The organism is Agrococcus beijingensis (assembly GCF_030758955.1).
Classification (GTDB): domain Bacteria; phylum Actinomycetota; class Actinomycetes; order Actinomycetales; family Microbacteriaceae; genus Agrococcus; species Agrococcus beijingensis.
On the sequence record NZ_CP132360.1, the window covers coordinates 805,143 to 916,317 of the forward strand.

At 72.4% G+C, this 111,175-nt stretch carries 110 protein-coding genes and 1 tRNA gene (2 of these 111 only partly in view); 69 read left to right on the forward strand and 42 right to left on the reverse strand.

Annotated features, from left to right (window positions below):
- Positions 1 to 529, forward strand: partial view of an MFS transporter gene (locus tag Q9250_RS03755; RefSeq protein WP_306233257.1) — the end only. The gene continues 653 nt to the left of window position 1, outside the view; 529 of the gene's 1,182 nt are visible here — the last part of the coding sequence; its start codon lies beyond the left edge, outside the window; it ends in the stop codon at positions 527 to 529.
- A gap of 56 nt (positions 530 to 585) precedes the next feature.
- On the opposite strand, the gene Q9250_RS03760 is transcribed toward Q9250_RS03755, so the two are convergent.
- Together Q9250_RS03760 and Q9250_RS03765 are read right to left on the reverse strand one after the other, a co-directional pair.
- Positions 586 to 1,206, reverse strand: coding sequence for an RES family NAD+ phosphorylase (locus Q9250_RS03760; protein ID WP_306233258.1), 621 nt, complete (start codon positions 1,204 to 1,206; stop codon positions 586 to 588).
- A gap of 17 nt (positions 1,207 to 1,223) precedes the next feature.
- Positions 1,224 to 1,838, reverse strand: a complete 615-nt coding sequence (locus Q9250_RS03765; RefSeq protein ID WP_306233259.1) for a hypothetical protein — start codon at positions 1,836 to 1,838, stop codon at positions 1,224 to 1,226.
- A gap of 180 nt (positions 1,839 to 2,018) precedes the next feature.
- Here Q9250_RS03765 and Q9250_RS03770 point away from each other — a divergent pair, with 180 nt between their 5' ends.
- Complete coding sequence (locus Q9250_RS03770; protein ID WP_306233260.1) at positions 2,019 to 2,483, forward strand: SRPBCC family protein; 465 nt, start codon at positions 2,019 to 2,021, stop codon at positions 2,481 to 2,483.
- Between the two features lie 24 nt (positions 2,484 to 2,507).
- Here the strand turns inward: Q9250_RS03770 and Q9250_RS03775 are convergent, their stop codons facing one another.
- The 9 genes from Q9250_RS03775 to Q9250_RS03820 all read right to left on the reverse strand — a co-directional run bounded on the left by Q9250_RS03775 (position 2,508) and on the right by Q9250_RS03820 (position 9,318).
- Complete coding sequence (locus Q9250_RS03775) at positions 2,508 to 2,888, reverse strand: hypothetical protein (RefSeq protein WP_306233261.1); 381 nt, start codon at positions 2,886 to 2,888, stop codon at positions 2,508 to 2,510.
- 295 nt (positions 2,889 to 3,183) lie between these two features.
- Entirely contained in the window at positions 3,184 to 4,047 is an 864-nt protein-coding gene (locus Q9250_RS03780) for a hypothetical protein (RefSeq protein WP_306233262.1), read from the reverse strand.
- 129 nt (positions 4,048 to 4,176) lie between these two features.
- The gene (locus Q9250_RS03785; RefSeq protein ID WP_306233263.1) at positions 4,177 to 4,962 is read right to left on the reverse strand and encodes a hypothetical protein; all 786 of its coding nucleotides are present in this window, start codon (positions 4,960 to 4,962) and stop codon (positions 4,177 to 4,179) included.
- Entirely contained in the window at positions 4,959 to 5,873 is a 915-nt protein-coding gene (locus Q9250_RS03790) for a hypothetical protein (protein WP_306233264.1), read from the reverse strand. Before Q9250_RS03790 ends, Q9250_RS03785 begins: the two co-directional genes overlap by 4 nt.
- Positions 5,870 to 6,448 (reverse strand): RNA polymerase sigma factor, encoded by a 579-nt coding sequence (locus tag Q9250_RS03795; protein ID WP_306233265.1) that lies wholly within the window; start codon positions 6,446 to 6,448, stop codon positions 5,870 to 5,872. Before Q9250_RS03795 ends, Q9250_RS03790 begins: the two co-directional genes overlap by 4 nt.
- A gap of 212 nt (positions 6,449 to 6,660) precedes the next feature.
- Entirely contained in the window at positions 6,661 to 7,269 is a 609-nt protein-coding gene (locus Q9250_RS03800; protein WP_306233266.1) for a DUF305 domain-containing protein, read from the reverse strand.
- Between the two features lie 789 nt (positions 7,270 to 8,058).
- Positions 8,059 to 8,193 carry a hypothetical protein gene (locus tag Q9250_RS03810; protein WP_306233268.1) on the reverse strand — a complete coding sequence of 45 codons (135 nt, stop codon included), beginning with the start codon at positions 8,191 to 8,193 and terminating at the stop codon, positions 8,059 to 8,061.
- Between the two features lie 334 nt (positions 8,194 to 8,527).
- On the reverse strand, positions 8,528 to 9,190 hold the full coding sequence (locus Q9250_RS03815; RefSeq protein WP_306233269.1) for a DUF6766 family protein: 663 nt from the start codon (positions 9,188 to 9,190) through the stop codon (positions 8,528 to 8,530).
- A gap of 5 nt (positions 9,191 to 9,195) precedes the next feature.
- Positions 9,196 to 9,318, reverse strand: a complete 123-nt coding sequence (locus tag Q9250_RS03820; RefSeq protein WP_306233270.1) for a hypothetical protein — start codon at positions 9,316 to 9,318, stop codon at positions 9,196 to 9,198.
- A 296-nt stretch (positions 9,319 to 9,614) separates the two neighbouring features.
- Here Q9250_RS03820 and Q9250_RS03825 point away from each other — a divergent pair, with 296 nt between their 5' ends.
- Complete coding sequence (locus Q9250_RS03825; protein WP_306233271.1) at positions 9,615 to 10,883, forward strand: sensor histidine kinase; 1,269 nt, start codon at positions 9,615 to 9,617, stop codon at positions 10,881 to 10,883.
- Positions 10,884 to 10,913: 30 nt separating this feature from the next.
- Here the strand turns inward: Q9250_RS03825 and Q9250_RS03830 are convergent, their stop codons facing one another.
- Entirely contained in the window at positions 10,914 to 12,629 is a 1,716-nt protein-coding gene (locus tag Q9250_RS03830) for a cell wall-binding repeat-containing protein (RefSeq protein WP_306233272.1), read from the reverse strand.
- A gap of 86 nt (positions 12,630 to 12,715) precedes the next feature.
- On the opposite strand from Q9250_RS03830, the gene Q9250_RS03835 reads away from it, so the two are divergent.
- The 3 genes from Q9250_RS03835 to Q9250_RS03845 all read left to right on the forward strand — a co-directional run bounded on the left by Q9250_RS03835 (position 12,716) and on the right by Q9250_RS03845 (position 14,692).
- Positions 12,716 to 13,423 carry a response regulator gene (locus Q9250_RS03835; RefSeq protein WP_306233273.1) on the forward strand — a complete coding sequence of 236 codons (708 nt, stop codon included), beginning with the start codon at positions 12,716 to 12,718 and terminating at the stop codon, positions 13,421 to 13,423.
- Positions 13,424 to 13,532: 109 nt separating this feature from the next.
- On the forward strand, positions 13,533 to 14,129 hold the full coding sequence (locus tag Q9250_RS03840; RefSeq protein ID WP_306233274.1) for a dihydrofolate reductase family protein: 597 nt from the start codon (positions 13,533 to 13,535) through the stop codon (positions 14,127 to 14,129).
- Entirely contained in the window at positions 14,126 to 14,692 is a 567-nt protein-coding gene (locus tag Q9250_RS03845) for a dihydrofolate reductase family protein (RefSeq protein WP_306233275.1), read from the forward strand. The genes Q9250_RS03840 and Q9250_RS03845 overlap by 4 nt, the downstream gene beginning before the upstream one ends.
- Before the next feature lie 14 nt (positions 14,693 to 14,706).
- On the opposite strand, the gene Q9250_RS03850 is transcribed toward Q9250_RS03845, so the two are convergent.
- Entirely contained in the window at positions 14,707 to 15,372 is a 666-nt protein-coding gene (locus Q9250_RS03850; RefSeq protein WP_306233276.1) for a hypothetical protein, read from the reverse strand.
- Positions 15,373 to 15,526: 154 nt separating this feature from the next.
- Between Q9250_RS03850 and Q9250_RS03855 the strand changes: the two genes are divergently transcribed.
- The 5 genes from Q9250_RS03855 (at position 15,527) to Q9250_RS03875 (ending at position 19,825) form a co-directional block, all read left to right on the forward strand.
- Positions 15,527 to 16,408: an ABC transporter ATP-binding protein gene (locus tag Q9250_RS03855; protein ID WP_306233277.1), complete on the forward strand. Its 882-nt coding sequence runs from the start codon at positions 15,527 to 15,529 to the stop codon at positions 16,406 to 16,408.
- Positions 16,405 to 17,517, forward strand: coding sequence for an ABC transporter permease (locus Q9250_RS03860; protein ID WP_306233278.1), 1,113 nt, complete (start codon positions 16,405 to 16,407; stop codon positions 17,515 to 17,517). Before Q9250_RS03855 ends, Q9250_RS03860 begins: the two co-directional genes overlap by 4 nt.
- Before the next feature lie 316 nt (positions 17,518 to 17,833).
- Positions 17,834 to 18,193, forward strand: coding sequence for a GntR family transcriptional regulator (locus Q9250_RS03865; RefSeq protein WP_306233279.1), 360 nt, complete (start codon positions 17,834 to 17,836; stop codon positions 18,191 to 18,193).
- Entirely contained in the window at positions 18,190 to 19,095 is a 906-nt protein-coding gene (locus Q9250_RS03870; RefSeq protein WP_306233280.1) for an ABC transporter ATP-binding protein, read from the forward strand. The genes Q9250_RS03865 and Q9250_RS03870 overlap by 4 nt, the downstream gene beginning before the upstream one ends.
- 10 nt (positions 19,096 to 19,105) lie before the next feature.
- Positions 19,106 to 19,825, forward strand: coding sequence for a hypothetical protein (locus tag Q9250_RS03875; RefSeq protein ID WP_306233281.1), 720 nt, complete (start codon positions 19,106 to 19,108; stop codon positions 19,823 to 19,825).
- A 111-nt stretch (positions 19,826 to 19,936) separates the two neighbouring features.
- Here Q9250_RS03875 and Q9250_RS03880 read toward each other — a convergent pair whose 3' ends face one another.
- Positions 19,937 to 20,581, reverse strand: a complete 645-nt coding sequence (locus Q9250_RS03880; protein WP_306233282.1) for a ribosomal eL19 family protein — start codon at positions 20,579 to 20,581, stop codon at positions 19,937 to 19,939.
- 171 nt (positions 20,582 to 20,752) lie between these two features.
- Between Q9250_RS03880 and Q9250_RS03885 the strand changes: the two genes are divergently transcribed.
- On the forward strand, positions 20,753 to 21,802 hold the full coding sequence (locus Q9250_RS03885) for a threonine aldolase family protein (RefSeq protein ID WP_306233283.1): 1,050 nt from the start codon (positions 20,753 to 20,755) through the stop codon (positions 21,800 to 21,802).
- 70 nt (positions 21,803 to 21,872) lie between these two features.
- Here Q9250_RS03885 and Q9250_RS03890 read toward each other — a convergent pair whose 3' ends face one another.
- The 4 genes from Q9250_RS03890 to Q9250_RS03905 all read right to left on the reverse strand — a co-directional run bounded on the left by Q9250_RS03890 (position 21,873) and on the right by Q9250_RS03905 (position 24,279).
- Positions 21,873 to 22,067 (reverse strand): hypothetical protein, encoded by a 195-nt coding sequence (locus Q9250_RS03890; protein ID WP_306233284.1) that lies wholly within the window; start codon positions 22,065 to 22,067, stop codon positions 21,873 to 21,875.
- A gap of 180 nt (positions 22,068 to 22,247) precedes the next feature.
- Positions 22,248 to 22,820, reverse strand: coding sequence for a DUF3618 domain-containing protein (locus Q9250_RS03895; RefSeq protein ID WP_306233285.1), 573 nt, complete (start codon positions 22,818 to 22,820; stop codon positions 22,248 to 22,250).
- Positions 22,817 to 23,275: a phage holin family protein gene (locus tag Q9250_RS03900; protein ID WP_422665088.1), complete on the reverse strand. Its 459-nt coding sequence runs from the start codon at positions 23,273 to 23,275 to the stop codon at positions 22,817 to 22,819. The genes Q9250_RS03895 and Q9250_RS03900 overlap by 4 nt, the downstream gene beginning before the upstream one ends.
- A gap of 8 nt (positions 23,276 to 23,283) precedes the next feature.
- On the reverse strand, positions 23,284 to 24,279 hold the full coding sequence (locus Q9250_RS03905; RefSeq protein WP_306233287.1) for a hypothetical protein: 996 nt from the start codon (positions 24,277 to 24,279) through the stop codon (positions 23,284 to 23,286).
- A gap of 176 nt (positions 24,280 to 24,455) precedes the next feature.
- Here Q9250_RS03905 and Q9250_RS03910 point away from each other — a divergent pair, with 176 nt between their 5' ends.
- Complete coding sequence (locus Q9250_RS03910; protein WP_306233288.1) at positions 24,456 to 25,148, forward strand: YdeI/OmpD-associated family protein; 693 nt, start codon at positions 24,456 to 24,458, stop codon at positions 25,146 to 25,148.
- 10 nt (positions 25,149 to 25,158) lie between these two features.
- On the opposite strand, the gene Q9250_RS03915 is transcribed toward Q9250_RS03910, so the two are convergent.
- Entirely contained in the window at positions 25,159 to 26,292 is a 1,134-nt protein-coding gene (locus Q9250_RS03915; RefSeq protein ID WP_306233289.1) for a pyroglutamyl-peptidase I family protein, read from the reverse strand.
- 37 nt (positions 26,293 to 26,329) lie between these two features.
- Positions 26,330 to 27,145 (reverse strand): endonuclease/exonuclease/phosphatase family protein, encoded by an 816-nt coding sequence (locus tag Q9250_RS03920; RefSeq protein WP_306233290.1) that lies wholly within the window; start codon positions 27,143 to 27,145, stop codon positions 26,330 to 26,332.
- A gap of 90 nt (positions 27,146 to 27,235) precedes the next feature.
- On the opposite strand from Q9250_RS03920, the gene Q9250_RS03925 reads away from it, so the two are divergent.
- From Q9250_RS03925 to pyk, 19 genes are all read left to right on the forward strand, one after another.
- On the forward strand, positions 27,236 to 28,177 hold the full coding sequence (locus Q9250_RS03925) for an ROK family protein (protein WP_306233291.1): 942 nt from the start codon (positions 27,236 to 27,238) through the stop codon (positions 28,175 to 28,177).
- A gap of 382 nt (positions 28,178 to 28,559) precedes the next feature.
- Positions 28,560 to 29,249 carry a hypothetical protein gene (locus Q9250_RS03930; protein WP_306233292.1) on the forward strand — a complete coding sequence of 230 codons (690 nt, stop codon included), beginning with the start codon at positions 28,560 to 28,562 and terminating at the stop codon, positions 29,247 to 29,249.
- A 73-nt stretch (positions 29,250 to 29,322) separates the two neighbouring features.
- Positions 29,323 to 30,240, forward strand: coding sequence for a methionyl-tRNA formyltransferase (gene fmt, locus Q9250_RS03935; protein WP_306233293.1), 918 nt, complete (start codon positions 29,323 to 29,325; stop codon positions 30,238 to 30,240).
- The gene (locus Q9250_RS03940; protein WP_306233294.1) at positions 30,237 to 31,586 is read left to right on the forward strand and encodes an RsmB/NOP family class I SAM-dependent RNA methyltransferase; all 1,350 of its coding nucleotides are present in this window, start codon (positions 30,237 to 30,239) and stop codon (positions 31,584 to 31,586) included. The genes fmt and Q9250_RS03940 overlap by 4 nt, the downstream gene beginning before the upstream one ends.
- Before the next feature lie 37 nt (positions 31,587 to 31,623).
- Positions 31,624 to 32,385: a ribulose-phosphate 3-epimerase gene (gene rpe, locus Q9250_RS03945; RefSeq protein WP_306233295.1), complete on the forward strand. Its 762-nt coding sequence runs from the start codon at positions 31,624 to 31,626 to the stop codon at positions 32,383 to 32,385.
- Entirely contained in the window at positions 32,382 to 32,645 is a 264-nt protein-coding gene (locus Q9250_RS03950) for a phosphoribosyl-ATP diphosphatase (protein ID WP_306233296.1), read from the forward strand. The genes rpe and Q9250_RS03950 overlap by 4 nt, the downstream gene beginning before the upstream one ends.
- A gap of 37 nt (positions 32,646 to 32,682) precedes the next feature.
- A complete protein-coding gene (hisG, locus tag Q9250_RS03955) occupies positions 32,683 to 33,522 on the forward strand; it encodes an ATP phosphoribosyltransferase (RefSeq protein ID WP_306233297.1) in 840 nt (279 codons plus the stop codon).
- Entirely contained in the window at positions 33,519 to 34,280 is a 762-nt protein-coding gene (gene hisF / locus Q9250_RS03960; RefSeq protein ID WP_306233895.1) for an imidazole glycerol phosphate synthase subunit HisF, read from the forward strand. Before hisG ends, hisF begins: the two co-directional genes overlap by 4 nt.
- Before the next feature lie 17 nt (positions 34,281 to 34,297).
- On the forward strand, positions 34,298 to 34,636 hold the full coding sequence (hisI, locus tag Q9250_RS03965) for a phosphoribosyl-AMP cyclohydrolase (protein WP_306233298.1): 339 nt from the start codon (positions 34,298 to 34,300) through the stop codon (positions 34,634 to 34,636).
- The gene (locus Q9250_RS03970; RefSeq protein WP_306233299.1) at positions 34,633 to 36,147 is read left to right on the forward strand and encodes an anthranilate synthase component I; all 1,515 of its coding nucleotides are present in this window, start codon (positions 34,633 to 34,635) and stop codon (positions 36,145 to 36,147) included. The genes hisI and Q9250_RS03970 overlap by 4 nt, the downstream gene beginning before the upstream one ends.
- On the forward strand, positions 36,144 to 36,689 hold the full coding sequence (locus Q9250_RS03975; RefSeq protein ID WP_306233300.1) for a Trp biosynthesis-associated membrane protein: 546 nt from the start codon (positions 36,144 to 36,146) through the stop codon (positions 36,687 to 36,689). Before Q9250_RS03970 ends, Q9250_RS03975 begins: the two co-directional genes overlap by 4 nt.
- A 51-nt stretch (positions 36,690 to 36,740) precedes the next feature.
- On the forward strand, positions 36,741 to 37,007 hold the full coding sequence (locus Q9250_RS03980; RefSeq protein ID WP_422665070.1) for a DUF6704 family protein: 267 nt from the start codon (positions 36,741 to 36,743) through the stop codon (positions 37,005 to 37,007).
- Positions 37,008 to 37,009: 2 nt separating this feature from the next.
- Positions 37,010 to 37,798: an indole-3-glycerol phosphate synthase TrpC gene (trpC, locus tag Q9250_RS03985; RefSeq protein WP_306233301.1), complete on the forward strand. Its 789-nt coding sequence runs from the start codon at positions 37,010 to 37,012 to the stop codon at positions 37,796 to 37,798.
- Positions 37,795 to 39,024, forward strand: a complete 1,230-nt coding sequence (gene trpB, locus Q9250_RS03990; protein WP_306233302.1) for a tryptophan synthase subunit beta — start codon at positions 37,795 to 37,797, stop codon at positions 39,022 to 39,024. Before trpC ends, trpB begins: the two co-directional genes overlap by 4 nt.
- The gene (trpA, locus tag Q9250_RS03995) at positions 39,021 to 39,869 is read left to right on the forward strand and encodes a tryptophan synthase subunit alpha (protein WP_306233303.1); all 849 of its coding nucleotides are present in this window, start codon (positions 39,021 to 39,023) and stop codon (positions 39,867 to 39,869) included. The genes trpB and trpA overlap by 4 nt, the downstream gene beginning before the upstream one ends.
- 236 nt (positions 39,870 to 40,105) lie before the next feature.
- Complete coding sequence (gene lgt, locus Q9250_RS04000) at positions 40,106 to 41,035, forward strand: prolipoprotein diacylglyceryl transferase (protein ID WP_306233898.1); 930 nt, start codon at positions 40,106 to 40,108, stop codon at positions 41,033 to 41,035.
- Positions 41,036 to 41,106: 71 nt separating this feature from the next.
- Complete coding sequence (gene gltB, locus Q9250_RS04005) at positions 41,107 to 45,669, forward strand: glutamate synthase large subunit (protein ID WP_422665071.1); 4,563 nt, start codon at positions 41,107 to 41,109, stop codon at positions 45,667 to 45,669.
- The gene (locus Q9250_RS04010) at positions 45,662 to 47,113 is read left to right on the forward strand and encodes a glutamate synthase subunit beta (protein ID WP_306233304.1); all 1,452 of its coding nucleotides are present in this window, start codon (positions 45,662 to 45,664) and stop codon (positions 47,111 to 47,113) included. The genes gltB and Q9250_RS04010 overlap by 8 nt, the downstream gene beginning before the upstream one ends.
- A gap of 89 nt (positions 47,114 to 47,202) precedes the next feature.
- Positions 47,203 to 48,696: a pyruvate kinase gene (pyk, locus tag Q9250_RS04015; RefSeq protein ID WP_306233305.1), complete on the forward strand. Its 1,494-nt coding sequence runs from the start codon at positions 47,203 to 47,205 to the stop codon at positions 48,694 to 48,696.
- A gap of 56 nt (positions 48,697 to 48,752) precedes the next feature.
- Here pyk and Q9250_RS04020 read toward each other — a convergent pair.
- Positions 48,753 to 48,834: transfer RNA gene (locus Q9250_RS04020), tRNA-Leu, on the reverse strand.
- Positions 48,835 to 48,909: 75 nt separating this feature from the next.
- Between Q9250_RS04020 and Q9250_RS04025 the strand changes: the two genes are divergently transcribed.
- Both Q9250_RS04025 and Q9250_RS04030 read left to right on the forward strand, forming a co-directional pair.
- Entirely contained in the window at positions 48,910 to 49,524 is a 615-nt protein-coding gene (locus Q9250_RS04025; protein WP_306233900.1) for an ANTAR domain-containing response regulator, read from the forward strand.
- 389 nt (positions 49,525 to 49,913) lie between these two features.
- Complete coding sequence (locus tag Q9250_RS04030) at positions 49,914 to 50,795, forward strand: endonuclease domain-containing protein (protein ID WP_306233307.1); 882 nt, start codon at positions 49,914 to 49,916, stop codon at positions 50,793 to 50,795.
- A 327-nt stretch (positions 50,796 to 51,122) separates the two neighbouring features.
- On the opposite strand, the gene Q9250_RS04035 is transcribed toward Q9250_RS04030, so the two are convergent.
- A complete protein-coding gene (locus tag Q9250_RS04035) occupies positions 51,123 to 51,572 on the reverse strand; it encodes a PaaI family thioesterase (protein WP_422665072.1) in 450 nt (149 codons plus the stop codon).
- A 94-nt stretch (positions 51,573 to 51,666) separates the two neighbouring features.
- On the opposite strand from Q9250_RS04035, the gene polA reads away from it, so the two are divergent.
- From polA to rpsA, 4 genes are all read left to right on the forward strand, one after another.
- On the forward strand, positions 51,667 to 54,288 hold the full coding sequence (gene polA, locus Q9250_RS04040) for a DNA polymerase I (protein WP_306233902.1): 2,622 nt from the start codon (positions 51,667 to 51,669) through the stop codon (positions 54,286 to 54,288).
- 169 nt (positions 54,289 to 54,457) lie between these two features.
- Complete coding sequence (locus Q9250_RS04045; RefSeq protein WP_306233308.1) at positions 54,458 to 55,468, forward strand: TIGR03560 family F420-dependent LLM class oxidoreductase; 1,011 nt, start codon at positions 54,458 to 54,460, stop codon at positions 55,466 to 55,468.
- Between the two features lie 48 nt (positions 55,469 to 55,516).
- Positions 55,517 to 57,208, forward strand: a complete 1,692-nt coding sequence (locus Q9250_RS04050; protein WP_306233309.1) for a DUF885 domain-containing protein — start codon at positions 55,517 to 55,519, stop codon at positions 57,206 to 57,208.
- A gap of 159 nt (positions 57,209 to 57,367) precedes the next feature.
- A complete protein-coding gene (gene rpsA / locus Q9250_RS04055) occupies positions 57,368 to 58,828 on the forward strand; it encodes a 30S ribosomal protein S1 (RefSeq protein WP_306233310.1) in 1,461 nt (486 codons plus the stop codon).
- 68 nt (positions 58,829 to 58,896) lie between these two features.
- Here rpsA and Q9250_RS04060 read toward each other — a convergent pair whose 3' ends face one another.
- Positions 58,897 to 59,553, reverse strand: coding sequence for a DUF4126 domain-containing protein (locus tag Q9250_RS04060; RefSeq protein ID WP_306233311.1), 657 nt, complete (start codon positions 59,551 to 59,553; stop codon positions 58,897 to 58,899).
- A gap of 67 nt (positions 59,554 to 59,620) precedes the next feature.
- Between Q9250_RS04060 and Q9250_RS04065 the strand changes: the two genes are divergently transcribed.
- Complete coding sequence (locus Q9250_RS04065) at positions 59,621 to 61,240, forward strand: sensor histidine kinase (protein WP_306233312.1); 1,620 nt, start codon at positions 59,621 to 59,623, stop codon at positions 61,238 to 61,240.
- On the forward strand, positions 61,237 to 62,445 hold the full coding sequence (locus tag Q9250_RS04070; protein ID WP_306233313.1) for a diguanylate cyclase domain-containing protein: 1,209 nt from the start codon (positions 61,237 to 61,239) through the stop codon (positions 62,443 to 62,445). Before Q9250_RS04065 ends, Q9250_RS04070 begins: the two co-directional genes overlap by 4 nt.
- Here the strand turns inward: Q9250_RS04070 and Q9250_RS04075 are convergent.
- Together Q9250_RS04075 and Q9250_RS04080 are read right to left on the reverse strand one after the other, a co-directional pair.
- Positions 62,427 to 63,248: a response regulator transcription factor gene (locus Q9250_RS04075; protein WP_306233314.1), complete on the reverse strand. Its 822-nt coding sequence runs from the start codon at positions 63,246 to 63,248 to the stop codon at positions 62,427 to 62,429. The two genes, Q9250_RS04070 and Q9250_RS04075, sit on opposite strands and share 19 nt — an antisense overlap.
- A 68-nt stretch (positions 63,249 to 63,316) precedes the next feature.
- Entirely contained in the window at positions 63,317 to 63,850 is a 534-nt protein-coding gene (locus tag Q9250_RS04080) for a S24/S26 family peptidase (RefSeq protein WP_306233315.1), read from the reverse strand.
- Positions 63,851 to 63,976: 126 nt separating this feature from the next.
- Between Q9250_RS04080 and coaE the strand changes: the two genes are divergently transcribed.
- Complete coding sequence (gene coaE, locus Q9250_RS04085) at positions 63,977 to 64,591, forward strand: dephospho-CoA kinase (RefSeq protein WP_306233316.1); 615 nt, start codon at positions 63,977 to 63,979, stop codon at positions 64,589 to 64,591.
- Positions 64,592 to 64,601: 10 nt separating this feature from the next.
- A complete protein-coding gene (uvrB, locus tag Q9250_RS04090; RefSeq protein WP_306233317.1) occupies positions 64,602 to 66,653 on the forward strand; it encodes an excinuclease ABC subunit UvrB in 2,052 nt (683 codons plus the stop codon).
- A 128-nt stretch (positions 66,654 to 66,781) separates the two neighbouring features.
- Here the strand turns inward: uvrB and Q9250_RS04095 are convergent, their stop codons facing one another.
- The gene (locus tag Q9250_RS04095; protein ID WP_306233318.1) at positions 66,782 to 67,423 is read right to left on the reverse strand and encodes a GntR family transcriptional regulator; all 642 of its coding nucleotides are present in this window, start codon (positions 67,421 to 67,423) and stop codon (positions 66,782 to 66,784) included.
- Between the two features lie 148 nt (positions 67,424 to 67,571).
- On the opposite strand from Q9250_RS04095, the gene Q9250_RS04100 reads away from it, so the two are divergent.
- From Q9250_RS04100 to Q9250_RS04170, 15 genes are all read left to right on the forward strand, one after another.
- Positions 67,572 to 68,849 carry an NRAMP family divalent metal transporter gene (locus Q9250_RS04100; RefSeq protein ID WP_306233319.1) on the forward strand — a complete coding sequence of 426 codons (1,278 nt, stop codon included), beginning with the start codon at positions 67,572 to 67,574 and terminating at the stop codon, positions 68,847 to 68,849.
- Entirely contained in the window at positions 68,846 to 69,616 is a 771-nt protein-coding gene (locus Q9250_RS04105) for a LamB/YcsF family protein (RefSeq protein ID WP_306233320.1), read from the forward strand. Before Q9250_RS04100 ends, Q9250_RS04105 begins: the two co-directional genes overlap by 4 nt.
- Positions 69,613 to 70,413: a putative hydro-lyase gene (locus Q9250_RS04110; RefSeq protein ID WP_306233321.1), complete on the forward strand. Its 801-nt coding sequence runs from the start codon at positions 69,613 to 69,615 to the stop codon at positions 70,411 to 70,413. The genes Q9250_RS04105 and Q9250_RS04110 overlap by 4 nt, the downstream gene beginning before the upstream one ends.
- Complete coding sequence (locus Q9250_RS04115; RefSeq protein ID WP_306233322.1) at positions 70,410 to 71,957, forward strand: 5-oxoprolinase subunit B/C family protein; 1,548 nt, start codon at positions 70,410 to 70,412, stop codon at positions 71,955 to 71,957. The genes Q9250_RS04110 and Q9250_RS04115 overlap by 4 nt, the downstream gene beginning before the upstream one ends.
- A gap of 18 nt (positions 71,958 to 71,975) precedes the next feature.
- A complete protein-coding gene (locus Q9250_RS04120; RefSeq protein WP_306233323.1) occupies positions 71,976 to 73,697 on the forward strand; it encodes an acetyl/propionyl/methylcrotonyl-CoA carboxylase subunit alpha in 1,722 nt (573 codons plus the stop codon).
- A gap of 40 nt (positions 73,698 to 73,737) precedes the next feature.
- Positions 73,738 to 76,614, forward strand: coding sequence for an excinuclease ABC subunit UvrA (gene uvrA, locus Q9250_RS04125; protein ID WP_306233324.1), 2,877 nt, complete (start codon positions 73,738 to 73,740; stop codon positions 76,612 to 76,614).
- Between the two features lie 98 nt (positions 76,615 to 76,712).
- Positions 76,713 to 78,584: an excinuclease ABC subunit UvrC gene (gene uvrC, locus Q9250_RS04130; RefSeq protein ID WP_306233325.1), complete on the forward strand. Its 1,872-nt coding sequence runs from the start codon at positions 76,713 to 76,715 to the stop codon at positions 78,582 to 78,584.
- Positions 78,585 to 78,597: 13 nt separating this feature from the next.
- Positions 78,598 to 79,461, forward strand: coding sequence for an RNase adapter RapZ (gene rapZ, locus Q9250_RS04135; RefSeq protein ID WP_306233326.1), 864 nt, complete (start codon positions 78,598 to 78,600; stop codon positions 79,459 to 79,461).
- A gap of 14 nt (positions 79,462 to 79,475) precedes the next feature.
- Positions 79,476 to 80,453 (forward strand): DNA-binding protein WhiA, encoded by a 978-nt coding sequence (whiA, locus tag Q9250_RS04140; RefSeq protein ID WP_306233327.1) that lies wholly within the window; start codon positions 79,476 to 79,478, stop codon positions 80,451 to 80,453.
- 96 nt (positions 80,454 to 80,549) lie between these two features.
- Entirely contained in the window at positions 80,550 to 81,173 is a 624-nt protein-coding gene (locus tag Q9250_RS04145) for a superoxide dismutase (RefSeq protein ID WP_306233328.1), read from the forward strand.
- Between the two features lie 78 nt (positions 81,174 to 81,251).
- Positions 81,252 to 82,259 (forward strand): type I glyceraldehyde-3-phosphate dehydrogenase, encoded by a 1,008-nt coding sequence (gene gap, locus Q9250_RS04150; protein ID WP_306233329.1) that lies wholly within the window; start codon positions 81,252 to 81,254, stop codon positions 82,257 to 82,259.
- A 3-nt stretch (positions 82,260 to 82,262) separates the two neighbouring features.
- The gene (locus tag Q9250_RS04155) at positions 82,263 to 83,474 is read left to right on the forward strand and encodes a phosphoglycerate kinase (RefSeq protein ID WP_306233330.1); all 1,212 of its coding nucleotides are present in this window, start codon (positions 82,263 to 82,265) and stop codon (positions 83,472 to 83,474) included.
- Positions 83,468 to 84,265, forward strand: a complete 798-nt coding sequence (gene tpiA, locus Q9250_RS04160) for a triose-phosphate isomerase (protein WP_422665073.1) — start codon at positions 83,468 to 83,470, stop codon at positions 84,263 to 84,265. Before Q9250_RS04155 ends, tpiA begins: the two co-directional genes overlap by 7 nt.
- Positions 84,266 to 84,359: 94 nt before the next feature.
- Positions 84,360 to 84,608 carry a preprotein translocase subunit SecG gene (secG, locus tag Q9250_RS04165; protein WP_306233332.1) on the forward strand — a complete coding sequence of 83 codons (249 nt, stop codon included), beginning with the start codon at positions 84,360 to 84,362 and terminating at the stop codon, positions 84,606 to 84,608.
- Positions 84,608 to 84,964, forward strand: a complete 357-nt coding sequence (locus Q9250_RS04170; protein WP_306233333.1) for an RNA polymerase-binding protein RbpA — start codon at positions 84,608 to 84,610, stop codon at positions 84,962 to 84,964. Before secG ends, Q9250_RS04170 begins: the two co-directional genes overlap by 1 nt.
- Before the next feature lie 100 nt (positions 84,965 to 85,064).
- Here Q9250_RS04170 and pgl read toward each other — a convergent pair whose 3' ends face one another.
- Genes pgl through tkt form a run of 6 tightly spaced genes read right to left on the reverse strand, consistent with a single transcriptional unit; the run spans position 85,065 to position 93,126 of the window.
- The gene (pgl, locus tag Q9250_RS04175; protein WP_306233334.1) at positions 85,065 to 85,766 is read right to left on the reverse strand and encodes a 6-phosphogluconolactonase; all 702 of its coding nucleotides are present in this window, start codon (positions 85,764 to 85,766) and stop codon (positions 85,065 to 85,067) included.
- Positions 85,763 to 86,701, reverse strand: coding sequence for a glucose-6-phosphate dehydrogenase assembly protein OpcA (locus tag Q9250_RS04180; protein ID WP_306233335.1), 939 nt, complete (start codon positions 86,699 to 86,701; stop codon positions 85,763 to 85,765). Before Q9250_RS04180 ends, pgl begins: the two co-directional genes overlap by 4 nt.
- Positions 86,698 to 88,260 (reverse strand): glucose-6-phosphate dehydrogenase, encoded by a 1,563-nt coding sequence (gene zwf / locus Q9250_RS04185; RefSeq protein ID WP_306233336.1) that lies wholly within the window; start codon positions 88,258 to 88,260, stop codon positions 86,698 to 86,700. Before zwf ends, Q9250_RS04180 begins: the two co-directional genes overlap by 4 nt.
- Positions 88,257 to 89,852, reverse strand: a complete 1,596-nt coding sequence (locus Q9250_RS04190) for a glucose-6-phosphate isomerase (RefSeq protein ID WP_306233337.1) — start codon at positions 89,850 to 89,852, stop codon at positions 88,257 to 88,259. The genes zwf and Q9250_RS04190 overlap by 4 nt, the downstream gene beginning before the upstream one ends.
- Positions 89,849 to 90,964 carry a transaldolase gene (gene tal, locus Q9250_RS04195; RefSeq protein WP_306233338.1) on the reverse strand — a complete coding sequence of 372 codons (1,116 nt, stop codon included), beginning with the start codon at positions 90,962 to 90,964 and terminating at the stop codon, positions 89,849 to 89,851. Before tal ends, Q9250_RS04190 begins: the two co-directional genes overlap by 4 nt.
- Positions 90,965 to 90,987: 23 nt before the next feature.
- Positions 90,988 to 93,126 (reverse strand): transketolase, encoded by a 2,139-nt coding sequence (tkt, locus tag Q9250_RS04200; protein ID WP_306233339.1) that lies wholly within the window; start codon positions 93,124 to 93,126, stop codon positions 90,988 to 90,990.
- Positions 93,127 to 93,282: 156 nt separating this feature from the next.
- On the opposite strand from tkt, the gene Q9250_RS04205 reads away from it, so the two are divergent.
- Positions 93,283 to 94,227 carry a heme o synthase gene (locus Q9250_RS04205; protein WP_306233340.1) on the forward strand — a complete coding sequence of 315 codons (945 nt, stop codon included), beginning with the start codon at positions 93,283 to 93,285 and terminating at the stop codon, positions 94,225 to 94,227.
- 14 nt (positions 94,228 to 94,241) lie between these two features.
- Here the strand turns inward: Q9250_RS04205 and Q9250_RS04210 are convergent, their stop codons facing one another.
- The gene (locus Q9250_RS04210; protein ID WP_306233341.1) at positions 94,242 to 95,216 is read right to left on the reverse strand and encodes a Ppx/GppA phosphatase family protein; all 975 of its coding nucleotides are present in this window, start codon (positions 95,214 to 95,216) and stop codon (positions 94,242 to 94,244) included.
- Positions 95,213 to 96,127, reverse strand: coding sequence for a COX15/CtaA family protein (locus tag Q9250_RS04215; protein ID WP_306233342.1), 915 nt, complete (start codon positions 96,125 to 96,127; stop codon positions 95,213 to 95,215). The genes Q9250_RS04210 and Q9250_RS04215 overlap by 4 nt, the downstream gene beginning before the upstream one ends.
- A gap of 188 nt (positions 96,128 to 96,315) precedes the next feature.
- Here Q9250_RS04215 and sufB point away from each other — a divergent pair, with 188 nt between their 5' ends.
- The 5 genes from sufB to Q9250_RS04240 are packed head-to-tail and all read left to right on the forward strand — an operon-like array spanning position 96,316 to position 100,414.
- Positions 96,316 to 97,734 (forward strand): Fe-S cluster assembly protein SufB, encoded by a 1,419-nt coding sequence (sufB, locus tag Q9250_RS04220; RefSeq protein ID WP_306233343.1) that lies wholly within the window; start codon positions 96,316 to 96,318, stop codon positions 97,732 to 97,734.
- Position 97,735: 1 nt separating this feature from the next.
- A complete protein-coding gene (sufD, locus tag Q9250_RS04225; RefSeq protein ID WP_306233344.1) occupies positions 97,736 to 98,968 on the forward strand; it encodes a Fe-S cluster assembly protein SufD in 1,233 nt (410 codons plus the stop codon).
- Positions 98,965 to 99,291 (forward strand): non-heme iron oxygenase ferredoxin subunit, encoded by a 327-nt coding sequence (locus Q9250_RS04230; RefSeq protein ID WP_306233345.1) that lies wholly within the window; start codon positions 98,965 to 98,967, stop codon positions 99,289 to 99,291. Before sufD ends, Q9250_RS04230 begins: the two co-directional genes overlap by 4 nt.
- 32 nt (positions 99,292 to 99,323) lie before the next feature.
- A complete protein-coding gene (sufC, locus tag Q9250_RS04235) occupies positions 99,324 to 100,082 on the forward strand; it encodes a Fe-S cluster assembly ATPase SufC (protein ID WP_306233346.1) in 759 nt (252 codons plus the stop codon).
- Positions 100,082 to 100,414: a metal-sulfur cluster assembly factor gene (locus tag Q9250_RS04240; RefSeq protein ID WP_306233347.1), complete on the forward strand. Its 333-nt coding sequence runs from the start codon at positions 100,082 to 100,084 to the stop codon at positions 100,412 to 100,414. Before sufC ends, Q9250_RS04240 begins: the two co-directional genes overlap by 1 nt.
- 258 nt (positions 100,415 to 100,672) lie before the next feature.
- Here Q9250_RS04240 and Q9250_RS04245 read toward each other — a convergent pair whose 3' ends face one another.
- Positions 100,673 to 101,038: a tryptophan synthase subunit alpha gene (locus tag Q9250_RS04245; protein ID WP_306233348.1), complete on the reverse strand. Its 366-nt coding sequence runs from the start codon at positions 101,036 to 101,038 to the stop codon at positions 100,673 to 100,675.
- A 134-nt stretch (positions 101,039 to 101,172) separates the two neighbouring features.
- On the opposite strand from Q9250_RS04245, the gene pnuC reads away from it, so the two are divergent.
- Entirely contained in the window at positions 101,173 to 101,871 is a 699-nt protein-coding gene (pnuC, locus tag Q9250_RS04250) for a nicotinamide riboside transporter PnuC (protein WP_306233349.1), read from the forward strand.
- Between the two features lie 81 nt (positions 101,872 to 101,952).
- On the opposite strand, the gene Q9250_RS04255 is transcribed toward pnuC, so the two are convergent.
- Both Q9250_RS04255 and Q9250_RS04260 read right to left on the reverse strand, forming a co-directional pair.
- A complete protein-coding gene (locus Q9250_RS04255) occupies positions 101,953 to 103,755 on the reverse strand; it encodes a DEAD/DEAH box helicase (protein WP_306233350.1) in 1,803 nt (600 codons plus the stop codon).
- A 109-nt stretch (positions 103,756 to 103,864) separates the two neighbouring features.
- Positions 103,865 to 104,482: a biotin transporter BioY gene (locus Q9250_RS04260; RefSeq protein ID WP_306233351.1), complete on the reverse strand. Its 618-nt coding sequence runs from the start codon at positions 104,480 to 104,482 to the stop codon at positions 103,865 to 103,867.
- 60 nt (positions 104,483 to 104,542) lie between these two features.
- Between Q9250_RS04260 and Q9250_RS04265 the strand changes: the two genes are divergently transcribed.
- The 3 genes from Q9250_RS04265 to Q9250_RS04275 all read left to right on the forward strand — a co-directional run bounded on the left by Q9250_RS04265 (position 104,543) and on the right by Q9250_RS04275 (position 107,781).
- On the forward strand, positions 104,543 to 105,337 hold the full coding sequence (locus Q9250_RS04265) for an isocitrate lyase/PEP mutase family protein (RefSeq protein ID WP_306233352.1): 795 nt from the start codon (positions 104,543 to 104,545) through the stop codon (positions 105,335 to 105,337).
- A gap of 118 nt (positions 105,338 to 105,455) precedes the next feature.
- Positions 105,456 to 107,066, forward strand: a complete 1,611-nt coding sequence (locus Q9250_RS04270; protein ID WP_306233353.1) for an ABC-F family ATP-binding cassette domain-containing protein — start codon at positions 105,456 to 105,458, stop codon at positions 107,064 to 107,066.
- A gap of 55 nt (positions 107,067 to 107,121) precedes the next feature.
- Positions 107,122 to 107,781 (forward strand): trimeric intracellular cation channel family protein, encoded by a 660-nt coding sequence (locus Q9250_RS04275; RefSeq protein ID WP_306233354.1) that lies wholly within the window; start codon positions 107,122 to 107,124, stop codon positions 107,779 to 107,781.
- A gap of 30 nt (positions 107,782 to 107,811) precedes the next feature.
- On the opposite strand, the gene Q9250_RS04280 is transcribed toward Q9250_RS04275, so the two are convergent.
- From Q9250_RS04280 to Q9250_RS04295, 4 genes are read right to left on the reverse strand one after another with little or no spacing between them, the layout of a single operon-like run.
- Positions 107,812 to 108,186 (reverse strand): bleomycin resistance protein, encoded by a 375-nt coding sequence (locus Q9250_RS04280; RefSeq protein ID WP_422665074.1) that lies wholly within the window; start codon positions 108,184 to 108,186, stop codon positions 107,812 to 107,814.
- A 41-nt stretch (positions 108,187 to 108,227) separates the two neighbouring features.
- Positions 108,228 to 109,025 (reverse strand): SURF1 family cytochrome oxidase biogenesis protein, encoded by a 798-nt coding sequence (locus tag Q9250_RS04285; RefSeq protein WP_306233356.1) that lies wholly within the window; start codon positions 109,023 to 109,025, stop codon positions 108,228 to 108,230.
- Positions 109,025 to 109,261 (reverse strand): hypothetical protein, encoded by a 237-nt coding sequence (locus Q9250_RS04290; protein WP_306233357.1) that lies wholly within the window; start codon positions 109,259 to 109,261, stop codon positions 109,025 to 109,027. The genes Q9250_RS04285 and Q9250_RS04290 overlap by 1 nt, the downstream gene beginning before the upstream one ends.
- Entirely contained in the window at positions 109,258 to 109,557 is a 300-nt protein-coding gene (locus Q9250_RS04295; protein ID WP_306233358.1) for a DUF3099 domain-containing protein, read from the reverse strand. Before Q9250_RS04295 ends, Q9250_RS04290 begins: the two co-directional genes overlap by 4 nt.
- Before the next feature lie 60 nt (positions 109,558 to 109,617).
- On the opposite strand from Q9250_RS04295, the gene fabG reads away from it, so the two are divergent.
- Positions 109,618 to 110,325, forward strand: coding sequence for a 3-oxoacyl-ACP reductase FabG (gene fabG, locus Q9250_RS04300; protein ID WP_306233359.1), 708 nt, complete (start codon positions 109,618 to 109,620; stop codon positions 110,323 to 110,325).
- A gap of 13 nt (positions 110,326 to 110,338) precedes the next feature.
- Positions 110,339 to 110,731, forward strand: coding sequence for an SRPBCC family protein (locus Q9250_RS04305; RefSeq protein WP_306233360.1), 393 nt, complete (start codon positions 110,339 to 110,341; stop codon positions 110,729 to 110,731).
- Between the two features lie 58 nt (positions 110,732 to 110,789).
- Here Q9250_RS04305 and serB read toward each other — a convergent pair whose 3' ends face one another.
- On the reverse strand, positions 110,790 to 111,175 hold the 3' portion of the coding sequence (serB, locus tag Q9250_RS04310) for a phosphoserine phosphatase SerB (RefSeq protein WP_306233361.1). It continues 271 nt past the right edge of the window; only the last 386 of its 657 coding nucleotides appear in the window; the start codon falls outside the window, past its right edge; its stop codon occupies positions 110,790 to 110,792.

The following is a 111,175-nucleotide window of genomic DNA, read 5'->3' on the forward strand; positions in this document are numbered from 1 at the left end:
CACGCTCGCGGAGTTCGGCCGCGGCATCATGCCCATCGCCGCGATCGGCATCGCCCTCGGCGCCACCGGCGACGCCTCGGCCAGCGCCTACGTCGTCGCCGCCTTCGCCGCCGGCGCGCTCGTCGGCGCCGCGCTCGAGCCGCTGCGGCCCGACGTGCTGACACCGCAGACGACGATGCTGGTCGGCTTCGGCCTCGTCGGGCTCGCGACGCTCGCGGCGTCGCTCGGCATCGGGCTGGGCTGGACCATCGCGCTCGTCGGCATCTCCGGCCTCTGCTCGGCAGCACCCACCGCCGCGATGCTGCTGCTGCGGCGCACGCAGAGCCCGGTGCACGTCGTCTCGCAGGTGTTCACGGTGGGCGCCGCGCTGCGCGCCGCCGCGAGCGCCGGCGGTGCGGCAGTGGCCGGGCTGCTGGCCGGGCTCGACCCGCTGCTGCTGCTCGCGGGCTCGGGCGCGGTCTGGCTGCTGAGCGCCGCGGTGATGCTGGCGTTCCCGCGCGGGTCTCGTCTCGCTGCAGCGAGCTCCTGACGGCGTCGCGACGAGTTCGCGCGCCGTGTTGCCCCTTGCTGTGGGCGGCCCTTCGATCATTCGAGCAGCACGTCGACCTTGACCAGCGAACAGTAGGCCGACAGCCATCGGAAGCCGTCTGTGCCCACGCCAAGGCGACCGGCACCCTCGGCAGTGATCATCAGGTCGTCGGCGGCAACGCGATCACCGAAGAGCATGTACGCCTCGGCGCTGTTGTCGCGAGCGCTCATCCAGACCACGCCTTCGAACCCTGCCGCGTGCGCGGCCCGCGCCCAATGCACGGTGCTCCCGTAGACGTCCCCTTCCGTGGCGGTCAGCTGCTGCGGGGAAACTCCCAGCCGCCGCAGCCCCTCGCCCTTCAGCATCGCCAAGCGCAGGTCGCGCGTCACCCTCAGCCCGCTCTCGACGTACTGCTCGTACCGGGCAGCGGGAAGCAGTCCGCCAGACAGCGGCACGTCGTGAAGGATCGACTCGCAGACGGCCGCAGTGGCAGACGCAGCGGCGTACAGCGTCGGGATCGGTGCTCCGTCGACGTTGAATGGCGCGAACCGAGTCGGCATGCCTCGGCCCGGGTTGAACGCGGTCGCCTCGCGGCTCTGATGATGCACTCGATTGAGACCACTGCCGCCGGCCAGCAGGTGGGTGAGCGCATCGAACGGCTCAGGCGGTGGCGGCACTGCGGCCGCCGTGGCTGCTACCAATCGATGCCCCAGGCCCGCTCAGCGACGTCGAGCAGCCGGTCGGGGGCCTCGACGTGATCGACTGGTCGCCCCCCGTCGAAGTACGTCGTCGGTGCCATCATCCAGCTGATGACGCCTGCGGCCGATCGCCCGTGGTGCTCCGCCAACTTGAGCAGCGGCGCGACCCAGGGATGCACGACCCCGGTCTCGTGATCGAACTGGAACGCCGGGAAGACGTAGGCATTCTTCCGCTGCACTGCCAGCAGCTCGCCCCTCTTGCGGCGCTCGGATGCGTACACCCGGTTCGCGTTCGATGCTCCGAGGAGCTCGCTGACCTCTGACGACGACAGCATGCCGAACTCGGTGGCCAGCCGACGCCAGACGTTCTCCGTCGCTTGCGCGGCACGTGTGGTCGCGGGATCGATCGGGGCAGGCAGTGCCACGAGAGCCGACTCCAGCTGCACCACGGCATTCCACTGCGCAAGTGCATTCCGGACCGCGGCCGCAGCGTCGGGAAGCGTCGTCGAGTGTGAGGCGTAGACGTGATCGAGTTCACGAGGCGTCGCCGAGGCCACCAGCTCAAGTGCTTGGCGGAGTTCCTCCTCGTGACGAGAGGCAGTGCGCGCCATCTTACGCTCCTTTCAAAGGGGTTCGACGTAAGCAATGGTAGGGCCCGTGGAACGGGAGCGTCAATGCCTGGCGCGACCGGCGTTCGCGAGCTCGACGCTCGAAGCTCGAAGCTCGAAGCTCGAAGCTCGAAGCTCGAAGAGCACCTTGAGAACTGCAAGCGCGAGGAGCACGCTGAGCCCATGGCAGCCAGCGAGCTCGCGCTCGAGCGCATCGTCGACGCCCCGATCGACGCGGTCTTCGCCCGGCTCGCCGACATCGACGGCTACAACGAGTGGATGCCGACCCGCGGCAGCATCCTGAGCAGCACGAAGCAGACCTCCCCCGGCGAACCCGGTCTCGGCAGCACCTACACCGATCGCACCTCGGCCGGCACGGTGCTCGGCGAGATCGTCGCCTTCGAGCAGCCCACCCGGCTCGTCTTCCACTGGTGGGAGCCGGGCCGCGGCGGCCGCGTGCACGCGGAGGGCTGGCCCGGCTACGAGCTCGAGGTCGTCTCCGACCATGCGACGCGCGTGCGCCATGGCGCGCGACTCGAGGTGCACGGCAGCCGCAGCCTGCTCATGCCCGTCTACCGATGGCTCGCCAGGCGTGAGCGCACCGCGACGATGGAGGCGCTGCAGGCGTCGTTCCGCAGCGAACCCTGACCCGGCGGCCGCCGCTGCCGCCCGCTACGCGGGCTGCGGCTCGCGGCGCTGCAGCGGGGCGGATGCGCTCCGCTCGCTCGTGCGCGCACGTCCCGTGCCGCGCCCCTCGCGCTCGCGTCGGCAGCGGCGCTCCGCCTCGGGCGTCCACCGCGTCAGTCCGGCGCCCTCGTGGACGCGGACGAACATATCCACCGTCACCCCGACCGCCTCGAACCGTGCGGCCTGCTCGGCCCACGCGCTGAGCTCGGGCAGCACGCCGCGCAGGTGGAAGCCGTGCCATAGCGCGACGCGCAGCATGGGCGTGACTTCGCTCTCGGGCCGGAAGTCGTCGTAGGCGAGCAGTGCGTCGGCCCAGGCTGCGGCCTTCTCGATCGGCCAGCCCTCCCAGACGCTCGATGCAGCCACGGCGCTCGTCTGAGGCGGCGGCGGGGGCGGCGACGCGGGCGCGGGCGCAGGGACGCGGGATGCGGACATCGTGATCTCCTTCAGCTGCCTCGCCTTGTCGGCGCTGGGGACGGCAACTGCTCGCAGAGTATGGCCCGGCGCTGACACGCGCAACGTGATTGTGAGGAAACATCGTGATTCGGCATTTCTGCCGGTCCTCGCCTTGTGGTTCGCCGCACAGTGGTCGATGTGGGTCACGGCGGCCGCTCGACCGCCCCGCGGTGCTCCGCGGGACGATCGGCGTCTGCGGCGGCAGCTATGGCATCGCGTTCCACGGCACGTCGTGCAGCTCGAGGGTCTGGAGCACGTCGAGCAGCTCGTCGGTCTCCGAGCTGCGCAGGCACGCCTCGGCCGCGGGGATGTCGATCACCGCGGCGCAGACATCCAGCAGCGCCAGCTCGGCCCGGAAGAAGCCGATGCGCCCCTCGACCTCGAAGAACGACGCGTAGGGCGGCTCAGCCGCCGTCGACTGCTGCGCCACCGCGGCGAACACCAGCGGCGCCCGCCCCTCGCTGATCAGCCACCAGGCGCGGGCCCTCAGCTCGGCGAGCGGCAGCTCGCCGGCGATCGGCCGCTCGTCGAGGACCGCCCACTGCGGATCGATCCATCCGGTGTCGTCGATCGCCCCATCGGTGTACTGCAGCAGCTCACGGCCCTGCTCGTCGACCAGCCCGACCTGGTTGAACCACTGCTGGGCGCCGTCGTGGTTGGGCATCGCGACGCTGTTGTCGACGATGCTCCAACCGGAGGGCAGCGCGAAGCTCGCGGTGCCGTTCTGGGTGGTGAAGACGGATGCGTCGGGCTCGCCCGCGTCGGTGGGCGCCGGTGTGGCCACGGGGCTGGGGGCCGGGGTCGGGGTCGGGGTCGGCGTCGCTCGGGGCGGCGCGCTGGGCGTCGGGGTCGCGCTGGGCGCCGGGGTCGCGCTGGGGCTCGGCGGCGCCGCGTCGGGCGCGTCGGGCGCGGCGCCCGGGGCGGCGCAGCCGGCGAGCGCTGCGGAGGCCGCGAGCATCAGGGCGATGGCAGCCCGACGGGCGCTGCGGTGGGTCGGGGCGACCGGTGCGGGCGCGGTGCGCTGCGCGGTCGTGGGCAGCGGTGCGGGCTGCCGGGTGCTGTCGTACATGGCGTGCCTCCTGCCGGCGGGGCGCCGTCGCCTCGCTCACCTAGACATGTCCGGCACGGGCCGCCGGTTACGGCTGCGTCGCGCGATCTTGTCGACCTCGGCGCGGCCGGCCGCCGGTCACCGCCGGCGTCATTCGAGTCGACGGAGCTGGACGAGCCCGGCGTAGTCCTGCGGCAGCACCAGCTCGGTCAGTGCCGCATCGACCGTCACCGGTTGCGGAAAGGTCAGCGATCCCGCGAGCGGGTCGCACGCGCCCAGCTGCGCGGCCAGGCTCGCCTCGAAGGACCGCGGGCACGACACCTGCACCGTGACGAGCGGGGCGTCGGCGGCCGATGCCAGCGCGGCCACGGCATCCGCCCCGAATCCCGAGCCCGCCTCGGCTGTGACGATCAGCGGCGCGCCGATGTCGGCCTCGACGACGCCGAAGGGGCGCGCGACCTCGCCGGGCACGCCCTGCTGAAGGAGGAGCGCATCGCCCTCGGAGCACGGCAGCGCCGGGCCGTCGCCGGCGCTGCCATAGGCGAAGTCGCCGCGGTCGTCGAGCCAGACGAGCAGCGGCGCCGTGCACGCGATCGCCAGGTCGTAGGTCGCGCCGGGAAGGGCGGCCGGCCCATCGACCGCGATCTCGGTCAGCGGCGGCGACGGGGGCGGCAACGGCACGACCGGGGGCTGCGGTGGTGATGCGCGCGGTGCGGGCGGCGCCGACTCGGTGAGCGTGGGGGTAGGCAGGGGCGATGCGGCGGGCGGCGTCGCGGGTGGGCCGTCGGCGGGGGTCGGCGACGGGCGCGATGTCGAGGTCGGGGCCGGGCTTGGCGTCGGCGTCGGCGTCGGCGCGAGCAGCCCTGCCTGACCGCAGCCGGTCGCGCCGGCGAGCGTCAGCAGCGCAGCCGCGACCGTGAGTGCGCGGCAGCTCATCGCTCGACCACGTAGGCGACCTGCACAGAAGCATCGGGGTCGGGCTCGATGCGCGGGGCGAGCGCTCCGGCTTCGATCGGCACGCCCCAGGCGGCGATCGTCGACGAGCGCACGACCATGCCGGGAGCCGCCTCAGCGGCGGCGCAGTCGAAGACGACGCCGGCTACGCGCACCGTGCCGCGCGTTCCCTGGCAGGTGACGAAGACCGTGGCGGTGCTGCCGCCGGCGTCACCGGCGGGCAGCCGGCCGGGCTCGACCACCCGCAGCTGGCCGTCGAAGTCGGTCGAGGTCGTGAACTGCGGATCGCCGTCGTCGACCGTGTCGATCGCATCGAGCTGCACGAAGGCGCTGCCCGCCGGATGCTCGCTGCAGTCGACCCACGACTGGCCGCCGTAGGCGACCGATCCGCTGCCCTCGCAGAGCAGGTAGACGTCGAAGGTGCGCTCGACAGGGCTGCCGCCACCGGTGCCGGCATCGCCGCAGCCGTCGGCGCACGACTGCACGTCGAGCACGCGGGGCTCGCCGGCTGCGACAACCTCGAAGCCCGCGGGTGGCGTCGCCGGAGCCGGCCCCGGCTCGCTCGGCGCGGGCGTGCTCGGCTCGGTCGGGGCGGGCGTGCTCGGCTCGGTCGGGGCGGGGGTGCTCGACGTGGCCGGCGCCGGCGTCTGCGTCGTGCCCGGCTGGGCGCGATCCTGCTCGAGCTGCCCGCCGCCGAGCGCCTGCGCGCCGATCACGGCGACCGTGGCGACGACGACCGCCGCGAGCGCCCCGCCGGCGATCGCCCGGTTGCGCCTGCGCTCGCGCAGACGCTCCCGCACCGCCATCGACGACAGGCCCTGACGCATCCGCGCCTTGAAGGCATCGTCCATCGGCTCTGGCCCCGGCCCTTCGGGAAGCCACTGATCGCTCATGCCGACACCTCCTCGGCCGCACCGGCGGCCTCGAGACGGCCGCGCAGGCGCTGCCGCGCGCGATGGATGCGCGTCTTCGCCGCGCCGTAGCCGATGCCGATGGCCCGGGCGGCGTCGGCGAGCGGCACGTCCTCGAGCATCACCAGCGAGACGAGCCGGGCGTCGGTGTCGGAGAGCTCGCGCATCGCCTGCGCCACCGCGCTGCCCGCGTCGAAGCGCTCGAACCGGTCGGCGGCCACGTCGGCGGCGTCGGGCGCGTCGGGGCCGAGCGGGATGTGCGCGATCAGCCGCTCGTTGCGGCGCAGGCTGCGGCGGGCGTTGCGGGCGCAGTTGGTGGTCGTCACGAGCAGCCAGGGCAGCACCGACTCGTCGACGATGCGCACGTGCGCCCGCCGCCGCCAGGCCTCCGCGAAGGCGGCTGCCACGACATCCTCGGTGTCCTGCCGGTGCTGCATGAGTCTCCAGGCGTGTCGCCACACGCGGTCGCCGTGGCGGTCGAAGATCGCGGCGAAGGCGACGCCGTCCCCGCGCACGACGGCACGCCACAGCTGCTCGTCGGTCTGCGCGAGGTCCACAGCCTGGATTGTCCGGGAAGCGGCGTCGGTTACACCAGGGTGCGGGGCGCTGCGCGCCGGGGGCACGGGGTCGCTGCGCGCCGAGTGCCGCCCGCACAACGCAAGCCCCGGCGGGCGATCCGGCCGGGGTGGCCGGTCGTCCGCCGCACAGGCCGCTGGTCGCAGCAGACGGGCTTGCGTTGTGCTGGCCGGGCTCGCGACAGACGGCCGCCTCAGAGCTCTGTGAGCAGCTGCTCCATCTCGGCGATCTCGGCCGTCTGCGCGTCGGCCATCTGCTGCGCGAGCGCGATCACGTCGGGGTGCTGGCCCGCCTCGACGGCGTCCTCCGCCATGTCGACCGCGCCCTCGTGGTGCTCGATCATCTGCTCGAGGTAGAGCCGGCTCGCCTCGTCGCCCTCGGCCGCCTCGAGGGCCTCCATGTCGGCCTCCGACATCATGCCGTCGCTGTGGCCCATGCCGTGGCCGCCCTCGGAGCCCATGCCCCAGTCGTCGAGCCACGCCTCCATCTGGTCGATCTCGGGCTGCTGGGCCTCCTTGATGCGTTGCGCCAGGTCGCTGACGCGCGGGTCGATGCCCTCCTTGCCGAGCACGGCATCCGACATCTCGATGGCCTGCTCGTGGTGCGGGATCATCATCGCGACGAACATCTGGTCTTCGGCGTTCGCCTGCGATGCGGTGTCGGATGCGTTGGGCTGGTTGCCGCCCATCGGTGCGGTGCCGGCGGCGCAGGCGGTGAGCGCGAAGACTGCGACGAGCGCGCCGATGGCGAGCGCGCGGCGTCGGGGCAGGTGCGTGCGGGGCACGCGGATTCGGTCGTTCATGGTCGTTCCTGTTCTCGGTCGAGGTCGATCGGTGCGGCGGGCGCCCGGAGGGACGCCGCGAGCCTGGCCGGGCCAGGCCGCCGATCATGTGCGACTGATCGAGAGTTGGGTGAGCGAAGGGGGCGGCAGGCCGGCCCGAGCCGCACGTGGTCGCAGCGACGTCGCGGGGCGCATTGCCACGTTGAGCCAGCTGCGCCTCACGGGAGCGGGCCGCGCGAGCACGATCAGGCCGGCGAGCAGCGCGAGCACGCAGGCCATCAGCATGGCGTGCTCGGGCTCCGCCGGCGCGGGCGGCGCGTCTCCGAGCGCGAGCGCGCGGTCGGGGTGCCCGCCGGCGGCGCGGGCGGTCGCGTGGCCCGCGGCGTGCTCCCCGGTCGCCTGGCCGGCGGCGTGCTCCCCGGTCGCCTGGTCGGCGGCGTGCTCCCCTGGCGCGAGCGCGTGATGCCCTGCCACGACCGGCGCGGCGGCGCCGTGCCCCGCGGCGGACGGACCNGTCGCCTGGCCGGCGGCGTGCTCCCCGGTCGCCTGGTCGGCGGCGTGCTCCCCTGGCGCGAGCGCGTGATGCCCTGCCACGACCGGCGCGGCGGCGCCGTGCCCCGCGGCGGACGGACCGAGCTGATGCATGCCCAGCAACCCGACGACGAGCAGCAGCACGATCCCGGCCAGCAGCAGCAGCGCGCGCAGAGAGCGGCCGTCACGTGGGAGTGCGCGGCCCGGCAGCAGCATCCGCTCGCCTGTCACGAGCACAGGGTACGGCGGTCGGCGCCCGCGGGTCTCGGCGCTCGGCCGCTACGCCTCGAGGTCGGGGTTGCGGCGGATGATGATGCTGCGCAGCACCTTGACGCCCACCACCACGGCGATGGGGAAGAGCGCGACTGCGCCGGCGACCAGGAGGATCGAGCCGTCGAACTGCTGCTCATCCATGCTCGGCCCCCCGTCGCCAGGCGCCGTCGACGAGCGTGAGCTCGACGGTCTCCCCTCGTTCTGTGGGGCACGCGAGGCGGATCGAGCTGAGGCCTGAGCCCGCGAGGATGCGCGCGATCTGGCGGTTTGCATGGGAGGGCTGCACGAGCGAGGTCGGAGAGCCTGCGGACGATGCGTTCAGCTCGGCGAGGATCTCGTCGATGTCGGCATCGGTATAGACGACGTTCTGGTCAAGATGGAGTTCGATGCTTCGACTGTACCCCAGCCGGGGGACAAGACCGGGGTACGGCGGCGGAGATGCGCGGCGCCGTCGCCTTAGCCGCAGCCACGGCTGTCACGGGCTCACATCGGTCTCGCCGTGCGGCGCGCCCACCTGCTTCGACTCGGGCGAGCCGCGCTGGCGCAGGTAGATCGAGAGGGCGATCATGCTGCCGACCGCCAGGAACTCCGACTGCCAGTTCTGCAGCGTGCGGTTCCAGAAGTCGGCCGAGACGATGTAGTCGAGCCAGCCGATCGCCGCCTCCCCGTGCTGCGCCTGCTCCTCGTTGAAGACCGTGACACCCGCCAGCGACTGGGCGAGCCAGGAGAGCACGAAGATCGTGCCCATCGTCAGCAGCAGCGAGTTCGAGAGCAGCGCGTGCCGCCAGCCGCGCACCTTCGCCCACTTCGGCGAGTCGGCGCGCGCGTGCTCGTGCACCAGCTGCTCCTCGTCGGTGCCCAGTCCCTCCTCGCCCCGCTTCTTCGACTCCGGCGAGCCGCGCTGCACCAGCCAGATGGTCGCGAAGATGAAGAGGAAGAACTGCAGGTACTCCGACTGCCAGTTCTCGGCGACGTCGACCAGGAACTGCGAGGAGGTGACGAAGTCGCCGAACGCGACCGGATCGGCGCCGTGCGACTGCTGCTCGGCGTTGAAGACGAAGAAGCCCGCGATCGACTGGCCGACCAGCGCGACCAGGAACGCGGCGCCGAACGCGATCGAGAGGCCGTGGTTGCGCATGCCGCTCACCGCCCCGCCAGCAGCAGCGCGATCATGACGATCAGCCCGATCGCGATGACCGCGATCCAGCTGGAGAAGACCGCTCGCATGCCCGGGGTGCCCGTGGATTCGTCGTCGATGTGAGCCATGAGCCGAGCATGCCCCCGCTGTCTGAGAACGGGCATACCGCGGCGGGCGACGGCGGGTCCCCTGCACAACGCAAGCCCGCCCGACCCATCGTGGGCCGAAAGGCGGCTGCTCCGGCCGCGGGCCGCAAGACGGGGCCGCCGGGCTTGCGTTGTGCGGGGCCGCCGGGCTTGCGTCGTGCCGAGCGGGCGGCCGCGAGTGGAGCGGCACGCTCCCCCGACCGGCGGAGGTGAGCCGACGCATCCGCCCGCCGCATGAGGGAAGCGCCCGCCGCACCGGCGCGCCTAGGCTCGACGGCATGCCTGTGCGCCGTGCCCCCGATGCGACCTCGCTGCGCCACGACGCGATCCTCGCCGCCGCGCTCGCGGCCGCCGGCCTCGTGATGGTCGCGCTCAGCCAGGCGAGCGGCATGCAGTTCGCCGAGCAGCCGATCTGGCAGCCGATGCTCGCCGCCCTGCTGCTGCCTCTGCCGCTCGTGTGGCGCCGGGTCGCGCCCGTGCCGGTCGCGATCGTGCAGATCGTGATCTACGTGGTCGCCGGCGAGGCGGGCGCGCTCGAGCTCTACGCGTCGCAGGTCGCGCTCTTCATGGGCTTCTACTCGATCGGCGCGTGGGAGCCGCAGCGCCGCCGCGCGCACTGGGTGCGGGTCGCGATCTCGATCGCCATGGGGCTGTGGCTGGCGTCGTCGTTCGTGCGCGGGTTCCTCGACCCCGAGACGGGCGAGCGCGGCGTCTCGGCCTTCTTCGCGCTGCTGGTGATCCAGCTGCTGATCAACATCGCCTACTTCGGCGCCGCCTGGCTCTTCGGCGACCGAGCCTGGGCGTCGGCGCTCGAGCAGCAGCGCCTCACCGCGGCGCACGACGAGATCCGCGCGCAGCAGGCGCAGCTCGCGACGCAGGCCGTCTCGCTCGAGCGCGTGCGCATCGCGCGCGAGCTGCACGACGTCGTCGCGCACCATGTGTCGGCGATGGGCATCCAGGCAGGCGCCGCGCGGCGGGTGCTCGCGGTCGATGCCGGCAGGGCGGCGGATGCGCTGCGGCACGTCGAGCAGTCGGCTCGCGACGCGATCGGGGAGCTGCGGTCGCTCGTGCTGACGCTGCGCTCCGACGACGACGGTGCCGCGTCGATCCCCGACCTGGATGCGCTGCCGGCGCTGGTCTCGGCGGCGCAGGCGAGCGGGCAGTCGGTGTCGCTGCAGGTGGTCGGGGAGGCCCGCGCGGTGTCGGCGATGGTCGGGCTGACGGCCTATCGCACCGTGCAGGAGGCGCTCACCAACGCCCGCAAGCACGCGGGGCCGGCGGCGCAGATCGACGTGCGCGTGCGCTACCTGTCGGATGCGCTCGAGGTCGAGATCGCCGACGACGGCCACGGCGCCGGCGCGGGCGAGCACGGCGCGGGCGCGGGGCTGCTGGGCATGCGCGAGCGCGTCGCGGCGCTCGGCGGCACGCTCGAGGTCGGGCCGCGCTCGCGCGGCGGCTGGCTGGTGCGCGCGGCGGTGCCGGCGCCCGCACCTGCTGCGGCTGCGGGTGCGGCTGCGGCTGCGGCTGCGGGTCAGTCCACCACCTGACTCCGCGTCATCTCGAGCGACGGGCGCCGGTCAGCCGCAGCTGACGTAGCGGGCCGTCGCCTCGCCCAGCGTCGGCAGCCCGCCCAGCACGATCACGTCGTCGGGGGCGCGCTGCAGCAGCGCGCTGCGGGTCGTCGCCGGCATGCACTCGGGCCGCGCCAGCAGCATCGGCGCGCCCTGGTGGCCGGCCGCGGCCGCACCCGCGAGCGCGTCGGGGAAGCCCAGGCCGCTCGCGACGTACACGGTGCTCACGTCGCCGAAGACGGCGGCGAGCTGCACCGCGGTCGCGAAACGATCCGCGCCGGCGAAGCGCTCCACCTCGGCGGCGGCCGCACCCAGCCCCGAAGCGATGCCCGCAGAGACCGAGCTCTCGTCGCCGACGACCCCGACCCATCCGACCCCCAGCTGCTGCAAGGTGGCGACGGTCGCCTCGTCGGGCGCCGCCATCGCGCCGTGCACCAGGATCACGGGGCCGTCGAAGACCGCCGCCGCGGGCCCGGCGGCGAGCGCGTCGGGGAACTTCAGGCCGGTGGCGACGAACGCGTTGGACGCCGATTCGAACGCGTGCTCGGCGATCAGCCGGCTCGTGTGGAACCGGTCGGTGCCGCCGAGCCGCAGCACCTCGCGCTCGGGATCCAGGCCGCGCACGGCGGTCTCGACCTCGGCCGACACCGAGGGCGTGTCGCCGACGATGACGACCCGCGTGGGCGCGAGCCGCGTGATCTCGTCGAGCACGCCCTGGATCGCGCGGCCGCCCGGCGTCAGCAGCACGGGCCCGCCCTGGTGCGCGGCGGCGGGACCGGCGGCGAGTCCGTCGGGGAAGTTCTCGCCGCTCGCGAGGTAGACGACCGGAGCGCCCGCCGGGAACGCGCGCTGCGAGATCGCCACCGACGTCGCGTAGCGATCAGGCCCCGCGACTCGCGCTGCGGTCGGCAGCTCGAGGGTGGGGTCGCCGAACCAGTCGGTCCAGATGCGCCAGGTGTTGCGATTGCCGTACGAAGAGCACGCGTCCCCCGTGCCGTAGAGGTTCGCGAGCGCCGCCGCGTTGGGCTGGTAGGGCGTGTAGTTGTAGAGGCCGGCGGTCGCCAGGTTGCGGATCAGCACGGGACCCGTGCCGCAGTCGTTGGCGGGCACCTGCGGGTAGTAGAGGATCTGGTTGACCTGACCGACCTGGTGCCGGTAGTTCTGCGGCAGGGCCGCATAGCGGTTGAACTGCCTGGCGGCGAAGTACAGCTGGTAGTAGAAGCCGCCGAACTCCGAGTTGCACGGCGAGGTGTCGGGGCAGGCGAATCCTGTTGCGCGCTCGTACCGCACCGGGCTGGGATTCGACAGCGTGACGAGCGTCTGCTCCTTCTGGATCAGCACGAGCAGGAATCGCTGCGAGATGTCGCACGCGACGCCGACGCGCGCGATGATGCTGGCCGCGGACTCGTCGGTCGTGGCGGGCAGTGCGTCGCAGTAGGCATCCGCTGCGATCGCGATCGTGTCCTGCGTGTAGGTGTCGAGACAGGTGTAGCCGGCGTCGCAGCCGCGGCTGCGCGCGTCGATGAACGCCTGCACCTGCTCGGCCGTCATCGCGCCGCCGTCGTAGAACCGCTGGTCGGAGACCAGGTTGCCGGCGTCGAAGTCGGCCGCGACCGCGGCCGAAGCCTGCCCGGCGGTGCCCGACGGCGGGATGACGGTGAGCACGGCGCCGAGCAGGGCGGCGAGCACGACGGCGACGACAGGGCGGGCAGTGGTGCGCATCCGGCAACCATTCGCTCGAGGGCAGGGTTCGGGCCAGGCTACTGGGCGGGGCCTGCGGCGTCTACGGCCGCCGATAGCGTGGAGGCGTGACCCGGATCCTGCTCGTCGACGACCAAGCGCTCGTGCGCGCCGGCTTCGAGACGATCCTCTCGAGCGAGCCCGGCTTCGAGGTCGTCGGCCAGGCGCGAGACGGCGCCGAGGGCGTGCGCCTCGCCGCCGACCTGCAGCCCGACGTCATCTGCATGGATGTGCAGATGCCCGTCATGGACGGCCTCGCCGCCACCGGCGCCATCACCGCGGGCTCCGCGCACGCCGCCGTGCTCATCCTCACCACCTTCGACCGCGACGACTTCCTCTTCGAGGCGCTGTCGGCCGGCGCCAGCGGATTCCTGCTGAAGACGGCCGAGCCCGAGCACCTCATCGACGCGGTCCACGCGCTGGCCCGCGGCGACGCCCTGCTCTCGCCCGAGGTGACCCGGCGCGTCATCGAGCGGTTCACGGTTGCGGATGCGTCGACGCGCGACGCCCACACCGGCCCCGCGACCGACGGGGCCGGGAGCGCGCCGCGACCCGAGGCATCCGCCCACCTCGACGGCCTGACCGAGCGGGAGCGCGAGACCCTGCTGCTGCTCGCCCGTGGACGCTCGAACGCCGAGATCGCGCGCGAGCTGTTCGTCGGCGAGGCGACGGTGAAGACGCACGTGTCGAACGTGCTGCTCAAGCTGGGCATCCGCGACCGCATCCACGCGGTGATCTGGGCGTACGAGCACGGGGTGGTCGAGCGGGCCGGCTGAGCGCCGAGACCGAGGCGCTCGAGCGGGCTGAGGTCGGGGGTTGGCAGCCCGGATGCGTCGGGTCACCATGGGGGCGACCGCGCGAGCGAACGCACCCGAGGAGGCCCCCATGGCGCAGCAGCTGAGCATCATCGTCGAGCAGATGGTCACGGTCGACGGCTTCGCCGCTGCGCCCGACGGCGGGCTCGAGTTCGCCGAGGCGACCATGCCCCGCGACGACCTGACCGACCACGCGCAGCTGGCGATGCTCGAGTCGGTCGACGCGATCGTGCTCGGCCGCCGCACCTACGCGATGTTCGCGCAGTACTGGCCGGGCGCCGACCCCGCCGTCGAGGGCGTCGCCGAGCCCATCAACCGGCTGCCGAAGCTGGTCGTCTCGTCGACGCTCGGGCGGGCGCCGTGGGGCGGCGCGGGCCCCGACGAGATCGAGGTGCTGCGCCCCGACCCGACGGCGGCGGATGCGGTGGCCGGCCTCGCAGACCGCTTCGGCACGGTCATCGTGTGGGGATCGCTGCAGCTGGCCAACGCGCTCATGGAGACGGGCCTGGTCACCCGGCTGCGGCTGCGCGTCTGCCCCGCCGTGCTCGGCGACGGGCTGCGCTTCACGCCGCCCGGGCTCGGGCTCACGCTGCTCCGGCTGGAGTCGTCGACGGCGCTGCCCTCGGGGCACGTCATGACCGAGTACGCGGTGGCGGCGCCGGCATGATCAGCGACCCTCAGCCGCAGGTCGCCGCCGGCAAGGTGCTCTGGCACTTCACGATGTCGCTCGACGGCTTCGTCGCCGGACCCGAGCACGACATGGGTTGGATGAGCAGCGGCATCACCGGCCGCGAAGGCCTGGTCGACGAGTACGTCGCGACCACGGGGGCCGTGCTCGGCGGCCGCGACGGCTGGGATCTCTACCCCGACGTGAGCGCTGTCTACGGCGGCGCGTGGACGGGGCCGCTGTTCGTGCTCACGCACCATCCGCACGACGCTGCGCCGGCCGACGGCGTCACCTTCCTCGACTGCGACGTGGCCGAGGCGGTGCGCATCGCGCTGGCCGCCGCAGACGGCAAGAACCTCGAGATCCTCTCGCCCTCGATCGGCGCGCAGGCGCTCGCGCTGGGGCTCATCGACGAGATCGACCTGCACGTCGCGCCGATCCTGCTCGGCGACGGCATCCGGCTCTACGACGTGCCCGGCGGCGCCGAGATCCGGCTCGCGCTCGTCAACGGCGAGCGGCCCACCGACGAGGTCGACCTGCGCTACCGGGTCGCCCGCGACTGACGCAGGGGCGGCCGCTACGGCCGCGGCCGCCGGGTGAGCTCGAGCCGCAGGAGCGGCAGCAGGTGCCTCGCGATGACGACCGTGGCGACCGCGTCGTCGAGCTCGACCCCGACGCCGACCACGTGCTCGTCGTCGATCGAGACGGCCGGCAGCTCCACGCCGTCGACGATGACGGATGCGGGGCGTGCGTCATCGGCGGAGGGCGGGTCGATGAACGACGACGGCTCGTGCACCACCGGATGGCGCTCCTGGCGGAACGTGTTCGCGATGACGTTCCGCATGTGCATGGCGAGCCGCTCGGGCAGCGACTGGAGGCTCTCGCGCGGCACGTGCGTCTGCACCGCCTCGTAGGCGATCGGGAAGCGCATCCACTGCATCCACTCGCGCGCGACGCCAGACAGCCGCGGCGACGGGTTCTCGAGCGCCTCCTCGAGCTCGGGCGCCAGCTCGACGTGGTTCATCGGATCGTCGAGGTCGTCGGGGTTCCAGAAGACCGCGTACATGATCGCGGCCTGCTCGTAGTCCCAGGTGCCGTCGTTCCCCGACTTGGCCGTGTTCACGCCGATCTCGCGAATGCCCGGCTGGGGCACGAGCGTGACCAGCAGCGCCGGGAACTCGGCGCCGACCGTCGCGAGCGTGGGTGGGTCGGGCATCGGCCCGTCGTGCTCTGCGAACTCCATGCGCCCCACCCTGCCGCGCCGATCGACGCGGCGCCAGCACCGCATCCGCTCCCCCTTCCGGCGCCGGTGACACGCCCGCTCCCCCGACCGGCGGAGCGCGAAGTCCAGCCGCCAGGGGGAAGCCCGCCGACGCCCGCGTGCGTAGCGTCGAAGCATGCTCTCCATCCGATCGATCTCCCGCTCCTTCAAGGAGCACCAGGCGCTCAAGGACGTCACCTTCGACGTGCACCCGGGCCTGATGACCGGCTTCGTCGGTGCCAACGGCGCCGGCAAGACCACCGCGATGCGCATCATCCTCGGCGTGCTCGCCCCCGACTCGGGCGAGGTGCTGCTCGACGGCCGCCCGGTGAACGCCGACGACCGCGCGCAGTTCGGCTACATGCCCGAGGAGCGCGGCCTGTACCCCAAGATGAAGGTGCACGAGCAGCTCGTCTACCTCGGCCGCCTGCACGGCATGACGGCCACCGCCGCCGCCTCGCGCGCCGACGCGCTGCTCGAGCAGCTCGGCCTCGGCGAGCGCAAGCACGACACCCTCGAGTCGCTCAGCCTCGGCAACCAGCAGCGCGCGCAGATCGCCGCCGCGCTCGTGCACGAGCCGACCGCGCTGGTGCTCGACGAGCCCTTCTCGGGCCTCGACCCGATGGCCGTCGAGACCACCGTCGACGTGCTGCGCGACGTCGCCCGCACCGGCGCCCCCGTGCTCTTCTCGAGCCACCAGCTCGACGTCGTCGAGCGCCTCTGCGACTCGCTCGTGATCCTCGCGCACGGCGAGGTGCGCGCCGCCGGCACCCGTGCCGAGATCCGCGCCGCCCACGCCCGCCCCGAGTGGATCCTCGAGACCGACGACGCCGGCTTCGTGCGCGGCATCCCGGGCGTCGAGGTGATCGAGTTCGACGGCGGCCATGTGCGCTTCACCGCCGAGAGCGACGAGGCCGCCGACCGCGTGCTCCGCGACGCGATCGAGCGCGGCAGCGTGCGCAGCTTCGCCCCCACCATCCGCCCGCTCACCGAGATCTTCCAGGAGGTCGTCCGATGACTGCCGTGCACGCATCCCCCAACACCCGCGGCCGCACCGGCTTCTGGGCGGCGACCGGCATCGTCGCGCAGCGCGAGATCCTCGTGCGGCTGCGCTCGAAGTCGTTCGTCATCTCGACCGCGATCATGCTCGCGCTCATCCTGGCGGCGGTGATCTTCTCGTCGGTCGGCCCGGCGCTCTTCGACGAGGACACCCGCGTCGCCACCGTCGGCTCGCTCGCCGCGACCCTCGAGGCGATGGACGGCCTCGCCGTCGACACCCTGTCGGGGGCGGATGCGGTGCGTCAAGCAGTGCTGGACGGCACGGCCGACGCCGGGGTCGTGCCGGGCGATGGGCCCAGCGGCCTGCTGGTGCTGGCCGACCGCGAGGCGCCCTCGTCGCTGATCCAGATGCTGAGCGTCGCGCCGGCGCTCGAGCTGCTCGACCCGAACGCGCCCGACCCGATGCTCACCTACTTCATCGGCATCGCCTTCGGCATCGTCTTCTTCTCGTCGGCGATCACCTTCGGCCAGACCATCGCGCAGTCGGTGGTGGAGGAGAAGCAGTCGCGCATCGTCGAGATCATGCTGGCGACCGTGCCGGCGCGGGCGATCCTGGCCGGCAAGGTGATCGGCAACTCGGTGCTCGCCTTCGGGCAGATCATCCTGATCGCGGCGGTGGTGCTGCTGGGCGGCGCCATCACGGGCTCGCAGCTGCTGCTCGACGGGCTCGGCATGCCGATCGTCTGGTTCGTGGTGCTCTTCACGGTGGGCTTCGTGATGCTCGCGGCGCTCTACGCCGCGGCCGCCGCGCTGGTCTCGCGCGCCGAGGATCTCGGCACCGCCACCAGCCCGCTGATGATGCTGATCATGCTCCCGTACATCCTGGTGATCTTCTTCAACAACAACCCGGTGGCGCTGCAGGTCATGTCGTACGTGCCGTTCTCGGCGCCGGTCGCCGTGCCGATGCGGGTCTACCTGCAGACGATGGAATGGTGGGAGCCGTTCCTGTCGCTGGGCATCCTCGCCGCCTTCACGGTGCTGGTGATCGTGTTCGCCGCGAAGGTCTACGAGCGCTCGCTGCTGAAGACCGGCGCGATGGTGAAGTGGCGCGACGCCCTGAAGGCGTAGCCCGCACCTCCCCCTCTCCCCCCTCCCCCCGCACAACGCAAGCCCGCCAGCCTCGTTCCGCGACGGACGCGCCCCCACCGGGGCGGCGGCCGCCGGATCGGCTCGGCGGGCTTGCGTTGTGCATCCGCCGCCACGCTCCGCGCACCCACGCGACCCACCGCATCCGACCAGACGAGGGCGTCCGAGCCCGACATGGGCAGATGGTTGACACGGCGCCGGTCCCATGGTTCATTAGTCGAGTAATGAACCAACGGAGTAAGGAACCCCGAGCTCCGGGATGTGCGCACATCCGACCCGACACCAACCAGGAGGCAGCATGCTCGACGACAGCAAGCCGCTCTTCGTCTCGGTGGCCGAGCAGATCGAGGACGGGATCCTCGACGGCAGCTACCAGGAAGACGGCCCCGTCCCCTCGACGAACGAGCTGGCCGCCTTCCTCCGCATCAATCCCGCCACCGCCGGCAAGGGCCTCGGCCTCCTCGTCGACGCGGGCGTGCTCATCAAGAGGAGAGGGATCGGCATGTTCGTCGCCCCCGGCGCCGCCTCGGCGCTCCGCGAGCGCCGCAAGAGCGCGTTCGAGGATCAGTTCATCGCACCCCTGCTCCGCGAGGCTGCACAGCTCGGCATCTCGCCGGCAGAGCTCGCAGACATGATCACGAAGGAAGTCGCACGATGACCGCCATCGTCACCACCGCCCTGTCGAAGCACTACCCCGAGGTGCGCGCGCTCGACGGCGTCACGCTGCAGCTCGAGGAGCACCGCATCCACGGCCTGCTGGGCCGCAGCGGCGCGGGCAAGACGACGCTCATGCAGCTGCTCACCGGCCAGGTGTTCGCCACCTCCGGGCAGATGCAGGTGCTGGGCGCCAGCCCGATCGAGAACGTCGCGGTGCTCTCGCAGACCTGCTTCATCCAGGAGAGCCAGCGCTACCCCGACACGTTCCGGCCGATCGACGTGCTGCGCATCGCGGCCGGCGCCTACCCGAACTGGGATCAGTCGCTCGCCGACCAGCTCGTCGCCGACTTCAAGCTGCCCGTCAAGCGCACGATCAAGAAGCTCTCGCGCGGCCAGCTCTCGGCGATCGGCATCGTGCTCGGCATCGCCTCGCGCGCACCGCTGACGTTCTTCGACGAGCCCTACCTGGGCCTCGACGCGGTCGCCCGGCGCCTGTTCTACGACCGCCTGCTCGCCGACTACAGCGAGCACCCGCGCACGATCGTGCTCTCGACGCACCACATCGACGAGGTCGCGAACCTGCTCGAGCACGTCGTGATCCTCGACCAGGGCAGGGTGCTGCTCGACGCCGACACCGACGAGCTGCACGACGCGGCGATCACCGTCTCGGGGCGCGCAGACACGGTGGATGCGTTCCTGGCGGGCCGCGAGGTGCTCGAGCGTCAGTCGCTGGGCACGCTGGCCACCGCCACCGTGCGCAACACCCCGGGCGACGAGCTCGACGCCCGCGAGGCGGGGCTCGACGTGACGCCCGTCTCGCTCCAGGCACTCTTCGTGCACCTCACCACCCAGGCCGCGGCAGCCGCGGCCACCGACCCCGCGACCGACGTCGCGACCGTCTGAGGAGGCGACCATGCGCATCCGCAACGTCATCCAGCTGCACACCGTCAACAAGCTGCAGGCCTTCGGCTGGCCGCTGATCATCATGAGCATGTCGCTCGTGCTGGTGCTCATCGTCGGCGCGATGGTCATCAGCTTCGGCGGCGCGGGCGCCCGCGAGGGCATGAACCAGGGCATGCAGTGGAGCGGCGCGATCTTCGCCCTGCTCGGCCCGCTCATCGGCTTCGGCTTCACCGCGATGGGCCAGTACTTCCCGCTCGCGCTGGGCCTCGGCCTCACACGCCGGGAGTTCGCCACCGGCACCCTGGCGGTCTTCGTCGGCAACGCGGCGTTCTACGCCATCATCATCACGATCGGCAAGGTCATCGAGGTGGCCACCGGGGGCTTCGGCCTCAGCGTGCGCTTCTTCGACGTCGCCTACACGGGCCTCGGCGAGTGGTGGCAGACGCTGCTGCAGTCGTTCACCCTGATCCTGGTCGTCATGCTGGTCGGCGCCGCGATCACCACCGCCTTCCAGCGCTGGGGCCAGTCGTTCCTCTGGATCTTCTGGATGGCGCTGGCCGTCATCGTGCTGGCGATCGTCGCGGGCACGCTGTTCTCGGACTCGTTCCGCGAATTCGGCCTCAGCGTGCTCGGCATGGGCTGGGCACCCTGGATGGCCGTGCTCGCTGGCTTCGGCCTGCTCGGCGCGGCCGTCTGGCTCACGCTGGTGCGGCGCGCTCAGGCAAGGTGACGGACCCGCGCTGAGGCATCCGCGCTGACCCACCCGCACGGGCGCACCGCGCAGCACGACGCCCGCCTCGAGCCTCTGGCTCGCAGGCGGGCGTCGTGCGTTGCTGCGGCCTCAGTCGCGGCGATCGGTGCCGTCGTCGCCGAGGCCCAGCCGGTCGCCCTCCATGGCGTCGGTGCCGAGGTTGCGGTTCTCGGAGCCCAACGGGTCGGTGCGGCGGGTCTCGTCGATGTCGACGCCGGCCGGTTCTGTGACGGCCGCGCCGGTCCCGTGCGCGGGCGAATCGGCGTCCTGCACGGGCGCACCCTCGCCGTCGGGCGACGGGCCGAGGCCCTGCACGGGCGAAGCGGCGTCCTGCACCGCACCCGCACCCGCACCCGCTCCCGGGCTCTCGGCCTGCACGGGCGTGCCGGTGCCGGGCGTCGGTCCCCCGAGCCCCTCGGCCGGCGACGCCGCCTCGCGCACCGGCGAGCCGTCGAAGGTCGCGCCCGCGCCGGTGCCCTCGGTGGGCGAGCCGGCGCCGTGGATCGCGTCGACGTCGCCGTCGACCGGGGCTCCGGCGCCGCGGGGCGAGCGGCCCTCGATCGACTCGTCGGTCGCCTCGGCCATCTCGGCAGCCATGTGCTCGCGGCCGCCGTCGTGCTCGGCGCCGGTCGTGCCGCCGTACTGGGCGCCGGTCTGGGCGTCGCTGCCGGGCTCGTCGATCTCACCGTCGGGATGCACGGGGCGGGCGCCCTCGGGCTGCGATGCGTGGTTCATCTGCTCCTCCGATCGTGATGCGTGCGGCGCCGCTCGATGGCCGGCGCCGTGGAGTGATCCCCGCGTGGAGTGATCCCCCGACGGGCATTGTGGCCCCATCGCCTGACGATGCACCCGGAACTTCGTGCGCGCGGGCCGACTGGGCCTCGCGCGGTCTGCGAGGATCGTCGCGTGCAGACGCTCCACGACACCGGCCGCCGCGGCTTCGCCTCCGACAACTACTCCGGGGTGCACCCCGACGTGCTCGCCGCGATCGCCGCGGCGAACGGCGGCCACCAGACCGCCTACGGCGCCGACGACTACACCGCGCGCCTGCAGCAGGTCGTGCGCGGCCACTTCGGCGAGCAGGCCGAGGCCTTCCCGGTCTTCAACGGCACGGGCGCCAACGTGCTCTCGCTGCAGTCGCTGCTGCCGCGCTGGGGCGCCGTGATCTCGGCCAAGAGCGCACACATCAACGTCGACGAGGGCGGTGCGCCCGAGCGGGTGGGCGGCATGAAGCTGCTCACCGTGCCGACGCCCGACGGCAAGCTCACGCCCGAGCTGATCGACCTCGAGGCGTGGGGCTGGGGCGACGAGCACCGCGCGCAGCCGCTGGCCGTGTCGATCACGCAGTCGACCGAGCTGGGCACGCTCTACACGCCCGACGAGATCCGCGCCATCGCCGACCACGCGCACGCGCACGGCATGCTGCTGCACCTCGACGGCGCCCGCATCGCGAACGCCGCGGTCGCGCTCGGCGTGCCGTTCCGGGCGTTCACGACGGATGCCGGGGTCGACATCGTCTCGCTCGGCGGCACCAAGAACGGTGCGATGGGCGCCGAGGCGGTCGTCGTGCTCAGCGGGGCCGCCGGCCACGGCCTGCTGTTCCTGCGCAAGCTCAACATGCAGCTGGCCTCGAAGATGCGCTTCATCTCGGCGCAGCTGATCGCGCTGTTCGAGGGCGACCTCTGGCACGAGAACGCGGCGCACGCCAACGCCATGGCCGCGCGCCTGCGCTCCGCCGTCGAGGGCCTGCCCGGCGTCTCGTTCGCCTACCCGACCCAGTCGAACGGTGTCTTCGCCAGGCTGCCGGAGGGCGTGGCCGACCGGGTGCGCGACGCCTTCTTCTTCTACGACTGGGACGCATCCGCTCGTGAAGCGCGCTGGATGTGCACGTGGGACACCACCGAGGACGACGTGGATGCGTTCGCCCACGCCGTGCGCGAGGCGATCGGCGCGTAGACCTCAAGGAAGCACTTCCTCTGGGCGCACTCCCTCAGGGCGCATGCGCTGAGGGCCAAGGTTCCCGCGGTCAGGGCCGCAGGTCGTCGGCGATGCGCTGTCGTTCGTTCGGGTCGGCGGGGATGCTGCGCAGCCACTCGTGGCGTGCTGCCTCGCGCGCGCGCATGACGGCCGCCGACATGGCGGGGTGGTCGTTGCCGGGCGCGGGCGTGGCGGCGACGCTGCCGCCATTGCCCGTCGCGCCCGTCAGGGTGCGATCGGTCATGGTGCTGTCCGTTTCTGGCGTGCACGGAGGCCGAGCCCTCCGTGGATCAGTTGTACCCCTGTCGGGGCGCGCATGGCTGGGAGCATGCCTCGAATCGCGGCGTCGCTGCCGGCGGCGAAGCAGGGCCCCGGCGGTGTTCCGCCGGGGCCCTGCTCCAGATACGGTCAGGTCAGGCGCGCGTCAGGAGCCCGACTGGTCCTGCACTCGCTGACGAGCCCGGTCGGCGTCGGCGCGCACGTCGTCGGCGCCGCTCTGCGCCTCGTCGCGCACGTGCTCGCCCGCCTGCTGCGCGGTCTCCTTGACCGCCTGCGCGGCGTCCTGCGCCGGCTGCTGCAGGTGCTCGCCCATCTCCTTCGCGACGTCCTTCGCGCCCTCGACGACAGGCTCCGCAGACTCCTTGACCTTGACGGCCACCTCCTTCTCCTTGTCGCTCGCGGGGATCAGCGAGGCGATGAGCGCCCCCACCCCGAAGGCGACGAGGCCGACGGCGAGGGGGTTGCCCTTCGCCTTCTGCACGGCTCGGTCGGCGGTGTGCTTGACGTCGTCCCCGACGCGCCCGACGGCGCCCGGGTCGTGGTCGTTGGCACCGAACAGGCGATCCTTCACGTCGTTGACCTTGCCCTTCACTCGCTCGGCCTCGCGCTCGACCATGCCGGTCGGCGAGACCTTCTCGGCGAGCGCGTCGACATCGCCGCTCACCTGCTCGCGCGTCATGTCGATGCGCGCACGGATCTCCTCGGGTGTCTCGTTCATCGGTTCTCCTCCTTGGTGTGCAGTGCGTCGGGGATCTGCTTGACCGAGTCGACCGTCTCCGGCATCGGCTCGACCTGCTTGAGCTCCTTGCGGCCGACGGCGTAGAGCACCGCGGCGACGATCGCCCAGATGACGCCGACGATCAGGGCGCCCCAGCCCAGGTGATCGGTGAGGTCGCCGAGCGCGAACATGAGCGCCAGCGACAGGAAGAGCAGCACCATGCTGCCCGCGTAGCCGGCGCCGCCGAGCATGCCGACGCCCTTGCCGGCGCGACTGGCCTGCTCCTTGGCCTCCGCCTTCGCCAGCGCGATCTCCTGCCGCATGAGCGTGGAGATGTCGCGCAGGAGACCGCCGACGATGTCGCCGAGCGACTCGGATGCGGCCCTGCGCTCAGCGGGCGTGTCGGCCGCCTGCACGGCCGGGTCGGCGGCCGAGTGCCGGCCGGAGTCCTGCATGCTGCTGCTCACAGCCCGGCCCCCCTCCGCAGCGCGTCGTCGCCGGTGAGGTCGTCGCCGGGGCGGCGGCGGGTCTCGGGCGCGAGGGCGTCGTCGGCGACATAGGTGTCGGCGGCCATGCCGGTCGGGTTGGCGCCGTAGGCGCCGCCCAGCGACGACGGGGAGTCCGTGTCCGTGTCGTAGGCGGTGTCGTAGCGAGTGTCGTAGCGACCGCCCGAGCCGGTGCCGTAGGCGGTCTGCGCGCGAGCGGAGCGCTCGTGCTCGTCCTTGGCCTGGCCGATCATGCCGCTCGTGAGACGGCCGACGATGAGGCCGGCGACGCCCGCGATGGCGATGAAGGTGCCGGGGCGGCGGCGCGCGAAGCGCTTGACCTCGTCGAGCAGGTCGGCCGGCTCACGATCCTCGAGCCAGCGCCCTGCTGCGTCGATGCGATCGCCCGCCTCGCCGATCAGCTGCGCGGCGAATCCGCTCTGCGGCGAACCCTCGCCCGACGCCATCTTGCGCAGGTCGTCGCCGAAGGTGTGCATGCCCTGCGCCGCCCGGTGCTGCTGCGTCTTAGCCTGCGACGAGGCCTCGTGCATCGTCTCGTCGAGCAGGCGCTTGCCCTGCGCCTTCGCCTCCGAGGCCACGTGGCGTGCCTCTTCCTTCGCCGTGCCGGTCACCCGTCGCCCCGCATCCTTCGCGGTGTCGGCGACGTGGGCAGCCTCCTCCTTGGCGGTGTCGGTGGTGCCGCCCCCGGAGGAGCCGGTCGCGGTGCCGCCGGCGCCGTAGCCTCCGGTGCCGCCGGTCGCGGCGCCTGAGCTGGTCGTCCCGGTGACGCTGGTGGTACCGGTCGTCCCGGTGGTGCCGGTCGTTCCGGTGGTTCCCGTGGTGCCGGTGCGCGTGGTCCCAGCGCCGGCGCCGGTGCCCCCGGGGGTACCGGTCTGCGGCATGTTCGTGCCGGGAACCGCGGCACTCGCGGGGATGCGGACCTCGTCGGGTCCGGGCTGCTGCACGTTGGTCATGATCCGTCCGTCCTGATCGCGCGGAGGCAGAGCCTTCCGCTGATGGATGTTCGTGAGAGGGCCACCTTGTCCCCCAAATCTGAACGTCGGCAGGACGTTCGCCGATGGTTTCCGGACACTGTGCGGGGCGGTCGGGTGTAAGAACGCGCGTGGGCGGCCCATGGCAGGCTGAGGCCATGGCGAAGCCCGATCGCACCCCCGGCACGGCCGGCGGCACCGTCGAGCGGCCGGCGACCTTCTTCCGCGATGCGACCGAGTTCCGGGCCTGGCTCGAGGCCCATCATGAGAGCGCGAGCGAGCTCTGGATGGGGCTCAACGCCAAGCACGTCGAGCCGCGCGGGCTCACCTGGGCCGAGGCCGTGCCCGAGGCGCTCTGCTTCGGCTGGATCGACTCGCTCTCGCAGCGCATCGACGACGACGCCCGCCGGCAGCGCTGGACGCCGCGCAAGCCCACCTCCAACTGGTCGGCGGTGAACATCGCCCACGTCGAGCGGCTGACCGCCGAGGGGCGCATGCGACCCGCCGGCATCGCCGCGTTCGAGGCCAGGAGACCCGAGGCGTCGGCGGTCTACTCGTACGAGAACCCCGAGGGCGCCCTGCCGAGCGAGCTCGCTGGCCCGCTCGAGGCGTCGGCCGCCGCGCAGGCCTTCCTCGCCGAGGCGCCGGCCGGCTACCGGAAGGCGGCGATCGCCTGGGTGCTCGGCGCCAAGCGCGAGGCCACCCGGCAGCAGCGGGCGCAACAGCTCGCCGACGACTCGGCGGCCGGCCGGCTCATCCCGCCCCAGCGCTACGGCGAGACGCCGAGGTGGGTCGAGCGGGGCTCAGCGGCCGCGGCCGCCGCCGTCGGGAAGTCGCAGCAGCAGCCCTGACCCGGCCCCGTCAGCCCTCGAGGTACCGAGCCAGGTTGGCGAGCGACTGCCCGAGCCCGTTCTCGTGGTCGGCGTGATCGATGCCGGCCGGCACATCCGTCGCCGACACCGTCACCCGCGTGCCCGCCGCGACCGGCTCGAGCCGCCAGGTCATGAGCATCTCGCCACCGAACCGCTCCTCCTGCGACTCGAAGGCGACCCGCTGCACCACCAACCGGCTCGGCACCAGCTCGACGAAGGTGACCTGCGACGCATCCGTCGACTCGGTCGTCTTGGGGTCGACGGGGTCGGCGAAGCGCAGCACGGCGCGGAACCCGCCGCCCTCCCGGGCGTCCATCTGCGTGATCTCGCCCGTCGCACCCTGCGGAGGCAACCAGGCGGTCAGCGCGGTCGCGTCGAGCAGCGCCTCGTACACCCGCGCGGGCGGCACGCCGATCACCGTGCCGGCGCGGTCGACCCGCCCGGCGTCGTGCTGCTCGTGCATCTGCGTCTCCCCCCGTGCGATCGCCCGAACCGCGGCGGCGAGCCCGAGCGCCAGGTCGTCGAAGGTCAGGCTGCGCCCCTCGTGGCGCAGGGCGGATGCGCCGGGTCGCGACCCCGCGTCGGTCTCGTCGCCGACGCCCGCCGTGCCGCTGGTGCGCACCGCCGGCACGTGCACGAAGCCGCCCGGCACCTCGAGCCCGCCCACCAGGTAGGCGACGTGGTTGCACAGGAACCGGCCCGCGTCAGCGCTCGCGTCGGCGGGCAGGCCCACCGCGAGGATCGCGCTGACCAGCGCGTCGACGTCGAAGCTCGAGGGTCGCCGCGCGGGGCCGTCGGGCTCGATGGGGGTCGCCCTCGGCTGCGCGCCGGCGTTGTCCGGGATCCGTGCGTCGTCCTCGTTCACGCCCCATCGCTCGGGGGTGATGGCGCTGCGGCCACCGGCCTCCCCGACCGCCAGCACCGCATCCGGCTGATGCTGGTCGACGAGCGCCCGCAGCGCCGGGCCAGCGGTCGCGAAGGCGACCGGCAGCACGCCGGTGACGAGCTCGACGTGCGGCTGCGGGTCGGCGGCCCAGGCGTCGGCGAGCCGGCGGACCGCTTCGAGGCTCGCGTTCTCGGGGTCGCCGCCGAAGGGCTCGAAGCCGGTGACGAGGATGCGCATGCGACGAGTCTGCCCCTGCCGGTGCGCCGGCGCATCCCTACAGCAGCGGGTCCGGCGGGAATTCGACGACGAGCGGCAGGTGGTCGGAGAGCGGCGGCCGAGGCACGCGGATCTGCCGCGAGCGGGGCAGCGGGTCGCCGCTGAGCACGTGGTCGATCTGCACCATCGGGTGCCCGGCCGGGAACGTGGCGCCGCGCGCGAGCAGCCGAGCCCCCGCGACGCGCGACACGGCCGCGGGCGGCAGGTTGAGGTCGCCCATCAGCACCCGCGGGCCGGGCATCTGCCGCAGCCAGCCCATGGTGCGGCGCAGCTGCCGCACGTTCGTGCCGGGCAGGAACGTCAGGTGCGCGCAGGCGACCGTCCAGTCGCCGAACGGCGTGCGGATCGTCGCGGCGATGGCGGCGCGCGGCTCCTCGCGGAGCCGCCGGACGCTGCGCTCGGGCGACGCCGGGCCGCCATGCCGGCGGCGGCGCAGCTCGGCCTCGGTGGGTGCGCGCAGCCGCATCGAGGGAGGGAACCGCAGCACCTGCCAGCGCAGCACCGGGTAGCGCGACAGCAGCGCGATGCCGTAGCCCGTCGACGTCGCCTCGACGTCGTGCTCGTGCGCGGCGCGCCTTGCACGAGCGGGTTCGCCGATGCGTGCCGGCACGAAGAGCCGCTCGGTGGCGCCCATCGCCTCGGCCGCCACGGCCGTCAGGTCGACCGACGACGAGCGCGGCTGCGCGCGGTCGACCTCCTGCAGCGCGAGCACGTCGGCGTCGAGCGTCGCGATCGCTCGCGCGAACCGGTCGATGTCGACGGTGGCGTCGCTCATGCTCCTGCCGTGCAGGATGTTCCACGTCGCCAGCCGCATGGGCCCATCCTGCACGCTGAGCCCGGTTCGTGGCTGATCGGCGGCGAGGACGCGGCGTCCGGCGCGCCCGCCAGGCGGCAGGATGGGCGCATGACAGTAGCGGGACTCGACGTCGGCGGCACCAAGATCGCGGCGGTCGCCCTCGCGGCGCCCGGCCGCACCCTCGACGACCTGCAGGTGCGCACGCACCGGACCCACCGCATCCACGGGCCCGAAGCGCTCGTCGACGACCTCGAGGCCGCTGTCCGCGAGCTCGACCGCCAGCTCGCCGCGGCGGGGCAGGCGCCCATCGAGGCGGTCGGCCTCGCGATCGCCGCGTGGATGCCGGCCGACCGCGAGTCGATCACCTGGGCCGCGCACCTGGGCGTGCGCGACTTCGCGCTGCGCTCGGCCCTCGCCGCGCGGCTCGGCCTGCCCATCACGATCGACAACGACGCCAACGGCTACCTGGTGGGCGAGGCGGCGATGGGGGCGGCGGCGGATGCGTCGTCGTCGTTGCTCCTGGCGCTCGGCACGGGCGTCGGGGGCGCGTACGTCGCGGGTGGGCGGCCGCTGATCGGCGCCCACGGCCTCGCGGGCGAGCTGGGGCACGTGACGGTCGACGAGAACGGCCCCGTCTGCTCGTGCACCGCGCGCGGCTGCATCGAGGCGTACGCGGGCGGCAACGCGCTCGCGCGCGACGCGGCGGCGGTGCCCGCGGCGGTGGCGCTCGCGCCGGATGGCCGCCCCTCGGCGCTCCACCTCGAGCAGGCGGCGCGCGCAGGCGACGATGAGGCCATGGCGGTGCTCGAGCGGGCCGGCTGGGCCGTGGCGGCGGGGCTGCGGCGGCTGCTGCCGGCGTTCGACCCCGAGGCGGTCGTGCTCGGCGGCAGGGTGCTGCTCGCCTGCGCCGACCTGCTGCTGCCGGTCATCGAGCGCGAGCTGGCCGAGCACGCCCCGCTGCAGGGCGTGCCCCAGCCGCGACGGCTCGAGCTCGCCCGGCTCGGCGACCACGCGGCGGCGATCGGCGCGGCGGTGCTCGCGGCGCGCTGAGCGGCGGCGCAAGGCGACCTCCCGACACGCACGAGGCCCCCGCAGCGCGATGCTGCGGGGGCCTCGGTCAAGCGCGAGTGGTGCGGGGCTCAGCCCTGCGCGCGACGCGGTGCGCGACGCTGGCCGTCACGACCGCCGTCGCGGGCGCCGCCGTCACGGCCGCCGCTCTGCAGCGAGCCGCCGCCGGTCGACGACCACGCCACCGACGAGCCACCGCGCGGTGCGCCCTGGCCCGAGCCGCCGCGACCCGAGCGCCCGCTGCACCACGTGCGCCGGCCCGCTCGGGCTGCGCGAGCGCGGCTCGACGCCCGCCTGCCGGCTCTGCGGCCGACTGGCCGCGGGCTGGCGGTGCCGCAGCTGCGGGGAGGCGAAGCTCGCGCCCGTGGGCCGCGGCTCGACCCGCATCGCCGAGGAGCTCGGCCGCGCCATGCCGAACGTGCCGGTGGTCGTCGCCGACGGCGAGCACGAGCGCCTCGCGATCGACGCGAAGCCGCGCATCGTCGTCGCCACGCGTGGCGCCGAGCCGATCGCCGAGGGCGGCTACGGCGCCGTGCTGCTGCTCGACGGCGACACGATGCTGTCGCGCGAGGGCCTGCGCGTCGGCGAGGAGGCGCTCCGCCACTGGGCCGGCGCGCGGGCGCTCGCCGCCGACGGGGCGACCGTCGTGCTCGCGGGCGTCGGCGGGCCGGTCGTGACCGCGCTCACCGGCGACACCACGGTGCCGTTCGCGAAGGGCGAGCTGGCCGAGCGGCGGAGCCTGCGGTTCCCGCCCGCCGTGCGCACCGCATCCGTCGTCGGCCACCCCGACGCGGTGGCCGAGGCGATCGAGGCGCTCGGTGCGCTCGAGCACGCGGATGTGCTCGGTCCCGTGCCCGCACCGGCGCGGCCGGGCAGCGGCGCGGGCGAGGTGGCCGAGCGCGCGATCGTGCGGTTCGCCTACGCCGAGGGGGCGAAGGCCGCCGCCATCGCCCGCAGCCGGGTGCTCTCCGCCGCGGGCAAGCCCAAGCGGCCGGGCGCGCCGGCGCGGCTCCGCATCCGGTTGGATGATCCTGAGCCCTTCGAGGGTCTCTGAGCCGCCGAGGCGGCCCGCAGCACCAGCACCCACCCGCCACGACCCACCCGCCACCACCACCGAGAGGAGCCGCATGCGCATCGTCTTCGCCGGCAGCCCTGCCGCCGCCGTGCCGAGCCTCGAGGCCCTGGCCCGCGCGCACGAGATCGCCGCGGTCGTCACCCGAGCCGCCTCGCCGCAGGGCCGCAAGCGCGTGCTGACCCCGACCCCCGTCGCCGAGCGCGCCGCCGAGCTGGGCCTGCCGGTGATCGAGGCGAACCGGCTCGACGCCGAGGTCACCGGGCGCATCGTCGCGCTGGAGCCCGAGCTCGCCGTCGTCGTCGCCTACGGCGGGCTGGTGCGCGAGCCGCTGCTGTCGGCACCGGAGCACGGCTGGATCAACCTGCACTTCTCGGTGCTGCCCGACTACCGCGGCGCGGCGCCCGTGCAGCGTGCCCTCATCGACGGGCACGGCGTGACCGGCGTGAGCGTCTTCCGCCTCGTGGCCGAGCTCGACGCCGGCCCGCTGCTCCGGGTGCGCGAGCTGCCGATCCCCGAGGGCGCGACCGCAGGCGAGCTGCTCGCGCACCTCGCCGAGCTCGGCGCCCACGAGCTCGTCGACGCGGTGCATGCGATCGAGGCGGGCACGGCAGAGTTCGAGGAGCAGACCGGCGCGCCCAGCTTCGCGCCGAAGCTGACGCTCGCCGACGGCGCGCTCGACCTCTCCCGCACCGCACCCGCCGTGCTCGCGCGCTGGCGTGGCGTGACGCCCGAGCCGGGCGCGCACGCCACCGTCGACGGCGAGCGGGTGAAGCTGCTCGCGCTGGCGCGCTCCGGTGCCGAGCCGCTCGCGCCGGGAGAGGCGGCGCTGGCCGGCCGCACGGCGGTCGTCGGCACCGCGAGCGCGCCGCTCGAGCTGCTCGAGGTGCAGCCTGCCGGCAAGCGCGCGATGTCGGGCGCCGACTGGCTGCGCGGGCGCGGGGGAGCGGCGACGTTCGAGGTGGCGCGATGAGCGCCACCACGGCGAGCGCGCGCCTCGTGGCCCGCGACGTGGTGCTCGCGGTCGACCGCGACGACGCGTACGCCAACCTGCTGCTGCCGCAGCGCATCCGCGAGGCCGGGCTCGACGCCGCCGACGCCGGGTTCGCGACCGAGCTCGCCTACGGCACGCTGCGCTGGCAGGGCCAGCACGACGCCCTGATCGCCGACGCGGCGGGCCGCCCGATCGACGAGATCGACGCCGAGACGCTCGCGACGCTGCGCATCGGCGCGCACCAGCTGAGCCGCATGCGCGTGCCCGCCCACGCCGCCGTGCACGCGACGGTCGAGCTGCTGGGCCGTCGCAACACGGGCAGGCTCGGGTTCGCCAACGCGGTGCTGCGCCGGCTCTCCGAGGTGCCCGCCGAGGAGCGGCTCGCGCGGCTGGTCGAGGGGCTCGGCGCCGACGAGCGGCTCGCCCTCGAGACCGGTCACCCCACGTGGGTGCTGCGCGCGATGCGGCGCACGCTCGACCGCGAGGGTGCCGTCGACGAGCTGCCCGCGCTGCTCGAGGCCGACAACGTGCCGCCTGCCGTGCAGCTGGTCGCCCTGCCGGGCCTCGCCGACCCCGACGAGCTGGGGCTCGAGCCCACCGCCAGCCCGCTCGGCCGCGTCGCGCCCTCCGGCGACCCGGCGCGCATCGCCGAGGTGGCCGGCGGCGCCTGGCGCGTGCAGGACTCCGGCTCGCAGCTCGCCGCGCTCGCGCTCACCCGTGCGCGGCCGGTCGTCGCCGGGGAGCGCTGGCTCGACCTCTGCGCCGGCCCCGGCGGCAAGGCGGCGCTGATGGCCGCCGAGGCCGCCGTCGCCGGCGCGCAGCTCGAGGCGAACGAGCTGCTGCCGCACCGCGCGAAGCTCGTGCGCCAGGCGGTGCGCAGCATCGAGCCGCAGCCGCGCGTCGTGGTGGGCGACGCGCGCCGCTACGGCCGCGGCGACGAGGCGGCGGCCTACGACCGCATCCTGCTCGATGCGCCCTGCACCGGGCTCGGGGCGCTCCGCCGACGGCCCGAGTCGCGCTGGCGCAAGCAGCCGACCGACGTGCCGCAGCTCGCCGCGCTGCAGGCCGAGCTGCTCGAGGCAGCGGCCCGCGCGGTGAGGCCCGGCGGGCTGATCGCCTACGTGACCTGCTCGCCGCACCTCGCCGAGACTCGCGCGATCGTCGACCGCGCCGCCGCGCTGGGGCTGCGCACCCTCGACACGCGCGAGGTGGTGGCCGAGCTGTCGCCCGGCATCGCCCTCGGCGACACGGGCGACGCGGTGCAGCTGTGGCCGCACCGCAACGGCACCGACGCGATGTTCATCCAGCTGCTGACGACCGCCTGAGCGGGCGTGGCGCGCGCCAGTCGGTAGGCTGGAAGCCATGGTCAGGATCCACCCCAGCATCCTGTCGGCAGACTTCGTGAACCTCGAGCGAGACCTCGAGCGCATCGCAGGCGCCGACGGCGTGCACGTCGATGTGATGGACGCGCACTTCGTGCCCAACCTGACCTTCGGGCTGCCGATGGTCGAGCGGATCGTCGAGGTCACCGAGCTGCCGGTCGACGTGCACCTCATGATCGACGACCCCGACACCTGGGCCCCGCAGTACGCGATCGACGGCGTCGACTCCGTCACCTTCCACGCCGAGGCGACCCGTGACGCGGTGTCGCTCGCCCGCGAGCTGCGCGCTCGCGGCACGCGCGCGGCCATCGCGCTGAAGCCCGGCACGCTCGTCGACGAGGTGCTCGAGCACCTGCCCGAGTTCGACATGGTGCTCGTGATGACGGTCGAGCCCGGCTTCGGCGGGCAGGCCTTCATGGAGGCCATGATGCCGAAGCTCGAGCTGCTCCGCGGCCGGGCCGAGGAGCTCGGCCTCGAGCTCGCCCTGCAGGTCGACGGCGGCATCACCGCCGACACGCTGCCGATCGCGGCGGCGTCGGGCGCCGACGTGTTCGTCGCCGGCAGCGCCGTCTACGGGCACGCCTCGCCGGCCGACCGCATCCGGGCGCTGCGCGACGCGGGCAGCGGCGCCTTCGACACCGGCCGCATCGACCTGCGCGCGATCCACCGCGGCAGCGCCGGCTCCGGCGCATCCGGCTCCGGCGCATCGGGGGCCGGCGCGGCCGGTAGCCTGGAACCGTGAAGACCTTCGACGAGCTGTACGCCGAGCTCGAGCGCACCGTCGCCGAGCGCCGCGAGGGCTCCGGCACCGTCGCCGCCGTCGACGCGGGCGTCCACACGATCGGCAAGAAGATCGTGGAGGAGGCCGCCGAGGTCTGGATGGCCGCCGAGCACGAGTCCGACGACGACGCCGCGATGGAGATCTCGCAGCTGCTGTACCACCTGCAGGTGCTCATGCTGGCGAAGGGCATCACGCTGCAGGACGTCTACCGACATCTCTGACGCGCAGCCCACCACTGTCAGACGATGCAAGGAACCCATGCTGAAGATCGCCGTGCCCAACAAGGGCTCGCTGGCCGAGACGGCCGCCTGGATGCTCGACGAGGCCGGCTACCGCGGGCGACGCGATAGCAAGGAGCTGATCGTCGTCGACGCGCGCAACGAGGTGGAGTTCTTCTACCTCCGCCCGCGCGACATCGCGACCTACGTCGGCTCCGGCGCCCTCGACGTGGGCATCACCGGCCGCGACCTGCTGCTCGACTCCGGCTCCGACGCCTTCGAGGTGCAGGGCCTCGGCTTCGCCCGCTCGACCTTCCGCTTCGCCGGCACCGCTGGCCGCTTCTCGTCGGCCGCCGACCTCGAGGGCGTGCGCGTCGCCTCCTCGTACACGGGCCTCGTCGAGCAGCACCTCGCGACGCTGGGCGTCACGGCCGAGCTCGTGCGCCTCGACGGCGCCGTCGAGTCGGCCGTGCGGCTCGGGGTGGCGGATGCGGTGGCCGACGTCGTCGAGACCGGTGGCACCCTGCGCGCCCAGGGACTCGAGGTCTTCGGCGACCCGATCCTGACGAGCGAGGCCGTGCTGATCGGCAACGGCAGCGGCAAGCCCGGCCTGTCGACGCTCAAGCGCCGGCTCGATGGCGTGATCGTCGCCCGCGACTACGTGCTGGTCGACTACGACATCGAGCGCTCCCGCCTCGACGCGGCGATCGCCGTCGCGGCCGGCTTCGAGAGCGCCACGGTCAGCCCGCTGCGCGACCCCGACTGGGCGGCCGTCCGCGTCATGGTGCGCCGCGACGAGACCAACCACGTCATGGATGCGCTCGCCGACGTCGGCGCGCGGGCGATCATCGTCACGCGCATCCACGCCGCACGCATCTGATGCTCGCCACCCGCGTCATCCCCTGCCTCGACGTCGCGCACGGCCGCGTCGTCAAGGGCGTGCAGTTCCAGGGCCTCACCGACCAGGGCGACCCGGTCGAGCTGGCCGCCCGCTATGCCGAGCAGGGCGCCGACGAGCTGACCTTCCTCGACGTGAAGGCGACGGTCGAGGATGCCGGCACGATGCTCGAGGTCGTCGAGCGCTGCGCCGAGCAGATCTTCATCCCGCTGACCGTCGGCGGCGGCGTGCGCAGCCGCGACGACGTCGCGCGCCTGCTCGCGCACGGCGCCGACAAGGTGGGCGTCAACTCCGCCGCGATCCGCGACCCTGCGCTGATCGACCGGATCGTCGCCGACTTCGGCTCGCAGGTTCTGGTGCTCTCGCTCGACGTGCGCCGCTCGACCGAGATGCCCTCCGGCTTCGAGGTGACCACGCACGGCGGCTCCCGCGGTGCGGGGCTCGACGCCATCGAGTGGGCGCGCGAGGGCGTGCGCCGCGGCGCGGGCGAGCTGCTGGTCAACTCGATCGACGCCGACGGCACGAAGGACGGCTTCGACCTCGAGCTGACGCGCGCGGTCCGGGCAGTCGCCACGACGCCGGTGATCGCCTCCGGCGGTGCCGGCGGCCCGGAGCACTTCGCGCCGGCCGTCGCCGCGGGCGCCGACGCCGTGCTGGCGGCGAGCATCTTCCACAGCGGGCAGTGCACGATCGGTCAGGTCAAGAGCGCGATGCGCGAGGCCGGGGTGACCGTACGATGAAGGCAGGTGACGGTGCGATGACGCTGCCAGAGCTGAAGAAGGATGCCGACGGGCTGGTCGCCGCGGTGATCCAGGACGACGCGACCGGCGACGTGCTGATGGTCGGGTACATGGACGACGAGGCGCTGCGCCGCACCTCGACCGAGGGCCGCGTCACGTTCTGGTCGCGCTCCCGGCAGGAGTACTGGCGCAAGGGCGACACGTCCGGCAACATCCAGGTGCCCCGCTCGATCGCGATCGACTGCGACGGCGACGCGCTGCTGATCCGCGTCGACCAGACCGGGCCCGCCTGCCACACCGGCGCGCGCTCGTGCTTCTTCACGCCGATCGCGACGACGCATCCGGAGCCCGCGTGAGCATCACCACCACCCGTGCCGCGTTCGACGCGCTGCTGCCCGACCACCGCGTCGTGCCGGTGGTGCGCGAGGTGTTCCTCGACGCCGAGACCCCGGTGGGCGTCTATCGCCGCGTCGCCGCCGGGCGACCGGGCACGTTCCTGCTCGAGTCGGCCGAGCAGGGCGTCTGGAACCGCTACTCGTTCGTCGGCGTCGAGACGTTCGGCCTGCTCACCGCCGACCGCGGCCGCATCGCCTGGCGCTCCGACCGCGTGACGGCCGAGCGGCTGCTCGGCGACGACGCCCCGCGCACCGGCCTCGGCACCGTCGAGCACGTGCTGCGCCGCTGGGCGACGCCGCGCATCGAGGGCCTGCCGCGCATGACGAGCGGCATGATCGGCCACATCGGCTGGGAGGTCGTGCGCGAGCTCGAGCGGCTGCCCGAGGCCCCGGAGCGCGACGTCGACGTCCCCGCGGTCGCCATGTCGCTCACCGCCACGCTCGTGGTGCTCGACCACCGCACGGGCGCCGCCCACCTGGTGGCGAACGTGCTCAACGACGGCACCGACGACGCGGATGCGCTGTGGCACGACGCGCAGGCCCGTCTCGACGCGCTCGAGGAGGCCCTCGCCGCCGACGGCCCGGGATCCGTCGCGGCGCTCGACCGCGACGCGGCGCCCGAGCCCTCCTCGCGCGTGAGCGCCGACGCGTTCCGCGCCATGGTCGAGTCGTCGAAGCGCCACATCGTCGACGGCGACGTCTTCCAGGTGGTGCTCTCGGCCCGCTTCGACCTGCCGACCGACGCCGACCCGCTCGACGTCTACCGCGTGCTGCGCATGCTGAACCCGTCGCCCTACCTCTACCTGCTGTCGCTCGAGGACGCCGACGGGGGAGCGTACGCGGTCGTCGGCTCCAGCCCCGAGGCCCTGGTGACCGTCCACGAGGGGCGCGCGACGATGCACCCGATCGCCGGCAGCCGCCCGCGCGGCAGCGACGCCGTGGCCGATCGCGAGCTCGCCGACGACCTGCTCGCCGACCCCAAGGAGCGCAGCGAGCACGTGATGCTCGTCGACCTCGCCCGCAACGACCTCGCCAAGGTCTGCGTGCCCGGCACGGTGGCCGTGACCGAGCTGATGGCGATCGAGCGCTTCAGCCACATCATGCACATCGTCTCGACCGTCGAGGGCGAGATGCGACCCGACGCATCCGCCATCGACGCCTTCCGGGCCACGTTCCCGGCCGGCACCCTCTCGGGCGCGCCGAAGCCGCGCGCGCTCGAGCTGATCGACGAGCTCGAGCCCGCGCAGCGCGGCGTCTACGGCGGCGTCGTGGGCTGGCTCGACCTGGCCGGCGACGCCGACCTCGCGATCGCGATCCGCACGGTGACGATGCGCGACGGCGTCGCCCACGTGCAGTCCGGTGCGGGCCTCGTCGCCGACAGCGATCCCGAGACCGAGCTGCAGGAGGTGCGGAACAAGGCGGCCGCACCGCTGCGCGCGGTCGCGGTCGCGAGCACGATGCGGCGCGCATGAGCGGTCGCGTCGTCGCCGTGCTCTGCCTGCTCGCCGCCGGCGCGCTGGGACTCGTCGCCGCGACGCAGCCGTGGGCGCAGGTCGAGCTCGCCGACGGCCGCGGGCTCGCGGTGGCGGGGCAGGACCTCGCGGGCGGGCTGGCGATCCTCTCGCTCGCCTGCGTCGCGCTCGCGCTGGTGCTGCCCATCGCCGGCGTCGTGTGGCGCTTCGTGCTGGCCGGCCTCGCGATCGTGCTGGGCGCGCTGATGGCCGTGCACGCGTCCTCGGCCGTCGGCGGCATCGACGCCGCCGTCGAGGCGGTGGTGGCCGAGGCCACCGGCATCGCCGGCGCCGCCCAGGCCGCGGAGATCACGACCCGCACCGCTGCGCCCTGGCCATGGCTGGCGGTGGCCGCGGGCGTGCTGGCCGCACTCGTCGGCGTCTGGGTGATGATCACCGCGCGCCGCTGGCCCGCGAAGGCGCAGCGCGCTGCCCGCTACGAGCGCACCGGATCCGGGCTCGCGTGGGATGTCATGGACGACGGCGAAGACCCGACTCGATAGACTGCTCCAGGCGCGTCGAGCGCGCCCCACCGACTTGACCCGAGGAGCACCGTGAGCGCAGGCAACGGCATCACCGACCACCACGCGACCGAGCACCACGTCGCCCAGTACGACTCGGCGTTCGTCGACCCGGGGCACGGCCACTCGCGCGCCGGCTGGGTCAGCGTGCTCGTCATGCTCGTCGCGATCTCGTTCGGCACCCTCTTCTTCGTGCTCGACCAGCCGATGCTGGTGTGGGCGAGCGCCGGACTGCTGCTCGTCGGCATCATCCTGTGGCCGATCCTCAAGAAGGCCGGCTTCGGGCCGAAGGACCACTGAGCGTGCTCGACGCGCTCACCGCGGGCGCGCTCGAGGATGCCGCTCGGCGGCGCGAGTCGCTGCCGACCGACCGGCTGGAGGCGATGGCGCTCCAGTCGCGCACGCCGCTCGACGCCGTCACCATCCTCGCGACGCCCAAGCCCGACTCGGCAGGCCCCCACATCATCGCCGAGGTGAAGCGGGCGAGCCCCTCGAAGGGCGCGCTCGCCGACATCCCCGAGCCCGCCGTGCTCGCCGCCGCCTACCAGGCGGGCGGCGCCAGCGCCATCAGCGTGCTCACCGAGGAGCGCCGGTTCCTCGGGTCGCTCGACGACCTGCGCGCCGTGCGCGCCGAGGTGACGATCCCGGTGCTGCGCAAGGACTTCATCGCCGACGAGTACCAGCTGCTCGAGGCGCGCGCGTTCGGCGCCGACATCGTGCTGCTGATCGTCGCCTCGCTGGCGCCCGCGCGGCTCGTCGAGCTGCACCGGTTCGCCACGAGCCTCGGCCTGTCGGTGCTGGTCGAGGTGCACGACGAGCGCGAGATCGACGCGGCGCTCGACGCCGAGGCGCGCATCCTGGGCGTCAACACCCGCGACCTGAAGACCTTCACGATGCACCCGGAGCGCTTCGCCGAGCTGCGCGCCCGCATCCCGGCCGGCACGGTCGCGGTCGCCGAGTCCGGTGTGCGCTCGGTGGCCGACGTCGCACGGTACCGGCAGGACGGGGCGGATGCGGTGCTCGTCGGGGAGGCGCTGGTCACCGACGGCGACCCACGGTCGCGCGTCGCGGAGTTCGGGAGGGCATCATGACCGAGGCACAGGCACAGGCACAGCCGCTGCGCGAGCAGCACGGCCCCTGGTTCGGCGAGTTCGGCGGGGTGTTCATGCCCGAGCCGCTGATGGCCGCGATCGACGAGCTGACCGCCTGCTACGAGGCGTGCAAGGTCGATCCGGAGTTCCAGGCCGAGTTCCAGCGACTGTCGCGCGAGTACACGGGGCGGCCCTCGCTGCTCACCGACGCCACGCGACTGAGCGCGCAGGCGGGCGCGCGCATCCTGCTCAAGCGCGAGGACCTGAACCACACCGGCAGCCACAAGATCAACAACGTGCTCGGTCAGGCGCTCGTCGCGCAGCGGCTGGGCAAGACGCGCCTGATCGCCGAGACCGGCGCCGGCCAGCACGGCGTCGCGACCGCCACCGCTGCGGCGCTGTTCGGCATGGAGTGCGTGGTCTACATGGGCGAGGTCGACACCGAGCGCCAGGCGCTCAACGTCGCCCGCATGCGCCTGCTCGGCGCGACCGTCGTGCCGGTGAAGACCGGCTCCCGCACCCTCAAGGACGCCATCAACGAGGGCCTGCGCGACTGGGTCGCGAACGTCGACTCCACGCACTACCTGATGGGCACCGTCGCCGGCCCGCACCCGTTCCCCGAGATGGTGCGCGACTTCCACCGCGCCATCGGCGAGGAGGCGCGCGAGCAGACGATCGCGCTCACCGGCGGCCTCCCCGACGCGGTGCTCGCGTGCGTGGGCGGCGGCTCCAACGCGATGGGCATCTTCCACGCATTCCTCGACGACGCCGACGTGCGCCTGATCGGCCTCGAGGCCGCCGGCGACGGCGCCGACACCGAGCGCCACGCGCTGTCGATCGAGCGCGGTGCGCCGGGCCTCCTGCACGGCATGCGCACCTACCTGCTGCAGGACGTCGACGGCCAGACGCTCGAGTCGCACTCGATCTCCGCCGGCCTCGACTACCCCGGCGTCGGGCCCGAGCACGCCTGGCTGCACGACATCGGCCGCGCCGAGTACCAGCCGGTGAGCGACGCGGAGGCGATGGATGCGTTCCTGGCGCTGACCCGCACGGAGGGCATCATCCCCGCCATCGAGTCGGCGCACGCGATCGCGGGCGCGCTGCGCCTGGCGAAGGAGCGGCCCGGATCCACCATCCTCGTCTCGCTCTCCGGGCGCGGCGACAAGGACGTGGCGACCGCGGGCCGCTGGTTCGACCTGCTCGACGAGGGAGCGCAGCAGCTGTGAGCAGGATCACCACCGCCGAGGCCATCCGCGCCAGCGGCAACCGCGCCCTGATCGGCTACCTGCCGGTCGGCTTCCCCGACCTCGACACGAGCGTCGAGGCGGCGGTCGCGATCGCCGAGGCTGGCTGCACCGCGCTCGAGATCGGCGTGCCCTACTCCGACCCGGGCCTCGACGGCCCCGTCATCCAGGCGGCGACGCAGGGCGTGCTCGACCGCGGCTTCACGCTCGACCACCTCTTCGAGGCGGTCGCCCGCATCACCGCGCGCACCGAGGTGCCGGTGCTGGTGATGACCTACTGGAACCCGGTGCTGCGGCACGGCGTCGACCGCTTCGCCGAGCGCCTCGCCGCCGCGGGCGGCGCGGGCCTCATCACGCCCGACCTCACGCCCGAGAACGCCGCCGAGTGGCTCGAGGCCGCCGAGCGGCACGGGCTCGACCGCGTCTTCCTGGCCGCGCCGTCGTCCTCCGACGCCCGCCTCGATGCCGCCATCGACGCATCCCGCGGCTTCGTGTACACGGTCTCGACCATGGGCACCACCGGCGCCCGCAGCGACGTCGACCAGGCCGCGCGCGGGCTGTCGGAGCGCATCGCCGCGCGCGCCGCCGCCACCGGCAGCGAGGCGCTGCGATGCGTCGGCCTCGGCATCTCGACTCCCGAGCAGGTGCGCGACGTCCTCACCTACGCCGACGGCGCCATCGTCGGCTCGGCGCTCGTCCGCGCGCTCGGCGCAGGCGGGGTCGACGCCGTGCGCGCGCTCGCCGCGTCGCTCGCCACAGGTACACTCGACGGCGGCCCGGCTTCTCCGGATGCCGCACCCCCCGCAGAGAAGGGCGCGCCCGCGTGACCGTGTTCCAGAGCATCCCGAGCCCCGCCCCCGAATGGCAGCAGGTGCCGCTCGGCCAGTGGCTCGACGCGCTCGGCATCCTGCCGTTCGTGCAGGGCTCGTTCCTCGGCGCCGTCGTCTTCGCACTGGTGCTGGGCATCGTGATCGCCGTCGTGGTGCTGCTGGTCACCGCCGTCTCCGGCCGGCTGAACCGCGGTGCGATCGGCTGGACGCTGATCGGCTCGGTCGGCTTCGCCCTGCTGCTCGCCTTCGTGCTCCGCTCGGTGACCCCCGCATGGGGCATCCAGACCTACGCGCTGTGCATCCTGGCCGGCATCGTGGTCGCCTCGGTGCTCACCGGCTGGCGCCTGCGCCAGCGGGGCGTCGACGCCGGCTACGTGATCGACATCGCCGTCTGGGCCGTGCTGCTCGGCATCGTCGCCGCCCGCATCTTCCACGTGGTGACGCACCCCGACGACTACTTCGGCCCGGGCCGCGATCCGATGACGGCGCTCTACGTCTGGGAGGGCGGCATCGCCATCTTCGGCGCCCTCATCGGCGGCGCCGTCGGCGTCTGGATCGGCTGCCGGCAGACGGGGCTGCGCTTCAGCACCTTCGCCGACGCGCTCGCGCCCGGCCTGCTGCTCGCGCAGGCGTTCGGCCGCTTCGGCAACTGGTTCAACCACGAGCTGTTCGGCCAGCCGACCACGCTGCCCTGGGGCCTCGAGATCGAGGCGACGAACCCGGCGTTCCCGGTGGGCCTGCCCGAGGGCACGCTGTTCCACCCCACGTTCGCGTACGAGATCATCTGGAACGTCCTCGGCGCCGCCGTGCTCCTCTGGATCGACCGCAAGCGCGACGTGCAGTGGGGCCGCCTGGTGGCGCTCTACCTGGTCTGGTACGGCCTGGGCCGCTCGGTCTTCGAGACGATCCGCCTCGACCCGTCCGAGCTGCTGCTCGGCATCCGCACGAACGTCTGGATGGCCTTCCTCGCGATCGCGCTCGGCGTGGTCGTCTGGGTGATCCAGACCCGCCGGCACCCCGGCCTCGAGCCGTCGCCCTGGCAGCCCGGGCGTCAGCCGGGTGCTGAGGAGGGCGTAGACTCTGAGGTCTACACCGAGCTCCCCGAGTCCCGCACCAAGGACGAGGACGAGTCCGCCGCAGAACCCGCGGCCGCGACCAGATGAGGATTGCGCGCTCCTGAGCGCGCTGCGGGCCGATGGCGTCCCGCTCCGACCGCAGAACACAGCACAGGAGCATGATGCGCACCATCAGCGATCTCTCGAACGGGGCCTTCACCTCGCGGGGCCTCGGCCTGCCGCAGGCGTCAGGGATGTACGACCCCAGACATGAGCGGGACTCCTGCGGGTTGGCGATGGTCGCCACCACCCGCGGAACAGCAGGCCACGACATCGTCGCGCTCGCGCTCGATGCGCTGCGCAACCTCGAGCACCGCGGTGCGGTCGGCTCCGACGCCGGCACCGGCGACGGTGCGGGCATCCTGACGCAGATGCCGGATGCGTTCCTCCGGTCGGTCGTCGACTTCGACCTCCCCGAGGCGGGCGCCTACGCCGCCGGCCTCGCGTTCCTGCCGCTCGACGCGGCCGAGCGCCACGCGGTGCAGGAGCGCGTCTGGGAGATCGCCGGCCAGGAGCGCCTGCGGGTGCTCGGATGGCGCGAGGTACCCACCGTGCCCGACGCGCTCGGCAAGCTCGCCCGCGAGGCGATGCCCTCCATCCACCAGCTCTTCGTCGCCTCCGCCAACGCGCTGGCCACCGGCATCGAGCTCGACCGCCTCACCTGGCGCCTGCGCAAGCGCATCGAGCGCGAGGTCGGCGAGTACCTGCCGTCGCTGTCGAGCCGCACCATCACCTACAAGGGCATGGTGACGACGCTCCAGCTCGAGCCGTTCTACCCCGACCTCTCGGACGACCGCTTCGAGACGAAGCTCGCGATCGTCCACTCCCGCTACTCGACGAACACGTTCCCGTCGTGGCCGCTCGCGCAGCCGCTGCGCATGATCGCCCACAACGGCGAGATCAACACCGTCGAGGGCAACCGCAACTGGATGCGCGCGCGCGAGTCGCAGCTGGCCAGCGAGCTGCTGGGCGACCTGCGCCCGCTGCGCCCGATCGTCACGCCGGGCATGAGCGACTCCGCCTCCTTCGACGAGGTGCTCGAGCTGCTGACGCTCGCGGGCCGCTCGTTGCCGCACGCGATCATGATGATGGTGCCGCAGGCGTGGGAGAACCAGCCCGACATGCCGCAGGACCTGCGCGACTTCGCCGAGTACCACTCGCTGCTGATGGAGCCGTGGGACGGCCCGGCGGCGATCAGCTTCACCGACGGCAGCCTGGTGGGGGCGACGCTCGACCGCAACGGGCTGCGCCCGGGCCGCTGGCTCGAGACCGACGATGGCCTCTTCGTGCTCGCCAGCGAGACCGGCGTGCTGCCGATCGAGCCGAGCCGGGTCGTGCGCCGCGGGCGCCTGCAGCCGGGCCGGCTGTTCCTCATCGACACCGAGGCGGGCCGCTTCGTGCCCGACGAGGAGGTCAAGCAGGAGCTGGCCGACATGGAGCCCTGGGGGGAGTGGCTCGAGTCGAGCCGCATCCACCTCGCCGACCTGCCCGACCGCGAGCACGTCGCCCACACCGCGGCCTCCGTGACGCGCCGCCAGCGCACCTTCGGCTACACCGAGGAGGAGGTGCGGGTCCTCATCGCCCCGATGGCGAAGACCGCCGCCGAGCCGCTCGGCGCGATGGGCAGCGACACCCCCATCGCGGTGCTCGCCGAGCGCCCGCGGCTGCTGTTCGACTACTTCACGCAGGCGTTCGCGCAGGTCACCAACCCGCCGCTCGACTCGCTGCGCGAGGCGATCGTGACGAGCATGTCGATGGGCGTCGGTCCGGTGCGCAACCTGCTCACCGCCACGCCCTCCCACGCGAGCCAGATCATCCTCGACTTCCCGGTCATCGACAACGACCAGCTCGCGAAGATCCGCTCGATCGACCGCACGCCCGGCTCCCGCCGCACCGTGGTCGTGAAGGGCCTGTACCGCGTCGACGCCGGTCCCGAGGCGATGGAGCGCCGGCTCGAGGCGATGTGCGCCGAGGTCGACGAGGCGATCGCCGAGGGCGCGCAGTTCATCGTGCTCTCCGACCGCGACTCGACCGACCAGCTGGCGCCCATCCCGACCCTGCTGATGACGAGCGCCGTCCACCACCACCTGATCAAGGCATCCACCCGGATGCGGGCGGGCATCGTCGTGGAGGCGGGCGACGTGCGCGAGGTGCACCACGTGGCGCTCCTGATCGGCTACGGCGCGAGCGCCGTGAACCCGTACCTGGCGATGGAGACCGCCGAGCGGCTCGCCCTCACCGGCGAGCTGGGCGCCGACGTCGACACCGCGGTGCGCAACCTCATCAAGGCGCTCGGCAAGGGGGTGACGAAGATCATGTCGAAGATGGGCATCTCGACCGTCGGCTCCTACGGCGGCGCGCAGGCGTTCGAGGCGATCGGCCTCTCGCAGGATCTCGTCGACCGCTACTTCACCGGCACGCACTCGCCGCTCGGCGGCGTCGGGCTCGACGTGATCGCCGAGGAGAACCGGCTGCGCCACCGCGCCGCGTACCCCGACGAGCGGGCACCGCTCGCCCACGAACGGCTCGCCACGGGCGGCGAGTACCAGTGGCGCCGCGACGGCGCCCCGCACCTGTTCAACCCCGAGACGGTGTTCAAGCTGCAGCACTCGACCCGCACCGGTCGCTACGACGTGTTCCGCGAGTACACGAAGCTCGTCGACGACCAGGCCGAGGAGCTGAAGACGCTGCGCGGGCTCATCGGTCTGCGCGACGTCGAGCCGATCCCCATCGACGAGGTGGAGCCGGTCTCCGAGATCGTCAAGCGCTTCTCGACCGGGGCGATGAGCTACGGCTCCATCTCGCGCGAGGCGCACGAGACGCTCGCCATCGCCATGAACCGGCTGGGCGCGAAGTCGAACACCGGTGAGGGCGGCGAGGACGCCGACCGGCTGCTCGACCCCGAGCGCCGCAGCGCGATCAAGCAGGTGGCCTCCGGCCGGTTCGGCGTCACGAGCATGTACCTGACGCACGCCGACGACCTGCAGATCAAGATGGCGCAGGGCGCGAAGCCCGGCGAGGGCGGCCAGCTGCCGCCGGGCAAGGTCTACCCGTGGGTGGCCTCGACCCGGCACGCGACGCCCGGCGTGGGCCTCATCTCGCCGCCGCCGCACCACGACATCTACTCGATCGAGGATCTCAAGCAGCTCATCTTCGACCTGAAGCGCTCGAACCCGAGGGCGCGCGTGCACGTGAAGCTCGTCTCGCAGTCGGGCATCGGCGCGGTCGCGGCGGGCGTGGCGAAGGCGAAGGCCGACGTCGTGCTCGTCTCGGGCCACGACGGCGGCACCGGCGCGAGCCCGCTGAACTCGCTGAAGCATGCGGGCACCCCCTGGGAGATCGGCCTCGCCGAGACCCAGCACACGCTGATGATGAACGGCCTGCGGGAGCGCGTGAGCGTGCAGGTCGACGGGCAGCTGAAGACCGGCCGCGACGTCATCGTCGGCGCCCTGCTGGGGGCCGAGGAGTTCGGCTTCGCGACGGCGCCGCTGGTGGTCTCCGGCTGCATCATGATGCGCGTCTGCCACCTCGACACCTGCCCGGTGGGCGTCGCGACGCAGAACCCGGTGCTGCGGGAGCGCTTCACCGGCAAGCCCGAGTTCGTCGTGCAGTTCTTCGAGTTCATCGCCCAGGAGGTGCGCGAGCTGCTCGCGCGGCTGGGCCTGCGCTCGATCGACGAAGCCATCGGCCGCAGCGACCTGCTCGAGATCGACCGCGCCATCCAGCACTGGAAGGCCGACGGGCTCGACCTGGCACCCGTGCTCACCCGCCCCGAGGGCGCGCAGGGGCAGCCGCGCCGCACCACCGAGCAGGACCACGAGCTCGAGCAGCAGCTCGACTGGACGCTGCTGCCGCAGCTCGAGCAGGCGCTCCAGGCGGGGGAGCGGCTCGTGCTCGAGCTCGACATCGCCAACACCGACCGCGCCGTCGGCACCATGCTCGGCAATGCCGTCACGCTGCGCGCCGGGGCCGAGGGCCTCGCGCCGGGCACGATCGACCTGACGCTGCGCGGCTCCGCCGGGCAGTCGCTGGGCGCGTTCGTGCCGCGGGGCATCGCCCTGCACCTCGAGGGCGACGCCAACGACTACGTCGGCAAGGGGCTCAGCGGCGGCATCGTCACCGTGCGGCCGGCGGCCGACGCGGCGCTCGTCGCCGAGCGCAACGTGATCGCCGGCAACGTGATCGGCTACGGCGCGACCAGCGGCGAGCTCTACCTGCGCGGCATCGTGGGCGAGCGGTTCCTGGTGCGCAACTCCGGCGCCACCGCCGTCTGCGAGGGCGCGGGAGACCACGCCCTCGAGTACATGACCGGCGGCATCGCGGTCGTGCTCGGCAAGACGGGCCGCAACCTCGGCGCCGGCATGTCCGGCGGCATCGCCTACCTGCTCGACCTCGACGAGCGGCTCCTGAACCAGGACTCGTTCCACCAGGGCGAGCTGCGCGTCGAGCAGCTGCGCGAGGAGGACGAGATCGAGCTCCGCGCGATCCTCGCCCGCCACGTCGAGCTGACCGGCTCGCCCGTCGCGCAGGAGCTGCTCGACGGCGACCTGTCGCGCATCTCGAAGCTCGTGCCGCGCGACTGGGCGATGGTGCGCGAGATCCGCCTGGACGCCCAGGCACAGGGGGTCGACCCCGATTCCGACAACATCTGGCGGCAGATCCTGGAGGTGACCGGTGGCTGATCCTCGTGGATTCCTGAAGGTGACGGAGCGCGAGCTCCCCAAGAAGCGTCCCGTGCCGGTGCGCATCCTCGACTGGCGCGAGATCGGCGAGCCGGGCGACAAGGCCGTGCTCCGGAGGCAGGCCGGCCGCTGCATGGACTGCGGTGTGCCCTTCTGCCACCAGGGCTGCCCGCTCGGCAACCTCATCCCCGAGTTCAACGACCTCACCTGGAAGGGCGAGGGGCGGGCGGCGAGCGACCGCCTGCACGCGACGAACAACTTCCCCGAGCTCACCGGGCGGCTCTGCCCGGCGCCCTGCGAGTCGTCGTGCGTGCTCGGCATCAACCAGCCGGCGGTGACGATCAAGTCGGTCGAGCAGTCGATCGCCGACGACGCGTTCGCCAATGGCTGGACCGAGCCCCACCCGCCGGCCCGCCTCACAGGCAAGACGGTCGCGGTGGTCGGGTCGGGCCCGGCGGGCCTCGCGGCCGCGCAGCAGCTCACGCGCGCCGGCCACACCGTGGTCGTCTACGAGCGCGACGACCGCATCGGCGGCCTGGTGCGCTACGGCATCCCCGACTTCAAGCTCGAGAAGCAGCGCATCGACGCGCGCCTGGCGCAGATGCAGGCCGAGGGCACGCGCTTCCGCGCCGGCATGGAGGTCGGCCGCGACATCACCTGGGAGCAGCTGCGCGACCGCTTCGACGCGATCGTCGTCGCCACCGGCGCCCCGGAGGCGCGCGAGCTCGAGATCCCGGGCCGCGAGCTCGACGGCGTGCACCTGGCGATGGAGTACCTGGTGCAGCAGAACCGGGCGGTCGCGGGCACCCTGCCCGCCAACCAGATCAGCGCCCAGGGCAAGCACGTGGTGGTGCTCGGCGGCGGCGACACCGGCGCCGACTGCATCGGCACCGCGCACCGCCAGGGGGCGCTGTCGGTGACCAACCTGGCGATCGGCGTGCAGCCGCCGTCGGAGCGCCCCGAGCACCAGCCCTGGCCCGTGCACCCGAACGTCTTCGAGGTGCAGACGAGCCACGAGGAGGGCGGCGACCGCAAGTACCTCGTCTCCACCGTCGCGCTGCTCGCGAACGGCGCCGGCGAGGTGCGCGCCCTGCAGGTCGCCGACACCGAGATCGTCGACGGCGTGCGCCGACCTGCGGCCGGCACCGAGCGCGAGATCCCCGCCGACCTGGTGCTGCTGGCGCTGGGCTTCACGGGGGCGGATGCGTCGATCGGCCAGGCGCTCGAGGTCCCGTTCGAGCGCGGCCTGCCGCAGCGGCGGCCCGACTTCTCGACCGAGCAGCCGGGCGTCTTCGTCGCCGGCGACGCCGGTCGCGGCGCCTCGCTCATCGTGTGGGCGATCGCGGAGGGCCGCGCCGCGGCCGCTGCCGTCGACGCCTACCTCGAGGGCGAGACCTCGCTGCCGTCGCCGGTGCGCGCCACCGACCGGCCCTTCGCCGCGTAGAGCCACGCCCCCTCCTCGCGGGTGTCTGCGAGGATGGGGGTGCCCGCGCCGTTGCACCCAGGCGGCACGAACATGGAAGCGAGCAATCGATGAGACGAGCCAAGATCGTCGCGACGTTCGGGCCGGCACTCGCCGGCTATGAGATGACCAGGGCCGCGATCGCGGCCGGCATCAACGTCGCACGCATGAACCTCAGCCACGGAGACCGCAGCGTTCACGAGGAGGTGTACGCGAACATCCGCCGGGCCTCCGACGAGCTCGGCAAGCCGGTCGGCATCCTGGTCGACCTGCAGGGCCCGAAGATTCGGCTCGGCAAGCTCGCGAACGGCCCTCACGAGCTCGTCGAGGGGGCGCGCTTCACGATCACCACCGATGACATCGAGGGCGACGGCGAGCGCGCCAGCACCACGTTCACGGGCCTCCCGGCCGACGTGAAGCCGGGCGACCCGCTGCTGATCGACGACGGCCGCATCACCCTGAAGGCCGTCGAGGTCACCCCGACCGACGTGATCACCGAGGTCGTCATCGGCGGGCCGGTGAGCAGCAACAAGGGCATCAACCTGCCCGGCGTGGCCGTCAACGTGCCCGCGATGAGCGAGAAGGACGAGTCCGACCTGCGCTGGGCGCTCGACCTCGGCGCCGACATCATCGCGCTGTCGTTCGTGCGCGACGCCAAGGACATCGAGCGCGTGCACGCGATCATGGACGAGGAGGGGCGCCGCCTGCCGGTGGTCGCGAAGATCGAGAAGCCGCAGGCGGTCGAGAACCTGTCCGACATCATCGACGCGTTCGACGCGATCATGGTCGCGCGCGGCGACCTCGGCGTCGAGCTGCCGCTCGAGCAGGTGCCGCTCGTGCAGAAGCGTGCGATCGAGCTGGCCCGACGGTGGGCGAAGCCCGTCATCGTGGCGACGCAGGTGCTCGAGTCGATGATCGAGAACTCCCGCCCGACGCGCGCGGAGGCGAGCGACTGCGCCAACGCGATCCTCGACGGCGCAGATGCGGTGATGCTCTCGGGCGAGACCAGCGTCGGCAAGCACCCGATCGTCACGATCGAGACGATGGCGCGCATCGTCGAGGCTGCGGAGGAGCAGGGCCTCGGCCGCATCCCCCCGCTCGGCACGAAGCCGCGCACGCAGGGCGGCGCAGTGACGCTCGCCGCGCTCGAGGTGGCCGACTTCGTCGACGCCGCCGCGATCGTGGTGTTCACCGAATCGGGCGACTCGGCACGCCGCATGTCGCGGCTGCGCTCGAAGATCCCGATGTTCGGCTTCACGCCCGACCCCGAGGTCGAGTGCCGCATGCAGATGGTGTGGGGCATGAACACCCACCTCGTCGACCGCGTCACGCACACCGACGAGATGATCGCGCAGGTCGACGACGTGCTGATCGGCAAGAAGCTGGTGCCCGTCGGCAAGAAGGTGGTCGTGATCTCGGGCATGCCGCCCGGCACGTCCGGCTCGACGAACGACCTGCGCATCCACACGGTGGGCGACGTGCACGCCGAGGCGGTGCCGGCGTACCACGGCCTGCGCCGCATCCAGGTGCCGCACCCGTCGGCGCCGCACCCCGCTGACGCCTAGTCCCGGCGTCACGACGACGACGGCCCGTCCTCTTCCGAGGGCGGGCCGTCGTGCTGTACCGGTGATGGGACTCGAACCCACACTCCTCGCGGAAGCGCAGTTTGAGTGCGCCGCGTCTGCCAATTCCGCCACACCGGCTCGGGCCGCGGACCGAGGTCCGGTCGACCGAAGACTAGGCTAGTGGTCATGACCGATGATCTCTTCGCTGAGCCCATGACCGACACGGCTCCTGCCGAGAGCACCACCAGGGCGCGCACCGTGCTGGTCGCCGAGGACGAGTCGCTCATCCGCCTCGACATCGTCGAGACGCTGCAGGCGGCGGGCTACGACGTGATCGGCGAGGCCGGCGACGGCGAGCGCGCCGTCGAGCTGGCGACCGAGCTCGTGCCCGACCTGATCGTCATGGACGTCAAGATGCCCAAGATGGACGGCATCACCGCAGCCGAGAAGATCGGTGCCCTGAAGCTGGCGCCCGTCGTGCTGCTGACGGCGTTCAGCCAGAAGGAGCTCGTGGAGCGCGCCGGCGAGGCGGGCGCCATGGCCTACGTGGTCAAGCCCTTCACGCAGAACGACCTGCTGCCGGCGATCGAGATCGCCCTGGCGCGCTGGGATCAGATCCGCGCGCTCGAGTCGGAGGTCGGCGACCTCGTCGAGCGCTTCGAGACGCGCAAGCTCGTCGACCGCGCGAAGGGCCTGCTGAACCAGCGCATGGGCCTCGCCGAGCCCGAGGCGTTCCGCTGGATCCAGAAGGCCTCGATGGACCGTCGCCTCACGATGGCCGAGGTCGCGCAGGCCGTCATCGAGCAGCTCGACCCCAAGAAGAAGTAGCCCCCGCCTGAGTGGCGCCTCCCGCACCTGACTGGCGCCTCCCGCACCTGAGTGGCGCCTCCCGCACCTGAGTGGCGCCTCCCGCACCTGAGTGGCGCCTCCCGCACCTGAGTGGCGCCTCCCGCACCTGAGTGGCGCCTCCCGCACCTGAGTGGCGCCTCCCGCACCTGAGTGGCGCCTCCCGCACCTGAGTGGCGCCTCCCGCACCTGAGTGGCGCCTCCCGCACCTGACTGGCGCCTCCCGCAGGTGAGTGGCGGCTCCCGCAGGTGAGTGGTGGCTCCCGCAGGTGAGTGGGTGAGCGACACGTCTCGGCGCCTGACGAGCGGTTCTCCACAGCAACGCCCTTCTCGACGGCCACATCCCGGCAACATCGCCGACGATGCCGCGCATGGATTCACCACACGGCTTCACCGTCCGCGCTGGCCTCGACCGCGGGTACACCGCTTCGGAGCTCCGCTCCATGGCCTTCACCTCGCCGGCTCGCGGGGCGCGCATCACGGCAGCCATCGGCGACCGGGCGCAGGCGCTCCTCGAAGCGGTCTGCGTCCTCGCCATGGACGACCAGTTCTTCTCGCACTCCACTGCGGCGCGCATCCATGGCATGCCCTTGCCCGCGCGCCTCGAGACCGAAGGGCGGGTCCACCTCGCATCGCCGACCGGCCGCGCACGCATGCAACGCCCGGGCGTCGTGGGCCACCGCCTCAAGTCCCAGACCGTCGTGGTCGACGGCCTGCTGGTCGAAGCCCGCGCAGACACGTTCGTGCACCTCTCGGCGATGCTGACGGTCGAGGAGCTCGTCACGATCGGCGACTGGCTCGTGTCGCCCAAGCGTCGGGCGCCGCTGTCGGTCGACGACCTGACGGATGCGCTGCGGCGCTACAACGGGGCACGCGGGCTTCACCGCGCGAGGCGTGCGCTGGCACTGGTCAGGGTCGGCTCGGAGTCGCCGCGGGAGACGCTGGTGCGGCTGCTCGTCATCGGCTCGCTGCCCGAGCCGACGCTGCAGCACGAGGTCTTCGACGAATCGGGGACCTTCGTCGCGCGGCTCGACCTGAGTTGGCCGAAGCTCAAGCTCGGCGTGGAGTACGACGGCGAGCACCACACCGAGCCGGCGCAACGAGCGCGGGATCAGGTTCGGCTCGAGCGACTTCGTGCCCTGGGCTGGCACATCATCACGGTCACCAAGCACGATCTGGAGGACGGCGGCGAGCGACTGCTCGCAGAGATCGTGGCCGGGCACCGTCGCTACACCTCGTGGACCGCCGCCTGAGCCAGGTCGACTCTTGCGGCGGGAGGCGCCGCTCAGACGCGGGAGGCGCCAGTCAGGTGCGGCAGGCGCCAGTCAGGTGCGGGAGGCGCCAGTCAGGGGCCGGAGGCGCCAGTCAGGTGCGGGAGGCGCCAGTCAGGGGCCGGAGGCGCCAGTCAGGTGCGGGAGGCGCCAGTCAGGGGCCGGAGGCGCCAGTCAGGTGCGGGAGGCGCCAGTCAGGGGCCGGAGGCGCCAGTCAGGTGCGGGAGGCGCCAGTCAGGGGCCGGAGGCGCCAGTCAGGTGCGGGAGGCGCCAGTCAGGTGCGGGAGGCGCCACTCAGCGGTGGGCGCGTCAGCGCGACTTGATGAAGTTCGTGATGCGGATGGTCGAGGCGCGGCGGCCCTCGTCGTCGGTGCAGACGACCTCGTGCACGGTCATGGACCGCCCGAGGTGGATCGCCGTGCACTCTGCCGTCACCCATCCGCTCTGGATCGACCGCGTGTGGGTGGCGTTCAGATCGGTGCCGACCGCGTAGCGGCCCTCGCCGGCATGGATGTTGGCGCTCACCGAGCCGAGCGTCTCGGCGATCACGCAGTACGCGCCGCCGTGCACGTAGCCGACCGGCTGCTTGTTGCCCTCCGCGGGCATGCGCGCGATCGAGTGCTCGGCCGAGAGCTTCACGAACTCGATGCCCATCCGATCGGCGAGCTGGCCGCCCGACCGCCCTGCGCGCTGCTCCGGCGAGGCACGGGTCGCGTCGTCGGGCTCGCGGGCCGCATCGGGCTCTGTGGGCAGCGTCATCGTGGCTCCGTGGGTGAGCGCACGGGGTGCGCGGCGTGGGCTGTCGGCAGCCCCGGCTAGGCTGACTGCCGTGTCGGACACGAAGCCTACCCTCATGGTCATCGACGGCCACTCCCTCGCGTTCCGGGCGTTCTTCGCCCTGCCGCTCGAGAACTTCGTCAACTCGGAGGGGCAGCACACCAATGCCATCCACGGGTTCCTGTCGATGCTCCTCAAGCTGCTGCAGGATCACAAGCCGACCCATCTCGCGGTCGCCTTCGACATCTCGCGGTTCTCCTTCCGCACCCGCGAGTACCCCGAGTACAAGGGCACGCGCGACGAGACGCCGAAGGAGTTCAAGGGGCAGGTGCCGCTGCTCGAGGAGGCGCTGCACGCCATGGGCGTGCGCACCCTCACGAAGGAGGACTACGAGGCCGACGACATCCTCGCGACGCTCTCGGTCGAGGGCCGCAAGGCCGGCATGGACGTCTTCGTCGTCTCCGGCGACCGCGACACGATCCAGCTCGTCAACGACGACGTCACGCTGCTCTACCCGTCGGTGCGCGGCGTCTCCGAGCTCAAGCACTACACGCCGGATGCGGTGCGCGAGCGATACGGCATCGAGCCCGAGCAGTACCCCGAGATCGCGGCCCTGGTCGGCGAGACGAGCGACAACCTCGTCGGCATCGACAAGGTCGGCGAGAAGACGGCCGTGAAGTGGATCACGCAGTACGGCACGGTCGAGAACCTGCTCGCGCACGCCGACGAGATCAAGGGTGTGGTCGGCAACAACCTGCGCGAGCAGCGCGAGCGCGCCGAGCGCAACCGCCGCCTCAACAAGCTGCTCACCGACGTCGAGCTGGGCGTCGAGCCCGACGACCTGACCCGCGGGCAGGTCGACGAGGCGAAGTTGCGCGAGGTGTTCCAGCGGCTGCAGTTCCGCACGCTGCTCGATCGCGTGCTGAAGCAGGAGGGCAGCGGCGAGGCCGTCGCCGCGCTCGAGCCCGAGGTGCAGGCGCCCGCGGTGCAGAAGCTCGTCGACGAGGAGCTCGACCTCTGGCTGACGCGCGCCACGGGCACCGTCGCGGTCTCGATCGCCCCCGACGGCGTCGGCGGCATCGCGGGCTTCGGCGTCGCCACCGAGGGCGCGAGCGCCTACGTGCCCTACAAGTCGGGCACCGGTGACTACGACGGATTCGTGACCTGGCTCGCGTCGGACGCCCCGAAGGCGCTCCACGACGTGAAGGCATCCATCAAGCTGCTCGAGCGCGAGGGGCTGAGGATCGGCGGTGCGGCGCACGACACGCGCGTCGGGGCCTGGCTGCAGACGCCCACCGCGCCGCCGAAGACCTTCGAGCTCGACTGGCAGACCGAGGCGCTGCTGGGTGCGACGCTGCCGACGCCCGACCCGAACCAGCTCGTGCCCGAGATCGAGCCCGAGCAGCTCGGCACGGTCGCGTGGCTGACGGGCGAGCTCTCGCGCGCGCAGCGGCCGCGCCTCGACCCGGGCACGCTCGGCGTGCTCGACGACATCGAGCTGCCGCTGATGCCTGCGCTCGTGCGCATGGAGCAGCAGGGCGTGCAGATGGACCGCGTGGTGCTGCAGCGCATCCACGACCAGATGCGGGAGCAGGCCGCGGGCCACGCCGAGGCGGCCTACGCCGAGATCGGCCACGAGGTGAACCTCGGCAGCCCGAAGCAGCTGCAGACGGTGCTGTTCGAAGAGCTCGACATGCCGAAGACGCGCGCGACGAAGACCGGCTACTCGACCGACGCGCAGGCGCTGGCCGATCTGCAGGAGACGAACCCGCATCCGTTCCTCGGGCTGCTGCTGCAGCACCGCGAGACGACGAAGCTGGCGCAGATCATCGAGAGCCTGCTGAAGGCGATCCAGGACGACGGGCGCATCCGCACCCGGTACGACCAGACCGGGTCGGCATCCGGCCGTCTGTCGTCGAACGACCCGAACCTGCAGAACATCCCGGTGCGCACCGAGGTGAGCCGCGAGATCCGCTCCGCCTTCGTGCACGGACCGGAGTTCGAGACGATGCTGACCGCCGACTACTCGCAGATCGAGATGCGCATCATGGCGCACCTCTCGGGCGACGAGGGGCTGATCGAGGCGTTCCTCTCGGGCGAGGATCTGCATCGCTTCGTGGGCAGCCGCATCTTCGGCGTCGACCCGAGCGAGGTGACGGCGCTGCAGCGCGTGAAGGTGAAGGCGATGAGCTACGGCCTCGCCTACGGGCTGAGCGCGTTCGGGCTCTCGAAGCAGCTGCGCATCTCGCAGGCTGAGGCGAAGCAGCTGATGCTCGACTACTTCCAGCGCTTCGGCGGCATCCGCGACTACCTGCGGGGCGTCGTGATGCAGGCGAAGGACGACGGCTACACGACCACGATCTTCGGCCGCCGCCGCCCGTTCCCCGACCTCACGTCGTCGAACCGCGTGCTGCGCGAGAACGCGGAGCGCCAGGCGCTGAACTCGCCCATCCAGGGCTCGGCGGCCGACATCATCAAGCGCGCGATGATCGCCATCGACCGTCGCATCATCGACGAGGGCCTCGGCTCGCGCATGCTGCTGCAGGTGCACGACGAGCTGGTGTTCGAGGTGGCGACGGGGGAGCGCGAGGCGCTCGAGGCGATCGTGCGCGCCGAGATGGGCGGCGCCGCCGACCTGTCGGTGCCGCTCGAGGTGCAGGTGGGCGTCGGCCCCAACTGGGACGCCGCAGCGCACTGAGCCAGCAGCGCCGCCGTCACCGCCCGGGTCGCCGCCTTCCGGGCCGGGCGGGGACCGAGGTCGCCGAGTGCGTAGCCGCCGAGCAGCAGCGCTCGCATGCTCGGCACCTCCTCGCTCCGCATGATGCGCCGCCGGGCACCCGCGGCCAAGGCGCGCATATGCTGGCGGCATGACCCGTGACCCGTTGCAGTTCGGCCTGTTCGTCCCTCAGGGCTGGCGCCTCGACCTCGTCGGCATCGACCCGGCCGAGCAGTGGGGGCGGATGCTCGAGGTCGCCTCGCGCGCGGACGCCGGGCCGTGGGACTCCATCTGGGTCTACGACCACATGCACACCACGCCGCAGCCGACCGCCGAGGCGACGCACGAGGCCTGGACGCTGATGGCGGCGCTGGCCGCGAGCACGAAGCGGGTGCGGCTCGGGCAGATGTGCACGTGCATCGGCTACCGCAACCCCGCGCTGCTGGCGAAGATCGCCGCCACCGTCGACTTGATCTCCGGCGGTCGGCTCGAGTTCGGCATCGGCGCGGGCTGGTACGAGCACGAGTGGCGCGCCTACGGCTACGGGTTCCCCGGTGTCGGCGACCGCATCTCTGCGCTGCGCGACGGCGTGCAGATCATCCAGCGGCTCTGGGCCGAGGGCGAGGCGACGATCGAGTCGCAGACGTTCACGGTCGACGGCGCGATCTGCCGGCCGCAGCCGCTGCAGCTCGGCCGCGACGGCCGCCCCCGTATCCCCACCTGGATCGCCGGCGGCGGCGAGCAGCGCACCCTCCGCTACGCGGCGAAGTGGGCGGACGCCACGAACTTCGGCGGCGGCCCCGAGCAGTTCGCCCGCAAGCGCGACGTGCTGCTCGGCCACCTCGACCGCGAGGGGCGCGACCCCGCAGAGGTGCGCCTGACCTCGAACCTGAACATCGTGGTGCGCGAGAGCGAGGCCGAGGCCCGGCGAGTCGTCGACGAGGTCAACGCGCGCGCAGACTCGGCGATGCGCCCCGAGCACGCGGGATCCGGCTTCTCGACCAAGGGTGCGGTCGTCGGCACGCCGCAGATGGTGCTCGACCACGTGGGCGCGCTGCGCGAGGCGGGCCTCGGCACGCTCATCGCCTACATGCCCGAGGTCGCGTTCGCGCAGGACGGCATCGCGCTGTTCGAGAGCGAGGTGATGGGCCGGCTCGACTGAGGCCGAGTGCGTCGTCGAGCGCGGCGCTGCGCCCCTAGGCTGTGAGCCATGACTGACGAGAACGTCGGCGCGCCGTCGCGCCCGCAGACCGAGATCGACCGCATCGCCGAGGGCTACGTCCACCGGGCCGCGGCACTGAACCCTGAGCTGAACGTCTATGTCGGCCTCGAGGGCGACAAGGCCGGGTACGGCGACTACTCGCCCGCCGGTCGCGACGCTGACGCCGCGCTCGCACGCGAGTCGCTCGCCGCGCTCGACGCGGTCGAGCCGTCCGACGACATCGACTGGGTGACGAAGACCGACCTGTCGCGCGAGCTGCAGCTCGAGCTCGACGTGCACGCCTCCGGGTGGGGCGATCGCGACCTGAACAACCTCGCCAGCCCGGCCACGGGCATCCGCGACATCTTCGACCTGATGCCGACGGCCACCGACGACGACTGGGCGACCATCGCGCAGCGCATGCGCAACGTGCCCGGCGCGATCGACGGCTACATCGACTCGCTGCGCGCCGGCATCGCCAGCGGCAACACTCCCGCCGGGCGGCAGATCGACAACGTGCTCGCGCAGTACGGCGACTACGTGCCCGGCAAGGGCTTCTTCCACGACTTCGCCGCTGGCGCGGAGGCCGGCGAGTCGGCGCTGCCCGAGTCGCTCCGCGGCGAGCTCGCCGCCGCTGCCGGCGACGCGACCGAGGCGCACGCGCGGCTCGCGGAGTTCCTGCGCACCGAGCTCGCAGACGCCGCGAACCCCGTCGACGCCGTCGGTCGCGAGTTCTACTCGCTCATGTCGCGCCGTTTCCTGGGTGCCGAGGTCGACCTCGACGAGACCTACGCGTGGGGCATCGAGGAACTCGACCGCATGCGCGCCGAGCAGGAGGCGATCGCGAACGAGATCCTCCCCGGCGCCACCGTGGCGGAGGCGATCGCGCACCTCGACGCCGACGAGAGCCGCAAGCTGCACGGCACGGATGCGCTCAAGGCGTGGATGCAGGAGACCAGCGACCGCGCCATCGAGGAGCTCGGCCGCAGCCACTTCGACATCGCCGAGCCGATCAAGGCGCTCGAGTGCATGATCGCCCCGACGCAGACGGGCGGCATCTACTACACGGGCCCCGCCGACGACTTCTCCAGGCCAGGGCGGATGTGGTGGTCGGTGCCCGAGGGCGTCACCGAGTTCGACACGTGGCGAGAGCTGACGACCGTGTACCACGAGGGCGTGCCCGGCCATCACCTGCAGATCGCCCAGGCGACCTACAACCGCGCGCAGCTCAACCTGTGGCGGCGGGCGCTGGCCGGCACGTCGGGCCACGCCGAGGGCTGGGCGCTGTACGCCGAGCGCCTGATGGAGTCGCTCGGCTACCTCGACGACCCCGCCGACCGGCTCGGCATGCTCGACGGGCAGCGGATGCGCGCAGCCCGCGTCGTGCTCGACATCGGCGTGCACCTCGGCAAGCCCCGCCTCGACGGCACGGGGGAGTGGGACTTCGACTACGCCTTCGAGTTCCTGAAGTCGAACGTGAACATGAACGAGCCGTTCGTGCGGTTCGAGGTCAACCGCTACTTCGGCTGGCCGGGCCAGGCGCCCTCGTACAAGATCGGCCAGCGCATCTTCGAGCAGATCCGCGACGCGGCGCGCGACGCCGAGGGCGACGCGTTCGACCTCAAGGGCTTCCACAGCCGCGTGCTGAACATCGGCGGCGTGGGCCTCGACACCCTGCGCGGAGCGGTGCTGCGAGGGTAGATCGAGGCCCTTCGCAGGCCCTGCACCCCGGTTGTCCGCCGCGACAGCCGGGGTGTAGGCTTGTCCGGTCACTCGTGTGACGGAACAATCCACCCGAACGTCGACGACGCATCCGCATGCCGTCGACCCGATCTCCTCCAATAAGGCAACTTGAACCCTATGACCACTGCAACGACCACGGCTCCCAAGCAGGTCGCTGTGAACGACATCGGCTCGGCCGATGACTTCATGGCCGCCGTTGAGAAGACCCTGAAGTTCTTCAATGACGGCGACCTCATCGAGGGCACCGTCGTCAAGATCGACCGCGATGAGGTCCTTCTCGACGTCGGCTACAAGACCGAGGGCGTCATCCCCTCGCGCGAGCTCTCCATCAAGCACGACGTCGACCCCACCGAGGTCGTCGAGGTCGGCGACACCGTCGAGGCGCTCGTCCTCCAGAAGGAGGACAAGGAGGGTCGCCTGATCCTCTCGAAGAAGCGTGCGCAGTACGAGCGCGCCTGGGGCGACGTCGAGCGCATCAAGGACGAGGACGGCGTCGTCACCGGCACGGTCATCGAGGTCGTCAAGGGCGGCCTCATCGTCGACATCGGCCTCCGCGGCTTCCTGCCGGCCTCGCTCATCGAGCTGCGCCGCGTCCGCGACCTCACGCCGTACCTCGGCCAGGAGATCGAGGCCAAGATCCTCGAGCTCGACAAGAACCGCAACAACGTCGTGCTGTCGCGCCGTGCGCTGCTCGAGGAGACGCAGTCGGCCTCGCGCGGGCAGTTCCTGCAGTCGCTCCAGAAGGGCCAGGTCCGCAAGGGCGTCGTCTCGTCGATCGTCAACTTCGGCGCGTTCGTCGACCTGGGCGGCGTGGACGGCCTCGTGCACGTCTCGGAGCTCTCGTGGAAGCACATCGAGCACGCCTCCGAGGTCGTCGAGGTCGGCCAGGAGGTCACCGTCGAGATCCTGACCGTCGAGCTCGACCGCGAGCGGGTCTCGCTGTCGCTCAAGGCGACGCAGGAGGACCCGTGGCAGATCTTCGCCCGCACCCACGCCATCGGCCAGGTCGCACCGGGCAAGGTCACCAAGCTCGTCACCTTCGGTGCGTTCGTGCGCGTCGCAGACGGCATCGAGGGCCTCGTGCACATCTCGGAGCTGTCGGGCAAGCACGTCGAGACGGCTGACCAGGTCGTCGCGGTCGGCGACGAGGTCTTCGTGAAGATCATCGACATCGACCTCGAGCGCCGCCGCATCTCGCTCTCGCTGAAGCAGGCGAACGAGGGCGTCGACCCCGAGGGCACCGACTTCGACCCCGCGCTCTACGGCATGCTCGCCGAGTACGACGAGCAGGGCAACTACAAGTTCCCGGAGGGCTTCGACCCCGAGACGAACGAGTGGAAGGAAGGCTTCGACACCCAGCGCGAGGCCTGGGAGGCCGAGTACGCCGCAGCGCAGTCGCGCTGGGAGGCGCACAAGGCGCAGGTCGCCACGTCCCGCGACGCCGAGGTGCTCTCGAACGACGTGCCCTCGGGCGCATCCTCGTTCGGCGGCAGCACCGAGGAGTCGGGCGTCGGCACGCTGGCCGACGACGAGGCTCTCGCGGCGCTCCGCGAGAAGCTCACCGGCGCGACCGAGTAGTCAACCATCACGCAGAGCGGGCCGCACCTTCCGGGTGCGGCCCGCTTCGCGTTGGCGCAGGTGCCGGCTCAGGTCTCGGCGAGCCGGTCGGTGGCCGGTCGGAGATCGGCGTTGCGACGGCGCCGGGCGCTGCGCCAGATCGACCAGCCGAGCAGGCCGAGCAGGGCGAGGGCCAGCAGCACCAGCAGCGGCGCGACGATCGCCAGCAGCGACATGCCGACCGCCCCGACGTCCTCGATCGTCGAGACGACGGGGGCGGCGGCGCCCGCGGTGGCGAGGTTCGCCGCCGGTCGCAGCGTGGTCTTCCCGGCGTGCACCACGAGCGCGATCACGGCGCCCACGACGATCGGCACCCACTGGTTCGAGGCGAAGAACGCCGCCGGGTCGGTGACGGCGACGGTGGATGCGGTGGAGGACGACCCGAAGACGAGGCCGCCCGCCGTCGGGCGCACGATGGTCTGGATCACGTCGTTCACGCTGTCGACGGCCGGGATCTTGTCGGCGACCAGCTCGACGACGAGCAGCACCGCGACGATGCCGAGCACCCAGCCGTTCGACAGCCAGTCCCATCCCTCCGGCAGCGCCATCACGTCGGGGAAGAAGCGGTTCGCCACGCCCACCACGAGCAGCGGGATGTAGGCGTTCATGCCCGCTGCGGCAGCGAGCCCCGAACCGGTCAGGAACTCGAGCATCGTCTCTCCATCCTGCGGCGGGTGGCGCCGCATGGGCAGATCGTAGCCGCGGGCGCCCGTCGCGTCCCGAGAAGCGTCGCGGGCGCGGTACCGTCAGTGCATGACGGCGGTGGTCACGACTGCGCGCGCAGGCGGCGCGCATCCCGACCGTACCCGCGAGCGCGCCACGGCGGTCAACCAGCTGCTCTTCGCCGCCGCGTGCCTGGTGGCCTGCTCGCTCATCATCGTGCTGGGCGACCTCGCCGACGGCGCGCTGCTGTTCGTCGGGGTGCTGCTGGTGTTCGCGCTGACGATCCTGGCGCTGGTGGTGCCCTGGAACCGCCTGCCCGCCGCGCTCGTGGCGCTGGTGCCGGTCGGCGATCTGGTGGCCATCTTCCTGCTGCAGCTCGCCGACTTCAACAGCGAGGTGTGGCCGCTGTGGATGGTGCCGGCGACGTGGCTCGCCACCATCGGCGGCTGGCCGGGCCTCATCCTCGGCGCGGGTGGCTCGAGCGCCCTCTTCTGGGCGTCGTCGCTGCTGAGCGATGCGTTCGGCAGCCCCGTGCACGTGCTGCTCGGCCCGCTCGCCATCACGGCCGCATCCGTCGTCGCCTTCGTGGCGGCGCGCCGCTCAGCTGCGCAGCGAGCGCTGCTCGACGAGCAGGCCGACTACCTCGACCACGCCGTCGAGCGTGCACGCCGGCAGGAGGATGCCGTGAGCGAGCTGCTCGACGCGGTCGACTTCGGCGTGGTGCGCATCGCCGCCGACGGCACCATCGCGATCGAGAACGACGCGCACGCGCGCCTGAGCACCATCGTCGACGACGGCGCGCTCTTCGCCGCCGACGGCGAGACGCCGATCGAGCCGGGCATGTCTCCTGCCGCACGGGCCCGCCGCGGCGACACGTTCGAGAACCTGCTGTACTGGCAGGGCGCCGCGAGCGAGACACGGCGGGCGCTGCAGTCGACCGCACGTCGGCTCATCGACATCAACGGCACCGACGTCGGCGCCATCCTCATCACCCGCGACGTCACCGCCGAACAGCAGGCCGTGCACATCCGTGACGAGCTGGTCGCCTCGGTCTCGCACGAGCTGCGCACGCCGCTGACGAGCGTGCTCGGGCACCTCGACCTCGCCCTCGACAGCGGCGACGTGGGTGCCGGCGCCCGCAGAAGCCTCGAGATCGCCGAGCGCAACGCCTCGCGGCTGCTCGTCATCATCGGCGACATCCTGGCTGCGACCGCCGAGGGCCCGGGGCGCTTCGATGTGCGGCCGGTCACCGAGGACCTCGCGCGGGTCGTGCAGGCGTCGGTGGAGTCGATCGAGCCCCGCGCCTCGGACCGCAACATCCGCATCGACAGCTCCGGCATCGAGCCGGCGGAGGCCGAGTTCGACCCGATCCGCATCAGGCAGGTGGTCGACAACCTGGTCGGCAACGCCGTGAACTACCACACGGGCGACGGCCTGATCGAGGTGGGCGTCACCGCCGACGACAAGCACGCCTGGCTCGTGGTGCGCGACGACGGGCCCGGCATCGCCGAGGATGCGCTCCCGCACCTGTTCGAGCGCCGCTATCGCGCGCGTGGCACCAGCGGCCGCTCGCCCGGCAACGGCCTCGGCCTCTCGATCTCTCGCGACCTCGTGCGCGCGCACGGCGGCGAGATCACCGTCCAGAGCGAACCGGGCAGCGGCGCCACCTTCGTGGTGCGGCTCCCGCGGCGCAGCGCAGGAGCCGCATGAGCCTCGATCCCTATACCGTCAAGCTGATCACCGCGCTGGTCGTGCACGTCGCGGGCGGCCTGTTCGTGCTCGAGACGATGCTGCGCAAGGACGACCGCGCCGGTCGCGCCTGGGCGATGGGATTCCTCAGCGGCATGATCGCCACCGAGGCCTTCGTGATCGCCGAGGTCTCGGAGATCGGGCTCTGGCCGACGGCCATCGGAGACGCTGCCTGGGTCACCTGCCTGGGGCTGCTGTGGCTCGGCTGCCGCGTCTACAACAACCGCCCGATCGGCCGCGTGGCGCTGGTGATCGCGCTGACGGCGCTGCTGACCGGGGCAGCGGTGCTGCTCGAGGATGCCGTCGCCGGCGCCTGGTCCGGGTCCTGGGTGATGTTCGCCGCCAACGCCGCGTTCGCCGGGCTCGGCGCCTTCGAGACGGTGCGCGGCGCCATGCGCCGCACCCGCACGGCGCTCGGCCTCGGCATCGTGCTGCTCGCGGCCGCCGTGTTCCAGCTCGTGCGGCTCATCGCCGGCGTGACCCTCGGCACCGAGCACGAGGTGCTGCGCGACTGGATCGACAGCGGCGTGGCCGGCATCGCCACCATCTGCCTCGTGATCGTCGCCGTGGTCGTCACCTCCGTGCTGCGCGTCGAGCAGGTGCGGCTGCGCGGCACCGAGGACACCTCGCTGATGGCGATCGCCTCCGACGGCGTGCTGCTCGCGCCCTCGTTCGCGCGCGTGCTCGGCGGCCGCCTGATGCGCGCCAACCGACGCGCAGAGCTCTTCGGCGTGCTCGTGGTGCGCATCGACTCGCTCGGCCGCATCGCCACGGCGTTCGGCGCCGACGAGGCCGACCACGTGCACCAGGCCGCCAGGGCAGCGGTGCGCCGGCTGTCGCCCACCACGGCGGCGCTCGGCACCGACGACCACGGCGTGCTGCTGCTCGCCTTCCAGCCCAGCTCGCCCGCCGATGCACGTCAGCTGGCCGCCCGCATGCACCGCGCCATGCTCGACCAGCTGCGCACCGCCGGCGTGCCGGTGGTGCCGCCGATCGGCATGGGCGTGAGCCTCACGAGCATCTCCGGCTACGACCGCGACACGCTCATCGACGCCGCCCGCACGGCGGCGAAGCGCGCGATCGCCAGCGACGACGTGACCGTGGTGGTCGCCGGCGAGGACGACGAGACCGACGACGCGACGCGGGGTCAGGCGGTGCGGCGGTAGCCGACGCCCCTGACCGTCTCGATCCAGCGAGGCTCGGAGGGGGACTCGCCGAGCTTGCGGCGCAGGTTCGCGACGTGCACCTCGATGGCGCGGGCGTCGTGCTCGCTGAGGAAGTGGTCGGGCTCGCCCCGCTCACCGCGGAGCATGCCGGCCAGCTGCAGCTTGCTGACGACGCGGCGGCCGGAGCCCAGCAGCATCCGCAGGATGTCGAACTCGCTGCGGGTCAGCTCGACCTCGCTGCCGTCGAGCACGACGACGCGAGCACCGGGCTCGAGCCGCAGGCCTCGGTGCTCGAGGCTCATGACCTCGACGTCGTCCTCGACCCAGGGGGCCGAGCTCGGGTGCGGAGCGCTGGGGGGCGTCTGCGCGGTCAGCGTCGGGACCGGGCCCGTCTCGTCCAGGCCCGGGGGCGGTGACGGATGCGTCGAGGCGAGCGCACGAGGACGGCGCATCATCGCCTCGATCCTCGCGCGCAGCTCGCGCGGCCGGAACGGCTTGACGACGTAGTCGTCGGCCCCGGTCTGCAACCCCACGAGGGTGTCGATCTCGTCGCCGCGGGCAGTGATCATCACCATGTAGGCCGTCGTGATGCTGCGCACCTGCCGCGCGGTCTCGAAGCCGTCCATGCCGGGCATGTTCACGTCGATGGTGACGACGATGGGGTCGTGCTCGCGCACGAGATCGACGCCGCTCGGGCCATCGGGCGCTGTGTGGACGGTGAAGCCGCCCTGCGTCAGCACCTGCGCGAGCAGCTCTCGGATGTCCTCGCCGTCCTCGATGACGACCGCGACGTCTTCGTGCATCGGTTCTCCCACATCCGGCGCCACTGGGGTCGGCGCGATTCGGCTCATGCTAGCGCTCGCCGGCGACATCAGGGTCGCACGTCGCCGGAGCGCACGATGACGGGCAGCGCGGCCCGCCTCGACGGGGGCCTGCCGACGAGCAGGACGGAGACCAGCAGGCCGGTCACCGCGACGAGCGGGATCGCCACCTGCGGCTCCACGATCGACGCGACGACGCCGCCGACGACCGGCACGCGCAGCGAGGGGCTCCACGCCTCCGCGCCGATGCGATGGGCGGTCGTGCGGTCGGATGCCTCGGTGCCGGTCGTGACCGTCCAGGTGCCCTGGTCGCGCGCCTCCACCGAGAGCACGCGCTCGGCGACCAGCGGACCGGAACCGGCGCTGGGCACGGTGACGACGTCGCCGGGGACGAGCTCGGCAGCCGGGGTGCGAGTGCTGATCAGCAGGTCGCCCGCCTGATAGCTCGGCTGCATGGCGCCGGTGACGACGACGACGGGCTGCGCGAGCCCGGCCAGTGCGCCGGCCCCCAGCACCGCGGCCGTGGCGGCGACGAGTCCGAGCAGCGAGAGCAGCGCGATGGCGATGCGCCTCAGAACGATCATGGCGGCCTCCTCCGTGACTGACGATGCCGTGCTGCACACGCTACGTCGGCCGCCGCGGATCCCCGCGAGGGACGGCCCAGCGGCCGCTTGAGGTTCGCTCAGGAATGCCCGTGCCAGACTCATGGCATGCCCCTCGTCGCGCTCACCGGCGGCATCGCCTCCGGCAAGTCCACCATCGCCGACCGCCTCGCTCGGCACGGCGCCGTCGTGGTCGACGCCGATGCGCTCGTGCGCGAGCTCCAGCAGCCCGGGCAGCCCGTGCTGCGGGCGATCGCCGCGGCGTTCGGCGACGTGCTGCTGCCGGATGGCTCGCTCGATCGCGCCGCGCTCGGCGCGCTGGTCTTCGGCGACCACGACGCCCGGCACCGGCTGAACGCCATCGTGCACCCCGCGGTCGGGCGCGAATCCGCCCGGCGCTTCCGTGCCGCCCTCGCCGCCGACCCCGACGCGGTGGTCGTCTACGACGTGCCGCTGCTCGTCGAGGCGCGCGCCGACGACCCGTGGGACCTCGTGGTGGTGGCGCACGCACCGGCCGAGGAGCGCATCCGCCGTCTGATCGAGCTCAGGGGCATGGACGAGGCGGATGCGCGCGCTCGCGTCGCGTCGCAGGCGAGCGACGAGCGTCGGCTCGCCATCGCCGACGTCGTGATCGAGACCGGCGACGACCTCGAGCGCACCCTCGAGCAGGCGGATGCGCTGTGGGAGCGGCTGCACGGCGACCGTGTGGGCGGCCGCTCGTAGGCTGGGTGCCATGGAACCGACCCGTGCCGTCCGGCCGTTCGAGGTCATCAGCGAGTACACGCCCTCCGGCGACCAGCCGAAGGCGATCCAGCAGCTGACCGAAGCGCTCGGCAGAGGCGAGACCGATGTGGTGCTGCTGGGCGCGACCGGCACGGGCAAGAGCGCCACCACCGCCTGGCTCGTCGAGCAGGTGCAGCGGCCGACGCTCGTGCTCGCGCACAACAAGACGCTGGCCGCGCAGCTCGCGAACGAGTTCCGCGAGCTGCTGCCGAACAACGCCGTCGAGTACTTCGTCTCGTACTACGACTACTACCAGCCCGAGGCGTACATCCCGCAGACCGACACCTTCATCGAGAAGGACTCCTCGCTGAACGCCGAGGTCGAGCGGCTGCGGCACTCCGCGACGAACGCCCTGCTCTCGCGGCGCGACGTGATCGTGGTCTCGACGGTCTCCTGCATCTACGGCCTCGGCACGCCAGAGGAGTACCTCGAGGCGATGGTGGCCCTGCAGGTGGGCATGCGCGTCGACCGGCAGGCGCTGCTGCGCCGCTTCGTCGCCATGCAGTACCAGCGCAACGACGTGGCCTTCACGCGCGGCACCTTCCGGGTGCGCGGCGACACGATCGAGATCATCCCGATGTACGAGGAGCACGCGATCCGCATCGAGCTCTTCGGCGACGAGATCGAGGCGCTCTCCACGCTGCACCCGCTCACCGGCGAGGTGCTCGAGACGCACGAATCGGTCTCGATCTTCCCCGGCAGCCACTACGTGGCCGGCAACGAGCGCATGCACAAGGCGATGGAGCGCATCCGCGACGAGCTCGACGCGCGGCTCAAGGTGCTCGAGCGCGAGGGCAAGCTGCTCGAGGCGCAGCGGCTGCGCATGCGCACCTCGTTCGACCTCGAGATGATGGAGCAGATCGGCTTCTGCTCCGGCATCGAGAACTACTCCCGCCACATCGACGGCCGTGAGGCGGGGGAGCCGCCGCACTGCCTGCTCGACTACTTCGCCGACGACTTCCTGGTCGTGATCGACGAGTCGCACGTCACGGTGCCCCAGATCGGGGCGATGTACGAGGGCGATGCGAGCCGCAAGCGCTCGCTGGTCGAGCACGGCTTCCGGCTGCCGAGCGCGCTCGACAACCGGCCGCTCAAGTTCGGCGAGTTCCTCGAGCGCACGCCGCAGAAGGTCTACCTGTCGGCGACGCCCGGCAAGTACGAGATGGGCCTGGCCGACACGGTGGTCGAGCAGATCATCCGGCCGACGGGCCTCGTCGACCCGAAGCTGGTCGTCAAGCCCACGAAGGGCCAGATCGACGACCTGCTCGAGGAGATCCGGGTACGGGCCGAGCGCGACGAGCGGGTGCTCGTCACGACGCTGACGAAGAAGATGGCCGAGGAGCTCACGGAGTACTTCACGGAGGCGGGCGTGCGGGTGCGCTACCTGCACTCCGACGTCGACACGCTGCGTCGCGTCGAGCTGCTGACGCAGCTGCGGCAGGGCCTGTTCGACGTGCTGGTGGGCATCAACCTGCTGCGCGAGGGCCTCGACCTGCCGGAGGTCTCGCTGGTGTCGATCCTCGACGCCGACAAGGAGGGCTTCCTGCGCTCGTCCACGTCGCTCATCCAGACGATCGGCCGTGCCGCCCGCAACGTCTCGGGCGAGGTGCACATGTACGCCGACCGCATCACCGACTCGATGCGGCTCGCGATCGACGAGACCGATCGCCGACGCGCGGTGCAGGTCGCCTACAACACCGAGCACGGCATCGATCCGACGCCGCTGCGGCGCCGCATCGCCGACATCACCGAGGTGCTCTCGCGCGAGCAGGCCGACACCGACGAGCTGCTCGCCGGCACCAAGCGCGGGGCGCCGACGCCGCGGCTCGCGCGCGACCGCTCCGACCTCGACGGCCCGACGCAGCTCGAGGGCATCATCGCCGACCTGACCGCCCAGATGACCGAGGCGGCGGGCGAGCTGAAGTTCGAGCTGGCGGCGCGCATCCGCGACGAGCTGCACGACCTCAAGCGCGACCTGCGGCAGATGCGTCAAGCGAGCTAGGAAGGGCCCTTTCGGGCCCTTCCTCGCTTGACGCCGACGCCCGTCCCGGGCGTCGGCTCGTCCCTGGCGCCCGTCGAGCCTCGTCCCTGGCGCCCGTCGAGTCACCTCTCTGGCACCCGTCGAGCCCCCTACCCCCGCCCCATCCGCGCATACGCCCCCAGCACCCGCCGCTCCGAGGCGACCAGGTAGCGCTCGAGCTCGACGGCGGCGCGCTCCGCGCCCTCGTCGACGAGCACCGCGAGCACGCGGCGGTTCTGCTCGACGAAGGGCGCGTGCAGCGACTGGGGATCGTCGATCGCGAGGAACGCCAGGCGCAGCTCGGCGGCGAGCTGGTCGTAGGCGCGCGACAGCCGCGGGCTGTCCGCGAGCGAGACCAGCGCGCCGTGGAACGCCATGTTGGCGGTGCCGACCGTCACCCAGTCGTCAGCGGCCAGGGCCCGCTCGGCCCGCTCCACCGCATCCCGCATGGCCGCGACGCCGGGGTGCAGCGGCGCCGCCTCGCGCAGCACGCCGCACTCGAGCTGGCGGCGCGCGCGGTAGATGTCGATCACGTCGGCGGTCGTGGGGGAGGCGACCGAGACCCCGCGGTGCGGCACGTGCTCGACGAGCCCCTGCTCCGAGAGCACGCGGAAGGCCTCGCGGAGGGTGTTGCGCGAGACCGCGAGCCGCTCCGCGAGCGCGACCTCGGAGAGCCGCTGGCCGGGCTCGAAGGCCCCGTCGATGATCTGCTCGCGCAGGGCTGCGGCGAGCGTGGGTGCGTGGTCTGCCATGGGCCGATCGTAGGGTGCCGTGCAACGCGTTCGAAACGCGATCGACACAGATTGTTCGACAATCGTTGCAAGCCTGTCCTACGACAGATACGCTCTGGCCTGCGCAGCTCGCGCGCCTGAGCCCCTCGACGAAGATGGGAACCTCCCGATGACCGACGCATCGCAGCCTGCCGAGACCGCTCCGCCGAAGGAGCGCGCGGCGTCCTTCGCCAAGAGCCGCCGCGGCCCCATCCTCGGCGCCATCTTCCTCATGGCGACCTCGGCCATCGGGCCCGGCTTCATCACGCAGACCGCCACGTTCACGGCACAGCTCGGCGCCGCGTTCGCGTTCGCGATCCTGGTCTCGGTGCTCATCGACCTCGCGGTGCAGATGAACATCTGGCGCATGATCACCGTCTCCGGCAAGCGCGCAGGCGACCTCGCCAACCAGGCCGTGCCCTACTCCGGCCACGTGCTGGCCGTGCTCATCGTGGTCGGCGGGCTGGCCTTCAACATCGGCAACATCGCGGGCGGCGGCCTCGGCCTCAACGCGCTGCTCGGCATCGACCCGAAGGTCGGCGGCCTGCTCACCGGCCTGCTGGCGATCGGCATCTTCCTGTTCAGGAAGGCCGGCCGCGCCGTCGACATCGTCGTGATGGTGCTGGGCATCGGCATGATCCTGATGACGGTCTTCGTCGCGATCGCCTCCCAGCCGCCCATCGGCGACGCGCTGCGCCAGACCTTCGTGCCCGACACGATCAACTTCGCCACCATCACGACGATCGTCGGCGGCACCGTCGGCGGCTACATCACCTACGCCGGTGCCCACCGCTACCTCGAGTCGGGGTTGGTCGGCCCCGAGCACGTCAAGCCCGTGCACCGCGCGTCGCTGCAGGGCATCCTCGTCACCGGCATCATGCGCTACGTGCTCTTCCTCGCGATCCTGGGCGTGGTCGCCTCCGGTGTCGTGCTCGACGTCTCGGGCCAGGCGGCCAACCCCGCGGCGCAGGCGTTCGGCGCCGTGCTCGGCGATGCAGGCATGCGCATCTTCGGCTTCATCTTCTGGGCCGCCGCCATCACCTCGGTGATCGGCGCCGCCTACACCTCCGCCACGTTCCTCTCCGTGTTCTCGAAGCGGCTCGCGGGCGGCTGGCCGCTGCAGCTGGCCACGGTCGCGTTCATCCTGGTGTCGCTGGTCGTGTACGCGCTCATCGGCACGGCCCCCGCGGCGCTGTTGGTGTTCGTGGGCGGCTTCAACGGCCTGATCCTGCCGATCGGCCTGTCGATCTTCATGTACATCGGCTGGTTCCGGCAGCGCGACGTGCTGGGCGGCTACCGCTACCCGAGGTGGCTGCTCGTCGTCGGCACGCTCGCCACGCTGCTCTCCTTCTGGATGGGCATCAGCTCGATCGGCCCGATCTTCGCCTTCCTGGGGGTGGGCGCATGACCGCCATCGACCTGAACTCCGACCTGGGCGAGAACACGCCCGACCGCATCGTGGGCGACGACGAGGCGATGCTGCGCGTCGTCACGAGCGCCAACGTCTCCTGCGGCTTCCACGCGGGCAGCCCCGAGGGCATCCGCGCCACGCTCGCCGCGGCCGTCGCGCAGGGCGTCGTGATCGGCGCCCACCCTGGCTACCGCGACTACGAGGGCTTCGGCCGGCTGCCGATGGCCGTCGACGACGCGACCCTGCAGGCGCACGTCGAGTACCAGTTGGGCGCCCTCGAGGGGCTCGCCCGCTCGGTCGGCGGCCGCACCGCCTACGTGAAGCCGCACGGCGCGCTCTACAACACCATCGCGCGAGACGAGCGCCAGGCGGCGGTGGTGGTGCGCGCGATCCGCGCGATCGACCCGTCGCTCGTGCTGCTCGGCCTCGCGGGCGGCGTCGTGCTCGACGTCGCCGAGCGCGCGGGCCTGGCGACGGCGGCCGAGGCGTTCGCCGACCGCGCCTACACGCCGGAGGGGCTGCTGGTCTCGCGCACCGAGCAGGGCTCGGTGCTGCACGACCCGCAGCTGGTGGCGGCCCGGATGGTGCGGCTGGCCCACGAGGGGCTGATCGAGGCCGTCGACGGCAGCGACGTCGCGGTCCGTGCCGAGTCGATCTGCGTCCACGGCGACTCGGCGGGCGCCATCGCCATGGCCGAGGCGACGCGTGCTGCGCTCGAGGCCGCCGGGGTGACCATCGCGCCATTCGTGGGTTCCCGACCGTGACGCGCACCGCATCCGCCACCCAGCTCGAGCAGGCGAGGGCCGCACGGTCGTCGTACCGCGCTGGCGCCGTCGCACCCACCAGCGGCGTCGCGCACGGGCTGGTGCAGGCCAACCTGATCGCGGTGCCCGCCGACTGGGCGTTCGAGACGCTGCTCTTCGCGCAGCGGAACCCCCGATCGTGCCCGGTGCTCGAGGTGCTCGACGCCGGGCAGGTCGAGCCGCGGCTCGCGCCGGGCGCCGATATCCGCACCGACCTGCCCGCCTACCGCGTCTGGCGCGACGGCGAGCTCGTCGAGGAGACGGCGGATGCGTCGCGGGCGTGGGGCGAGCAGCCAGACCTGGTCGCGTTCCTCATCGGCTGCTCGTTCACCTTCGAGGCGGGGCTCGCCGACGCCGGGATCCCGATCCGGCACCGGGAGCTCGGGCGCAACGTGCCGATGTACCGCACCGACCGGGCGTGCGAGCCCGCGGGCAGGCTGCACGGCGAGCTCGTCGTCTCGATGCGCCCGATCGCTGCCGACCGGGTCGCCGACGCGGTGCGGATCTCGGGGCGGTACCCGGCCGTGCACGGCGCACCGGTGCACGTCGGCGATCCCGGCGCGCTCGGCATCGCCGACCTCGGCGCGCCCGACTTCGGCGACGCCTCCGAGGTGCGCGAGGGGGAGCTGCCGGTCTTCTGGGCGTGCGGCGTCACCCCGCAGGCGGCGATCATGGCGTCGCGGCCGCCGTTCGCGATCACGCACGCCCCGGGCCACATGCTCATCACCGACGTGCCCGACGCGGCGTACGCCGCATGACCCGCCTGCTGCCGGCGGCCGACACCGCGCTGCTGCTCGAGACGGCCGATCTCGACGAGGCGGTGCGCCTGCTGCCCGCGCTGGTCGCGGCCGCGCTGCCGGGCGTCACCGAGCTGGTGCCCGCCGCGCGCACGATCCTGGTGCGCTTCGACCCGAGCCTCGTCAGCGCATCCGCCCTCGGCGCGGCCCTGCTCGCCGTCGAGCCGCACGCGGAGGGTGCCGCCACGGATCGCGCCGTGACGATCCCCGTGCGCTACGACGGCGAGGACCTCGCCGAGGTCGCCGCGCACCTCGGGGTGCCGGTCGACGACCTGGTCGCACGCCATCAGGCGGCGCTCTGGACGGTCGCGTTCACCGGCTTCGCGCCGGGCTTCGGCTACCTGGTCGGCGACGATCCGCTCTTCGACGTGCCGCGGCGGCCCTCGCCGCGCACCCGCATCCCCGCCGGCTCGGTGGCGCTCGCCGGACGCTTCTCGGGCATCTACCCGAAGCAGAGCCCGGGCGGCTGGCAGCTCATCGGCCGCACCGACGCCGTGCTGTGGGATCTCGACCGCGAGCCCCCGGCGCTGCTCGCGCCCGGCACCGCGGTGCGCTTCGAGCGGGTCGAGCGCGAGCTCGTCGTGGCGGCGGCGACGACGCACGCCCCGACCGCGTCGACCCACGCCGTCGAGGTCGTGCGGGCCGGCCTGCAGCTGCTCGTGCAGGACCTCGGCCGCCCCGGGATGGCGTCGCTCGGCGTCTCGGCATCGGGCGCGGCCGATCGCTCGGCGCTGCGCGAGGCGAACCGGTCGGTCGGCAACCCGCCCGGCTGCGCGGGGCTCGAGCTGGCGGGCGGGGGCGCGGTGCTGCGGTTCCGCGGGCCGGCGGTCGTCGCGCTCGGCGGGGCGCTGGCCGACGCGAGCCTGCGCGCCGGCGATGTCGAGCACGCGATCGAGCACGGCCGCGCCGTCGCGCTCGACGACGGCGACGAGCTGCGCGTGGGTGCCACCCGCGACGGCCTGCGCACCGTCATCGCGCTCCGCGGCGGCATCGCGCTCGAGCCGGTGCTCGGCAGCCTCGCCACCGACACGCTCGCGCACCTCGGACCCGCCGCGCTCAGCGCGGGCGACGTGCTGCCGCTGCACGGACCCGCCGCGGCGGGCGCGGCCGTCGAGCGCACCCGCGCCCCGCGCATCCCCCTGCCCGTCGCCGGCGAGACGGTCGAGCTCGAGATCGTGCTCGGCCCGCGCGACGACTGGTTCGCGCCGCAGGCGCTGCGCGACCTGCTCGACGAGGCGTGGCTCGTCACCCCGCGCTCCGACCGCGTCGGCGTGCGGCTCGAGGGCAGGCCGCTCGAGCGCGCCCGTGACGGCGAGCTCGACAGCGAGGGCGCGGTGACCGGCGCCATCCAGGTGCCGCCCGACGGCCAGCCGGTGCTGTTCCTGCCCGACCACCCGCTCACCGGCGGCTACCCGATCATCGGCGCGGTCGTCGACCGCGACCTCGACCTGGCGGGGCAGCTGCCGCCCGACGCCCGCATCCGATTCCGCCTCGCGGAGCAGTGAAGTGACCTGGAGGACGACGTGCAGAAGATCCTGATCGCCAACCGCGGCGAGATCGCCGTGCGCATCGCGCGCGCCTGCGCCGAGGGCGGCTACCGCTCGGTCGCCGTGTACGCCGACCAGGACGTCGACGCCATGCACGTGCGCCACGCCGACGAGGCCGTCGCGCTCGGCGGCACGACCTCGGCCGAGACCTACCTCGACATCGCGTCGCTCCTCGCCGCCGCCCGCACCAGCGGTGCCGACGCCGTGCATCCGGGCTACGGTTTCCTCTCCGAGAGCGCCGCCTTCGCCCGCGCGGTCGAGGCGGCCGGGCTCACCTGGATCGGCCCGAGCCCGGAGAGCATCGAGGCGCTGGGCGACAAGGTCACCGCGCGCACGATCGCGCAGCGCGTCGGGGCACCGCTCGCGCCCGGCACCGACCGACCGCTCGCCAGCGCCGACGAGGCGGTCGCCTTCGCCCGCGAGCACGGGCTGCCCGTGGTCGTGAAGGCGGCGTTCGGCGGCGGCGGCCGGGGGCTCAAGATCGCCCGCACGATCGAGGAGGTGCCGGATGCGTTCGCGTCGGCCACCCGCGAGGCGGTGGCCGCGTTCGGTCGCGGCGAGTGCTTCATCGAACGCTACCTCGAGCACCCTCGGCACGTCGAGACGCAGGTGCTCGGCGACGGCCACGGCCTCGTGGTGGTCGTCGGCGACCGCGACTGCTCGCTGCAGCGCCGCAGCCAGAAGCTGCTGGAGGAGGCGCCGGCGCCCGGGCTGACCGACGAGCAGCGCGCCCGCATCCACGACGCCTCGCGCGCCATCTGCGCCGAGGTGCGCTACCGCGGGGCGGGCACCGTTGAGTTCCTGCTCGGCGCCGACGGCACCATCTCGTTCCTCGAGGTGAACACCCGGCTGCAGGTCGAGCATCCGGTCACCGAGGCCGTCACCGGCATCGACCTGGTGCGCGAGCAGCTGCGGATCGCCGAGGGGCTCGGCCCGTCGATCGCCGCCACGCCCGCACCGAGCGGCCACGCGATCGAGCTGCGGCTGAACGCCGAGGATCCGGGACGGGGGTTCCTGCCCAGCCCCGGCCGCATCGAGCGGCTGCGCGTGCCGGGCGGGCCGGGCGTGCGCTGGGACGCCGGCGTCGAGGCGGGCGACGTGGTCGAGGCGGCGTTCGACTCGCTCGCCGCGAAGCTCATCGTGCACGCCGTCGACCGCGACGCGGCGCTCGTGCGGCTCCGGCGCGCGCTCGGCGAGCTCGAGGTGGTCGGCGTCGCGACGGTCGCGCCGTTCGCCGAGGCGGTGCTGCGGGAGCCCGACTTCTCGACCGCCGGCTTCGCCGTGTCGACCCAGTGGATCGAGGCCACGCTGATGCCGCGGCTCGAGCCGCAGCTGCGCGCGGCGCCGGCCCGCAGCGAGGCGCTCACCCGCATCCCGATCGAGATCGACGGCAGGCGGGTGGTGCTCGGACTCCCGGATGCGCTGCTCGCCGCCGCCGCCGGAGCCGCGGGCCCGGGAGCGACCGCAGCCGCGCAGCCGGTCGACGAGGGCGCGCTGGTCGCACCCGTGCCCGGCACGCTCGTGCGCTGGCTGGTCGCCGACGGTGCGGCCGTCGAGGCGGGGGAGGACGTCGCGGTGCTGGACGCGATGAAGATGGAGACGCGCATCGCCGCGCACCGCTCCGGCACGCTCGCGCAGACCGTGGCGGAGGGCGCCACGGTCGCCGTCGACGCGGTGATCGGGCAGGTGCGCGACTGATCCGCAGGGGCGTGTCAGTGGCCGAACGTAGAATGATCCGGTGACATCCAGGACTCCAGAGACCCCCGAGCTGCACGTGCGCGGCGCGCGCGAGCACAACCTCAAGGACGTCGACCTGCGCATCCCGCGCGACTCCCTGGTGGTGTTCACGGGGCTGTCGGGGTCGGGCAAGTCGTCGCTCGCGTTCGACACGATCTTCGCCGAGGGGCAGCGCCGCTACGTCGAGTCGCTGTCGGCCTACGCGCGCCAGTTCCTCGGCCAGGTCGACCGCCCTGACGTCGACTTCATCGAGGGGCTCAGCCCCGCCGTGTCGATCGACCAGAAGTCGACCAACCGCAACCCGCGCTCGACCGTCGGCACCATCACCGAGGTGTTCGACTACATGCGCCTGCTGTGGGCGCGCATCGGCGTGCCGCACTGCCCGATCTGCGGCGAGCGCATCCAGCGGCAGACGGTGCAGCAGATCGCCGACGAGCTGATGGACCTGCCCGAGCGCACGCGCTTCCAGATCCTCGCGCCCGTCGTGCAGCAGAAGAAGGGCGAGTTCGCCGACCTGCTGCGCAACCTCGTGGCCACCGGCTACTCGCGCGCGATGATCGACGGCGAGCTGGTGCAGCTCGCCGACGCGCCCGCGCTGAAGAAGCAGAACAAGCACGACATCTCGGTGGTCGTCGACCGGCTCGTCGCCGAGCCGGGCATGCTCTCGCGGCTGACCGACTCGCTCGAGACCGCGCTGCGGCTCGCCGACGGGCTCGCCACCATCGACTACGTCGACCTCGACGAGGGCGATGCCGCACGCAGCCGCACCTTCAGCGAGAAGCTCTCGTGCCCCAACCGGCACCCCGTCGCGCTCACCGAGATCGAGCCGCGCACCTTCTCCTTCAACGCCCCGTTCGGCGCCTGCCCCGTGTGCACCGGCATCGGCACCAGGATGGCGGCCGACCCCGACCTCGTGATCGCCGACGAGTCGCTCTCGATCCGCGAGGGCGCGATCCTGCCGTGGACGCAGTCGGGCAAGGGGCTCTACACCTACTTCGAGCGACTGCTGACGGGCCTGGCGCGCGAGATGGACTTCTCGCTCGACACCCCCTGGAACGAGCTCGAGCACGACACCCGGCAGGTGATCCTGCAGGGCACCGACGGCAACGTCATGGTGCAGTGGCGCAACCGCTACGGCCGCCAGCTGCGCTACGCCTCCGGCTACGAGGGCGTCATGCCCTACATCCAGCGCAAGCACGCCGAGGCCGACAGCGACTGGGTGCGCGCGAAGCACAGCGAGTACCTGCGCGAGGTGCCGTGCGCCGAGTGCGGCGGCGCGCGCCTCAAGCCCGAGGTGCTCGCGGTGCTCGTGCACGGCTCGTCGATCTCGACCGTCGCCGACATGAGCCTCGACGACGCGCACGACTACATGCACTCGCTCGACCTCGACGAGCGCGAGGCGACGATCGCCGCGGCGGTGCTGCGGGAGATCCGCGCCCGCCTCGACTTCCTGATCCGCGTCGGGCTCGGCTACCTCTCGCTTTCGCGCGCGGCCGCGACCCTCTCCGGCGGCGAGGCCCAGCGCATCCGTCTGGCCACGCAGATCGGCGCCGGCCTCACGGGCGTGCTCTACGTGCTCGACGAGCCCTCCATCGGCCTGCACCAGCGCGACAACCGCAAGCTGATCGGCACGCTCGAGGCGCTGCGCGACCTGGGCAACACGCTCATCGTGGTCGAGCACGACGAAGACACCATCCGCACCGCCGACTGGGTCGTCGACATCGGCCCCGGGGCGGGCGAGAACGGCGGCGAGGTGGTGCACTCGGGCAGCTACGAGGATCTGCTGGCCCACCCGACCTCGCTCACCGGCGCCTACCTGTCGGGCCGTGAGAGCATCCCCACGCCCGAGGTGCGCCGACCGGTCGACCCCGACCGGATGCTGCGGGTCGAGGGGGCGCGCGCCAACAACCTCCAGAACATCGACGTCGACATCCCGCTGGGCATGTTCGTGGCCATCACCGGGGTCTCGGGCTCCGGCAAGTCGACGCTCGTCAACGACATCCTGCACAAGGTGCTGGCCAACGCCCTCAACGGCGCCCGCCAGGTGCCCGCCAAGCACACCCGGGTGACGGGGCTCGAGCACCTCGACAAGGTCGTGCACGTCGACCAGGGGCCCATCGGCCGCACGCCGCGCTCCAACCCGGCGACGTACACGGGGGTGTTCGACAAGATCCGCACCCTGTTCGCCGAGACCGCGGAGGCGAAGACGCGCGGCTACCTCGCGGGGCGCTTCTCGTTCAACGTCAAGGGCGGCCGCTGCGAGGCGTGCCAGGGCGACGGCACGCTGAAGATCGAGATGAACTTCCTGCCCGACGTCTACGTCGAGTGCGAGGTGTGCCACGGCGCGCGCTACAACCGTGACACGCTCTCGGTGCACTACAAGGGCAAGTCGATCGCCGACGTGCTGCAGATGCCGATCGAGGAGGCCGCCGAGTTCTTCGCGCCGATCTCGTCGATCCACCGCTACCTGAAGACGCTCGTCGACGTCGGTCTCGGCTACGTGCGGCTCGGCCAGTCGGCGACCACGCTCTCCGGCGGCGAGGCGCAGCGCGTGAAGCTCGCCACCGAGCTGCAGCGCCGCACCTCCGGCCGCGCCATCTACGTGCTCGACGAGCCGACCACGGGTCTGCACTTCGACGACGTGCGCAAGCTGCTCGAGGTGCTCGACGGCCTGGTCGTCAAGGGCAACACGGTGCTCACCATCGAGCACTCGCTCGACGTCATCAAGAGCGCCGACTGGGTCATCGACCTCGGCCCCGAGGGCGGCTCGGGCGGCGGCTCGATCGTCGCGACCGGCACGCCCGAGCAGATCGCCGACGTGCCCGAGAGCCACACCGGCACCTTCCTCAAGGAGATGCTGGGCGCGGGCGTGCGATGACCGACGAGCGCGCCCCGCGCACGCCGGCGTCGCGCCCATCGGCGTCGCGCCCTCCGGCGTCGCGCCCTCCGGCATCGCGCCCTCCGGCATCGCGCACCGTGCCGTACAAGCCGGCGCCGGGCTCGATCCCCACCGCGCCCGGCGTCTATCGGTTCCGCGACGAGCACGAGCGGGTGCTCTACGTCGGCAAGGCCAAGAACCTGCGGCAGCGGCTCGCCAACTACTTCCAGCCGCTCGAGACGCTGCACGAGCGCACCCGGCGCATGGTGCTCACCGCGGTGCGCGTCGAGTGGACGATCGTGGCCAGCGAGTTCGAGGCGCTGCAGCTCGAGTTCACCTGGATCAAGGAGTACGAGCCGCCGTTCAACGTGCAGTTCCGCGACGACAAGTCCTACCCGTACCTCGCCGTGACGATGGGCGACGACGTGCCGCGCGTGCTCATCACCCGCAACCGCGACATCCGCGGCGCCCGCTACTTCGGGCCGTACACGAAGGTCTGGGCGATCCGCGAGACCCTCGATCTGCTGCTGAAGGCGTTCCCCATGCGCTCCTGCAGCCGGTCGGTCTACGACCGGGCCGAGCGCAGCGGCCGCCCCTGCCTGCTGGGCGACATCGGCAAGTGCTCGGCACCCTGCGTGGGTCGCGTCACGTTCGAGGAGCACCGGGCGACGGCCCGCGATCTGGTGGCGTTCATGAACGGCGGCGACCAGGAGTTCGTCGACCGGGTGCGCGAGGAGATGCAGCGCGCCAGCGCCCGGCTCGAGTTCGAGCGGGCCGCCCGGCTGCGCGACCAGCTCGCCGCCCTGCAGACCGTGCTCGAGCGCACCAGCGTGGTGCTGGCCGACCGGGTCGACGCCGACGTGTTCGGGCTCGTGCACGACGAGCTGAGCGCCGCGGTGCACCTGTTCGCGGTGCGGGGCGGCCGCATCCGCGGCACGAAGTCGTGGGTGGTCGACACCGAGATCGACCTGACCGACGGCGAGCTGGCGACGCAGATCCTGCGCATCGCCTACGAGACGGGCGACCCGCCCGCGCGCGAGGTGCTGCTGCCGCGGCAGCCCGACAGCACCGCAGAGGTCGAGGCCTGGCTCACCGACCGCCGCAGCGACCACGGGCTCGCCGGCCGGGTCGAGGTGCGCGTGCCGCAGCGCGGCGAGAAGCGCCGCCTCGCCGACTCCGCCACGGTCAACGCGGCGCACGCGCTGCAGACGGCGCGCACGAAGCGCACGAGCGACTACGTCACCCGGTCGCAGGCGCTCGCCGACCTGCAGGAGGCGCTCGGCATGGCCGAGGCGCCGCTGCGCATCGAGTGCTTCGACGTCTCGCACCTCGGCGGCACGGGGGTCGTCGCGTCGATGGTCGTCTTCGAGGACGGCCTGCCGCGCAAGGACCAGTACCGGAAGTTCGCCATCGCGCAGACCACCGACGACACCGACTCGATCTTCCAGATCATGACCCGCCGGGCGAAGTACCTCGTCGACGGCGACCCCGACGACACGGGCTCGCGCTTCGCCTACGCCCCGCAGCTGCTGCTGGTCGACGGCGGCAGGCCGCAGGTGCAGGCCGCCAAGCGGGCCCTCGACGAGGCGGGCGTGCGCGGCGTCGCGCTGGCGGGCATCGCGAAGCGGCTCGAGGAGCTGTGGCTGCCCGACGAGGAGTTCCCGGTGATCCTGCCGCGCTCGAGCGAGGCGCTCTACCTCGTGCAGCGGCTGCGCGACGAGGCGCACCGCGTCGCCATCACCTACCAGCGGCAGAAGCGCTCGAGCGCGATCGAGTCGCAGCTGAGCGGCATCCCCGGGCTCGGCCCGTCGCGCGTGCGCGCGCTGCTGAAGCACTTCGGCTCGGCGAAGCGAGTGCGGGCGGCCAGTCCCGAGCAGCTGCGGGAGGTCGCCGGCGTGGGTCCCGCGCTCGCAGAGGCCGTCGCGCGGGCGCTCGGCGCAGATACGATGGACGGAGAAGCCCAGGGATAGGAAATCGCGCGCCGTGAACGCAAGAGAGATCGTCATCATCACCGGCATGTCCGGCGCAGGGCGGACGACCGTTGCGAACGCGCTCGAGGACCTGGGCTGGTTCGTCGTCGACAACCTGCCGCCGAGCATGCTGAAGACGCTGGTGCGCACCGCGGCGACGAACGACGCCACCGAGGCGAAGCTCGCGATCGTCGTCGATGTGCGCGGCGGGGTGCTCTTCGACGACGCCCGGCGCTTCGTCGAGATGCTCCGCGACGAGCACACGGTGCGCGTGCTGTTCCTCGAGGCGAGCGACGCCGAGCTGGTGCGCCGCTACGAGCAGGTGCGCCGGCCGCACCCGCTGCAGGGCGACGGCACGATCCTCGACGGCATCCGCATGGAGCGCACGCGCCTCGAGCCGCTGCGCGGCATGGCCGACGACCTGCTCGACACCACCGGCCTCAACCCCCATCAGCTGACGACCCGCGTGGGGGAGCGCTTCACTCCCGACGGCGAGCTCGAGGTGGTCGTGACGGTGATGAGCTTCGGCTTCAAGTACGGGCTGCCGGTCGACGCCGACCTGATCGCCGACATGCGGTTCCTGCCGAACCCGTTCTGGAACCCGTCGATGCGCGGCCACAACGGCACCGAGCAGATGGTCTCCGACTTCGTGCTCGAGCAGGAGGGCGCGCGCGAGTTCGCCGACCGCTACCTCGAGGCGCTCGAGCCGGTGCTCGCGGGCTTCGCGCGGGAGAACAAGCTGCACGTCGTGCTGGGCGTCGGCTGCACCGGCGGCAAGCACCGCTCGGTCGCGATGGCCGAGCACCTCGCAGCACGGCTGTCCGGGCGCCCCGGGCTGCGCGTGGCGATCAAGCACAGAGATCTGGGGCGCGAATGACGAGGGGAGCAGGCGTGGCATTGACCGACGACGTCAAGGAGGAGCTCGCGCGGGTGCGCGTGACGCGACCCCAGACGAAGGCGGCCGAGGTCGCGACGCTGCTGCGCTTCGCGGGCGGCCTGCACGTCATCTCGAACCGCGTCGCGGTCGAGAGCGAGCTCGACTCCGCTGCCGCCGCCGCGCGGCTGGCCCGCAGCATCCTCGAGCTCTACGGCGTGAAGGCCGAGATCGCGCGGATCTCCTCGTCGTCGAGCCGCTCGAGCGGCGCCTATCTGGTGCGCGTGATCGCCGAGGGCGAGACGCTCGCCCGGCAGACGGGGCTGATGGATGCGCGGCGCAAGCCCGTCCGCGGCCTCCCGAACAAGGTCACCACGGGTTCGCTCGAAGACCTGGCGGGCGTCTGGCGCGCTGCGTTCCTGGCGCAGGGAGCGCTCTCGGATCCGGGCCGCTCGGCGGCCCTCGAGATCGCCTGCCCCGGCAACGAGGCGGCGATGGCGCTGGTCGGCGCGGCCGGGCGGCTCGGCGTGCCGGCGAAGTCCCGCGAGGTGCGCGGCGCGCACCGCGTCGTCATCCGGGAGGGCGAGCCGATCTCGCGCATGCTGACCACCATGGGCGCGCTCGACACGGTGCGCGCCTGGGCAGAGCTGCGCCAGCGCCGCGAGGTGCGCGCCACCGCCAATCGCCTGGTGAACTTCGACGACGCCAACCTGCGGCGCAGCGCGCAGGCGGCCGTCGCCGCCTCGGCCCGCATCGAGCGCGCGCTCGAGATCCTCGGCGTCGACGTGCCGGAGCACCTGGCCTATGCGGGGCGCCTGCGGCTCGAGCACCGCGATGCCAGCCTCGACGAGCTCGGCCACCTGGCCAAGCCGACGATGACGAAGGATGCTGTCGCCGGCCGCATCCGCCGTCTGCTCGCGATGGCCGACCGGGCTGCGCAGGATCGCGGGATCCCGAGCACCGAGTCGGCCGTCCCGGACGACATCGACCTGTGACGACGGGGCTGCGCACTCGGCTTCGCGCAGGCGCCCGTGGATAGGATCGAGCACGACCAATCGGCGCGCGTCGCGCGCAAGAGAGGAGAGCCACCCATGGCCGTCTACACCCTTCCTGACCTGCCGTACGACTACGCGGCACTCGAGCCCCACATCTCTGCGAAGATCATGGAGCTCCACCACGACAAGCACCACAAGGCCTACGTCGACGGCGCGAACACCGCGCTCGAGAAGCTGCAGGCCGCGCGCGACGCCGACGACTTCGCCTCGGTGAACAAGCTCGAGAAGGACCTCGCGTTCAACCTCGGCGGCCACACCAACCACACGGTGTTCTGGAACAACCTCTCCGGCGACGGCGGTGGCGAGCCCGAGGGCGAGCTGCAGGCGGCGATCGGCGAGTTCTTCGGCGACTTCGCGAAGTTCAAGGCGCACTTCACCGCCAACGCGACGGGCATCCAGGGCTCCGGCTGGTCGGTGCTCGCGTGGGACTCGATCGCCTCGCGCCTCAACGTCTTCCAGCTCTTCGACCAGCAGGGCAACGTGCCGGTCGGCGCGCAGCCGATCCTGATGCTCGACATGTGGGAGCACGCCTTCTACCTCGACTACCTCAACGTCAAGGCCGACTACGTCAAGGCGTTCTGGAACATCGTCAACTGGCAGGACGCGCAGGCCCGCTTCGACGCGGCCAAGGCGCAGACCGCCGGACTCATCGTCCGCTGACCCGTCAGCGCGACCGGGGGCTCCGGGCAGCAGCCCGGGGCCCCTCTCCCACCCACACAACGTGAGGAACCCCATCCCATGACTCTCAAGGTCGCCATCAACGGCTTCGGCCGTATCGGCCGCAACTTCGTGCGGTCAGCGCTTGCCCAGGGCGCTGACATCGACATCGTCGCGGTCAACGATCTCACCGACAACCACACGCTCGCCCACCTGCTGAAGTACGACTCCGTCGCCGGCGTCATCGACGCCCCCATCAGCTGGGACGAGGGCACCATCACGGTCGGTGAGGACTCCATCCGCTCGCTCTCCGAGAAGGACCCGGCCAAGCTGCCGTGGGGCGAGCTCGACGTCGACGTGGTCATCGAGTCGACCGGTCGCTTCACCAAGGTCGAGGACGCCTCCGCCCACATCGCGGCAGGTGCGAAGAAGGTCATCCTCTCCGCTCCCGCCAAGGGCCCGGCCCCGACCTTCGTGATGGGCATCAACCACGAGGACTACAACCCCGAGACCGATCACGTGATCTCGAACGCCTCGTGCACCACCAACTGCCTCGCGCCGCTCGCCAAGGTCTTCCACGACCACTTCGGCATCGAGCGCGGCCTGATGACGACGGTCCACGCCTACACGGCCGACCAGAACCTGCAGGACGGCCCCCACAGCGACCTGCGCCGTGCACGCGCGGCGGCGCTGTCGATCATCCCGACCTCGACCGGCGCGGCGAAGGCCATCGGCCTGGTCATCCCGGAGCTCAAGGGCATCCTCGACGGCTACGCCCTGCGCGTGCCGACGCCCACCGGCTCGATCACCGACCTCACGATCACGACCCGCGACGGGCTGACCGTCGACGAGATCAATGCCGCGTACAGGGCCGCGGCCGAGTCGGGGCCGATGAAGGGCTACCTGCAGTACACCGAGGATGAGATCGTCTCGAGCGACATCATCGGCAACGCCCACTCGTCGATCTTCGACTCGGGCCTGACCCGGGTGCTCGGCGACCAGGTGAAGGTCTCGGCCTGGTACGACAACGAGTGGGGCTACTCATCGCGACTGGTCGACCTGGCCGAGCACGTCGGCTCGCAGCTCTGAGCCATGGCGATCCGCACGCTCGACAGCCTCGGCGACCTCGCCGGGAAGACCGTCCTCATCCGATGCGACTTCAACGTGCCGGTGCAGGATGGTCGGATCACCGACGAGGGACGCATCGTCGCCTCGCTGCCCACCCTTCGCGCGCTGCTCGAGCAGGGTGCGAAGGTGGTGGCGATGTCGCACCTGGGTCGCCCGAAGGGCGAGCCGGAGGCGAAGCACTCGCTCGAGCCCGTCGCACGACGGCTCGGCGAGCTGCTCGGCACCGAGGTCGCCTTCGCCACCGACACGGTCGGTGAAGCGGCGCAGCGCGTGCGGATCGCCCTCGCGGACGGGCAGCTCGCGCTGCTCGAGAACCTCCGCTTCGACCCGCGCGAGACCAGCAAGGATCCTGCCGAGCGCGCGGCCTTCGCCGCGGAGCTCGCGGCCGGCGCCGACGCGTTCGTCTCCGACGGCTTCGGCGTCGTCCACCGCGAGCAGGCGAGCGTCTTCGAGATCGCGCAGGCGCTCCCGAGCGCAGCCGGGCTGCTCGTGCAGCGCGAGCTCGAGGTGCTGTCGCGCCTGACCGAGTCGCCGGAGCGCCCCTACGCGGTCGTGCTCGGCGGCTCGAAGGTCAGCGACAAGCTCGGCGTGATCGAGCACCTGCTGCCGCGCGTCGACCGGCTGCTGATCGGCGGCGGCATGCTGTTCACCTTCCTGGCGGCGAAGGGCCACGGCGTGGCCGCGAGCCTGCTGGAGGAGGATCAGCTCGAGCGCGTGCGCGGCTACATCGCGCAGGCCGAGCAGGCCGGCGTCGAGCTGGTGCTGCCGACCGACGTCGTGGTCGCCGCCAGGTTCGCGCCGGATGCCGAGCACGAGACGGTCGCCGCAGAGGCGATCGAGCAGAGCAGCTTCGGCACCGACGGCATCGGGCTCGACATCGGGCCCGACAGCGCCGCCGCGTTCGCCGAGGCGATCCGCGGGTCGCGCACCGTGTTCTGGAACGGCCCGATGGGCGTGTTCGAGATGGAGGCGTTCGCCGCGGGCACGAAGGCGGTCGCACAGGCGCTGACCGAGGTGCAGGGGCTCGCGGTCGTCGGCGGCGGCGACTCCGCGGCCGCGGTGCGGCAGCTGGGATTCGACGATGCGGCGTTCGGCCACATCTCGACGGGTGGCGGCGCGAGCCTCGAGTTCCTCGAGGGTGCTCGCCTGCCTGGACTGGAGGTGCTCGGATGGTGACGGAGACGAGTCGGCGGACGCCGCTGATCGCAGGCAACTGGAAGCTGCAGCAGGATCACCTGCAGGCGATCGCGCTGGTGCAGAAGCTCGCCTGGACGCTCCAGGACGCGAAGCACGACCATGCGTCGGTCGAGGTGGCGGTGTTCCCGCCCTTCACCGACCTGCGCAGCGTGCAGACGCTGATCTCGGCGGAGAAGTTCGACCTGCGCTTCGGCGCACAGGACGTCTCGGAGCACGACTCCGGCGCGCACACCGGCGAGGTGTCGGCAGCGATGCTCGCGAAGCTCGACTGCGCGTACGCGATCGTCGGCCACTCCGAGCGCCGCCAGGATCACCACGAGTCCGACGCGATCGTCGGCCGGAAGGCGGCGGCCGCGCTCCGCGCCGGCATCACCCCGATCATCTGCGTCGGGGAGACCGCCGAGGACCTCGAGCAGCACGGTGCATCGGCCGTGCCGGTGCAGCAGCTGCGGGAGGTGCTCGCCGAGCTGCCCGCGACGGGCGAGATCGTCGTCGCCTACGAGCCGGTCTGGGCGATCGGCTCCGGGCAGGCCGCCACGGCGGAGCAGGCGCAGCAGGTCGCGCAGGCGCTGCGCCAGACCATCGCAGAGGTGCGGAGCGACGAGGCTGCGGCCGCGACGCGCATCCTGTACGGCGGCAGCGTGAAGTCGGGCAACATCGCCGGCTTCATGCGCGAGCCCGACGTCGACGGCGCGCTCGTCGGCGGCGCGAGCCTCGACGCCGCCGAGTTCGCGGCGATCGCGCGCTTCAAGCACCACGTCGGCACGTGATCCATCGCCGTGGGGAATCCCTGCGGTAGGATGCTCGTTGGACTTCACGCGGACTGTGCATGACAGCAGTGCCGCGGATTCGGAAAGAGGGCTAGTGGAGATTCTCCAGATCATCATGCAGGTGATCCTCGGCGTCACGTCAGTGCTGCTGACGCTGTTCATCCTGCTGCACAAGGGTCGCGGTGGCGGCCTCTCCGACATGTTCGGCGGCGGCGTCGGCTCGTCGATCGGCTCGTCGGGGGTCGCGGAGCGCAACCTCAACACGATCACCGTGTTCGTGAGCCTCGCGTGGCTCGCCTCGATCGTCGTGCTCGGCCTCATCACCAAGTTCGCGGGCATCTGATGGCCAGCGGAGGAAGCGCCATCCGAGGGTCGCGCGTCGGTGCCGGCCCCATGGGCGAGCAGGACCGTGGCTTCCACGCCGACCGCGTGGCCGTCTCCTACTGGGACGCGATGGGCAACGAGACGCTGCGCTACTTCGCAGCCGACCTGCCCGAGGACGAGATCCCCGAGGTCATCGACTCCCCGTCGACCGGTCTGCCCGCAGGCCGCGACAAGGAGAACCCGCCGCAGGTGGCGAAGAACGAGCCGTACAAGACGCACCTCGCGTACGTGAAGGAGCGCCGCACGCCCGAGGAGGCGACGCAGCTGCTCGATGAGGCGCTGCAGAAGCTGCGCTCCGCAGAGGGCCGCGGCTGACCCGTCACGCCCTGCGCGGGTCAGGCCCAGCGCGGTCAGACCCAGCGCCGAAGCGGCCGTCCTCTCACGAGGGCGGCCGCTTCCGCGTTCCGGGGTGCAATCAGTCGAGGAGCACCGCCGCCGCGGCATCGTCGAGCAGCATGACGGTCTCGAGCCGCCCCTGCGGTGCGCCCGCGGGCGCGATGTCGGCGTCGGCGCCGCTGTGCGCGAGCGCGACGGCCTCGGCCTTGTCGTCGCCCGCCACGATCAGCCAGACACGGTCGGATGCGTCGATCGCGTCGAGCGTGAAGCTCAGGCGGTCCGGCGGCGGCTTGGGGGAGTCGCGCACCGCGATCACGCGGGCGCCCCGCTCCCGGACGCCCGGCAGGCCGGGGAAGAGCGACGCGATGTGCGCATCCGGCCCCATGCCCAGCAGCGTCAGGTCGATCCTGCCGAGCTCCTCGAGCATCGCGGTCGCCTGCACGGCGCCCTCGTCGAGGGTCGCGCTGTCGCTGGCGGGCAGCTCGTGCACGTTGGCCTCGGGGATCGGCACGAGGTCGAGCAGCGCCTCGCGCGCCTGCTGCGCGTTGCGGTCGGCAGAGCCGGCCTCGACGAAGCGCTCGTCGCTCCAGGTGATGTGCACCCGCGACCAGTCGATCTCGCGGTCGGCGAGCGCCGCGAGCAGCTCGTTGCCGACGCTGCCCCCCGTCACGGCGATCGTGGCGCGCCCTTGGGCGACGAGCAGGTCGCCGATGAGCGCGGTCAGACGGTCGGCTGCGGAGCGCACCAGCGCCGCGCGGTCGCCCAGGATCTCGTGCCTCATGCCGCCTCCCCGAGGGTCGACGCCAGCACCTGACGGTACATGTCGTCGGGAGCCAGCTTGCGCAGCTCCTCGGCCAGCTGATCCTCCAGGCCCCGCGTCGACAGCGCGACGTGGTGCTCCGGCTGGCCCGGCTGCTGCAGCACGCCCACCGCGTCGCGCACGCGCGTGAGCGAGGAGTCTCCGGTGAGGCGATGCAGCTCGACGGCGTGGAGGCCGCTCGATCCGGTCGGCGTGTCGCCGGCGGGCAGCTTCTCGATCGGCACGTGCAGCCGCAGCCGCAGCCAGGCTGCCATCAGGTGCACGCTGGGGTTGCTCAGATCACCGGTGACGCGGCCGCCGGTGACGGGCTCGTACGGCGGCTGGTCGAGCAGCGCAGCCATGTGCGCGCGCCAGTTGGTGAGGCGGGTCCAGGCCAGGTCGGTGTCGCCGGGCTGGTAGCAGCCGGCGAGCGCCAGGATCGCCGCGTGCGGGTCGGCCTGCTTGCCGGAGTCGGTGATGCGGCGCTGCGAGATCTGGCCCAGCTGCGAGGCCGAGGGCGTCTCGGGCATGAAGCTCGGCCACCACGCCACCACGGGCGCATCGGGCAGCAGCAGCCCCTGCACGATGCCCAGCAGGTGCGAGCCGAGCTCGCCGTAGCACTGCAGCAGCACGACCTCGCTGGCTCCCGCGTCGGCCCCGACCCGCAGCTCGGCATCGAGGCGCGCCTCTTCGCCGGCATTGACGCTGTCGGGGTTGCGGGAGACGACGATGACACGCATCGGATGCTCGCGCGATGCCTGGTTGGCGGCGCGGATCGCCTCCTCCTCGCCACCGATCTGCGTGTGGATCACGAGGGTCAGCACGCGGCCGAGCGCGACGACACCGCCCTCCTCTCGGATCTCGAGCATCCGCCGCTGCACTTCTGCGGTGTTCGTGCGGGTGAGCCTGATGATCACGGTCGCCTCCAATGCCGTCCGTCGCGGGCGAGCAGCTCGTGGGCCTCTCGGGGACCCCACGAGCCGGGCTGGTACTGCTCGACGGGCCCGCTCGTCGCCTGCCAGTGGTCCTCGATCGGGTCGAGGATCTTCCAGGAGAGCTCGACCTCCTCGTGGCGCGGGAAGAGCGGCGGGTCGCCCAGCAGCACGTCGAGGATGAGGCGCTCGTAGGCCTCGGGGCTCTCCTCGGTGAAGGCGTGGCCGTAGCCGAAGTCCATGGTCACGTCGCGCACGTGCATGCCGGGACCGGGCACCTTCGAGCCGAAGCGCATCGAGACGCCCTCGTCGGGCTGCACCCGGATGACCAGCGCGTTCTCACCCATCGTGCTGATGTCCGAGGCCTCGAAGAGGTACTGCGAGGCCCGCTTGAAGACGATCGCGATCTCGGTGACGCGACGGCCCAGCCGCTTGCCGGCTCGGAGGTAGAACGGCACGCCCGCCCAGCGGCGGTTGTCGACCTCGAGCTTGACGGCAGCATACGTCTCGGTGTCGGAGTCGGGGCGCATGCCCTCCTCCTCGAGGAATGCCTTGACGAAGGCGCCGCCGTGCCAGCCGGAGTCGTACTGGCCGCGGGCGGCCGACTCCGACAGGGGGAGGGGCACGCGCGCGGCGCGCAGCACCTTCTCCTTCTCGACGCGCAGGTCAGCCGCGTCGAAGGAGACGGGCTCCTCCATCGCGGTCAGCGCGAAGAGCTGCAGCAGGTGGTTCTGGATCACGTCGCGGGCGGCACCGATGCCGTCGTAGTAGCCGGCGCGGCCGCCGACCCCGATGTCCTCGGCCATCGTGATCTGCACGTGGTCGATGTGGTTGGCGTTCCAGATCGGTTCCCACAGGGCGTTCGCGAAGCGCAGCGCGAGGATGTTCTGCACCGTCTCCTTGCCCAGGTAGTGGTCGATGCGGAAGACGCTGTCGGGCGGGAACACCGACTCGACGACGGCGTTCAGCTCGCGAGCCGAGGTCAGGTCGTGGCCGAACGGCTTCTCGATCACGACGCGGCGCCAGCGGTCGCCCTCGCCCTCGGCGAGGCCCGAGCGCTTCAGCTGCTGGGTGACGAGCGGGAAGGCGTTCGGCGGGATCGACAGGTAGAACGCGTGGTTGCCCATCGTGCCCCGGGTCGCGTCGAGCTCGGCGAGGACATCGGCGAGCCGGTCGAAGCCCGCGTCGTCGTCGAAGTCGCCCTTCACGAAGCGGATGCCGTCGGCGAGCTGCCGCCAGACGGATTCGCGGAACGCGGTGCGCGCGTGCTGCTGCACGGCGTCGCGCATCTGCGCGGCGAACTCCTCGTGGCTCCAGTCCCGGCGGCCGAACCCGACCAATCCGAACCCGGGCGGCAGCAGGCCGCGGTTCGCGAGGTCGTAGACGGCGGGCAGCAGCTTCTTGCGCGCGAGGTCGCCCGTGACGCCGAAGAAGACCAGGCTGTTCGGCCCCGGGATGCGGGTGAGCCGCTGGTCGGAGGGGTCGCGCAGCGGGTTCTGACCGGCGGCGACGATCGCGCCGCCGCCGGCCTGAGCCTCGGTCATCGCGCCGCGAGGGCGAGGAGCCGCTCGAGCCCCTCGTCGAGATCGCTGAGCGTCAGGGTCAGCACCGGGCGGCCGTGCTCGGCGAGCACGCTCGCGTCGCCCGAGGCCTGCGCCTGGATCAGCTGCCCGAAGGTGAACGAGCGGCCGGGGATCTCGAGATCCTCGTGGGGCTGGCCGAGCAGCTGCAGGAACACGCCGTTCGGCGTGCCGCCCTTGTGGTACTGCCCGGTCGAGTGCAGGAAGCGCGGGCCCCAGCCGAAGGTGACGGGCCGGCCGGTGCGGGCGGCGAAGGCCTTCCGCAGCCGCTCGAAGCGCGGCTGCCCGATGCGGTCGAGGTAGGCGTGGATCGCCACGTAGCCACCCTCGCCCAGCTGCTCGAGCAGGGCGTCGACCGAAGCCTCGAGCGAGTCGCGCGCGACGTCCGCGGTGCCGCGGATCTCGACGCCGCCGTCGACCGCGACGGCCTCGGCCGCCGGCTCGAGCGCGTCGAGGAGGCCGCGCGCGGCGATCTTGGCCGACTCGACGTCGGGCTGGTCGAACGGGTTGATGCCGAGGATGCGCCCGGCGACCGCCGTCGCGAACTCCCACACCAGCAGCTGGGCGCCCAGCGTTCCGGCCACCTCGACCTCGCCGTGGGCGACGTGCTTGGCCTCGCGGGCCGAGCCCACCAGGCGCACGACCTGCAGGTCGGGCAGGTCGGCAGACAGCTCGGGCGCGTCGCGCTCGAGCACGACGGGCAGCAGGCCGAGGCCGTCCTTGCCGGTCGACTCGGCGATCAGCTGCTCGGCCCAGTCGCCGAGGCCCACGATGTGGGTGCCGTCGGCGACGAAGCCGATCTTGTCGCGCAGCGGCTTCGTGCCGGCGATCGCCGCGGCCAGCATGAGGCCGGGGTTGTCGTCGGCGTCCTCGCTGATCTCGGCCAGCACGGCGTTGGCCTCCGCCAGCAGCTCACGCACGTCGACGCCGGCGAGGCCCGAGGGCACGACGCCGAACGCGGTGAGCGCCGAGTAGCGGCCGCCCACGTTCGGGTCGGCGTTGAAGACGCGGTAGCCGGCCCGGCGGGCGTCCTGATCGAGCGGCGAGCCGGGATCGGTGACCACGATGATGCGCTCGGTCGGATCGATGCCCGCCTCGCGGTATGCGGCTTCGAACGCGCGGCGCTGGCTGTCGGTCTCGAGCGTCGAGCCCGACTTCGACGAGACGACGAGCGCGGTGCGCGCGATGCCGTCCTTCAGCGCGCGGCGCACCTGCTCGGGCTCGGTCGAGTCGAGCACCGTCAGGTGCACGCCCGCGGTGCGGGTGATGACCTCGGGTGCGAGCGAGGAGCCGCCCATGCCGGCGAGCGCGATGCGGTCGACGCCCTGCTGGCGCAGCTGCTTGCGCAGCGCCTCGATGTCGTCGAGCAGGCCGGCCGAGTTGGCGGCGGCGTCGATCCAGCCGAGGCGGATCGAGGCCTCCGCCTCGGCGGCATCGCCCCAGAGCGTGGCGTCGCCGGAGACCATGCGACCGGCGACGCCGTCGGCGACGAGCTGCGGCACCACCCGGGCGATCGCCTCCTTCGCGGCACCGGAGGCGGTGATGATGAAGGTCATGCGCCCGCTCCGGCCTGGTCGAGGTGGCCCCGCACGGTCTCGACGAGCTCGGCCCACGAGGCCTCGAACTTCTCGAGCCCCTCGGTCTCGAGCAGCTCGACCACGTCGGTGTACGAGACGCCGACCGCGTCGAGCGCGTCGAGCACGCCCTCGGCCTCGTCGCCGCGGCCGGAGACCCGGTCGCCGGTGATCGTGCCGTGGTCGGCGAGCGCCTCGAGCGTCTTCTCGGGCATGGTGTTCACCGTCTGCGGCGCGGTCAGCTCGGTCACGTAGAGGGTGTCGGGCAGCGCCGGGTCCTTGACGCCCGTGGATGCCCACAGGGGCCGCTGCGTGTTCGCACCGGCTGCGAGCAGCGTCTGCGCCCGCTCGGTCTGGAACGCCTCCTGCCAGACGCGGTAGGCGAGGTGCGCGTTCGCGATGCCCGCCTTGCCCTTGAGCGCGAGCGCCTCCTCGGTGCCGATCGCGTCGAGGCGCTTGTCGATCTCGGAGTCGACGCGCGAGACGAAGAACGACGCGACCGAGTGCAGCTTCGACAGGTCGTGCCCGGCCTGCTGCGCGCGCTCGAGCCCGGTCAGGTAGGCGTTGATGACGTCGCGGTAGCGGTCGAGGGAGAAGATCAGCGTGACGTTGACGCTGATGCCGGCGCCGATCGTGGCCGCGATGGCCTCGAGGCCCTCCTTGGTGGCGGGGATCTTGATGAGCACGTTCTCGCGGCCCACCATCTCGTGCAGCGTCGCCGCCTGCGCGACGGTGCCGGCGGTGTCGCGCGCGAGGCCCGGCTCGACCTCGATCGAGACGCGGCCGTCGAAGCCGTGCGTCGCGTCGTACACGTCGGCGAAGATGTCGCACGCGTCGGCGACGTCGCTCGTGGTGAGCGCGGTGATGACCTCGTCGACGCCCGCGCCGTCGGCGGCGAGCTCGTGGATCGCCGCCTCGTACGACTCGCCCTTGGCGATGGCGTTCGCGAAGATCGTCGGGTTCGTGGTCACGCCGGAGACGTTGCGCTCCGTGATCAGCGCGGCGAGCGTGCCGCTGGTGATGCGCTCCCGCGACAGGTCGTCGAGCCAGATGCTGACGCCGGCGTCGGCGAGGGACTGGGTGTTGTCGTTCATGTGTCTGCCTCCTGTCAGCCCGCTCAGCGGGCTGCCTCGATCGATGCGCGAGCTGCCTGGACCACGGCCTCGACCGTGAACCCGAACTCGCGGAAGAGCGTCTGGTAGTCGGCGCTGGCGCCGAAGTGGTCGATCGCGACCGTGCGGCCGGCGTCGCCGACGATGCGGTGCCAGCTGAGCGCCGAACCGGCCTCGACCGACACGCGAGCCTTCACGCCGGCGGGCAGCACCGACGCGCGGTACTCCTCCGACTGCTCGGCGAACCACTCGAGCGAGGGCGCTGCCACGACCCGCGCGGCCACGCCGTCGGCCTGCAGCTGCTCGCGGGCGCCGAGCGCCAGCTGCACCTCGGAGCCGGTGGCGATGAGGATCACGTCGGGCGTGCCGCCGGTCGCCTCGGCGAGCACGTACGCGCCCTTCGCGACGTTCGACGCGGCCGCGAGCGTGTCGCCCGTCGCCTCGCCGTCGCCGCGCTCGAGCACCGGCAGGTTCTGGCGGGTGAGCGCGATGCCGACCGGCCGGTCGCGGCGCTCGAGGATCGTCTTCCACGCCCAGGCGGTCTCGTTGGCGTCGGACGGACGCACGACCTCGAAGCCAGGGATGGCGCGCAGGGTCGCGAGCTGCTCGACCGGCTGGTGCGTCGGGCCGTCCTCGCCGAGCGCGACCGAGTCGTGCGTCCACACGTGGATGGGGTGCACCCCCATGAGGGCCGCGAGGCGCAGCGACGGGCGCTGGTAGTCGCTGAAGATCAGGAAGGTGCCGCCGTACGGCCGCGTCGGGCCGTGCAGCACGATGCCGTTGAGGATCGCGGCCATCGCGTGCTCGCGGATGCCGAAGTGCAGCGTGCGGCCGGCGGCGGAGGCGTTCGGCCACGACTTCGTCGCGTGCTGCGACGGGGCGAACGAGCCCTTCCCCTCGAGCGTCGTGTTGTTCGACTCCGCGAGGTCGGCCGAGCCGCCCCACAGCTCGGGGATCACGTCGGCGAGCGCGTTCAGCACCTTGCCCGACGCGGCCCGGGTCGAGACCTCGGTGCCGCCCTCGAACGTCGGCAGCGCATCCGCCACGCCCTCGGGCAGCGCGCCCGACAGCAGCCGGTCGAGCAGCGCCTTGCGCTCGGGGTCGGCGGCGGCCCACGCGTCGAAGCGGGCCTGCCACGCCTCGCGCGCCTCGGCGGCACGGGCGGCGGCGTTGCCGCGGGTGTACTCGATGACGGCGTCGTCGACCTGGAACGACTGCTCCGGGTCGAAGCCGAGCATCTCCTTGACCGCCGCGACCTCGTCGGCGCCGAGCTTCGAGCCGTGGATCTTGCCGGTGCCCTGCTTGGTGGGGGCGGGCCAGCCGATGACCGTCTTCAGGATGATGAGGCTGGGCTTGCCCGTCTCGGCCTTCGCCTGCTCGATCGCGGTGTGCAGCGCGTCGACGTCCTCGACGTACTCGGCCGCGGTGGGGTCGTCGCCCTGGCGCCAGGAGACCTCGAGCACCTGCCAGCCGTAGGCCTCGTAGCGGCCCTTGACGTCCTCGGTGAAGGCGATGTCGACGTCGTCCTCGATCGAGATCGCGTTGGAGTCGTAGATGGCGATCAGCCGGCCCAGCTCGTGGTGCCCGGCGAGCGAGCCCGCCTCGCTCGTGACGCCCTCCTGCAGGTCGCCGTCGCCGGCGATCACGTAGGTGTAGTGGTCGAACGGGCTCTCGCCGTCGGCGGTGTCGGGGTCGAGCAGCTCGCGCTCGAAGCGCTGCGCGTAGGCGAAGCCGACGGCCGAGGCGAGGCCCTGGCCGAGCGGTCCGGTGGTGATCTCGACGCCCTTGGTGTGGCCGTACTCGGGGTGTCCGGGCGTCAGCGAGCCCCAGGTGCGGAGCGACTCGAGGTCGCTCTTCTCGAGGCCGGAGCCCGTGAGGTACAGCTGCACGTACTGGGTCAGCGACGAGTGGCCGACCGAGAGGATGAAGCGGTCGCGGCCGAGCCACCTGTCGTCGGCGGGGTCGCGATCCATGACCTTCTGGAACAGCAGGTGCGCCACCGGCGCCAGGCTCATGGCCGTACCGGGGTGGCCGTTGCCGACCTTCTCCACGGCGTCGGCGGCGAGCACACGCGCGGTGTCCACTGCCTGCTGGTCGTTGGTGGTCCATTCGAATGCCAAGGAGGCTCCTTCTTCGTGCGGCATGCGGCCGCTGCGGTGTGGACGGAGTGCGACCCGACCAGCATAGTGAGCAAGCGCATGCGCCCCCCGGTCGATTCCCGCACGATGACGTTGCGTGTCAGATAGACTGCCGGTTGGCCTTCGGGCACCCCCACCCGCCTCCTGGAACGGATCCGCTGCATGTCGAACGCGACCTCGTCCGGCGTCACGACGCCCGCGACGACGGACGATCGGCAGCGATCGACCCTCGCGGTCAAGGCCGCCGCCTACGTGGCGCTCACCAAGCCGCGGGTGATCGAGCTGCTGCTCGTGACCTCGCTGCCGGTGATGTTCCTGGCGGCGGATGGGGTGCCGCCGCTGGGCGCGCTCGTCGCGACCCTGGTGGGCGGGTTCCTCAGCGCCGGCAGCGCCAACGCGTTCAACATGGTCTTCGACCGCGACATCGACCGCGTGATGCACCGCACCCAGCAGCGGCCGCTCGTGACGGGCACGCTCTCGGTCACCGAGGCGCGGGTGTTCGCCTGGTCGATGGCGGTCGTGTCGACGCTCGTGCTGGGCTTCTTCGCGAACTGGCTGGCGGCGTCGCTGGCGGTCGCGGCGATCGCGTTCTACGTGCTGATCTACACGATGCTGCTGAAGCGCCGCACCGAGCAGAACATCGTCTGGGGCGGCATCGCGGGCTGCTTCCCGGTGGTCATCGGCTGGGCAGGCGTGACCGGCTCGCTCGACTGGCCGGCCTGGATCCTCTTCGCGCTCGTCTTCCTCTGGACCCCTGCGCACTACTGGCCGCTGTCGATGAAGTACCGCGCCGACTACGAGGCGGCAGAGGTGCCGATGCTCTCGGTCGTCCGGGGCCGCTCGATGGTGGGCATCCAGGTCATCCTCTACGCGTGGGCCTCGCTCGCCTGCACGCTGCTGCTGATCCCGGTCGCCGGCATGGGCTGGCTCTACACGGGCGTCGCGGTCATCGCCGGCGCCTGGTTCGTGGGGGAGGCCCACGGCCTCTACAGCCGGGCCATCAAGGGCGCTGTCGAGGTGCGCGCGATGCGCGTCTTCCACGCCTCGAACACCTACCTGACGCTCATCTTCCTCGCGGTCGGCGTCGACCCGCTGCTGCCCTTCTAGCGCGGCTCGCCCCGCTACACCCGGTCGAGCATCTGCAGGAGCCTGCCCTCGCGCAGCGCCCACGGGCTGACGTCGAGCTCCTTCACGCCGAACGCCCGCATCGCCTCCGACAGCACGATGCCGCCGGCGACGATCTGGAAGGTGCGGTCGGGCGTGATGCCCGGCAGCGCCGCGCGCGAGCCGGCATCCATGCGCGCGAGCCGCGGCACCCAGTCGTCGAGCTGGGCGCGGGTGAGCACGGCGCGGTCGGCGTCGCCGACGCCCGGCATCGCGTTGCCGGCGAGCCGGGCGAGCGACCGGATCGTCTTCGACGAGCCGATCACGTGCTCGGGCCGGCCGAAGGGCTTCACCTGCGCGACCGCGTCGTCGAGCACGCCCTTGGCGTAGAGGCGCAGGGCGCGCTGGTCGGCCGCCGACGGCGGGTCGGCCTTGAAGAAGCCGACGGTGCTGCGGCCGGCGCCGAGCGGCACCGACAGCGCCATCGCGGGCTCCTCGTCGTCGCCGATGGCGATCTCGAGCGAGCCGCCGCCGATGTCGAGCAGCAGCATGCGGCCGGCGGCCCAGCCGAACCAGCGGCGCACGGCGAGGAACGTCAGGCGCGCCTCGTCGGCGCCCGAGAGGATGTCGAGCGAGACGTCGGCCTCGCGCTCGATGCGCGCGACGACCTGCTCCCCGTTGGCCGCCTCGCGCAGCGCGCTGGTCGCCATCACGACGAAGTCGTCGAGCCGCTCGCTGCGGGCGATCGCGGCGCACTCGCCGATCGCGCTCAGCAGCGCCTGCACACCCTCGTCGCTGATCGAGCCGTCCTCCTGCAGGTAGCGCATCAGCCGCAGCGTCAGCTTGTGCGAGCGCGACGGCACCGGGCGGCCGCCGAGGCGCACGTCGACGATCAGCAGGTGCACGGTGTTCGAGCCGATGTCGAGCACGCCGAGCCGGGCCCCGTGGCGCACGTCGCCGATGGCGCCGTCGAGCGGGCGCTCGACGGTCATGCGCCGACACCGACGGATGCGTCCGCCCGCTCTGGGGACGCATCCGCCCCCTTCGGAGGCCGGAGCGAGAGCACCGCCGCGGCTCCGATCGCCGTGGTGATCACCGAGAGCAGCATGTGGATGCCGACGAGCAGGATCGGCAGGCCGAGGTTGGACTGCACGATGCCGACGGCGATCTGCACCACGATGACGGCCAGCAGCGCGAGCGACCAGCGCAGGTGCGCGCGCGGCCCGCGGCGGATCGCGACGACGACGACGGCGAGCACGAGCGCGAGCAGGGCGTAGCCGGGCCACGCGTGCACGTGCTGCATGACGGCGGGATCGAGGCCGTTGCGCGCAGCGCCGCCGTCACCGGCGTGCGGGCCGGAGCCGGTGGTGAGCACGCCGACGAAGATGACCACGGCCAGCACCAGCGTCATCGCGTGCACGAGCATCGCCTGCCAGCGCGGGGCGGTGCGCGGTCCGGCGGGGCCGACGACGACCTTCCAGGTGAGCACCGCCGAGATCGCGACGAGGATCACCGACAGGTAGAAGTGGATGCCGACGGTGTCGGGCCGCAGGCTCATCCAGACGACGACGGCGCCGATGAGCGCCTGCAGGATCGTCAGGCCGAGCACCAGCGCCGAGAGCGTCACGATGGTGCGCCCGGCGTGCCGCCAGATCGCCACGACGAGCATGACCACGGCGATGGCGACCACGATGCCGCCCCAGACGCGGTTCGAGAACTCGATGATGCCGTGGATGCCCTGCTCCGGCACGGGCGTGAACGACTCGGGCGTGCAGTTGGGCCACTCGGAGCATCCCAGGCCGGATCCGGTGAGCCTGACGGCGCCGCCGGTGCCGACGATGATGATCTGGGAGACCAGCGTGGCCCATGCCGCGACCGCCAGGCCGCGCGAGCGCTCGAGCAAGATGCACCTCTCCTGCCGTTCGCGATAGGATCGTCGGGAGCCCATCGGCTCCGAACCCCCGTGCCGCTCGTGCGGCGAGGCATGTGCGAAGGCCCTTCAAGTATGGCCCGACCACGGCGGTTCGGGTGCCGCGCGGAATGCCGAGGAGCACCGCCGGGTTGCACATAGATGCATGGAATGGGGGAGCGATGTCTGACGTCCTGATCGACCGGCCCGAGCTCGAAGGCCTGGGGCAGTACGAGTTCGGCTGGCACGACTCCGATGCCGCCGGGGCGACCGCGAAGCGAGGCCTCAGCGAGGCCGTCGTGCGCGAGATCTCCGCGCTGAAGAACGAGTCCGAGTGGATGCTCGAGCGCCGGCTCAAGGGCCTGCAGCTGTTCGAGCGCAAGCCGATGCCGACGTGGGGTGCCGACATCTCCGGCATCGACTTCGACAACATCAAGTACTTCGTGCGCTCCACCGAGCGCCAGGCGAAGTCCTGGGAGGATCTGCCCGAGGACATCCGCAACACGTACGACCGCCTGGGGATCCCGGAGGCCGAGCGCAGCCGCCTCGTCTCCGGCGTCGCCGCGCAGTACGAGTCCGAGGTGGTGTTCCACTCGATCCAGGAGGATCTGGAGGCCCAGGGCGTCATCTTCATGGACACCGACACGGCGCTCAAGGAGCACCCGGAGTTCTTCGAGGAGTACTTCGGCACGATCATCCCGGCCGGCGACAACAAGTTCGCCGCGCTGAACACGGCGGTGTGGTCGGGCGGCTCGTTCGTCTACGTGCCGAAGGGCGTCCACGTCGAGATCCCGCTGCAGGCCTACTTCCGCATCAACACGGAGAACATGGGCCAGTTCGAGCGCACGCTGATCATCGCCGACGAGGGCTCGTACGTGCACTACATCGAGGGCTGCACGGCCCCGATCTACTCCTCGGACTCGCTGCACTCGGCCGTCGTCGAGATCGTCGTGAAGAAGAACGCCCGCGTGCGCTACACGACCATCCAGAACTGGTCGAACAACGTCTACAACCTGGTCACCAAGCGCGCCATCGCCGAAGAGGGCGCGACCATGGAGTGGATCGACGGCAACATCGGCTCCAAGGTGACGATGAAGTACCCGTCGATCTACCTGGTCGGCGAGCGCGCCAAGGGCGAGACCCTGTCGGTCGCCTTCGCGGGCCCCGGCCAGCACCAGGACGCCGGCGCGAAGATGATCCACATGGCGCCGTACACGACGTCGTCGATCGTCTCGAAGTCGATCGCCCGCGGCGGCGGCCGAGCCGGCTACCGCGGCGAGGTGCGGGTGGATGCGAACGCGCACCACTCCGCCAACAGCGTGGTCTGCGACGCGCTGCTGGTCGACACGCAGTCGCGCTCCGACACCTACCCCGCCATCGACATCCGCGTCGACGACGTGGTCCTCGGCCACGAGGCCACGGTCTCGAAGGTCAGCGAGGAGCAGCTTTTCTACCTGATGTCGCGCGGCATGGCCGAGACCGAGGCGATGGCGATGATCGTGCGCGGCTTCATCGAGCCGATCGCCCGCGAGCTGCCCATGGAGTACGCGCTCGAGCTCAACAAGCTCATCGAGATGAGCATGGAAGGATCCGTCGGCTGACATGACTGCGACCGAAACCACCCCGGCCCACCTGTCCACCCCGGCGCATCTGTCCACCGAGGCGCGCTTCGTCCCGATCCAGACCCGCTCCGAGCGGCCGACGTCGTTCGACCCGGCCGAGTTCGGCACGCCGACCGGCCGCGAGGTCAACTGGCGGCTCTCCGACGTGAAGCGGCTCGCGCCGCTGTTCGACGACGAGGAGACCGAGACCGGCGACGAGCCCGGCATCGCGTACGACCTCGGCGCGCTCGAGGAGCGCGGCCTGCTGGTCGAGTCGAGCGGCCACGACGCCGCCGTGCGCGGCGAGGTCTTCCGCCCGGAGGACGTCGTGAGCGCCATGGCCTGGAAGCGGTGCGCGAACGCGCTCCACATCCGCCTGCCCGAGGGCAGGCTCGTCGAGGAGCCGATCGTGGCGCGCCTGCGCGGCACCGGCGCCGACCGCCACGCCAACGCGCACATCGTGATCGAGGCGATGCCCGGCTCCACCGGCACCGTCGTGCTGCACCACTCGGGCTCGGCGCAGTACGCGCAGAACCTCGAGATCATCGTCCGCGACGGCGCCCGACTGACCGTCATCTCGGTGCAGGACTGGGACGACGACGCCGTGCACGCATCCGCCCATCAGGCGGTCGTGGGCGATGGCGCGTTCCTCAAGCACATGGTCATCTCGTTCGGCGGTGCCGTCGCGCGGGTGAACCCGTCGATGCGGCTCGCCGGCCACCGCGCCGAGGGCGAGATGTACGGCCTGTCGTTCGCCGACAGCGGCCAGCACCTCGAGAGCCAGGTGTTCATGTACCACGAGGGCACCGACACCCGCGGCGACGTGCTCTACAAGGGCGCGCTGCAGGGCACGGGCGCGCGGTCGGTCTGGATCGGCGACGTGCTGATCGGCAACGACGCGACGGGCACCGACAGCTACGAGAAGAACCAGAACCTCGTGCTCACCGACGGCGCCCGCGCCGACAGCATCCCCAACCTCGAGATCAAGACGGGCGACATCGCCGGTGCAGGCCACGCCTCCGCCACCGGCCGCTTCGACGACGAGCAGCTGTTCTACCTGGAGTCGCGCGGCATCGAGGAGGAGGAGGCTCGTCGCCTCGTCGTCATCGGCTTCCTGATGGAGATCGTCCAGAAGGTCGGCGTGCCCGAGATCGAGGAGCGGCTGGCCGAGGCGATCGAGGAGGAGCTGCGTCGCGGCGCCGGCCTCGCGCCTGCGACGAAGGCTGGCGCATGACGGCGCAGCGCGCCTGCGGGGTCGACGACGTCGCGGTCAGCTCCGCCGTGAAGGTGGAGCTCGACGGCATCGCGATCGCGATCGTCAAGGACTCCGCGGGCGACATCCACGCGATCGGCGACACCTGCACCCACGGCGAGATCTCGCTCGCCGAGGGCTTCGTCGAGGACGACTCGATCGAGTGCTGGGCGCACGGCTCGCAGTTCGAGCTCAAGACGGGCAAGCCGAAGAACCTGCCGGCCTACGAGCCGGTGCCGGTCTTCCCCGTGACCATCGACGGCGACGACGTGCTCGTCGACGTCCACAATCCACTGACGGCGTGACGCGGCCCACGGCCGCGAAGGAAGGAAGCGCGATGAGCGTGCTGGAGATCAAGGACCTGCGGGTCTCGATCGAGACCGAGCAGGGCAACAAGGAGATCCTTCGGGGCGTCGACCTGACGATCAACTCCGACGAGATCCACGCGGTGATGGGCCCCAACGGCTCGGGCAAGTCGACGCTGGCGTACACGATCGCCGGGCACCCCCGGTACACGGTCGACGGCGGCACGATCACGCTCGACGGCGAGGACGTGCTGGCGATGAGCGTCGACGAGCGCGCTCGTGCGGGCCTGTTCCTCGCGATGCAGTACCCGGTGGAGATCCCCGGCGTGACGGTGTCGAACTTCCTGCGCACCGCGAAGACCGCGGTGACCGGCGAGGCCCCGCGCGTGCGCCAGTGGATCGGCGAGGTGCGCGGCGCGATGGAGAAGCTGCGCATGGACTCGTCGTTCGGCGAGCGCAACGTGAACGAGGGCTTCTCGGGCGGCGAGAAGAAGCGCCACGAGATCCTCCAGATGGAGCTGCTCCGCCCCCGCTTCGCCGTGCTCGACGAGACCGACTCCGGCCTCGACGTCGACGCGCTGCGCGTCGTCTCCGAGGGCGTCAACCGCATCAAGGGCGAGACCGGCCTGGGTGTGCTGCTGATCACGCACTACACGCGCATCCTGCGCTACATCAAGCCCGACCACGTGCACGTGTTCGTCAACGGCCGGATCGCCGAGCAGGGCGGCCCCGAGCTCGCCGACCGCCTCGAGGAAGAGGGCTACGACCGCTACCTCAAGGCCGGTGTCTGATGGCGCTCGTCGAGGTCGATGCCAAGAAGTTCGATGACATCACCGAGGCGCTCAAGGACGTCGTCGACCCCGAGCTCGACGTCAACATCGTCGATCTGGGCCTGGTCTACGACCTCGCGTGGGACGACGAGCAGCAGGCGCTCGTCATCTCGATGACGCTCACGTCGGCCGGCTGCCCGCTCACCGACGTGATCGAGTCGGAGATCGCCGAGAAGCTCGACGGCCACGTCGAGCAGTTCCGCATCAACTGGGTGTGGATGCCGCCGTGGGGCCCGGAGCGCATCACGGAGGACGGCCGCGAGATGATGAGGGCGTTGGGCTTCACGATCTGACGCGAGCGTCAGATCGCGGACGGTCCTGTGGACCGTCCGGCCCAACGCCGTCGCGAGCGCAAGCGAGCGAGCTCGGCTTCACGATCTGATCTTCGATCAGATCGTGCGGACGGTCCGGTGGACCGTCCGGCCGAGCGCCGTCGCGAGCGCAAGCGAGCGATTTGGGGTTCACCGTTGATCCGAGGAGCGGCTGGCGAGCCCGCGCAGCGCACCACGGGCAAGGGGACGATCGCGACGGTCGTCCCCTTCGTCGTCTCCTCAGCCCGTGCGCCGCACGCGCGGCGACCACGCCCGCTCCGGCTCGGCGGCCGAGAGCATCGTCCAGACCGTGGTCGCGAGCGCCGGGTAGTCGTCGACGATACGCCGGAGCACGCCGTCGCTCACGTCATGGTCGGGGCGGACGGCCCCGGGCGGGAGGATCCGCTCGGCGCGCAGCAGCAGCACCACGAGCTCGTCGACGGTGGGCAGCTCCGCCATGAACGCCCAGGGGTCCTCGCCCGCGCGCAGCCGCTCCTCGACCAGCACGGAGCGCTCGTCGCCGGCTTCGGCGCGCAGCACCTCGAGGCTCGCGCGACGGCGAGGCGAGGGATGGGGCGCGGGGCGTCGCGCGGGCTGCTCGGTCACCGATCCAGCTTAGGCCGCGGCTCGCAGCCCGCGCCCGCCACCGGCGCCGCGACAGCGAGCAGTGCGAACTGTGATGCAATCGTCCTCGCACCATCACGCGCCACCCTCGCCTCCCGACCGAGAGCACCCATCCCATGGACCCCATCGCCTGGCTCCTGAGCCTGTACACCGCGACCATCCCGGTCGGCGGCGGCCAGGAGCTGCTGCTGCGCGAGGTCGTCGGCAACGCGTTCGGGCTCGCGAGCGCGGTCGGCGGCATGCTCCGCCGCGTGTGGGCCTGGCCTGTCGGCATCGTCGGCAACCTGCTGCTGCTGACCGTGTTCCTGGGTGCGCTGCTGGATCCGGCGCACGAGCTGCCTGCGCTGCTCGGCCAGGCAGGGCGCCAGGTGATGTTCATCGCGGTCGCGGTCTACGGATGGGTGCGGTGGCGCCAGGCGCGCAACGCCCAGGGGCAGATCGTGCCGCGCTGGGCGACCTGGCGGCAGCGCACCGGCCTGATCGTCGTGCTGGTCGTCGGCACCGTCGCGATCACGCCGCTGTTCCGCGTGCTCGGCTCCTTCGAGCCGGTGTGGGCCGATGCGTGGACGTTCGTGGGCTCGCTGCTGGCGACCTACGGGATGGCCCGCGGCTGGACGGAGTTCTGGCTCATCTGGGTCGCGGTCGACCTCGTGGGCGTGCCGCTGCTGCTGAGCGCCGGGTACTGGGCGACCGGCTTCATGTATGCCTTCTACGGCGCCTTCACGCTCTGGGGCTTCGTCGTCTGGACGCGCGCGCGACGCAAGCCCGCGGTCGAGACGCTGCTGCCCGATCCGCGGGTGCGGCCCGAGCCGTAGCACGGGCTGCGCCGCGCGCCGCGGACCCGAGCCGCAGAGGCAGCGGATCCGGCGCGCGAGAGGCGAGGCCGCCGAGCTCGGTCAGTGCTCCCGGTCGTGCCGCGGCTTGCGCGGCGGACGCTCGTCGCGCTCCCGCCGCCCGCCGCGGTCGTCGCGGCCGCCGCGCTCGCCCCGCTCCGCTCGACCGGAGTCGACGCGGATGTCGATGGGCACGCCCGAGATGCGGGTCTTCGAGAGCCGCTCGAGCTGCTTGCGGTCGAGCTCGGGCAGCTCGACGAGCGTGAAGTCCCAGCGGATCTGGATGCGGCCGAAGTCGTCACGGCCGAGACCGCCCTCGTTGGCGAGCGCGCCCACGATCTGCCGAGGCTCGACGCCCTTCCGGCTGCCGACCGCGAGCCGGTAGGTGGTCGCATCCGACGGCCCGCGACGCGAGCGGCGCTCGCCCGCCTCGCCGTCACCCATGCGCGCCGGGCGGTCCCCGCGGTCGGGGCGGTCGCCGCCCCGCGAGGACTGCAGCGCGCGATCGGCCTGCTCGTCGAGCAGCAGGGGAGCGTCGCCCTGCGCCACCACGGCGAGCGCTGCCGCGACGTCCTCCTGCGGCACATCGTGGTGCTCGACGTAGTGGGCGACGATCTCGCGGAAGCGGTCGATCCGGTCGGTCTCGCCGAGCGCCGCGGAGATCGCGTCGTCGAAGCGGGTCAGGCGGGTCGCGTTCACCTCGCCGGCGCTGGGCATCGGCATGATCGCGACCGTGCCGCGGGTGGCCTTCTCGATCTGGCTGAGCATCCGTCGCTCGCGGGCGGTGACGAAGCTGATCGCGTCGCCCGTGCGGCCCGCGCGGCCGGTGCGGCCGATGCGGTGCACGTAGGACTCGGTGTCGATCGGCAGGTCGTAGTTGATGACGTGGCTGATGCGCTCGACGTCGAGCCCGCGGGCGGCGACGTCGGTCGCGACCAGCACGTCGAGGTCGCCCGAGCGCAGCTGCTCGATCGTCTTCTCGCGCTGCGGCTGCGCGACGTCGCCCGAGATCGCCGCGGCGGCGTAGCCGCGGGCGCGCAGCCGCTCGGCCACCGTCTCGGTCTCGTTGCGGGTGCGCGTGAAGACGATCGCGGCCTCGAACGGCTCGACCTCGAGCACGCGGGTGAGCGCCTCGAGCTTCTGCGCGTAGGAGACCATCAGCGCGCGCTGCGTGATGCTGGGCGAGCTCGAGGCGCTGGCGCGCACGGTGATCTCGGCGGGGTTGCGCAGGTGCTGCTGCGAGATCGCGCGGATCTGCCGGGGCATCGTCGCCGAGAACAGCGCGACCTGCTTCTCGGCCGGGGTCGCCTGCAGGATCTGGTCGACGTCCTCGGCGAAGCCCATCCGCAGCATCTCGTCGGCCTCGTCGAGCACGACGTGGGTGAGGCCCGACAGGTCGAGCGTGCCCTTCGCCAGGTGATCCATGATGCGGCCCGGCGTGCCGACGACCACGTGCACGCCGCGGCGGAGCGCCGACAGCTGCACGCCATAGGCCTGACCGCCGTAGATCGGCAGCACGTGCACGCCGCCGAGGTGCGCCGCGTAGCGCTCGAACGCCTCGCAGACCTGCACCGCGAGCTCGCGGGTGGGGGCGAGCACCAGCGCCTGCGGGCTGCGCCGCGAGACGTCGATCGCGGCCAGCACGGGCAGCGCGAAGGCGGCGGTCTTGCCGGTGCCGGTCGAGGCGAGCCCGATCAGGTCGCGACCGGCGAGCAGCAGCGGGATCGTCTCCGCCTGGATCGCCGAGGGCGTCTCGTAGCCGACGTCGTCGAGCGCCTGCATGATGCCGGGAGGCAGGCCGAGGCTCGCGAACGTGGTGCGCTCGTCCTCGAGGTCGGAGTCTGGGGTGGGCGTCGCGTCGGTCATGACCGCAACGCTACGCGCTGCGGCGCCGGATCGGTGCCGCGCTCGCGCCGATCCACCGACGACGGAGGGGCCGCGCCGTCCGGCGCGACCCCTCAGAGCACGGATGCGGTCAGGCGGCAGCGCGGTCGATCCTGCGCACGGCGGCCCAGGCGGCGGGCATCGCGGCGGCGGCGATCGCCCACTTCACGATGCCGCCGACGATGAACGGCAGCAGGCCCAGCTCGAGCGCGCCCAGCAGCGTGACGGGGGAGCCGAGCGCGGCCAGCATGGCGGCCATGTAGGGGATGCCGAACGCGAAGGGGATGAGGCTCGCGAGCCCGAACAGCGCGATCGCGAGCAGCGGACGGCGGTCCCAGCGGCGCTCCGCGAGCCAGCCGACGACCGCCGCGGTGGCGACGAAGCCGATGATGAAGCCGAAGCTGGGCTTGCCGACGGCGGCGATGCTGCCGGTGAAGCCGGCGAAGATCGGCAGGCCGGCGAGGCCGAGCAGGAGGTACGACGCCATCGCGGCGACGCCGCGGCGAAAGCCGAGCGTAGCGGCGACGAGCATCACGCCCAGCGTCTGACCGGTGATCGGCACGGGCCACATCGGGATCTCGAGCTGGGCGAGCCCGGCGACGACGCCGACGCCGACGGAGACCAGGACGAGATCCTTCACGAGCGTGCGCTGACCGACGAGGGCATCGGCGAGGACGGTGCGGCGCGGGAGGGCGATGGCTGCAGTCATGCGGTCAGCATAAGGGCCGGCTCCCTGGCCTCCCGGCATGCGCGCACCTAGGCTCGCGGCATGAGCGATCTCGCAGCCAAGGCCCGACTCCTGCTCCGCATGCACGACGACGTCGCCGTGCTCCCCACAGCCTGGGACGCCTGGTCGGCGCGCACGCTCGTCGACGCCGGGTTCGGGGCGATCTCGGTGGGCAGCCACCCCGTCGCCGAGTCGCGCGGCCAGCGCGACGGCGAGGGGATGAGTCTCGATGACGCGCTCGAGAGCGTCGCCCGCATCACCGCATCCGTCGACGTGCCCGTCAGCGCCGACCTCGAGTCGGGCTACGGCGCCGAGCCGGCCGAGCTCATCGCCCGGCTGCTGGAGGCCGGCGCGGTGGGCCTGAACATCGAGGACACCGTGCACAGCGAGCAGCGGATGCGCGAGCCGCAGGAGCACGCCGACTTCATCGCCGGGCTGCGCGCCGCCGCCGACGAGGCAAGGGTCGATGTGGTCATCAATGCCCGCACCGACGCCTTCGCCAGGCCCGAGCTGCACGGCGGCGACCCGCTCGACCACGCGGTGCTGCGGTGCCTGCTGATGGAGCAGGCCGGGGCACGCTCGCTCTATCCGGTGTCGCCGCCCGACGCCGCCGCGCTCGCTGCGATCGTCGCGCAGGTCACCCTGCCGGTGAACGCGACGGCGCATCCCGTCTCGGGCACCGTCTTCGGCGGCCTCGCAGACACGCGCGCCGCGGGCATCCGTCGCGTCACCTTCGGCCCCCGCCTGCAGCGGGCGCTCGGCGAGACCATCGGCGAGCTCGTCGAGCCCTGGCGCGCGGGTGCCGGCCGATCGGCGCCCGCGGCCTCGGCACCGTGACGGTGACGGCGACGGGAAGGGCCCGCTGATCGCGGCGCCACCTGGCTGATAGGCTGGTCGGCTGGTCCTCCTTTCGAGGTCCATCCCCCCGCACCCCGTCTGAGAGGCTCTCGCGCGCATGATCGCCGTGTCCGGATTCGAGCTCTCCATCGGGCCGCGCACGCTGATGAGCGACGTCTCGTTCCGCATCGACGCGGGCGACAAGATCGGCCTCGTCGGCCGCAACGGCGCCGGCAAGACCACGATGACCAAGGTGCTCGCGGGCATCAACGACGACCGCGACGGCCACACCTTCACGGGCAAGATCGAGCGCAGCGGCGAGATCGGCTACCTGCCGCAGGATCCGCGCTCCGGCGACCCCAAGCAGACGGCCCGCCGCCGCATCCTCGACGCGCGCGGCATCGGCGAGCTCGTCGAGGGCATGCGCCTGGCGACCGAGCAGATGGCCGAGGGCGGCGACGTCGCCGACGCGGCCATGCGCCGCTACGGCAACCTCGAGGATCGCTTCCTGGCGCTCGGCGGCTACGCGGCCGAGGCCGAGGGGGCGGCGATCGCGTCGAACCTGCAGCTGCCGGACCGCATCCTCGACCAGCCGCTCGAGACGCTCTCCGGCGGCCAGCGCCGCCGCATCGAGCTCGCCCGCATCCTCTTCTCGGGCGCCGACACGATGCTGCTCGACGAGCCGACCAACCACCTCGACGCCGACTCGGTCACCTGGCTGCGCGAGTTCCTCAAGGGCTACCAGGGCGGCCTGCTCGTCATCAGCCACGACGTGCAGCTGGTCGAGGAGACCGTCAACCGCGTCTTCTACCTCGACGCCAACCGCCAGGTCATCGACATCTACAACATGACCTGGAAGCACTACCTGCGGCAGCGCGAGGCCGACGCCGAGCGCCGCAAGCGAGAGCGGGCGAACGTCGAGAAGCAGGCGAGCCAGCTCGAGATGCAGGCCGCGAAGATGGGCGCGAAGGCCTCGAAGGCCGTGGCGTCGAAGCAGATGGCGAAGCGCGCAGAGCGGATGCGCTCCGGGCTCGACGAGGTCCGTGCCGTCGACAAGGTGGCCAAGCTGCGCTTCCCGAAGCCCGCGCCGGTCGGCAAGACGCCGATCATGGCGCGCGACCTGTCGAAGTCCTACGGCTCGCTCGAGATCTTCACCGCCGTCGACCTCGCCGTCGACCGCGGCTCGCGAGTCGTCATCCTGGGCCTCAACGGCGCCGGCAAGACGACGCTGCTGCGCATCCTCGCGGGCGTCTCCGAGAGCGACACGGGCGAGATCGAGCGGGGCCACGGCCTGCGCGTCGGCTACTACGCGCAGGAGCACGAGACGCTCGACGTCGAGCGCTCGGTGCTCGAGAACATGCTCACCGCCTCGCCCGACATCAACGCCACCGAGGCGCGCCGAGTGCTGGGCTCCTTCCTGTTCAGCGGCGACGACGCCGAGAAGCCCGCGCGGGTGCTCTCGGGCGGCGAGAAGACCCGGCTGTCGCTGGCGATGCTGGTCGTCTCGAGCGCCAACCTGCTGCTGCTCGACGAGCCGACGAACAACCTCGACCCCGCCAGCCGCGAGGAGATCCTCGGCGCGCTGGGCGCCTACGAGGGCGCCGTCATCCTCGTCAGCCACGACGAGGGCGCGGTCGAGGCGCTCGACCCGGAGCGCGTGCTGATCATGCCCGACGGCACCGAGGACCTCTGGAGCCCGGAGTACCTCGAGCTGATCGGCCTGGCCTAGCCTCAGAGCGAGCGGCGTCGGTCGACGGCGCGCGGCGGCGGTCGAGGAGGTCGCGATGGAGGAGCCCACCGGCTGGCTCGCGGTCGTGCGCGAGGTCTTCATGACGATCGGCATCCTCGCGTTCGCGTTCTCCGGCGCGCTCCTCGCCGTGCAGAAGCGCATGGACGTGGTCGGCATGGCCGGGCTCGCCGTGGTGACGGCGACCGGCGGCGGCATGATGCGCGACCTGCTGATCGGCGCGACGCCGGTGGCGGCGCTCGTGGACTGGTGGATGCTGCTGGTCGCGCTGGGCGGCGCGGCGCTCGTGCTCCTGCTCCACCGGTGGCTGTCGCGGCTCGACCGTCCGGTGCTCGTCTTCGACGCGATCGGACTGGGCATCTTCGCCGTCGAGGGAGCGCGCAAGGCGATCGAGCACGACGTGCCGCCGGTGGGCGCCGCGTTCGTCGGCATGCTCACCGGCATCGGCGGCGGCGTGCTGCGCGACGCGCTGGCGAACGACATCCCCGCGGTGTTCCGCAAGGAGTCGCGGCTCTACCTGGTGCCGGCGCTGCTGGGCGCGAGCGCGGCCTCGGCGGCGGTCTGGCTCGGCTGGGGCAACTGGGTCGTGCTCGCGATCATCGCCGGCTTGGTCTCGGCCATGCGCATCGCCAGCGAGCTGCTGCGCTGGCGCGTGCCCTCGCTGAAGACCGAGGCGATCGACATCGTCCGCGACTGACGCGGCACGCGGCCGCCGGCAGCCGCCCGGTCAGCGCGGCTGCTCGATGATCGCCAGCTGCGTGCCGTCCGGATCGATCACGTATCCGGCGCGGAGCCCCCACTCCTGCATGCGCACAGGATGCAGCCGCGGCATCCCGGTCGTGCGCTCCGGCACGCCCGAGCGTCGCACCGCGGCAGCGAGCTCGTCGACATCGCCCACGCGGAGGCAGCACATGAAGCTGCTCGAGCTCGGGTCGAGCTGCGGATGCGGGAAGAACTCGAGCTGCAGGTCGCCGCGCACGAGGATCATCCATCCCTCGTCGCGGAAGGCGCGCTGGAAGCCGAAGCCGCCGTAGAACGCCTCGGTCGCGTCGAAGCTGCGTGAGGGCAGGTTCGGCACGGCACGATCCCGGGCACTGGCCACGGCCCCATCATGCCGCGCCCGTTGGGCGGCGTCGAGGCGCGTCAGGTGCGGTCGAGGATCTGGTCCTCGACGTCGGCGTCGGTCGTGCGCGAGCGCTTCGGCGGCGGGGGCGGCGCGTCGCCTCGCAGCTCCTCCCGCATGCCCCACCAGACCGCCACGAAGGGGAAGACCGCGAAGACGAACCACTGCAGGGCGTACGACAGGTGCGGTCCCTCGTCGAGCACCGGCCGGCTCGCGACGCGCACGTCGCCGGGCGTCCCGCCGTCCTCGCTGACCAGCAGCCCGTAGGCGGCCGTGTAGAGCGGCTCGCCCATGGACTCGGCGAGCGCCGGCAGGTTCACCGAGGCGATCTGGCCCTCGGGCGCGCCACGGCCGGGGATGTCGCCCTCGTTAGGCCGCAGCCTCGCGACCACGGTCGTCGGCCCGCCGGGCGTCGTCGGCTGGGAGACGGGTGCATCGCTGTTCGACGCCTGGTCGATCCAGCCGCGGTCGACGATGAACACGCGCCCGTCGTCGGTGCGGAAGGGCGCGATCACGTCGAAGCCGATCTCACCGCCGCGCCAGCGGCCGCGCAGCAGCAGCTGCTCGTCGAGCAGGTACTCGCCCTCGAGCACCACGGGCGTCCACTGCTGATCGGCGTCGAATGCGCCCGGGTCGGGCAGCGCATCCGTGACCGCCACCGGGGTGCGGTCGTAGTTCGTCTCGAGCCGCTCGATGGCGGCGATGGCCTCTTCGCGACGGTTCCACTGCCACACGCCGATCAGGCAGCAGACGACGGCGACCACGGTCGCCAGCGCGATGTAGCCGAGCCAGCGGCGCTGGCGGAGCAGGGCGAGCATCAGGCGACTCGCTCCACGGTCTCGCCGAACGCCGTCTCGACCACCGGGAACCCGCGCGTGCGCAGCCACGCCGCGAGCGTCTCGCGGTGCCTGTCGCAGGCGGCCCACGTCTTCACCCGCTCGACGGGGTGGATGCGGGGGTTGCGCCAGTGCAGCGCGTGCGTCGCGTCGGCGGCGCAGCCAGCCGACGAGCACGGTGTCGCTCCGCCGCCGCCGAGCATCGAGAGCAGGCTCATCGCGGCGCCTCGTCGGCGGGCGGCAGGTCGCTCGAGGGTCCGGGCGGCAGAGCGTTGGGCGACTCGAGCGGGTCGACATCGCCGTGCGTGGAGACGTTGGCGACCACGACCGCGAAGTAGGGGATGAACACCGCGAAGAAGGCGGGGATGAGCTTCCACCAGTCGGGCACGAAGAAGAAGATCACCAGGCAGGCGACCCGCACGAGCATCAGGTACAGGTACAGCCGGAAGCGCCTCTGACGATCCTCGTCAGGGGAGAGCGGGAGGTCGGTGATCGACGCGGAGCGTGCTCGCATGGCCGTCCAAGTCTACGCGCGTGCGCCTGGCATCCGCCCTGCCGACATAGGCTCGCAGGCATGACCTCTCGCACCGTCCTCGTCACCGGCGGCAACCGCGGCATCGGCCGCGCGATCGCCCAGTCCTTCCTCGACGCCGGCCACCGCGTCGCGATCACCTCGCGCGACGGCTCCGGCCCCGAGGGCGCGCTCGCCGTGGCCGCCGATGTCACCGACAGCGCCTCGATCGACGCCGCCTTCACGACCGTCGAGGCCGAGCTCGGCCCGGTCGAGGTGGTCGTCGCGAACGCCGGCATCACCCGCGACACGCTGCTGATGCGCATGAGCGAGCAGGACTTCGTCGACGTCGTCGACACGAATCTCGCCGGTGCCTTCCGGGCGGTGCAGCGCGCGTCGAAGGGCATGCTGCGCGCCAAGTGGGGTCGCGTCGTGCTCATCTCGAGCGTCGTGGGCCTCTACGGCGGCCCCGGCCAGGTCAACTACTCGGCTTCGAAGGCGGGCCTGGTGGGCATCGCGCGCTCGATCACGCGTGAGCTCGGCTCGCGGGGCATCACCGCGAACGTCGTCGCGCCGGGGTTCATCGAGACCGACATGACGGCGGAGCTCGACGAGAAGACGCAGGCGGAGTACAAGAAGTCGATCCCGGCCGGCCGCTACGCGACGCCCGAGGAGGTCGCGGACGTCGTGCGCTGGATCGCCGGCGACGAGGCCGCCTACATCTCGGGCGCCGTGATCCCGGTCGACGGCGGCCTCGGCATGGGCCACTGAGCGGGGTGCAGCCGTGGAGTCTCGCCACCTGAGCGTCGTCATCCGCCGAGACTGGCGCGAGGTCGCCGCGTTCGCTGGCAGCGACGAGCACCTGCCGGAGTGGGCAGCCGGGCTCGCCGCCGGCGAGCTGCGCCGCGAGGGCGACGAGCTCGTGGCGACGTCGCCGATGGGCGAGGTGCGGATGCGGTTCGCAGCGGCAAACGACCTCGGCGTGCTCGACCACGACGTGACCCTGCCCGACGGCCAGGTGGTGCACAACCCGCTCCGCGTGCTCGCGCATCCGCTCGGCGCCGAGGTGGTCTTCACGCTCCGGCACCTGCCCGGGGTGACGGCGGATGCGTTCGAGGCAGACGCGCAGGCGGTGGCCGCCGACCTCGAGCGGCTGAGGGCGCTGCTGGAGCAGTAGGCCAGCCGCGGCCCGCTCGACGAGCTCGACCACCGCGCGCCCGCGCTGGGGCCGGATGCTACGCGGGCAGCAGCGCGATCAGCTCGCGGAAGTCGGGCGCGTCGACCACGTGCAGCGCCTGCTCGCGCACGGCGGGCTTCGCGCAGAACGCGACCGAGATGCCTGCGGCCGCCATCATCAGCAGGTCGTTGGCGCCGTCGCCGACCGCCATGATTCGCTCTCGCGGCACGCCCAAATTCAACCGCAGCGACTCGAGCGTGTCGCGCTTGGCCGCGCCGTCGATGACCGGGCCGCTCGAGCGGCCCGTGAGTCGCCCATCCGCCACCTCGAGCCGGTTCGCGCGCGCGTGGTCGATGCCGAGCGCGGCCGCGAGCGGATCGAGCACCTCGTGGAACCCGCCGGAGACGGCGGCGATCGTGCCGCCGCGGGCGTGCACCTCGGCGA

Bases quoted from the DNA above. Each gene is read 5' to 3' on its own strand.
- Q9250_RS03765 (WP_306233259.1), bottom strand. From the start codon at position 1,838: ATGGCGCGCACTGCCTCTCGTCACGAGGAGGAACTCCGCCAAGCACTT.
- Q9250_RS03770 (WP_306233260.1), top strand. From the start codon at position 2,019: ATGGCAGCCAGCGAGCTCGCGCTCGAGCGCATCGTCGACGCCCCGATC.
- Q9250_RS03780 (WP_306233262.1), bottom strand. From the start codon at position 4,047: ATGTACGACAGCACCCGGCAGCCCGCACCGCTGCCCACGACCGCGCAG.
- Q9250_RS03785 (WP_306233263.1), bottom strand. From the start codon at position 4,962: ATGAGCTGCCGCGCACTCACGGTCGCGGCTGCGCTGCTGACGCTCGCC.
- Q9250_RS03790 (WP_306233264.1), bottom strand. From the start codon at position 5,873: ATGAGCGATCAGTGGCTTCCCGAAGGGCCGGGGCCAGAGCCGATGGAC.
- Q9250_RS03800 (WP_306233266.1), bottom strand. From the start codon at position 7,269: ATGAACGACCGAATCCGCGTGCCCCGCACGCACCTGCCCCGACGCCGC.
- Q9250_RS03810 (WP_306233268.1), bottom strand. From the start codon at position 8,193: ATGGATGAGCAGCAGTTCGACGGCTCGATCCTCCTGGTCGCCGGCGCA.
- Q9250_RS03815 (WP_306233269.1), bottom strand. From the start codon at position 9,190: ATGCGCAACCACGGCCTCTCGATCGCGTTCGGCGCCGCGTTCCTGGTC.
- Q9250_RS03820 (WP_306233270.1), bottom strand. From the start codon at position 9,318: ATGGCTCACATCGACGACGAATCCACGGGCACCCCGGGCATGCGAGCG.
- Q9250_RS03825 (WP_306233271.1), top strand. From the start codon at position 9,615: ATGCCTGTGCGCCGTGCCCCCGATGCGACCTCGCTGCGCCACGACGCG.
- Q9250_RS03830 (WP_306233272.1), bottom strand. From the start codon at position 12,629: ATGCGCACCACTGCCCGCCCTGTCGTCGCCGTCGTGCTCGCCGCCCTG.
- Q9250_RS03840 (WP_306233274.1), top strand. From the start codon at position 13,533: ATGGCGCAGCAGCTGAGCATCATCGTCGAGCAGATGGTCACGGTCGAC.
- Q9250_RS03845 (WP_306233275.1), top strand. From the start codon at position 14,126: ATGATCAGCGACCCTCAGCCGCAGGTCGCCGCCGGCAAGGTGCTCTGG.
- Q9250_RS03850 (WP_306233276.1), bottom strand. From the start codon at position 15,372: ATGGAGTTCGCAGAGCACGACGGGCCGATGCCCGACCCACCCACGCTC.
- Q9250_RS03855 (WP_306233277.1), top strand. From the start codon at position 15,527: ATGCTCTCCATCCGATCGATCTCCCGCTCCTTCAAGGAGCACCAGGCG.
- Q9250_RS03860 (WP_306233278.1), top strand. From the start codon at position 16,405: ATGACTGCCGTGCACGCATCCCCCAACACCCGCGGCCGCACCGGCTTC.
- Q9250_RS03865 (WP_306233279.1), top strand. From the start codon at position 17,834: ATGCTCGACGACAGCAAGCCGCTCTTCGTCTCGGTGGCCGAGCAGATC.
- Q9250_RS03870 (WP_306233280.1), top strand. From the start codon at position 18,190: ATGACCGCCATCGTCACCACCGCCCTGTCGAAGCACTACCCCGAGGTG.
- Q9250_RS03875 (WP_306233281.1), top strand. From the start codon at position 19,106: ATGCGCATCCGCAACGTCATCCAGCTGCACACCGTCAACAAGCTGCAG.
- Q9250_RS03880 (WP_306233282.1), bottom strand. From the start codon at position 20,581: ATGAACCACGCATCGCAGCCCGAGGGCGCCCGCCCCGTGCATCCCGAC.
- Q9250_RS03890 (WP_306233284.1), bottom strand. From the start codon at position 22,067: ATGACCGATCGCACCCTGACGGGCGCGACGGGCAATGGCGGCAGCGTC.
- Q9250_RS03895 (WP_306233285.1), bottom strand. From the start codon at position 22,820: ATGAACGAGACACCCGAGGAGATCCGTGCGCGCATCGACATGACGCGC.
- Q9250_RS03900 (WP_422665088.1), bottom strand. From the start codon at position 23,275: ATGCAGGACTCCGGCCGGCACTCGGCCGCCGACCCGGCCGTGCAGGCG.
- Q9250_RS03905 (WP_306233287.1), bottom strand. From the start codon at position 24,279: ATGACCAACGTGCAGCAGCCCGGACCCGACGAGGTCCGCATCCCCGCG.
- Q9250_RS03910 (WP_306233288.1), top strand. From the start codon at position 24,456: ATGGCGAAGCCCGATCGCACCCCCGGCACGGCCGGCGGCACCGTCGAG.
- Q9250_RS03915 (WP_306233289.1), bottom strand. From the start codon at position 26,292: ATGCGCATCCTCGTCACCGGCTTCGAGCCCTTCGGCGGCGACCCCGAG.
- Q9250_RS03920 (WP_306233290.1), bottom strand. From the start codon at position 27,145: ATGCGGCTGGCGACGTGGAACATCCTGCACGGCAGGAGCATGAGCGAC.
- Q9250_RS03925 (WP_306233291.1), top strand. From the start codon at position 27,236: ATGACAGTAGCGGGACTCGACGTCGGCGGCACCAAGATCGCGGCGGTC.
- fmt (WP_306233293.1), top strand. From the start codon at position 29,323: ATGCGCATCGTCTTCGCCGGCAGCCCTGCCGCCGCCGTGCCGAGCCTC.
- Q9250_RS03940 (WP_306233294.1), top strand. From the start codon at position 30,237: ATGAGCGCCACCACGGCGAGCGCGCGCCTCGTGGCCCGCGACGTGGTG.
- rpe (WP_306233295.1), top strand. From the start codon at position 31,624: ATGGTCAGGATCCACCCCAGCATCCTGTCGGCAGACTTCGTGAACCTC.
- hisG (WP_306233297.1), top strand. From the start codon at position 32,683: ATGCTGAAGATCGCCGTGCCCAACAAGGGCTCGCTGGCCGAGACGGCC.
- hisI (WP_306233298.1), top strand. From the start codon at position 34,298: ATGACGCTGCCAGAGCTGAAGAAGGATGCCGACGGGCTGGTCGCCGCG.
- Q9250_RS03975 (WP_306233300.1), top strand. From the start codon at position 36,144: ATGAGCGGTCGCGTCGTCGCCGTGCTCTGCCTGCTCGCCGCCGGCGCG.
- trpB (WP_306233302.1), top strand. From the start codon at position 37,795: ATGACCGAGGCACAGGCACAGGCACAGCCGCTGCGCGAGCAGCACGGC.
- gltB (WP_422665071.1), top strand. From the start codon at position 41,107: ATGATGCGCACCATCAGCGATCTCTCGAACGGGGCCTTCACCTCGCGG.
- pyk (WP_306233305.1), top strand. From the start codon at position 47,203: ATGAGACGAGCCAAGATCGTCGCGACGTTCGGGCCGGCACTCGCCGGC.
- Q9250_RS04025 (WP_306233900.1), top strand. From the start codon at position 48,910: ATGACCGACACGGCTCCTGCCGAGAGCACCACCAGGGCGCGCACCGTG.
- Q9250_RS04030 (WP_306233307.1), top strand. From the start codon at position 49,914: ATGGATTCACCACACGGCTTCACCGTCCGCGCTGGCCTCGACCGCGGG.
- Q9250_RS04035 (WP_422665072.1), bottom strand. From the start codon at position 51,572: ATGACGCTGCCCACAGAGCCCGATGCGGCCCGCGAGCCCGACGACGCG.
- polA (WP_306233902.1), top strand. From the start codon at position 51,667: ATGGTCATCGACGGCCACTCCCTCGCGTTCCGGGCGTTCTTCGCCCTG.
- Q9250_RS04045 (WP_306233308.1), top strand. From the start codon at position 54,458: ATGACCCGTGACCCGTTGCAGTTCGGCCTGTTCGTCCCTCAGGGCTGG.
- Q9250_RS04050 (WP_306233309.1), top strand. From the start codon at position 55,517: ATGACTGACGAGAACGTCGGCGCGCCGTCGCGCCCGCAGACCGAGATC.
- rpsA (WP_306233310.1), top strand. From the start codon at position 57,368: ATGACCACTGCAACGACCACGGCTCCCAAGCAGGTCGCTGTGAACGAC.
- Q9250_RS04060 (WP_306233311.1), bottom strand. From the start codon at position 59,553: ATGCGGCGCCACCCGCCGCAGGATGGAGAGACGATGCTCGAGTTCCTG.
- Q9250_RS04065 (WP_306233312.1), top strand. From the start codon at position 59,621: ATGACGGCGGTGGTCACGACTGCGCGCGCAGGCGGCGCGCATCCCGAC.
- Q9250_RS04070 (WP_306233313.1), top strand. From the start codon at position 61,237: ATGAGCCTCGATCCCTATACCGTCAAGCTGATCACCGCGCTGGTCGTG.
- Q9250_RS04075 (WP_306233314.1), bottom strand. From the start codon at position 63,248: ATGCACGAAGACGTCGCGGTCGTCATCGAGGACGGCGAGGACATCCGA.
- Q9250_RS04080 (WP_306233315.1), bottom strand. From the start codon at position 63,850: ATGATCGTTCTGAGGCGCATCGCCATCGCGCTGCTCTCGCTGCTCGGA.
- coaE (WP_306233316.1), top strand. From the start codon at position 63,977: ATGCCCCTCGTCGCGCTCACCGGCGGCATCGCCTCCGGCAAGTCCACC.
- uvrB (WP_306233317.1), top strand. From the start codon at position 64,602: ATGGAACCGACCCGTGCCGTCCGGCCGTTCGAGGTCATCAGCGAGTAC.
- Q9250_RS04095 (WP_306233318.1), bottom strand. From the start codon at position 67,423: ATGGCAGACCACGCACCCACGCTCGCCGCAGCCCTGCGCGAGCAGATC.
- Q9250_RS04100 (WP_306233319.1), top strand. From the start codon at position 67,572: ATGACCGACGCATCGCAGCCTGCCGAGACCGCTCCGCCGAAGGAGCGC.
- Q9250_RS04105 (WP_306233320.1), top strand. From the start codon at position 68,846: ATGACCGCCATCGACCTGAACTCCGACCTGGGCGAGAACACGCCCGAC.
- Q9250_RS04115 (WP_306233322.1), top strand. From the start codon at position 70,410: ATGACCCGCCTGCTGCCGGCGGCCGACACCGCGCTGCTGCTCGAGACG.
- Q9250_RS04145 (WP_306233328.1), top strand. From the start codon at position 80,550: ATGGCCGTCTACACCCTTCCTGACCTGCCGTACGACTACGCGGCACTC.
- gap (WP_306233329.1), top strand. From the start codon at position 81,252: ATGACTCTCAAGGTCGCCATCAACGGCTTCGGCCGTATCGGCCGCAAC.
- Q9250_RS04155 (WP_306233330.1), top strand. From the start codon at position 82,263: ATGGCGATCCGCACGCTCGACAGCCTCGGCGACCTCGCCGGGAAGACC.
- tpiA (WP_422665073.1), top strand. From the start codon at position 83,468: ATGGTGACGGAGACGAGTCGGCGGACGCCGCTGATCGCAGGCAACTGG.
- Q9250_RS04170 (WP_306233333.1), top strand. From the start codon at position 84,608: ATGGCCAGCGGAGGAAGCGCCATCCGAGGGTCGCGCGTCGGTGCCGGC.
- pgl (WP_306233334.1), bottom strand. From the start codon at position 85,766: ATGAGGCACGAGATCCTGGGCGACCGCGCGGCGCTGGTGCGCTCCGCA.
- zwf (WP_306233336.1), bottom strand. From the start codon at position 88,260: ATGACCGAGGCTCAGGCCGGCGGCGGCGCGATCGTCGCCGCCGGTCAG.
- Q9250_RS04190 (WP_306233337.1), bottom strand. From the start codon at position 89,852: ATGACCTTCATCATCACCGCCTCCGGTGCCGCGAAGGAGGCGATCGCC.
- tal (WP_306233338.1), bottom strand. From the start codon at position 90,964: ATGAACGACAACACCCAGTCCCTCGCCGACGCCGGCGTCAGCATCTGG.
- tkt (WP_306233339.1), bottom strand. From the start codon at position 93,126: ATGCCGCACGAAGAAGGAGCCTCCTTGGCATTCGAATGGACCACCAAC.
- Q9250_RS04205 (WP_306233340.1), top strand. From the start codon at position 93,283: ATGTCGAACGCGACCTCGTCCGGCGTCACGACGCCCGCGACGACGGAC.
- Q9250_RS04210 (WP_306233341.1), bottom strand. From the start codon at position 95,216: ATGACCGTCGAGCGCCCGCTCGACGGCGCCATCGGCGACGTGCGCCAC.
- sufB (WP_306233343.1), top strand. From the start codon at position 96,316: ATGTCTGACGTCCTGATCGACCGGCCCGAGCTCGAAGGCCTGGGGCAG.
- sufD (WP_306233344.1), top strand. From the start codon at position 97,736: ATGACTGCGACCGAAACCACCCCGGCCCACCTGTCCACCCCGGCGCAT.
- Q9250_RS04230 (WP_306233345.1), top strand. From the start codon at position 98,965: ATGACGGCGCAGCGCGCCTGCGGGGTCGACGACGTCGCGGTCAGCTCC.
- sufC (WP_306233346.1), top strand. From the start codon at position 99,324: ATGAGCGTGCTGGAGATCAAGGACCTGCGGGTCTCGATCGAGACCGAG.
- Q9250_RS04240 (WP_306233347.1), top strand. From the start codon at position 100,082: ATGGCGCTCGTCGAGGTCGATGCCAAGAAGTTCGATGACATCACCGAG.
- pnuC (WP_306233349.1), top strand. From the start codon at position 101,173: ATGGACCCCATCGCCTGGCTCCTGAGCCTGTACACCGCGACCATCCCG.
- Q9250_RS04255 (WP_306233350.1), bottom strand. From the start codon at position 103,755: ATGACCGACGCGACGCCCACCCCAGACTCCGACCTCGAGGACGAGCGC.
- Q9250_RS04260 (WP_306233351.1), bottom strand. From the start codon at position 104,482: ATGACTGCAGCCATCGCCCTCCCGCGCCGCACCGTCCTCGCCGATGCC.
- Q9250_RS04265 (WP_306233352.1), top strand. From the start codon at position 104,543: ATGAGCGATCTCGCAGCCAAGGCCCGACTCCTGCTCCGCATGCACGAC.
- Q9250_RS04270 (WP_306233353.1), top strand. From the start codon at position 105,456: ATGATCGCCGTGTCCGGATTCGAGCTCTCCATCGGGCCGCGCACGCTG.
- Q9250_RS04275 (WP_306233354.1), top strand. From the start codon at position 107,122: ATGGAGGAGCCCACCGGCTGGCTCGCGGTCGTGCGCGAGGTCTTCATG.
- Q9250_RS04285 (WP_306233356.1), bottom strand. From the start codon at position 109,025: ATGCTCGCCCTGCTCCGCCAGCGCCGCTGGCTCGGCTACATCGCGCTG.
- Q9250_RS04290 (WP_306233357.1), bottom strand. From the start codon at position 109,261: ATGAGCCTGCTCTCGATGCTCGGCGGCGGCGGAGCGACACCGTGCTCG.
- Q9250_RS04295 (WP_306233358.1), bottom strand. From the start codon at position 109,557: ATGCGAGCACGCTCCGCGTCGATCACCGACCTCCCGCTCTCCCCTGAC.
- fabG (WP_306233359.1), top strand. From the start codon at position 109,618: ATGACCTCTCGCACCGTCCTCGTCACCGGCGGCAACCGCGGCATCGGC.